The organism is Streptomyces parvulus (assembly GCF_014648855.1).
Classification (GTDB): domain Bacteria; phylum Actinomycetota; class Actinomycetes; order Streptomycetales; family Streptomycetaceae; genus Streptomyces; species Streptomyces parvulus.
On sequence record NZ_BMRX01000004.1, the window covers coordinates 55,725 to 168,895 of the forward strand.

General features: G+C 73.4%; 100 protein-coding genes (2 of these 100 cut by a window edge). 59 read left to right on the plus strand and 41 right to left on the minus strand.

Going from position 1 to position 113,171, the window contains the following annotated elements:
* The 3 genes in view from IE108_RS08145 to IE108_RS08155 are tightly spaced (at most 49 nt apart) and all read left to right on the plus strand, a layout consistent with a single transcriptional unit that may run on beyond the window.
* Positions 1 to 574, plus strand: the 3' portion of a protein-coding gene (locus IE108_RS08145; RefSeq protein WP_229851708.1) for a gas vesicle protein. Its footprint begins 356 nt before the window's first position; only the last 574 of its 930 coding nucleotides appear in the window; the start codon falls outside the window, past its left edge; it ends in the stop codon at positions 572 to 574.
* Between the two features lie 49 nt (positions 575 to 623).
* Positions 624 to 938, plus strand: coding sequence for a gas vesicle protein K (locus IE108_RS08150; RefSeq protein ID WP_064731527.1), 315 nt, complete (start codon positions 624 to 626; stop codon positions 936 to 938).
* Entirely contained in the window at positions 935 to 1,747 is an 813-nt protein-coding gene (locus tag IE108_RS08155) for a GvpL/GvpF family gas vesicle protein (protein WP_064731526.1), read from the plus strand. The genes IE108_RS08150 and IE108_RS08155 overlap by 4 nt, the downstream gene beginning before the upstream one ends.
* 54 nt (positions 1,748 to 1,801) lie before the next feature.
* Here the strand turns inward: IE108_RS08155 and IE108_RS08160 are convergent, their stop codons facing one another.
* Entirely contained in the window at positions 1,802 to 2,818 is a 1,017-nt protein-coding gene (locus tag IE108_RS08160; RefSeq protein ID WP_064731525.1) for an SDR family NAD(P)-dependent oxidoreductase, read from the minus strand.
* A gap of 117 nt (positions 2,819 to 2,935) precedes the next feature.
* On the opposite strand from IE108_RS08160, the gene IE108_RS08165 reads away from it, so the two are divergent.
* Both IE108_RS08165 and IE108_RS08170 read left to right on the plus strand, forming a co-directional pair.
* Entirely contained in the window at positions 2,936 to 3,850 is a 915-nt protein-coding gene (locus IE108_RS08165; RefSeq protein ID WP_064731524.1) for an AraC family transcriptional regulator, read from the plus strand.
* 99 nt (positions 3,851 to 3,949) lie between these two features.
* Complete coding sequence (locus IE108_RS08170) at positions 3,950 to 4,291, plus strand: hypothetical protein (RefSeq protein WP_064731523.1); 342 nt, start codon at positions 3,950 to 3,952, stop codon at positions 4,289 to 4,291.
* A 47-nt stretch (positions 4,292 to 4,338) separates the two neighbouring features.
* On the opposite strand, the gene IE108_RS08175 is transcribed toward IE108_RS08170, so the two are convergent.
* Both IE108_RS08175 and IE108_RS08180 read right to left on the minus strand, forming a co-directional pair.
* Positions 4,339 to 5,355 carry a YncE family protein gene (locus tag IE108_RS08175; protein WP_079163784.1) on the minus strand — a complete coding sequence of 339 codons (1,017 nt, stop codon included), beginning with the start codon at positions 5,353 to 5,355 and terminating at the stop codon, positions 4,339 to 4,341.
* Between the two features lie 126 nt (positions 5,356 to 5,481).
* Positions 5,482 to 5,997 carry a hypothetical protein gene (locus IE108_RS08180; protein ID WP_229851711.1) on the minus strand — a complete coding sequence of 172 codons (516 nt, stop codon included), beginning with the start codon at positions 5,995 to 5,997 and terminating at the stop codon, positions 5,482 to 5,484.
* 159 nt (positions 5,998 to 6,156) lie between these two features.
* On the opposite strand from IE108_RS08180, the gene IE108_RS08185 reads away from it, so the two are divergent.
* Positions 6,157 to 7,062: an NADP-dependent oxidoreductase gene (locus IE108_RS08185; protein WP_064731521.1), complete on the plus strand. Its 906-nt coding sequence runs from the start codon at positions 6,157 to 6,159 to the stop codon at positions 7,060 to 7,062.
* A gap of 34 nt (positions 7,063 to 7,096) precedes the next feature.
* Here the strand turns inward: IE108_RS08185 and IE108_RS08190 are convergent, their stop codons facing one another.
* The 7 genes from IE108_RS08190 to IE108_RS08220 form a co-directional block, all read right to left on the minus strand.
* Positions 7,097 to 7,636, minus strand: coding sequence for an EF-hand domain-containing protein (locus IE108_RS08190; RefSeq protein WP_064731520.1), 540 nt, complete (start codon positions 7,634 to 7,636; stop codon positions 7,097 to 7,099).
* Between the two features lie 233 nt (positions 7,637 to 7,869).
* Positions 7,870 to 9,063 (minus strand): acyl-CoA dehydrogenase family protein, encoded by a 1,194-nt coding sequence (locus IE108_RS08195; protein ID WP_064731519.1) that lies wholly within the window; start codon positions 9,061 to 9,063, stop codon positions 7,870 to 7,872.
* 61 nt (positions 9,064 to 9,124) lie between these two features.
* Positions 9,125 to 10,033, minus strand: a complete 909-nt coding sequence (locus tag IE108_RS08200) for an SAM-dependent methyltransferase (protein ID WP_064731518.1) — start codon at positions 10,031 to 10,033, stop codon at positions 9,125 to 9,127.
* Positions 10,030 to 11,142, minus strand: a complete 1,113-nt coding sequence (locus IE108_RS08205; protein ID WP_064731517.1) for an NAD(P)-dependent alcohol dehydrogenase — start codon at positions 11,140 to 11,142, stop codon at positions 10,030 to 10,032. The genes IE108_RS08200 and IE108_RS08205 overlap by 4 nt, the downstream gene beginning before the upstream one ends.
* Before the next feature lies 1 nt (position 11,143).
* A complete protein-coding gene (locus IE108_RS08210) occupies positions 11,144 to 12,547 on the minus strand; it encodes an aldehyde dehydrogenase family protein (RefSeq protein ID WP_064731516.1) in 1,404 nt (467 codons plus the stop codon).
* An 8-nt stretch (positions 12,548 to 12,555) separates the two neighbouring features.
* Complete coding sequence (locus IE108_RS08215) at positions 12,556 to 13,311, minus strand: (5-formylfuran-3-yl)methyl phosphate synthase (RefSeq protein ID WP_064731515.1); 756 nt, start codon at positions 13,309 to 13,311, stop codon at positions 12,556 to 12,558.
* Between the two features lie 193 nt (positions 13,312 to 13,504).
* The gene (locus IE108_RS08220; RefSeq protein WP_064731514.1) at positions 13,505 to 15,028 is read right to left on the minus strand and encodes an FAD-dependent oxidoreductase; all 1,524 of its coding nucleotides are present in this window, start codon (positions 15,026 to 15,028) and stop codon (positions 13,505 to 13,507) included.
* Positions 15,029 to 15,347: 319 nt separating this feature from the next.
* Between IE108_RS08220 and IE108_RS08225 the strand changes: the two genes are divergently transcribed.
* Together IE108_RS08225 and IE108_RS08230 are read left to right on the plus strand one after the other, a co-directional pair.
* Complete coding sequence (locus IE108_RS08225) at positions 15,348 to 16,649, plus strand: PP2C family protein-serine/threonine phosphatase (protein WP_229851713.1); 1,302 nt, start codon at positions 15,348 to 15,350, stop codon at positions 16,647 to 16,649.
* Positions 16,650 to 16,720: 71 nt separating this feature from the next.
* Complete coding sequence (locus tag IE108_RS08230) at positions 16,721 to 17,437, plus strand: hypothetical protein (protein WP_064731513.1); 717 nt, start codon at positions 16,721 to 16,723, stop codon at positions 17,435 to 17,437.
* Positions 17,438 to 17,578: 141 nt separating this feature from the next.
* Here the strand turns inward: IE108_RS08230 and IE108_RS08235 are convergent, their stop codons facing one another.
* Entirely contained in the window at positions 17,579 to 19,420 is a 1,842-nt protein-coding gene (locus tag IE108_RS08235) for a SpoIIE family protein phosphatase (RefSeq protein WP_064731512.1), read from the minus strand.
* A gap of 109 nt (positions 19,421 to 19,529) precedes the next feature.
* Complete coding sequence (locus IE108_RS08240; RefSeq protein ID WP_064731511.1) at positions 19,530 to 19,751, minus strand: DUF3072 domain-containing protein; 222 nt, start codon at positions 19,749 to 19,751, stop codon at positions 19,530 to 19,532.
* Positions 19,752 to 19,935: 184 nt separating this feature from the next.
* Here IE108_RS08240 and IE108_RS08245 point away from each other — a divergent pair, with 184 nt between their 5' ends.
* From IE108_RS08245 to pntB, 4 genes are all read left to right on the plus strand, one after another.
* Positions 19,936 to 20,736, plus strand: a complete 801-nt coding sequence (locus IE108_RS08245) for an SDR family NAD(P)-dependent oxidoreductase (protein ID WP_064731510.1) — start codon at positions 19,936 to 19,938, stop codon at positions 20,734 to 20,736.
* 100 nt (positions 20,737 to 20,836) lie between these two features.
* Positions 20,837 to 22,681: a thiamine pyrophosphate-requiring protein gene (locus IE108_RS08250; RefSeq protein WP_064731509.1), complete on the plus strand. Its 1,845-nt coding sequence runs from the start codon at positions 20,837 to 20,839 to the stop codon at positions 22,679 to 22,681.
* Positions 22,682 to 22,843: 162 nt separating this feature from the next.
* Positions 22,844 to 24,415, plus strand: coding sequence for a Re/Si-specific NAD(P)(+) transhydrogenase subunit alpha (locus tag IE108_RS08255; RefSeq protein ID WP_064731508.1), 1,572 nt, complete (start codon positions 22,844 to 22,846; stop codon positions 24,413 to 24,415).
* Entirely contained in the window at positions 24,412 to 25,857 is a 1,446-nt protein-coding gene (pntB, locus tag IE108_RS08260; protein ID WP_064731507.1) for a Re/Si-specific NAD(P)(+) transhydrogenase subunit beta, read from the plus strand. Before IE108_RS08255 ends, pntB begins: the two co-directional genes overlap by 4 nt.
* Here the strand turns inward: pntB and IE108_RS08265 are convergent.
* Entirely contained in the window at positions 25,851 to 26,273 is a 423-nt protein-coding gene (locus tag IE108_RS08265; protein ID WP_064731506.1) for a MarR family winged helix-turn-helix transcriptional regulator, read from the minus strand. The genes pntB and IE108_RS08265 overlap by 7 nt on opposite strands.
* Positions 26,274 to 26,497: 224 nt before the next feature.
* Here IE108_RS08265 and eno point away from each other — a divergent pair, with 224 nt between their 5' ends.
* The gene (gene eno / locus IE108_RS08270; protein WP_079163783.1) at positions 26,498 to 27,805 is read left to right on the plus strand and encodes a phosphopyruvate hydratase; all 1,308 of its coding nucleotides are present in this window, start codon (positions 26,498 to 26,500) and stop codon (positions 27,803 to 27,805) included.
* A 112-nt stretch (positions 27,806 to 27,917) separates the two neighbouring features.
* Here eno and IE108_RS08275 read toward each other — a convergent pair whose 3' ends face one another.
* Positions 27,918 to 28,469, minus strand: coding sequence for an EF-hand domain-containing protein (locus IE108_RS08275; protein WP_064731504.1), 552 nt, complete (start codon positions 28,467 to 28,469; stop codon positions 27,918 to 27,920).
* Between the two features lie 844 nt (positions 28,470 to 29,313).
* Here IE108_RS08275 and IE108_RS08280 point away from each other — a divergent pair.
* The 21 genes from IE108_RS08280 to IE108_RS08380 all read left to right on the plus strand — a co-directional run bounded on the left by IE108_RS08280 (position 29,314) and on the right by IE108_RS08380 (position 56,842).
* Positions 29,314 to 30,792, plus strand: a complete 1,479-nt coding sequence (locus IE108_RS08280) for a sugar transferase (RefSeq protein WP_064731503.1) — start codon at positions 29,314 to 29,316, stop codon at positions 30,790 to 30,792.
* 73 nt (positions 30,793 to 30,865) lie between these two features.
* Positions 30,866 to 32,182, plus strand: a complete 1,317-nt coding sequence (locus IE108_RS08285) for a nucleotide sugar dehydrogenase (RefSeq protein ID WP_064731502.1) — start codon at positions 30,866 to 30,868, stop codon at positions 32,180 to 32,182.
* The gene (locus IE108_RS08290) at positions 32,172 to 33,458 is read left to right on the plus strand and encodes a glycosyltransferase family 4 protein (RefSeq protein WP_079163782.1); all 1,287 of its coding nucleotides are present in this window, start codon (positions 32,172 to 32,174) and stop codon (positions 33,456 to 33,458) included. Before IE108_RS08285 ends, IE108_RS08290 begins: the two co-directional genes overlap by 11 nt.
* Positions 33,448 to 34,815, plus strand: a complete 1,368-nt coding sequence (locus IE108_RS08295) for a Wzz/FepE/Etk N-terminal domain-containing protein (protein WP_064731500.1) — start codon at positions 33,448 to 33,450, stop codon at positions 34,813 to 34,815. Before IE108_RS08290 ends, IE108_RS08295 begins: the two co-directional genes overlap by 11 nt.
* Positions 34,812 to 36,335, plus strand: a complete 1,524-nt coding sequence (locus IE108_RS08300; protein ID WP_064731499.1) for a Wzz/FepE/Etk N-terminal domain-containing protein — start codon at positions 34,812 to 34,814, stop codon at positions 36,333 to 36,335. Before IE108_RS08295 ends, IE108_RS08300 begins: the two co-directional genes overlap by 4 nt.
* Before the next feature lie 3 nt (positions 36,336 to 36,338).
* Positions 36,339 to 38,273, plus strand: coding sequence for an asparagine synthase (glutamine-hydrolyzing) (gene asnB, locus IE108_RS08305; RefSeq protein ID WP_064731498.1), 1,935 nt, complete (start codon positions 36,339 to 36,341; stop codon positions 38,271 to 38,273).
* A 16-nt stretch (positions 38,274 to 38,289) separates the two neighbouring features.
* A complete protein-coding gene (locus tag IE108_RS08310) occupies positions 38,290 to 40,473 on the plus strand; it encodes a bi-domain-containing oxidoreductase (RefSeq protein WP_189397599.1) in 2,184 nt (727 codons plus the stop codon).
* The gene (locus IE108_RS08315; RefSeq protein ID WP_064731496.1) at positions 40,470 to 42,434 is read left to right on the plus strand and encodes an alginate lyase family protein; all 1,965 of its coding nucleotides are present in this window, start codon (positions 40,470 to 40,472) and stop codon (positions 42,432 to 42,434) included. The genes IE108_RS08310 and IE108_RS08315 overlap by 4 nt, the downstream gene beginning before the upstream one ends.
* Positions 42,435 to 42,442: 8 nt before the next feature.
* Complete coding sequence (locus IE108_RS08320) at positions 42,443 to 43,963, plus strand: right-handed parallel beta-helix repeat-containing protein (protein WP_064731495.1); 1,521 nt, start codon at positions 42,443 to 42,445, stop codon at positions 43,961 to 43,963.
* A 1-nt stretch (position 43,964) separates the two neighbouring features.
* The gene (locus IE108_RS08325) at positions 43,965 to 45,203 is read left to right on the plus strand and encodes a hypothetical protein (protein WP_064731494.1); all 1,239 of its coding nucleotides are present in this window, start codon (positions 43,965 to 43,967) and stop codon (positions 45,201 to 45,203) included.
* Between the two features lies 1 nt (position 45,204).
* On the plus strand, positions 45,205 to 46,446 hold the full coding sequence (locus IE108_RS08330) for a glycosyltransferase (protein ID WP_064731493.1): 1,242 nt from the start codon (positions 45,205 to 45,207) through the stop codon (positions 46,444 to 46,446).
* Positions 46,443 to 47,678, plus strand: a complete 1,236-nt coding sequence (locus tag IE108_RS08335; RefSeq protein ID WP_064731492.1) for a class I SAM-dependent methyltransferase — start codon at positions 46,443 to 46,445, stop codon at positions 47,676 to 47,678. Before IE108_RS08330 ends, IE108_RS08335 begins: the two co-directional genes overlap by 4 nt.
* Positions 47,675 to 48,484, plus strand: a complete 810-nt coding sequence (locus IE108_RS08340; protein ID WP_064731491.1) for a sugar phosphate nucleotidyltransferase — start codon at positions 47,675 to 47,677, stop codon at positions 48,482 to 48,484. Before IE108_RS08335 ends, IE108_RS08340 begins: the two co-directional genes overlap by 4 nt.
* Positions 48,481 to 49,128, plus strand: coding sequence for a PIG-L deacetylase family protein (locus IE108_RS08345; RefSeq protein WP_064731490.1), 648 nt, complete (start codon positions 48,481 to 48,483; stop codon positions 49,126 to 49,128). Before IE108_RS08340 ends, IE108_RS08345 begins: the two co-directional genes overlap by 4 nt.
* Before the next feature lie 3 nt (positions 49,129 to 49,131).
* Positions 49,132 to 50,157, plus strand: coding sequence for an NAD-dependent epimerase/dehydratase family protein (locus tag IE108_RS08350; RefSeq protein ID WP_064731489.1), 1,026 nt, complete (start codon positions 49,132 to 49,134; stop codon positions 50,155 to 50,157).
* Positions 50,154 to 51,428 carry a DUF4910 domain-containing protein gene (locus IE108_RS08355; protein ID WP_064731488.1) on the plus strand — a complete coding sequence of 425 codons (1,275 nt, stop codon included), beginning with the start codon at positions 50,154 to 50,156 and terminating at the stop codon, positions 51,426 to 51,428. The genes IE108_RS08350 and IE108_RS08355 overlap by 4 nt, the downstream gene beginning before the upstream one ends.
* Entirely contained in the window at positions 51,425 to 52,744 is a 1,320-nt protein-coding gene (locus IE108_RS08360; protein ID WP_079163781.1) for an MATE family efflux transporter, read from the plus strand. Before IE108_RS08355 ends, IE108_RS08360 begins: the two co-directional genes overlap by 4 nt.
* Positions 52,741 to 53,688, plus strand: a complete 948-nt coding sequence (locus IE108_RS08365; RefSeq protein WP_064731486.1) for a glycosyltransferase family 2 protein — start codon at positions 52,741 to 52,743, stop codon at positions 53,686 to 53,688. Before IE108_RS08360 ends, IE108_RS08365 begins: the two co-directional genes overlap by 4 nt.
* A 32-nt stretch (positions 53,689 to 53,720) precedes the next feature.
* Positions 53,721 to 54,944, plus strand: a complete 1,224-nt coding sequence (locus IE108_RS08370) for a polysaccharide pyruvyl transferase family protein (RefSeq protein WP_107420351.1) — start codon at positions 53,721 to 53,723, stop codon at positions 54,942 to 54,944.
* Positions 54,941 to 55,492: a dTDP-4-dehydrorhamnose 3,5-epimerase gene (gene rfbC, locus IE108_RS08375; protein ID WP_064731484.1), complete on the plus strand. Its 552-nt coding sequence runs from the start codon at positions 54,941 to 54,943 to the stop codon at positions 55,490 to 55,492. The genes IE108_RS08370 and rfbC overlap by 4 nt, the downstream gene beginning before the upstream one ends.
* A 6-nt stretch (positions 55,493 to 55,498) precedes the next feature.
* Positions 55,499 to 56,842 carry a glutamate-1-semialdehyde 2,1-aminomutase gene (locus tag IE108_RS08380; protein WP_079163877.1) on the plus strand — a complete coding sequence of 448 codons (1,344 nt, stop codon included), beginning with the start codon at positions 55,499 to 55,501 and terminating at the stop codon, positions 56,840 to 56,842.
* Between the two features lie 7 nt (positions 56,843 to 56,849).
* Here IE108_RS08380 and IE108_RS08385 read toward each other — a convergent pair whose 3' ends face one another.
* Positions 56,850 to 57,530, minus strand: a complete 681-nt coding sequence (locus IE108_RS08385; RefSeq protein WP_064731483.1) for a phosphatase PAP2 family protein — start codon at positions 57,528 to 57,530, stop codon at positions 56,850 to 56,852.
* A 38-nt stretch (positions 57,531 to 57,568) separates the two neighbouring features.
* On the opposite strand from IE108_RS08385, the gene IE108_RS08390 reads away from it, so the two are divergent.
* Positions 57,569 to 58,117 (plus strand): dihydrofolate reductase family protein, encoded by a 549-nt coding sequence (locus tag IE108_RS08390; RefSeq protein ID WP_064731482.1) that lies wholly within the window; start codon positions 57,569 to 57,571, stop codon positions 58,115 to 58,117.
* A gap of 85 nt (positions 58,118 to 58,202) precedes the next feature.
* Here IE108_RS08390 and IE108_RS08395 read toward each other — a convergent pair whose 3' ends face one another.
* Complete coding sequence (locus tag IE108_RS08395; protein WP_064732112.1) at positions 58,203 to 59,339, minus strand: PQQ-dependent sugar dehydrogenase; 1,137 nt, start codon at positions 59,337 to 59,339, stop codon at positions 58,203 to 58,205.
* Between the two features lie 328 nt (positions 59,340 to 59,667).
* On the opposite strand from IE108_RS08395, the gene IE108_RS08400 reads away from it, so the two are divergent.
* Positions 59,668 to 60,231, plus strand: coding sequence for a snapalysin family zinc-dependent metalloprotease (locus IE108_RS08400; RefSeq protein ID WP_064731481.1), 564 nt, complete (start codon positions 59,668 to 59,670; stop codon positions 60,229 to 60,231).
* Between the two features lie 143 nt (positions 60,232 to 60,374).
* Here IE108_RS08400 and IE108_RS08405 read toward each other — a convergent pair whose 3' ends face one another.
* Positions 60,375 to 61,016 carry a TetR/AcrR family transcriptional regulator gene (locus IE108_RS08405; RefSeq protein WP_064731480.1) on the minus strand — a complete coding sequence of 214 codons (642 nt, stop codon included), beginning with the start codon at positions 61,014 to 61,016 and terminating at the stop codon, positions 60,375 to 60,377.
* Between the two features lie 115 nt (positions 61,017 to 61,131).
* Here IE108_RS08405 and IE108_RS08410 point away from each other — a divergent pair, with 115 nt between their 5' ends.
* The gene (locus IE108_RS08410) at positions 61,132 to 62,532 is read left to right on the plus strand and encodes an MFS transporter (protein WP_064731479.1); all 1,401 of its coding nucleotides are present in this window, start codon (positions 61,132 to 61,134) and stop codon (positions 62,530 to 62,532) included.
* Positions 62,529 to 63,752: an FAD-dependent monooxygenase gene (locus IE108_RS08415; RefSeq protein ID WP_064731478.1), complete on the plus strand. Its 1,224-nt coding sequence runs from the start codon at positions 62,529 to 62,531 to the stop codon at positions 63,750 to 63,752. The genes IE108_RS08410 and IE108_RS08415 overlap by 4 nt, the downstream gene beginning before the upstream one ends.
* A gap of 6 nt (positions 63,753 to 63,758) precedes the next feature.
* Here the strand turns inward: IE108_RS08415 and IE108_RS08420 are convergent, their stop codons facing one another.
* The 6 genes from IE108_RS08420 to IE108_RS08445 form a co-directional block, all read right to left on the minus strand.
* Entirely contained in the window at positions 63,759 to 64,769 is a 1,011-nt protein-coding gene (locus IE108_RS08420; protein ID WP_064731477.1) for an ABC transporter substrate-binding protein, read from the minus strand.
* Positions 64,770 to 64,784: 15 nt separating this feature from the next.
* Positions 64,785 to 65,558 (minus strand): ABC transporter ATP-binding protein, encoded by a 774-nt coding sequence (locus tag IE108_RS08425; protein ID WP_064731476.1) that lies wholly within the window; start codon positions 65,556 to 65,558, stop codon positions 64,785 to 64,787.
* Between the two features lies 1 nt (position 65,559).
* Entirely contained in the window at positions 65,560 to 66,582 is a 1,023-nt protein-coding gene (locus IE108_RS08430; protein WP_064732111.1) for a FecCD family ABC transporter permease, read from the minus strand.
* 559 nt (positions 66,583 to 67,141) lie between these two features.
* Positions 67,142 to 67,588 (minus strand): response regulator, encoded by a 447-nt coding sequence (locus tag IE108_RS08435; protein WP_064731475.1) that lies wholly within the window; start codon positions 67,586 to 67,588, stop codon positions 67,142 to 67,144.
* On the minus strand, positions 67,585 to 69,129 hold the full coding sequence (locus tag IE108_RS08440) for a sensor histidine kinase (RefSeq protein ID WP_064732110.1): 1,545 nt from the start codon (positions 69,127 to 69,129) through the stop codon (positions 67,585 to 67,587). Before IE108_RS08440 ends, IE108_RS08435 begins: the two co-directional genes overlap by 4 nt.
* Positions 69,130 to 69,199: 70 nt before the next feature.
* Positions 69,200 to 70,441 carry a PP2C family protein-serine/threonine phosphatase gene (locus tag IE108_RS08445; protein ID WP_064731474.1) on the minus strand — a complete coding sequence of 414 codons (1,242 nt, stop codon included), beginning with the start codon at positions 70,439 to 70,441 and terminating at the stop codon, positions 69,200 to 69,202.
* 321 nt (positions 70,442 to 70,762) lie between these two features.
* Between IE108_RS08445 and IE108_RS08450 the strand changes: the two genes are divergently transcribed.
* The 3 genes from IE108_RS08450 to IE108_RS08460 all read left to right on the plus strand — a co-directional run bounded on the left by IE108_RS08450 (position 70,763) and on the right by IE108_RS08460 (position 73,905).
* Positions 70,763 to 71,758 (plus strand): aldo/keto reductase, encoded by a 996-nt coding sequence (locus tag IE108_RS08450; RefSeq protein ID WP_064731473.1) that lies wholly within the window; start codon positions 70,763 to 70,765, stop codon positions 71,756 to 71,758.
* Positions 71,759 to 71,851: 93 nt separating this feature from the next.
* On the plus strand, positions 71,852 to 72,799 hold the full coding sequence (locus IE108_RS08455; protein WP_064732109.1) for a MerR family transcriptional regulator: 948 nt from the start codon (positions 71,852 to 71,854) through the stop codon (positions 72,797 to 72,799).
* A gap of 170 nt (positions 72,800 to 72,969) precedes the next feature.
* Positions 72,970 to 73,905, plus strand: a complete 936-nt coding sequence (locus IE108_RS08460; protein ID WP_064731472.1) for an ion transporter — start codon at positions 72,970 to 72,972, stop codon at positions 73,903 to 73,905.
* Between the two features lie 21 nt (positions 73,906 to 73,926).
* Here IE108_RS08460 and IE108_RS08465 read toward each other — a convergent pair whose 3' ends face one another.
* The gene (locus IE108_RS08465) at positions 73,927 to 74,076 is read right to left on the minus strand and encodes a hypothetical protein (RefSeq protein WP_189397601.1); all 150 of its coding nucleotides are present in this window, start codon (positions 74,074 to 74,076) and stop codon (positions 73,927 to 73,929) included.
* Positions 74,077 to 74,443: 367 nt separating this feature from the next.
* Here IE108_RS08465 and IE108_RS08470 point away from each other — a divergent pair, with 367 nt between their 5' ends.
* Positions 74,444 to 76,405 carry a CASTOR/POLLUX-related putative ion channel gene (locus IE108_RS08470; RefSeq protein ID WP_229851718.1) on the plus strand — a complete coding sequence of 654 codons (1,962 nt, stop codon included), beginning with the start codon at positions 74,444 to 74,446 and terminating at the stop codon, positions 76,403 to 76,405.
* 52 nt (positions 76,406 to 76,457) lie between these two features.
* Here IE108_RS08470 and IE108_RS08475 read toward each other — a convergent pair whose 3' ends face one another.
* Both IE108_RS08475 and IE108_RS08480 read right to left on the minus strand, forming a co-directional pair.
* The gene (locus IE108_RS08475) at positions 76,458 to 76,760 is read right to left on the minus strand and encodes a hypothetical protein (RefSeq protein ID WP_064731470.1); all 303 of its coding nucleotides are present in this window, start codon (positions 76,758 to 76,760) and stop codon (positions 76,458 to 76,460) included.
* A 29-nt stretch (positions 76,761 to 76,789) separates the two neighbouring features.
* Complete coding sequence (locus IE108_RS08480) at positions 76,790 to 76,969, minus strand: hypothetical protein (protein WP_064731469.1); 180 nt, start codon at positions 76,967 to 76,969, stop codon at positions 76,790 to 76,792.
* 148 nt (positions 76,970 to 77,117) lie between these two features.
* Between IE108_RS08480 and IE108_RS08485 the strand changes: the two genes are divergently transcribed.
* Positions 77,118 to 79,580: an SCO7613 C-terminal domain-containing membrane protein gene (locus IE108_RS08485; protein WP_064731468.1), complete on the plus strand. Its 2,463-nt coding sequence runs from the start codon at positions 77,118 to 77,120 to the stop codon at positions 79,578 to 79,580.
* Between the two features lie 76 nt (positions 79,581 to 79,656).
* On the plus strand, positions 79,657 to 79,857 hold the full coding sequence (locus tag IE108_RS08490; protein WP_064731467.1) for a hypothetical protein: 201 nt from the start codon (positions 79,657 to 79,659) through the stop codon (positions 79,855 to 79,857).
* A 105-nt stretch (positions 79,858 to 79,962) separates the two neighbouring features.
* On the opposite strand, the gene IE108_RS08495 is transcribed toward IE108_RS08490, so the two are convergent.
* A complete protein-coding gene (locus IE108_RS08495; RefSeq protein WP_064731466.1) occupies positions 79,963 to 81,672 on the minus strand; it encodes an acyl-CoA dehydrogenase family protein in 1,710 nt (569 codons plus the stop codon).
* Positions 81,673 to 81,740: 68 nt separating this feature from the next.
* Complete coding sequence (locus IE108_RS08500) at positions 81,741 to 82,307, minus strand: PadR family transcriptional regulator (RefSeq protein ID WP_064731465.1); 567 nt, start codon at positions 82,305 to 82,307, stop codon at positions 81,741 to 81,743.
* Positions 82,308 to 82,549: 242 nt separating this feature from the next.
* Here IE108_RS08500 and IE108_RS08505 point away from each other — a divergent pair, with 242 nt between their 5' ends.
* Both IE108_RS08505 and IE108_RS08510 read left to right on the plus strand, forming a co-directional pair.
* Complete coding sequence (locus IE108_RS08505; RefSeq protein ID WP_079163777.1) at positions 82,550 to 83,449, plus strand: SCO4651 family lipoprotein; 900 nt, start codon at positions 82,550 to 82,552, stop codon at positions 83,447 to 83,449.
* 106 nt (positions 83,450 to 83,555) lie between these two features.
* On the plus strand, positions 83,556 to 84,614 hold the full coding sequence (locus IE108_RS08510) for a LacI family DNA-binding transcriptional regulator (RefSeq protein ID WP_064731463.1): 1,059 nt from the start codon (positions 83,556 to 83,558) through the stop codon (positions 84,612 to 84,614).
* 36 nt (positions 84,615 to 84,650) lie between these two features.
* Here the strand turns inward: IE108_RS08510 and IE108_RS08515 are convergent, their stop codons facing one another.
* From IE108_RS08515 to IE108_RS08525, 3 genes are read right to left on the minus strand one after another with little or no spacing between them, the layout of a single operon-like run.
* Complete coding sequence (locus IE108_RS08515; protein ID WP_064731462.1) at positions 84,651 to 85,361, minus strand: sulfite exporter TauE/SafE family protein; 711 nt, start codon at positions 85,359 to 85,361, stop codon at positions 84,651 to 84,653.
* Complete coding sequence (locus tag IE108_RS08520; RefSeq protein WP_064731461.1) at positions 85,358 to 86,764, minus strand: amidohydrolase family protein; 1,407 nt, start codon at positions 86,762 to 86,764, stop codon at positions 85,358 to 85,360. The genes IE108_RS08515 and IE108_RS08520 overlap by 4 nt, the downstream gene beginning before the upstream one ends.
* Complete coding sequence (locus IE108_RS08525; RefSeq protein WP_064732108.1) at positions 86,761 to 88,080, minus strand: uracil-xanthine permease family protein; 1,320 nt, start codon at positions 88,078 to 88,080, stop codon at positions 86,761 to 86,763. The genes IE108_RS08520 and IE108_RS08525 overlap by 4 nt, the downstream gene beginning before the upstream one ends.
* A gap of 354 nt (positions 88,081 to 88,434) precedes the next feature.
* Between IE108_RS08525 and IE108_RS08530 the strand changes: the two genes are divergently transcribed.
* From IE108_RS08530 to IE108_RS08550, 5 genes are all read left to right on the plus strand, one after another.
* Positions 88,435 to 89,004: a glycerol-3-phosphate responsive antiterminator gene (locus IE108_RS08530; protein WP_226484567.1), complete on the plus strand. Its 570-nt coding sequence runs from the start codon at positions 88,435 to 88,437 to the stop codon at positions 89,002 to 89,004.
* A 210-nt stretch (positions 89,005 to 89,214) separates the two neighbouring features.
* Entirely contained in the window at positions 89,215 to 90,522 is a 1,308-nt protein-coding gene (locus IE108_RS08535; RefSeq protein ID WP_159394649.1) for an MFS transporter, read from the plus strand.
* 14 nt (positions 90,523 to 90,536) lie between these two features.
* Positions 90,537 to 91,313 (plus strand): SDR family NAD(P)-dependent oxidoreductase, encoded by a 777-nt coding sequence (locus IE108_RS08540; protein ID WP_064731459.1) that lies wholly within the window; start codon positions 90,537 to 90,539, stop codon positions 91,311 to 91,313.
* A 52-nt stretch (positions 91,314 to 91,365) separates the two neighbouring features.
* Complete coding sequence (locus IE108_RS08545; protein ID WP_064731458.1) at positions 91,366 to 92,829, plus strand: FAD-binding oxidoreductase; 1,464 nt, start codon at positions 91,366 to 91,368, stop codon at positions 92,827 to 92,829.
* Positions 92,830 to 92,915: 86 nt separating this feature from the next.
* Positions 92,916 to 94,355, plus strand: a complete 1,440-nt coding sequence (locus IE108_RS08550) for an FGGY-family carbohydrate kinase (RefSeq protein ID WP_064731457.1) — start codon at positions 92,916 to 92,918, stop codon at positions 94,353 to 94,355.
* A gap of 4 nt (positions 94,356 to 94,359) precedes the next feature.
* Here the strand turns inward: IE108_RS08550 and IE108_RS08555 are convergent, their stop codons facing one another.
* Positions 94,360 to 94,632 carry a DUF3253 domain-containing protein gene (locus tag IE108_RS08555; RefSeq protein ID WP_064731456.1) on the minus strand — a complete coding sequence of 91 codons (273 nt, stop codon included), beginning with the start codon at positions 94,630 to 94,632 and terminating at the stop codon, positions 94,360 to 94,362.
* A gap of 9 nt (positions 94,633 to 94,641) precedes the next feature.
* On the opposite strand from IE108_RS08555, the gene IE108_RS08560 reads away from it, so the two are divergent.
* The 4 genes from IE108_RS08560 to IE108_RS08575 all read left to right on the plus strand — a co-directional run bounded on the left by IE108_RS08560 (position 94,642) and on the right by IE108_RS08575 (position 99,599).
* The gene (locus IE108_RS08560) at positions 94,642 to 95,427 is read left to right on the plus strand and encodes a GntR family transcriptional regulator (protein WP_079163775.1); all 786 of its coding nucleotides are present in this window, start codon (positions 94,642 to 94,644) and stop codon (positions 95,425 to 95,427) included.
* A gap of 143 nt (positions 95,428 to 95,570) precedes the next feature.
* Positions 95,571 to 96,842, plus strand: coding sequence for an amidohydrolase family protein (locus IE108_RS08565; RefSeq protein WP_064731454.1), 1,272 nt, complete (start codon positions 95,571 to 95,573; stop codon positions 96,840 to 96,842).
* A gap of 53 nt (positions 96,843 to 96,895) precedes the next feature.
* Positions 96,896 to 98,191 (plus strand): amidohydrolase family protein, encoded by a 1,296-nt coding sequence (locus IE108_RS08570; RefSeq protein ID WP_064731453.1) that lies wholly within the window; start codon positions 96,896 to 96,898, stop codon positions 98,189 to 98,191.
* Between the two features lie 223 nt (positions 98,192 to 98,414).
* Complete coding sequence (locus IE108_RS08575) at positions 98,415 to 99,599, plus strand: beta-ketoacyl-[acyl-carrier-protein] synthase family protein (RefSeq protein WP_064731452.1); 1,185 nt, start codon at positions 98,415 to 98,417, stop codon at positions 99,597 to 99,599.
* A 13-nt stretch (positions 99,600 to 99,612) separates the two neighbouring features.
* Here IE108_RS08575 and IE108_RS08580 read toward each other — a convergent pair whose 3' ends face one another.
* The 5 genes from IE108_RS08580 to IE108_RS08600 form a co-directional block, all read right to left on the minus strand.
* Positions 99,613 to 101,775 (minus strand): ATP-binding SpoIIE family protein phosphatase, encoded by a 2,163-nt coding sequence (locus tag IE108_RS08580; protein ID WP_064731451.1) that lies wholly within the window; start codon positions 101,773 to 101,775, stop codon positions 99,613 to 99,615.
* Positions 101,776 to 102,010: 235 nt separating this feature from the next.
* Positions 102,011 to 102,757: a DUF1838 family protein gene (locus tag IE108_RS08585; RefSeq protein WP_064731450.1), complete on the minus strand. Its 747-nt coding sequence runs from the start codon at positions 102,755 to 102,757 to the stop codon at positions 102,011 to 102,013.
* Between the two features lie 304 nt (positions 102,758 to 103,061).
* Positions 103,062 to 104,111 carry an enoyl-CoA hydratase/isomerase family protein gene (locus tag IE108_RS08590; RefSeq protein WP_064732104.1) on the minus strand — a complete coding sequence of 350 codons (1,050 nt, stop codon included), beginning with the start codon at positions 104,109 to 104,111 and terminating at the stop codon, positions 103,062 to 103,064.
* A 113-nt stretch (positions 104,112 to 104,224) separates the two neighbouring features.
* A complete protein-coding gene (locus tag IE108_RS08595; protein ID WP_064732103.1) occupies positions 104,225 to 104,689 on the minus strand; it encodes a hypothetical protein in 465 nt (154 codons plus the stop codon).
* Positions 104,690 to 104,874: 185 nt separating this feature from the next.
* A complete protein-coding gene (locus tag IE108_RS08600) occupies positions 104,875 to 105,639 on the minus strand; it encodes an SDR family oxidoreductase (RefSeq protein WP_064731449.1) in 765 nt (254 codons plus the stop codon).
* A gap of 101 nt (positions 105,640 to 105,740) precedes the next feature.
* Between IE108_RS08600 and IE108_RS08605 the strand changes: the two genes are divergently transcribed.
* Complete coding sequence (locus IE108_RS08605) at positions 105,741 to 106,589, plus strand: helix-turn-helix transcriptional regulator (protein ID WP_064732102.1); 849 nt, start codon at positions 105,741 to 105,743, stop codon at positions 106,587 to 106,589.
* 44 nt (positions 106,590 to 106,633) lie between these two features.
* Here IE108_RS08605 and IE108_RS08610 read toward each other — a convergent pair whose 3' ends face one another.
* From IE108_RS08610 to IE108_RS08620, 3 genes are all read right to left on the minus strand, one after another.
* Positions 106,634 to 107,122 carry an HIT family protein gene (locus tag IE108_RS08610; protein ID WP_064731448.1) on the minus strand — a complete coding sequence of 163 codons (489 nt, stop codon included), beginning with the start codon at positions 107,120 to 107,122 and terminating at the stop codon, positions 106,634 to 106,636.
* A 53-nt stretch (positions 107,123 to 107,175) separates the two neighbouring features.
* Positions 107,176 to 107,958, minus strand: coding sequence for a DUF899 family protein (locus IE108_RS08615; RefSeq protein ID WP_064731447.1), 783 nt, complete (start codon positions 107,956 to 107,958; stop codon positions 107,176 to 107,178).
* A 474-nt stretch (positions 107,959 to 108,432) separates the two neighbouring features.
* A complete protein-coding gene (locus IE108_RS08620; RefSeq protein WP_064731446.1) occupies positions 108,433 to 110,235 on the minus strand; it encodes a glycoside hydrolase family 20 zincin-like fold domain-containing protein in 1,803 nt (600 codons plus the stop codon).
* Positions 110,236 to 110,522: 287 nt separating this feature from the next.
* Between IE108_RS08620 and IE108_RS08625 the strand changes: the two genes are divergently transcribed.
* Positions 110,523 to 110,906: a winged helix-turn-helix transcriptional regulator gene (locus IE108_RS08625; protein ID WP_064731445.1), complete on the plus strand. Its 384-nt coding sequence runs from the start codon at positions 110,523 to 110,525 to the stop codon at positions 110,904 to 110,906.
* 26 nt (positions 110,907 to 110,932) lie between these two features.
* Positions 110,933 to 111,955: an NAD(P)-dependent alcohol dehydrogenase gene (locus IE108_RS08630; RefSeq protein ID WP_064731444.1), complete on the plus strand. Its 1,023-nt coding sequence runs from the start codon at positions 110,933 to 110,935 to the stop codon at positions 111,953 to 111,955.
* Here IE108_RS08630 and IE108_RS08635 read toward each other — a convergent pair.
* Positions 111,927 to 112,937: a homoserine dehydrogenase gene (locus IE108_RS08635; RefSeq protein ID WP_064731443.1), complete on the minus strand. Its 1,011-nt coding sequence runs from the start codon at positions 112,935 to 112,937 to the stop codon at positions 111,927 to 111,929. The genes IE108_RS08630 and IE108_RS08635 overlap by 29 nt on opposite strands.
* Before the next feature lie 148 nt (positions 112,938 to 113,085).
* Between IE108_RS08635 and IE108_RS08640 the strand changes: the two genes are divergently transcribed.
* Positions 113,086 to 113,171, plus strand: the start of a protein-coding gene (locus tag IE108_RS08640) for a DUF427 domain-containing protein (protein ID WP_064731442.1). 670 nt of this gene lie beyond the right edge of the window; 86 of the gene's 756 nt are visible here — the first part of the coding sequence; its start codon is at positions 113,086 to 113,088; its stop codon lies beyond the right edge, outside the window.

Consider the following 113,171-nt stretch of genomic DNA (forward strand, 5'->3'; position numbering starts at 1 on the left):
CACCGACCAGCGCCTGGTCGTCCTGCGCGGCGAGCCGCGCGAGGTGCTCTGGCAGACGGATCTGGACGCCGTACGGGACGTGCGGCTGAAGCCCGAGGAGACGGTGGGCGGCGAGGAACGCCTGCGGCTGGAGGTCGCGTTGGCCGACGGCCGGCGGGAGCTGCTCTCCGCGCGGGAGCCCGAGGCCCTGCACGACCTGCTCACCCGCTCCCTCGCCGGGAGCCTCGGGCCGTCGCTCCCGCCCGGCGCCCCCGAGGAGGAACCGCCGCTCGCCGACGGGCACCTGTGGTACGAGGAGCCGCGGAGGTCCGGTCCGATGTGGCGGGGCGGCCGGGCACGGCTCACGGCGGACCGGCTGACCTGGAAGTCGCCGGTGGACGGCAGGCCCGCACTGGTGCTGGCCACGGCCGAACTGGCGGAGGTGAGCCGGGCACCGGGCTACGGGCCGGGTGGTGAGGGAAGCGTCCTGCTGCTGCGCACCGTCGGCGGCGACGAGTACCGGCTGTCCGCCGACGATCCGGCGGCCTGGGCCCGGCGGTTCGAGTCGGCCGGCCGGCTGACGGCGCCCGCGTGAGCGGCGCCCGGAGGAACGTGACAGTGACGCGGAGGAAGAAGGGGACGACATGCCGTTGACCGTCGACGAGAAGAGCCTCAAACACGGAGTGCTGTCCCTCGTCGTGACGCTGGTCGAGGTCATCCAGGAGGCGCTGGACCGCCAGGCCATGCGCCGTATCGAGGGCGGCGACCTGAGCCCGGAGGAGTCCGAACGCCTCGCCGACGCCCTGCTGGAGCTGGACGAGGCGATGGAGCAGATCAAGGAGGACCACGGCATCACGGCGTCGGTCGCCGATCTGCACCGCGGTCTGGACGAGGTGGTCGACGACGTCGTGGACAAGCTGATCAACCCCCAGCGCTGGGCGGAGGAGACCGGGCGATGACCGAGGACAGCGCGCTGTACGTCTACGCCCTGCTCCCCGATCTGCCGGGCGCCGCCGACGGGGTCACCGGACTCGACGGACGCCGGCTGCGGCTGGTGCCGGTCGAGGGGACCGGGGTGGCCGCGCTGGTGCACGACGCGGCGCCGGAACCCTTCCAGGGCGACGACGACCGGGTGCGCCGCTGGGTGGCGGAGCAGAGCGAGGCCGTCACGACGGTCTGGGAGCGCGCCGGCACCCTGCTGCCGATGACCTTCAACGTCCTGGTGGCCGCCGACACGGCGTCGGGCCGCGGCGCCGAACAGCGGCTCGGCGACTGGGTCGGGGACCAGCGGGACGAGGTCACCCGTCAGCTGGACGCGCTCGCCGGGCGCTGCGAGCTGCGGGTGGAGGTCGCCCTGGAGCGCGGCGCGGGCGGTGAGTCCGGCGCGCAGGCCACGGACACGCCGGACGGCGGGGACGACGGACGCTCCCCGGGAATGCGCAGGCTCCTGGCCAAGCAGCGCGAGCAGCGTGAGAAGAACACCGCCGGGCAGCTCGCGGACACCCTGCACGCCGGACTGCGCCGTCGGCTGCTGTCGGTGGCGGAGGACCTGCGCGAGCGCGGTCCCGCCCAGCGCGCGCCCGACGAGACGGCCGTCCTCTCCGCCGCCCTGCTGGTGCGCCGGGAGGACATCGACGCCGTGGGCGCGGTACTGAGCGAGGCCCAGGCGGGCGAGCCCGCGCTGCGCATCCGCTTCCTCGGCCCCTGGCCGCCGTACTCCTTCACGGAGACCCGGCCGCACGAGCCGGCGGATCAGACGGCGCGCTGACGCCGGGCGGGCCGGCGGAAACCCGCGGAAGGTCGCGACGGCGGCCCGGTTCTCTCAGCCCTCGCGCAGGGCCTTCGCCGCGTACTCCCACAGCCGGTCAGCCGCGTCGGGGTCGAGCGCGTGGCCGGCCACGCCACCGGGCTCCTCTTCGCCGGCCCGGACGGTGCGGGCCTCGGCGTTGTCCTCGAAATAGCGGCCGGTGACGCCGTCCAGGAGGGGGGACGCGGCCAGCAGGACGGAGGTGGCGGCGCCCTGTTCCGCGGTCTTGTAGTAGGGCAGGGGCTTGACGTTGCCCTGGTCGTCCATCACGCCGAACGCGCGCATCGTGTCGTCGTCCACGTGGCGTTGCAGGCCGGTGAGGATGTAGCCGGGGTTGAGGGCGTTGGCCGTGATGCCGTCCGCCGCCCAGCGGCGGGCGCCCACCGTGAACAGGACGTCGGCGGTCTTCGACTGCCCGTACGCCGTCCACGGGTCGTACGGGCGCCGCTCGAAGTGGGGGTCGCCGAAGTCGAAGGGCGCGCCGCGGTGGGCGCCCGAGCTGACCACCACGATGCGCGCCGAGCCGGCATCGCGCAGGGCCGGGTACAGACCCAGGGCCAGGGCGAAGTGACCCAGGTAGTTGGTGGCGAGCTGCATCTCCCAGCCGCGCGGAGTCAGAGTGCGGGTGGGTAGCGCCATGATCCCGGCGTTCGCCACGAGGATGTCGAGGGGATCGTTCCATGTGCGCGCGAAGGCGTCGACCGAGGAGGGATCGGCCAGGTCGAGGGCCCTTACGTGCACCCGGCTCGCTCCCCCGGCGGCCGTCAGCTCGGAGAGCAGCGGCTGTGCGGACTCGACGCGGCGCGTGGCGACCGTCACCTCCGCGCCGGCGGCGGCCAGGGCCCGGACCGTCTCGGCGCCGAGACCGGAGGCACCGCCCGTGACGACGGCGCGGCGACCGGTGAGGTCCACGCCGTCGATGACGTCGCGGGCGCGGGCGTCGGGGCCGAAGGGAGTGGTCAAGGGTGCGGAGACGGCCGGCAGGGGGCGGTGGCCGTCAGGGGCGGGCCGTGGACTCGGATTCGTCGTCATGCGTCCAAGCTACGATGAGCTCACTGGATCTACTATCATTCAGAATCCACATTTCTTTAGCGAGCGTCCGACGTCTCAGGAAGTCGAGGCCGCGGCGGTGAGGAGGGGAGCTCGGCGATGGATCCGCTCGAGGACGTGCTGACCCTGTTGGAGACCCGGAGCCGGCTCTCCGCCGGGTTGGTCGCGGGCGGACGCTGGGCCGTCCGCTTCGACGCGCCCCCTGTCGTGAAGTTCAACGCCGTCCGTAAGGGCTCCTGCCAGCTGGTGGTCGACGGGGTGCCGGAACCGTTCGAGCTGGCGGAAGGCGACTGCTATCTGCTGACCCGGCCGCGCTCCTACATTCTGCGCAGTGACCCGGAGACGGATCCGGTGGAGGGCAGCACGGTTTTCGCCGGTGCCGTCGACGGCATCGCCCGGGCGGGTCAGGGGTCCGACGTGTTTCTCCTCGGCGGTGGCTTCGCCTTCAGCAACCGCGCGCAGGACCTGCTGCTCGGCCAACTGCCGCCGGTCCTCCACGTCTCCGCGGGCACACCCCACGCCGAGACCGTGCGGTGGGCCCTGGCCGCCATCAACCAGGAGCTGACGGGCCGGCCGATGGCCGGCGCCCTGGTGGCGGAGCACCTGGCCGTGGTGATGCTCGTGCACATGCTGCGGCTGCATCTCGAACAGTCTCCCCGGGCGGCGTCCGGCTGGCTGTCCGGGCTCACGGACCCGGTGGTCGCGCAGGCGCTGACCGCCCTGCACGGGAACCCCGCGCACGCGTGGACGGTGGCCGAACTGGCCGACGCCGCCGCAGTGTCCCGCTCCACGCTCGCCGCGCGCTTCAAGGCCGCGGTCGGCCAGGGGCCCCTGGAGTACCTCGCCCACTGGCGCATCGAGCTGGCGGCCCGGCGGTTGCGGAAGGACGGCGCCACTCTGGCTTCGATCGCCCGTTCCGTGGGCTACGGGTCCGAGAGCGCCCTCAGCGTCGCCTTCAAGCGGATCACGGGGACGACGCCCGGGGAGTACCGTCGTCGGCCCACGCGTACGTGAAGGAGCGAAACCACCCCCGCACCTGCGCCGGTGGTCCGCGAGGGTGGCCTAGAGTCACCGGGCGAAGCACCGCCCCTCTCCCTCTCGCGGAGGTCCCGCATGCCCCCCTCCCCCACCGGGCCGGCCGACGCGGACACGTATGCGGCCGTGTGTGATCACACGCACCTGTTTCCCGGGGCCCGGTGCCGTGTCCAGGGGCTGCCCGATCCGCGGGGCTTCGCGGCCCGGCCCGTCCCGGTCGACGTGGATGTGCGCTTCTCCGACGGAGTGATCGCGTACGCGCGGTTGTCGACGGACGGTCCGGCGGATCCCGTGCTCGTCGTCGCGGCCTACACCACGGCGGCGGGGACCTCCATCGGCGGACGCGGCTGGGTGGTGCGCGGCACGGTCCTCGCCGGAGACGAGGTCGAACTGGTCCTCGGCGGTGCCGCGCCGGTCTGACGCGACGGGGCGCGACACGGACTCGTGAGCCGGCCGCGGCCCCGTCCCTATCCGGCCGTCGGCAGCAGCACCGAGGAGTCCGGTTCCGGGCCGGTGCCGAAACCGCCGACGACGGCGAAGCGCTCCAGGTCGACGACGGCCACGCTGTTGGTGCCCAGTTGGGACACGTACGCCAGTGGTCTGTGGGGGTGGAAGGAGACGGCCGCCGGGATGCCGTCGAGTCTCAGTGAGCGGATCGGGCGGAGCGCCGTGCTGTAGAGGGTGAGGGTGTTGGCGGCGATGTCCGTCGCCAGCAGCCGGTCCTCGTCGACGGTGTAGACGCGCAGCGGGTCGCCGCCCACCTTCCGGCTCCGCTGGACCCTCATGGTCCGCGCGTCGACGGCGACCAGGGCGGAACTCTTGCGTGCGCCGACGAACAGGGTCCTCTCGTCGCGGCTGAGGCAGCTGCTCTCGGGCAGCTGACCGGGGGTCACCACGAGCGGCGGGGCGGAGGCGTCGTGGGGGCGCACGAGGCTCACCGTGTGGGACAGGAGGCCGGTGACATAGGCGCGTTCGCCGTCCCTGCTGAGGGTGAACAGGTGGGTCTTCACACCGTGCGCGGGGACCGCTCGCGTCGGTGCCACGTCGGTCGACGGTGTGTCGAAGCCGAGCAGCATCGCCTTCTCCTCGCTGAGCGCGTAGAGGCGGTCGCGGTCGTCGATGCCCATGCCGTGGACGCGGTTGAACGGCCGGGTGTCGATCGTCCTCGCGAGCGTCCGCTCGGCGAGGTCGACGACGAAGACCGCGGCGCCGCCCTCGCCGGCCGTCGCGGACATGCGCACCCCGTAGTGTCCGACGTACGCGAATCGCCGGTGGGAGTCGACGACCATCTCGTGCGGGTAGTCGGGCAGGGCCACCTTCCGCAGCAGCCGGCCCGACGGTGTCTCGTAGAAGCCGACCGCGTGGCCGCTCTTCTCCACGACCGCCAGCACGTCGCTCCCCGGGTCGCCGGCGGCCGGCATCGCCACACCGGACGCCAGTGCCCCGGCGCCCGCCGCCATGATCACCGCGCGACGTGTCGCCACAGTCCTTCACCCCGTCCTCTGGGAGGTCACCGCCGGTCGCGCGAGGCACCACGGCACCACGCGTACGTCAACGAGCCTGCTGTGCACGGAGGTTGAGGTCAACCGGCTTGCGCGGCGTGTCCCCGGTCAGCCGCTGGAGGCCGACGCCGCGGCAGCCGTGTTCTGGCGGTGCTGGAGCGAGACGGCCACCAGGCCGGTGAAGATCTGGAGGGAGAGCGGCACGTCGGTGAGTTCGGCGGTCAGGCCGGTGCCGAAGCCGCTGCGCCGGAACTCGCCCAGGACGCGCGTGCCCTGGACCAGCCGCCGGTTTCCGCGCAGGGACTGGCGGGTCAGCTCGTACTCGCCGCCCTCACCCGTGACGACCCACCGGCGGCCGGACCGGTGTGCCTCGGCGCGGACCGTGTCCCCCGCCAACATCTCGAAGGACCGGCCCCACTTGCCGGAGCGCAGCTCGAAGGTCTCACCGGCCACCTCGACCCGTCCGCCGGACTTCCAGGCGTGGGCGGACCATCGCGCGACGGGCGCGCCGTCCGACAGGATGCGGTACGTGCGCCCGAAGGCGCGTTCCCGTTTGATCTCCAGCATGCGGCACTCCCCTGGCGGGTCGTCGGTGTGCGGGTGGTCGCGAGTGTGGTCCGGCATCCGTCGCCTTCCCGGAGAGCGATCAGGAATGCGGCGCGTCCCCGGCGACTTGCCCCTGACACTGGTGTCAGGTTTTAGCGTAGGGGGCGTCGGCGTTCGCCGATCATGTGCACCGTCCGAGACCCGGCCGTACCCGGCCGTCAGGAGAGGCAGAACGTCATGCGCGCAGTCCGCTTTCACGAGTACGGCGGTGTGGAGACCCTGGTGGTCGAGGAGGTGCCGGAACCGCACGCCGGGCCGGGCGAGGTCCGGATCCGCGTCGCGGCGGCCGGGGTCAATCCCGTCGACTGGAAGGTGCGGGCCGGCGCGGTGCGGGAGGTGCTCCCCGTGGACCTGCCGGCGATTCCCGGGCGGGACGCCGCCGGTGTGGTCGACGAGACCGGCGAAGGTGTGCGGGGTGTGGCCGTCGGCGACCGGGTCTTCGGGCTGGGCGGTGTCACCGGGGCGACGGCGGAGCTGGCCGTGCTGTCGGCCTGGGCCCCGGCGCCGGACGCCTGGACCGACGAGGAGGCCGCCGGCGCCGGACTGGCGTCCGTGACCGCGCTGGGCGGGCTGAACGCGCTGGGGCCCCTGCGGGGGCGCACGCTTCTCGTGGAGGGCGCCGCCGGCGGGGTGGGCAGTGCGGCGGTCGAGATCGCGGTGGCCCGGGGTGCCACGGTGATCGGGACGGCCGGCGAGCGCAACCACGCCTTCCTCACCTCTCTCGGAGCCGTCCCCACCACCTACGGAACCGGTCTCGCCGAACGCCTGGCCTCCCTGGCTCCGGCCGGCGTCGACCTGGTGCTCGACACCGCGGCCTCCGGTTCGCTGCCCGACCTCGTCGCGATCGTCGGCGACCCGGCGCGCGTGGTGACGGTCGCCGACCACGTCAACGCGCGGCGGCTGGGCGTGCGGGCGGCCAACGCGGAGAACGACCCCGCGCTCCTCGCCGAGGCGGCCGAACTGGGCCGGCAGGGCCGCTACACGCCGCGTGTCGAGCGGACGTACTCCGTCGAGGACATCGCGCAGGCGCACGCCCACGTCGAGCGCGGACACACCCGGGGGAAGCTCGTGGTGCGCGTCTGAGCCTCCCCAACGGCCACCGCCGGCGCCGTTCGCGTCAGGCGGAGGCGTTCGCGGTCAGGTGGTCGCCGGGGATGCCGGACTTCTCCGGCCGGTAGAAGTCCCGGATCCCGTCCGCCCAGGTGGTCACCCGGATACGGTCGTCCCCGTCCGGTCCGAAGGCGTCGAACAGGGCCTCGATGTTGGGCCGCCGGAAGCCGATGGCCAGCATCAGTGCGACGAACTCGGGCCGGGCGACGAGGCCGTCACCCTCCGGGTCCCCCATCGCCGCGAGTGCCTCCGCGAACTCGTCGACGGCGGCCCCGAAGCGCTGGGGGTTGAGGACGACGGAGTCGAACTCCTCGGGGCTGATCCGCCCGTCGCCGTTGGCGTCCAGCTCGGTCAGGAGCGTGTCACCGTAGCGGTGGAAGGACGCGGCGAGCCGGTCCTTCACGGCGTCGCCGGCCGCCGGTACGGCCGCCACGACGCGGTCGCTCATCAGCTCGAAGTCGGCCGGCTCCAGGTAGCCGTTCCCGTCGGCGTCGAAGAGGGAGAAGACCAGCTGGACACGGTCCGTCGCCTCGCTGGTGGGCGTCATGGTGCACCTCGAACTTTCCGGGTGGAGTACTGCCGTGGGTGCGCGCCGGCTCCGCGGCCGGCGGCTCGTCCACTATCGGGCCGGCGGGACGGTCGCGGTGGCGAAGGCCGTCCCGTGCACACGATTGGGCGTATCCCTCCCGCCGACGCGTCGGACGCCGCCGCACGGGGAAGCGCGGCGTCCCGGTGGACGCCGCGCCCGTTGTGCCCTGTGCGCTCTCCGTGCGCCGCTGATCAGACGAAGGCGCTCTCCCCGGTGATCGCCTTGCCGACGATCAGGGTGTTCATCTCCCGGGTGCCTTCGAAGGAGTAGATGGCCTCGGCGTCCGCGAAGAACCGGGCCACGTCGTAGTCCAGCACGATGCCGTTGCCTCCGAATATCTCCCGCGCCCAGGCCACCACCTCCCGCATCCGAGCGGTCACGTGGGCTTTGGCCAGGGAGGAGTGCTCGTCGCGGAAGGTGCCCGCGTCCTGCAGGCGGGCGAGCTGGAGCAGCAGCCCCCAGCTGGAGGTGATGTTGGCCAGGCTCTTCACCAGGAGGTCCTGGACGAGCTGGAAGCCCGCCAGGGGCCTGCCGAACTGCTCCCGCTCGGTGGCGTAGCGCAGCGCCAGTTCATAGGCGCCGATCATGACGCCGAGGGCCTGCCAGGCGACGCCGCTGCGCGTGGCCCGCAGGATCTCCGCGACGTCGCGGAAGGACGACACGTTCTGGAGGCGGTCGGTCTCGGGCACCCGTACGCCGGTGAGTTCGACGTCCGCGTTCTCCACGATGCGCAGCGATGTCTTGTGCTCGATCCGCGTGGCCTCGAAGCCCGGCGTCCCCCGCCCGACCACGAATCCCTTGACCTGGTCGTCGTCCACGTCACGGGCCCACACCACGACGTGGTCGGCGAAGGTGGCGTTGCCGATCCAGCGCTTCTCGCCGTCGAGCACCCAGGTGTCGCCGTCGCGGCGGGCGGTGGTGTGCATGCCCGCCGCGATGTCGGAGCCGTCGAGCGGTTCGGTCAGCGCGAACGCCCCGACCGTCTCCATGGTCGCCATGCCGGGCAGCCACCGGTCGCGCTGCTCCTGGTCGCCGCCGGACTGGATGGCGTACATCGCCAGTCCGTTGTGGACGCCGAAGAAGGTGGCCACGGAGGCGTCGACGCGGCTCATCTCCATGGCCATCATGCCGGTCAGCAAGTGGGAGGCGGCGGGGCCGGGTTCGCCGTATCCCTCGTAGGGCAGGCCGACCAGTCCGCTCTCGCGGAAGCGGTCGATCAGCTCTCTGGGGAACGTCCCCTCGGCCCAGTGCGCGGCGACCAGGGGCTGGACCTCCTCGCGCATGAACGCCCGTGTCCTCGCCAGGACCTTGCGTTCCTCCTCCGACAGGGCGCCCTCGAAGTCGTAGAAGTCGGCCGGGTTCTGCTGCGTCGTGAGTGAACTCATGGGGCCCTTCTTCCACGCTCGCGCCGTGGCAAGCCCCCGGCCGATCACGGTGTGGGCCCTCCTACCGGCGGTGTTTCACCGCAAAGACCCACCGGTTGCCCGCCAGTGCGTCGTTCCGCTCGGGCAGTGGGCCGCGTCCGTGCCTGCGGGTGAAGTCGAAGGGCGTGCCGACGGAGGTCGTCCAGCCCCTGCCCGTCAGGTCGCCGGCGGAGTCGGGGCGCGGCTCGCGGCTGAACAGATCCAGGAGGTCGATGCCGATCTGCCGGCGCGTGGCGGTGTAGAGGGGGCTGTCGCGGTAGGCCATCAGGTCCTTCTCCAGTTTGGCCTCGTAGGCCAGCGCGCTGCCAGCCGCGCTCAGGCGGTCCACCGTGTCGACGAGGTAGGTCTCGGCGGCGCGGGGCAGGTAGAAGAGCAGTCCCTCGGCCAGCCAGACGGTCGGTGCTTCGGGGTCGAAGCCCGCGTCGGTCAGCGCACCGACCCAGTCGTCGCGCAGGTCGACGGGGAGGGGCACGCGGGTCGTGAGCGGTGCGGCGGACACGCCCGCGAGCACCTGGTGCTTGAAGTCGAGGACACCGCCCCGGTCGATCTCGAACACCACGCAGCCGGGCGGCCAGTCGAGGCGGAAGGCCCGCGCGTCCAGCCCCGCGCCGAGCAGCACGACTTGGCGGACCCCGCCGGTGCGCACCGTGTCGAGGACGAAGTCGTCGAGGACGCGGGTCCGCAGGCCGAAGTAGCGCGCGAACCGCCCCCACAGCGGGTCCGCGTCCGCGTCCGGAACCTGTTCCGGGCGGACCGGCCAGCCGGCGGACGCGGGGGCGGCGAGCACGAAGTGCTCCGCGTAGGCGTCCTGGGCCAGGCTGTCGGGCCGGTGGGTCTCGAGCGCCCGGGCCGCGGCGACCAGGAGGGCGGTCAGACCGACCCCTCCTGCCACCCCGTCCACACCGGTGTCCTGCTGTGCCGTATGGGTCATGCGTCATGTCCCCCGATCGGTTCCGGGATGAGTACGGGTTTGACGACGCGGCCCGCGTCGCAGTCCTGTTCGGCCTCGTTGATGTCGGCGAGCGGGTAGGTGCGGATCAGCTGGTCGAAGGGGAAGCGCCCGGCCTGCCAGAGGGCGGTCAGCCGGGGGATCAGCAGTGCGGGCACGGCGTCGCCCTCGCAGATGTGGGAGATGCGGCGGCCCCGGTCGAGTGTTCCGGGTTCGAGGGGCAGGGTGGTGTGCAGCCGCGCCACCAGGCCGAGGCGGCCGGTGGGGCGCAGGCCGTGGAGGGCGCCGTTGATCAGCTCGGCCGAGGCGGTGGTGTCCAGGGCGTAGTGGGCTCCGCCGCCGGTCAGTCGTCGGATGCGGTCGCCGAGGCCGGGCGACGCGGCGGACACGGGGATGGCGTGGAAGCGTTCGGCGAGGTCCAGCCGTTCCGGGTGCCGGTCGACGGCGACGGTCACCGCGCCGGCGGCGCCGGCCGCCATCACGGCCGCGAGGCCGACCGCCCCGGCGCCGAGGACCACGAGGGTGTCGCCGGGGCCGGCGGCGAAGGAGTTGAGGACCGCGCCGGCGCCGGTGAGGAACCCGCAGCCGAGCGGTCCGAGCAGGTGGAGCGGCAGCGCCGGGTCGACCCGGACGGCGTTGCGGGCCGGGACGGCCGCGTACTCGGCGAAGGAGGACTGGCCGAACCAGCGTGGGGCGAGTGCGGCGCCGGCGGCGTCGGTGAACCGGGCGGCGTTCTCGGGGCGTCCGCCGTGGAGGTTGAGGGCGGCGAACGAGTCGCAGTAGGCGGGGGCGGCGCCGACGCAGTTTCGGCAGTGCCCGCAGGAGTCGAAGCTCAGCACGACGTGGTCGCCGGGATCCAGGCCGGTGACCGCTTCGCCCCTCTCCACGACGACGCCGGCACCCTCGTGACCGAGGACGGCCGGCAGGGGGGAGCGGCCGGCGGAGTGCCGTACCGCGAGGTCGGTCCGGCACAGGCCGCAGCCCGCGATCCGGACCAGGACCTCGTCGGCGGCGGGGGCCTCGTCCAGCGCCACCTCCTCGACGGCGAACGGTTTCCCGTACGAGCGCAGTACGGCCGCGCGGAATCTCACGTCAGGCCTCCTCCAGGCGGTGCACGACGAACGGCCTGAGGTTCCCGTAGAGGCCCCACGGTCCGCCGGAGACGCCTACGCCGCTGTCCTTGATTCCCGCGAAGGGCTGGGCGAGGGACAGCTCGGCGTGGTGGTTGACCCACGCCGTCCCGCACTCCAGCCGGCCGGCCACGGCCTCGGCCCGGTCGGCGTCGGTCCCCCAGACCGAGCCGCCGAGCCCGAAGCGGGTGCCGTTGGCGGCTTCGACGGCTTCGTCGAGGCTTTCGTACGGCAGGACCGGCAGGACGGGGCCGAACTGCTCCTCGGTCACCACCGGGCTGCCGACCGGTACGTCCGTCAGGATCGTCGGGGCGAAGAAGTACCCCGGCCGGTCCAGCCGGTGGCCGCCGGCGGCGGCCCGGGCGCCGTCCGCGAGGGCGCGGGCGGTGAGGTGCGCGACGCGGGCCAGTTGCGCCGCGTTGTTGAGGGGGCCGAGTTGCGAGGCCGGGTCGAGTCCGGGGCCCACGACCGCGGTCCTCGCCCGGTGGGCGAGGGCCTCCACGACCAGGGAGTGGAGGCGGGCCGGGGCGTAGACGCGCTTGACCGCCATGCAGACCTGTCCGCAGTTGCGGAAGGCCGCCTCGAACAGGCGGTCCGCGATCTTCTCCACGTCGACGTCGTCCAGCAGTACGGCGGCGTCGTTGCCGCCGAGTTCCAGGGTGACTCGGGCCAGGGAGGCCGCCGCGCCCCTGGCGACGGCGCGTCCGGTGGGGGCCGAGCCGGTGAAGGTCACGTGCCGGATCCCCGGGTGCGAGGCGAGGCGCTCCCCCAGGGGCTCGCGGCCGGTGACGACGGTCAGGACACCCTCCGGCAGGGCGGCGGAGACGACGGACGCCAGCAGGCGGGTGGCGAGGGGCGTGTACGGGGAGGGCTTGAGGACGACCGTGTTGCCCGCGGCGAGTGCCGGCGCGCATTTCGCCGAGGCGAGTTGCAGCGGGAAGTTCCACGGGACGATCGCGGCGACCGGGCCGAGCGGCCGCCAGCGCAGCTCGCTGCGTACCGGCCGGCCGTCCGTGATCGGGCGGGTCGGGTCGCCGGGGTCGGCGAAGTGGCGGAGCCGGGCGGCCGTGCGGGCCACTTCCGCGTGCGACTCGGCCAGGGGTTTGCCCTGCTCGCGGGTGAGCAGGGCGGCGAGGTCGGGGCCGGCCGCCTCGACGGCGTCCGCGGCGGCGAGCAGCGCGGCCGTACGGGCGGCCGGGTCCGCGCGCCAGCCGTGCCAGGCCGTGTGCGCGCGGTCGACCACGGAGTCCAGGTCGTCCGGGTGCCGGTCCGGTGCCTCGTCGAAGGGCTCGCCCGTCGACGGGTCGACGACGGGGAAGTATCCGCTGCGGGTCTCCGGGTGGCGTCCTCGGGTCTCTGTCGCCATGGTGGCGGTCAGCTCGCCGCGGGGACGGTGACCGTGTGTTCGCGGACGTGCCGGTCCATCTCCGCCCGGAAGGCGGCCACCAGGTGCGGCTGGACGCGGCCCGCGTTGCGGTCGCCGCCCTCGCAGACCGCCCCGCGTACGCCGACGATGTCCGTGCCGATGCGGGCCAGGTCGCCCAGGTCGCCGGTCTTGACGCTGCCCGCCAGCGCGGCCAGGAGGCCGGCGTCGTGGGCGCGCCGGACGAACTCCCCGCAGACGTCGGGCGGGAGGTGGTCGAACAGCCGCGTCCCGTCCTTGACGGCGGTGTCGAGCATGGCGGCGTCGGAGCCGGAGCGGCGGGCGATGTCGGGCAGGGCGAGCGGGTTGACGCAGCCGATCCGATGGGCGTCGGCGTAGCCGGAGGCGACGACGAAGGCGTCCGGCCGGTGGTCCTTCACGGCGCGGACGACGCCCTGCATGACGTCGACGGCCTGCTCGGGCGTGGAGCATCCGTAGAGGCCGACCTTGATGTAGGTGGCGCCGGAGACGACCGCCCCGAGCGCGGCCTGGGCGACCGTGCCGGGCTTGTAGGGGACGTCGCCGACGGTGGCGGAGAGCGGCTTGTCGGCCGGTATCGCCGCCCGGATCTCCCGGATGACCCACGGGAAGTTGGCGCCGAGCGAGCCCTCGTCGGGCTTCTTGACGTCGACGATGTCGAGGTGTTCGGCCGCCTTGGCGCAGTCGAGGGCCTCGTCGACTCCGTCCGGAGAGATGAGAAGCAGCAAGGTGGTGTCCTTCCCTGCGTGGCCCGCCTGCCGAGGGCGGGTGCGCGGATTCGCCTGGTGCACGTGCGGTCCGCACATCATTTACGCGGGTGACGCGGGCCCGGCAGGGCGCGCAGGGGGACGAATGGGGCGTTGCCGCGGGACCCCCGCGCCCGGCGCAGTGCGCCGTCCGCGCTGGTCCGGGCGCGCGCGGTCAGATGTCGCGCCGCTCCAGCGGCTTGGTCGCCGGGCCCTCGATCACCTTGCCGTCGGTGTCGAAGCGGGAGCCGTGGCAGGGGCACTCCCAGGCGCGTTCGGCGGCGTTGAAGGCGACCAGGCAGCCGAGGTGGGTGCAGCGCGGGGAGAGGGCGTGGAGCGTGCCGGCCTCGTCGCGGTAGACCGCGAGGCGGTCGCCGCCGGCCCTGACCACCGCGCCCTCGCCGGGCGGCAGCGCGTCCACCGGGGGTGCGGGCCGCAGCCGGTCGCCGACGAAGTGGCCGGCGACCTCGGCCTGCGCCTTGAGCAGCGTGGGCGCCTCGCGCACCGCCGTGCGCAGTCGGCGGGGGTCGTACAGCCCGGCCCACGCGCACTCCTCACCGGTGATCCAGGCGGTGAGCAGCCGGCCCGCCATGATGCCGCCGCTCAGCCCCCAGCCGCCGAAGCCGGTGGCGACGTAGGTGTGCTGTGCGCCGGGATGCAGGGGGCCCACCATCGGCACGGTGTCGGAGGGGTCGATGTCCTGCGTGGCCCAGGCGTGGGTGAGGCCGGCGCCGGGAAAGTGCTCGCCGGCCCACGCGGACAGGCGCTCGAAGCGTTCCCGGGTGTCGCCCGTGCCGGGCGTGAAGTGCTCGCCGGTGACGATGAGCAGCCTGCGTCCCTCGTCGTCCAGCGGCGCGGTGCGGACCGAGCGGGTGTTCTCCTCCGGCGTGATGTACATGCCGTCGACGTCGCGGGCGGCCTCGATGCTCCCGGCGACGACCAGTTCGCGGCGCGGGGCGAGACGGGCGAAGAGCAGGGCCCGGTCGAACACCGGGTAGTGGGTGGCGACCACGACGTCCCGGGCGGTGACGGTCGCGCCCGCGCCGGTGGAGACGCGGCAGGGGGTGCCGCCGTCCAGCCCGTGCACGGGCGTGTTCTCGAAGATCCGCCCGCCCCGCGCCTCCAGGTCCTCGGCGAGGGCCAGCAGGTACTTGCGGGGGTGGAACTGCGCCTGGCCCCGCACGCGGACGGCGCCCGCGACGGGGAACGGCAGCCCCGTCTCCGTCACGAAGGACGCCGGCAGGCCCGCGTCCGCCGCGGCGGCCGCCTCGGCCCGCAGTTCGTCCGCGCGGCCCGGATCGCGGACGTACGTGTAGGCGTCGCGGGTCTCCCAGTCGCAGTCGACGCCTAGGTCGGTGACGATGCCGGCGGCGTGTTCGATGGCCTCGGACTGGGAGCGGGCGTACAGGCGGGCGCCCTCGGGGCCGCGGGTGCGGCGCAGCTTGTCGTAGACGAGGGTGTGCAGGGCGGTCAGCTTCGCGCTGGTGTGGCCGGTGACGCCGGCGGCGACGCGCCCGGCCTCCAGTACCGCGACTCGGCGGCCCGCCCGTGTCAGCTCCCAGGCCGCGCTGAGCCCGGCGATGCCGGCACCGATCACGACGACGTCGGTCTCCAGATCCCCGTCGAGGGCGGGACGCGGCGCACCACCGGGGGCCGTCTGCAGCCAGTACGAGCCGTTGACCTGCGCGTTCTCCGTCATGCCGGCCGGGTACCCCGATGCGGCGGCTTCACTGACGGGCTTGCGGCGCCCCGGGCGCCGGCCGGGCGTCAGGGAGTGAGAGGCCGGCCCGGCGGCCATGCCGGTACTCGGGCCGGGTGTGCGGGTGTGAGGCATTTGAGCGGGGCTACTCGCCCTCCAGGGGTTGAGCAGACAGCCCCGAGTTCCTCGGGGCCTTCGGGCCCCGGGGAACCCGAGACCGCTTCGCGTGCGCCCTCCGATGGTGCGCGCGGGCCTCCTGTGCTGCGATGGGCCCCAGTACGTGACGCGGGGGCGGCTGCCGAGCGGGAGGGAGCTGGCCGTGGACGTGGGCCGTGACGCCGGGGCCCGGGCGATGCTCGCCGGGCTGCTGGACGCGGGCCACCTCATGCCGGTCGACGCGCTGCCGGACACGGTGTGCACGCACGCGCGTGCCGCGGGCTTCACCGACGTACTCGTCTACGTCTCGGACCTCGGGCACCAGAGCCTGCACCTGCTGACCGGGCCGGACGGGCCGCCGCGAGGAGCCGAGCGGGAGTTCCGCATCGAGGGCACCTCGCCCGGGCGGGCCTACCAGCGGGGGCGGCTCACCTCCGCCGCGCCTCAGGACGATCCCGGCACCGACTGGTGGGTGCCCCTGGTGGACGGCACCGAGCGGCTCGGGCTGCTGCGCCTGCGTTCGGCGCACGACGACGCCCGCGCCCGCGAGGACGCGGACCGCCTCGCGGCGCTCGTGGCGCTGCTGATCACCACCAAACGCACCTCCAGCGACACACTGGCCCGGCTGCTGCGGACCGAGCCCATGAACATCGCGGCGGAGATGGCGTGGAACCTGATGCCGCCGCGCACCTACGCCGACGGGCGGGTCGTCATCTCCGCCGTGATGGAGCCGACTTACCAGATCAGCGGAGACGTCTACGAGTACGCCCTGGACGGGCCGCTGGTGCATCTGACGCTGTTCGACGCCATGGGCCACGACAACGCGGCCGGCCTGTGCGGAGCGCTGGCGCTGGGTGCCTGCCGCAACGCCCGCCGTCAGGGTGCCGGCCTGGCCGCCAAGGGCGCCGCGGTGGAGGCCGCCCTCGTCGAGCAGTACGGCCACCGCAGGTACGTCACCGGCATCCTCGCCACCCTCGACACCCGCACGGGGGAGCTGAGCTGGGTCAACCGCGGCCACCACCCGCCCATCGTCATCCGCGGCAACCGCTGGGTCAGTCACCTGCAGTGCCCGCCGGCCCACCCCATGGGCACCGACCTGAACCTGGCCGACGCCGTCTGCCGGGAACAGCTCCAGCCGGGCGACCGCGTCGTCCTCTACACCGACGGCATCACCGACGCCCGGCGCCACGACGACAGCGAGTTCGGCGTGGAGCGCTTCACCGACTTCCTCATCCGCCACCACGCCGACGGCCTGCCGGTCCCGGAGACGCTGCGCCGCCTGATGCAGGCCGTCCTCGACTACCACGACGGGCAACTCCAGGACGACGCCACGGTGTTGATGTGCGAGTGGCTCGGCGACACCGTGCGGGACACCGAGTCGGCGGCGGACCTGACGGGGCTGCCGCTCCACGGGTTCCCGTCCGCGCCGGACATCACCGTCGACTCCGGCACCGGGACGCCGTGACGGGCCCACTGCGCTCCGACGTGCGGATGATGCAGTATGAAAAGAGACGAATATGCGATTTGAGGGGTCTTATGCCAGACCGCGACGACGCCGAGACCGAGACGTTCGAGCAGGAGTGGGACGACGAGGAGGAGGCGGAGACCGGTGCCGGGCACGACGGTGACCCGGACGTGCTCCTCGACGTGCCGGAGCTGCACGTCGAGGAGATCAGCCTGCACGTGGAGGACCTGCAGGCCAGGGTGTCCCTGCGGGCGGAGGTGCTCGACCTCCTCAAGCTGAACGTCGGGGCCGACGTGTCGCTCGGCCGGGTGGAACTCGACATCAAGGGCGTTCAGGCACAGGCCCTGCTCAAGGTCCGGCTGGACAACGTCGCCGAGATGGTCGGCAGGGTCCTGTCCACGGTCGACGCCAATCCGCAGATCCTCGAACAGCTGACGTCGGGCCTCGATGCCGCGGCCGAGAGCCTGGGCAGCGGCGCGGGCCGGGTCGCGGGCGAGCTGGCGGAAGGTGCCGGGGACGCGGTCCGGGACGTCGGCGAGAGCACCGGGAAGACGGTCCGGGACCTCGGCGAGAGCACCGGGAAGACGGTCCGGGACGTCGGCGAGAGCACCGGGAAGACGGTCCGGGACGTCGGCGACGACGCCGGTGAGGCCGGCGGGAAGGCGTCGCGGCGCACTGCCGAGGGGGCCTCGCCGGAGTCCGGGCGCGGGAGCGGCAGGGCCGGGCGGACGGTGCAGCGGGGCAGAACCGCGCGCGGCCGGGAACGGCAGCACGGCAAGCCGCCGTGAAGGGCTCCCGACGTCGAGGCGCGTTCCGTCGTGGAGGCCGACCGGCCGGACCGCCCCGGACCCGGTGACGGGACTGGTGACGGGATCTCGGCCCGCGGTCCCGCCGGGCACCGCCGGAAGGTCTCCCGCGCCGTGCGCCGCTCACTCCTTGACGCGGACGGCCAGGAGGGCGATGTCGTCGGGCGCGGTCGGCCCCGCGACGGTGTCGACCAGGTGTGACAGGAGCGCCGGGAGATCGTCGCGGCGGTGGGTGTTCAGGACCCTGGCGGCGCGGTCGGTGAGCGCGTCGAGGTCGGCGCCCCTGCGCTCGACGAGGCCGTCGGTGTAGAGCAGCAGCAGCGTGCCGGGGGCGAGGACCCGCCGGTGGGACGTGCGCGGGGACGGGTCGAGGCCGGGGTGGATGAGGGTGCCGTGGTCGTGGAGGAGTTCGGTGGTGCCGTCGGGGAGGGCCAGCAGCGGCGGGGGGTGACCGGCGTTGGTCCAGGTCAGTTCCCAGGTCTCGGCGTCGGGCGGCGGGCACGGGCGCAGGTGCGTGTGGACGAGGGTGCCGCTGGAGCCGATGAGCAGTTCGCGGTTGGCGTGCTCCAGGGCCCGCACGATGTGGGCGGGGTCCTTTCCCGGGTGGTCGAGGTCGGCCTGGCGGAGCATGCTGCGGGTCTGGCCCATGAGGGTGGCGGCGTGCATGTCGTGGCCGGTGATGTCGCCGATGGTGAGCGCGACCGTGGCGGAGTCCTCCCCGCGGTCCGGTACCGGGGGCAGGATGTACAGGTCGTACCAGTCGCCGCCGACCATGTCGGCCTGGGCGGCGGGTCGGTAGAGGGCGGCGCTGTCCAGGCCGTCGACGGTGGGAAGGTCGGTGAGCATGGCCTCCTGGAGCTGGTGGGCCACGTGGACGCGGTCGTCGACGAAGAGGGCGCGTTCGACGGCGCGGGCGGTGTATCCGGCCAGCGAGGCGAGCACGGCCTGCTCCAGCACGTCGATCTCGTAGGGGTGGGCCCAGCCGAGGACGAGGGTGCCGAGCGAGCTGACGGTGCCGGGCAGCGGAACGCACACCGCCGTGTGCAGGCCGAGCTGCCCGAAGGCGGCGACCGCGTCCGGCCCGTACTGCTCGGCCAGTTCCTCCGGGCTGTGCACGATGACGGTGCGCTTCTCGCGTGCCGCCCGGGCGGTGGGCCAGGCCGAGTCGATCGAGTAGGTCTCGTAGGAGTACTCCACGGGAGCGACGCCGGTCCGGTCGATCAGCCGGCGCATGCGCCGCCGCTCGGCGAGGACCAGACCGACGTAGTGCGGCTTGAGGTCGCCGCTGACCAGTTCCCGCACGCGTTGGCGGACCTCGCTGAGACCGGTGGTGTCCGCCAGCGCGTCCGCGGCGCGCAACAGCAGCTGCGAGCGTTTGAGTGCCGTCCGGGTCCGCTGCTGCATCACGTCGGCCCGCTCACGGGCCCGGGCCTCCCCCCGGCGCGCGAGCTCGCGCTGGCTGGAGGCGATGCGCAGGCGCAGCTCGGCGCTGCACGCGGCCGCGAGGTCGCGCAGCGCCGCCAGGTCCTCGTCGCTCCAGCGCCGGGGCCGGGTGTCGATGGCGCACAGCGAGCCCAGTACCCGCCCGGCGTCATCCGTGAGCGGCATGCCCGCGTAGCCGAGCACTCCGAGGTCGCCGATGGCCGGGCTCGCCGCCGTCCGCTCGTCCGCGCGGGTGTCCCCCACGGTGAAGGGCTCGCCGCTCGCGACGACGTGGTGGCACAACGAGTGGGACAGGGGGGTCTGCCGTGTCCGCGCCCACGGTTCGCTCAGCCCGACCATGCCGGGAAAGACCTGGCGGGCGTCCTCCAGCATGGACACCAGCGCCACCGGTACGCCGAGCATGCGGGAGACGAGGCGGGCGAAGCGGTCCATGTCGGCGTCCGCGACGGCGGTCAGGCCGGTGTCGCGTACCGCCTGGAGCCGGTCGGCGTCGCCGACCACCTCGTCCTCCGGGCTCGCCACCGGCGCCTCCCCGACTCGTCCGGGCCCACCGGCCGCTGGGTCCGGCTCACGCCAACGGTAGTCCACACGTGCCCGGCCCGGCTTGCCGTCGGCCGGGCCGGGGTGCCGGTCAGGTGGCCTCTCCGCCGCCCGGACCCGTCTCCTTCGTCCGCGGCGAGGCCTGCTGCAGGCGGTCGATCATCCGCGACGCGTCCGCCTTCGTCAGGTTCTCGGGGACCTCTTCGCCCGCCTCCCGGGCCAGCGTCCGGAGATAGCTGAGCTGCGGGCCGGTCGCGGGTTCCTCACCGGTGGCCCAGTCCTGCACGTTCTTCCTCGGATCCGTTTCGCTCATGCCACCCCGACTACCCGCGCGCTCCGGGTCGACGCCGGGTGACGCCGACCCGGCGCCGGTGCCCCCGTTCCGGGGCCGCGATGCGGGGAACCCGGCTGTCGGCCCGGTCCACGCGGCCGGGCCCGGGCGCCGGACCCCGCCCGGTCCGCCGTCCTGCCGAACCTCGCATCCCTGGGAAGCGGCCATGAACGACGTCAAGCCTTTCGCCCTGGTCACGGGCGCCTCCAGCGGTATCGGCCTGGAACTGGCGAGGCAGCTCGCCGAGCGGGGATACGACCTGATCGTCAACGCCGAGGACGAGGCCGGACTCGAGCGGGCGGCGCGGAGCATCCGGGAGGCGGGGACGCTCGTCCACACCGTCCCCGCCGACCTGCGGTTCCCCGAGCACACCGAGGCTCTCTACGCCGCGGTCGGCGCCACCGGCCGTCCGCTCGACGTCGCCGTCCTCAACGCCGGTGTGGGACGGGGCGGCGCCTTCGTCGACACCGACCTCGCGGACGAGCTGGAGATCGTGGACCTCAACGTCCGGTCCACCGTCCACCTGGCGAAACTCGTCCTGCGCGACATGGCGGCCCGCGACGCCGGGCGGGTCCTCGTCACGTCCTCGATCGCGTCGACGATGCCGGGCTCCTTCCAGGCGGTCTACAACGCGTCGAAGTCGTTCCTCCAGTCCTTCACCCAGGCACTGGGCAACGAGTTCGAGGGCACCGGCGTCACCCTGACGTCGCTGATGCCCGGCCCCACCGAGACCGACTTCTTCCACCGCGCCGGCATGGACGACACGCCGGTCGGCCGGCAGGACAAGGACGACCCGGCGCAGGTGGCGCGGCAGGGACTGGACGCGCTCTTCGCCGGCAGGGACAAGGTCACCGCGGGATCCGCCAAAACCAAGGCGCAGGGTCTGGCGAACAAGGTGCTGCCCGACAGGCTCAAGGCCGAGGCCCACCGCAGGATGGCCGAGCCCGACTCGGGCGAAGGGGCCTGAGGCACGGCCCGGACGGGGCTGGCGGGCGGCGCACCACGTTTTCCGCTCACCGGCCCGGATACCCAGCCGGTCTCCGGGATCAGTGAGGGAGCGAACTCGCATGGCCAGTACGAAGGTGTCCGACTACGTCCTGAAGCGGCTGCGCGACTGGGACGTCGAGCATGTCTTCGCCTACGCGGGCGACGGCATCAACGGCCTGCTGGCCGCCTGGGGGCGGGCGGAGAACAGGCCGAGGTTCGTGCAGGCCCGGCACGAGGAGATGGCGGCCTTCCAGGCCGTGGGCTACGCCAAGTTCTCCGGCCGGGTCGGGGTGTGCGCGGCCACCTCGGGACCGGGCGCGATCCATCTGCTGAACGGCCTGTACGACGCGAAACTGGACCACGTTCCGGTGGTGGCCCTGGTCGGGCAGACCAACCGCAGCGCCATGGGCGGCTCCTACCAGCAGGAGGTGGACCTCGCCGCCCTGTACAAGGACGTCGCCTCCGACTTCTGCGAGACGGCGACGGTGCCCGAGCAGCTGCCGAACCTGATCGACCGGGCCTTCCGCACGGCGTACGCCAGGCGCACGGTCACCGCGATCATCATTCCCGCGGACGTCCAGGAGCTGGACTACGAGCCGCCCACGCACGACTTCAAGATGGTGCCCTCCAGCCTCGGCCTGGGGCAGTACGCCCCGGTCCCGGCCGACGAGGACCTGCGGGCGGCCGCCGACGTGCTCAACGCCGGTGAGAAGGTCGCGGTTCTGATCGGCCAGGGTGCCCGCGGGGCACGCGCCGAGGTCGAGCAGCTGGCCGACGTGCTCGGCGCGGGGGTGGCCAAGGCGCTGCTCGGCAAGGACGCGCTCCCCGACGACCTGCCCTACGTCACCGGCTCCATCGGGCTGCTCGGCACCCGTCCCTCCTACGAGCTGATGCAGGAGTGCGACACACTGCTGATGATCGGCTCCAGCTTCCCGTACACGCAGTTCATGCCGGAGCTGGACCAGGCCAGGGCGGTGCAGATCGACATCGACCCGCACATGATCGGCCTGCGCTATCCCTTCGAGGTCAATCTCGTCGGCGACGCCCGCGAGACGCTGCGACGCCTGCTGCCCCGGCTGCACCGCAAGGAGGACCGGGCCTGGCGCGAGGGGATCGAGAAGAACGTCGCGCGCTGGTGGGAGGTCATGCAGCGGCGGGCCGCCGTCAGCGCGGAGCCCGTCAATCCCGAGTACGTCGTCCACGCCCTGGACGGCCGGCTGCCCGAGGACGCGATCCTGAGCGCCGACTCCGGCTCCGCCGCCAACTGGTACGCGCGGCACCTGCGTCTGCGCGGCCGGATGCGGGGTTCCCTGTCCGGCACCCTCGCCACCATGGGCCCCGGCGTGCCGTACGCCATCGGCGCGAAGTTCGCCCACCCCGACCGCCCGGCGATCGCCCTCGTCGGCGACGGGGCCATGCAGATGAACGGCATGATGGAGATGGTCACGGCCGCCAAGTACTACGGCGAGTGGTCCGACCCGCGGCTGATCGTCGCGGTGCTGAACAACGGCGACCTCAACCAGGTCACCTGGGAGATGCGCGCCATGTCCGGCGCCCCGCAGTTCGAGGCGTCGCAGCACATCCCCGACCTGCCCTACGCGGACATCGCCCGGCAGATGGGCCTGGACGGGGTCCGAATGGAGAAGCCGAAGCACGTGGAGGCGGCCTGGGACCGCGCGCTCGCCGCGGACCGGCCCTTCGTCATCGACTTCCGCACCGACCCCGCCGTGCCGCCCGTCCCGCCGCACGCCTCCCTGGACCAGATCGAGGCCGCCGCCTCGGCGGTACTGCACGGCGACAGCGACCGGCAGGGCATGATCAGGCAGGGCCTCAAGGCGAAGGTCCAGGAGATGCTGCCGGGCAGCCGCCACCGTGGTGACCGGCCCGGCGCGGGACCCCGCGACAGCAGTCAGGACAGCGGCTGAGGACCGGGGCGGTCACGCGTCCCGCCCCGCGGGTGACCACGAGTGTGGTGCCGCTGATCCTCGTCGACCGGTGAACTACCGGACCGGGATCACGTTTTCGGTGCCCGGCCGCTCTCGTCTGGGTACGGAACCCGGCAACAACGCCTCGACGAGAGACTGGACATGACTGGACACCACGCCACTCACCATCCGCCGCAACGCGTCGGCGTCGTCGCCGAGTCCATACCGGGAGAGACCCGTGTCGCCGCGACGCCCGCCACGGTCCGCCCGCTCCTCGGCCTCGGTTACGAGGTCGTCGTCGAGTCGGGGGCCGGCACGGCCTCCGGTTTCGCCGACGACGCCTACGCGGAGGCGGGGGCCGGTATCGGCGAGGCCTGGGCCGCCGACGTCGTACTGAAGGTCAACCCGCCGTCGGACGAGGAGATCGCCCTACTGCGCGAGGGTGCGGCGCTGGTGGCGCTGATCTCACCGGCGCAGCGCCCGGAACTGCTGGAGGCGCTGGCGGCCCGGAACGTCACGGTGCTCGCCCTCGACGCGGTGCCGCGCATCTCGCGCGCCCAGTCGATGGACGTCCTCAGTTCCATGGCGAACATCGCCGGCTACCGCGCGGTGATCGAGGCGGCACACGCCTTCGGCCGCTTCTTCACCGGGCAGGTCACCGCCGCGGGCAAGGTGCCGCCCGCGAAGGTCCTCGTCGCCGGGGCCGGGGTCGCGGGGCTCGCCGCCATCGGGGCCGCGTCCAGCCTCGGCGCGGTCGTGCGCGCCACCGACCCGCGCCCCGAAGTCGCCGATCAGGTGCGGTCCCTGGGCGGCGAATACCTGGCGGTGGACGCCTCCCAGGAGGCGAGCACCGACGGCTACGCCAGGGCGACCTCCGCCGACTACGACCGGGCCGCGGCCGAGCTGTACCACGCGCAGGCCCGGGACGTGGACGTCGTCATCACCACGGCCCTCATCCCCGGGCGGCCGGCGCCGCGCCTGCTGACCGCCGCCGACGTGGCGGCGATGAGACCCGGCAGCGTCGTCGTCGACATGGCCGCCGCGCAGGGCGGCAACGTGGAGGGCACCGTCGCGGGCCGGACCGTGGTGACCGACAACGGCGTGACCCTCATCGGCTACACGGACCTGGCCTCCCGGCTCCCGGCCCAGGCCTCCCAGTTGTTCGGCACCAACCTGGTCAACCTGCTCACCCTGGCCACACCCGGCAAGGACGGGCGGTTCGCCGTCGACTTCGACGACGTGGTGCAGCGGGCCGTGACCGTGGTGAGCGAGGGCGCGGTCACCTGGCCTCCCCCGCCGGTCGCCGTCTCGGCCGCGCCGGCCGCGGCCGAGGCGCCGGCGTCGACGGCCGCGTCCGTACCCGCCAGGAAGTCCGGGCTCACCCCGGCCGCGCGCTTCGGACTGATCGGCCTCGGGATGGCGGCGATGTTCCTCCTGATCGCCTTCGCACCGGCCCAACTCGCCGAGAACCTGACGGTGTTCGCGCTGGCGGTGGTCATCGGCTACTACGTCATCGGCAAGGTCCACCACTCCCTGCACACGCCGCTGATGTCGGTGACCAACGCGATCTCGGGGATCGTGGTGATCGGTGCCCTGCTCCAGCTGGGGCACGAGAGCGCCCTCGTCACCGTGCTGTCCTTCGTGGCGATCCTGCTGACCAGCGTGAACATCTTCGGAGGTTTCGCCGTCACCCGCCGCATGCTGTCCATGTTCTCGAGAGGCGAGTCCCGATGACGTCCATGACCGCGTCCCGCGCGGCCGACCTGGTGGCGGCGCTGCTCTTCGTACTCAGCCTGGCCGGCCTGTCCCAGCACCGCACGTCCCGCGCCGGCGTCGTCTACGGCATCGCGGGGATGGCCCTCGCCCTGACCGCCACCGTCGTCGTCGCGTCGCGGAGCGTCTCCGCCGGTCCGGTCGCGCTGATCCTTCTGGCCACGGTGATCGGGGCCGCGATCGGCCTGTGGCGGGCGCGGCGCGTGGAGATGACGCAGATGCCCGAGCTGATCGCGGTGCTGCACAGCTTCGTCGGCCTCGCGGCCGTCCTGGTCGGCTGGAACAGCTACCTGGAGGTCGAGGCGCACGGCTCGCACGGCCGGATCGCCCCCGATCTGGTCGGCATTCACCACGCCGAGGTGTTCATCGGCGTCTTCATCGGCGCGGTCACCTTCACCGGGTCGGTCGTGGCGTACCTGAAGCTGTCCGCCCGCATCAAGTCCCGGCCCCTGACGCTGCCCGGCAAGAACGCCCTCAACCTGGGCGCGCTGGCCCTCTTCCTCGTGCTCACGGTCTGGTTCACCGTCAGCCCGAACCTCCCGCTGATGGTGACGGTGACGGTCCTGGCGCTCGTCCTGGGCTGGCACCTGGTGGCCTCGATCGGCGGCGGCGACATGCCCGTCGTCGTCTCCATGCTCAACAGCTACTCCGGCTGGGCGGCGGCGGCCGCCGGGTTCCTGCTCGACAACAACCTGCTCATCGTGACGGGGGCCCTGGTCGGGTCCTCCGGCGCGTATCTGAGCTACATCATGTGCCAGGCGATGAACCGGTCGTTCCTCTCCGTCATCGCGGGCGGCTTCGGCATCGAGGCCCCGGCGGGCGGTGCCGGGGAGCAGGGTGAGCATCGCGAGGTGCGGGCGCACGAGGCGGCGAGCCTCCTCGCGGGGGCGCGCTCCGTGGTGATCACCCCCGGGTACGGCATGGCCGTGGCGCAGGCGCAGCACCCGGTCGCGGAGCTGACGCGGCGGCTGCGGGAGCGCGGCGTCGAGGTCCGGTTCGGCGTCCACCCCGTCGCGGGGCGCCTGCCAGGGCACATGAACGTGCTGCTGGCCGAGGCGAAGGTGCCGTACGACATCGTCCTGGAGATGGACGAGATCAACGACGACTTCGCGGACACGTCGGTGGTGCTGGTCATCGGCGCGAACGACACGGTCAACCCCTCGGCGATGGACGATCCCGCGAGCCCGATCGCGGGCATGCCCGTGCTGCGGGTCTGGGAGGCGGAGCACGTCGTCGTCTTCAAGCGCTCGATGGCCTCCGGCTACGCGGGGGTGCAGAACCCGCTGTTCTTCCGCGAGAACAGCAGCATGCTCTTCGGCGACGCCAAGCAGAGTGTGGAGGAGATCCTGCAGGCGTTGGGAGCCGGGGAGACGGTCGGGGCGGGGGTGCGCTCGGCTCAGTAGTCCGCGAGTCTTTCCAGCAGGGCCGTGCTCCGTGCCAGCAGTGCCCGTTCCTCATCGTCGAGGCCGGCGTCGATGGCCTGCGCGAGCCAGCCGGCCCTGCGGTTGCGCTCCGCCTCCAGTGCGGCGTGCCCCGCCTCCGACAGCTCGACCAGCGTCTTGCGGCCGTCGGTGGGGTGCGCGCGGCGGGTGACGAGGCCCTTGTCCATGAGCAGGCCGACGGCCCGGGCCATCGACTGGGGGCGCACGCGCTGGTCGGCGGCGAGGTCGCTGGTGGTCAGGGCGCCGACGCGGTCGAGTGCGCCGAGGACGGCGATCTGGCCCAGCGGAATGCTGTCCTCGTGCTTGACGCGTCTGGTCAGCTTGCCCATCGCGGTGCGCAGTTCGGCGGCGATGGCGGCGGCTTCCGAGGTGGGCATAGGTCACTTTACCGCGCTGGCCAGCATTGCTGTGCACCTGACCTGCACAGCAGTACTGCGTAGCGATGCTGCGCAGCACAACTGAACAGCTGAACTTAGCAGCGGAACTGTTCAGCATTGCTGTAGTGTTCGGGTTGCCGGGGTCAGCGCCAGCGTCGTCGCAGCCGGGCCGCGGCACACGACAACGGGAAGGACCTCCCATGTCCGCAACCATGTCCCCAGCCATGTCCGCAGACGCGGCCGAAGGCCTCACCGCGGTCATCGAGACCGTCACCGCGCGTCGGATCATCGACAGCCGGGGCAACCCCACGGTCGAGGTCGACGTCGTACTCGCGGACGGTTCCCTCGGACGCGCCGCCGTTCCCTCCGGCGCCTCCACGGGTGCCCGCGAGGCCGTGGAACTGCGCGACGGGGACTCGGCGCGCTGGCACGGCAAGGGCGTGGACCGGGCGGTGGCCCACGTCAACGGGGAGATCGCGGCGGCCGTGCGCGGCCGGGACGCGGCGGACCAGGCGGGGCTCGACGCCGCGCTGATCGACCTGGACGGCACCGCCGCGAAGTCCCGCCTCGGGGCGAACGCGGTCCTCGGCGTGTCCCTCGCCGCGGCCAAGGCCGCCGCGGCGGCCCACCGCCTGCCGCTCTACCGCCACCTCGGCGGCACCGACGCCCACCTGCTGCCGCTGCCCATGATGAACATCGTCAACGGCGGTGCCCACGCGGACAACCCGCTGGACTTCCAGGAGTTCATGATCGCCCCGGTGGGGGCGGACACCTTCGCCGAGGCCGTACGCATGGGCAGCGAGGTCTTCCACACGCTGCGCCGCGACCTGCTGGCCGCCGGGCACTCGACGGGCGTCGGTGACGAGGGAGGCTTCGCGCCCGCGCTGCGCACCGCGGAGGAGGCGCTCGACTTCGTGATGGCGGCGGTCGAGCGCACCGGCTACCGGCCGGGCACGGACATCGGCCTGGTGATGGATCCGGCGTCGTCGGAGTTCTTCCGCGACGGCGTGTACGACTACGCGGGCGAGGGCGTACGGCGCACCCCGGCCGAGCACGCCGACCACCTGGCCAAGCTCATCGACGCCTACCCCGTCGTCTCCATCGAGGACCCGATGGCGGAGGACGACCTGGACGGCTGGCGCGAGCTGACCGCCCGCGTGGGCGACCGGTGCCAGTTGACCGGGGACGACGTGTTCTGCACCAACGAGGCGCTGCTGCGCGAGGGCATCCGCACCGGCGTAGGCAACTCCGTACTGGTCAAGGTCAACCAGATCGGGACCCTGACCGAGGCTCTGGCGGCGGTGGCCACGGCCCACGAGGCCGGCTGGACGGCCGTGATGTCGCACCGCTCGGGCGAGACGGAGGACACCACGATCGCGGACCTCGCGGTGGCGACCGGCTGCGGTCAGATCAAGACCGGTTCGCTCTCCCGCTCCGACCGGACGGCGAAGTACAACCAACTGATCCGCATCGAAGAGGAGTTGGGTGCGGCGGCTCGCTTCGCGGGCGGCTCCGCGCTGCGGCGGGCATAGGCGGCGGCCGGCCCCGGCGGGCACGGGCGGAAGCCTCGGCGACGCCGTCGCCACGCGGGCCGCCGGGGCGCACCCGCCCCGGCGGCACGGGACTCCCGCCCGGCGGCCGGCGTCAGGCGGCCGGGGCCAGTGGACCGCACATCACGTTGCCGGGCTCGGCCGGGTCGTCGCTGATCCAGAACTGCAGCCACAGCGTCGCGAACTCGGGCCGGCCGAGGTAGCCGTCGCCGTCCTGGTCGAGCCGGTCGAACACGTCCGCCGTCGCCGTGTCCCGCCCGTGCCACGTGTCGATGAGCCGCTGGTGTTCGGCGCGGGAGATGCGTCCGTCGCCGTTCTCGTCCACCGCGTCGAAGATGGTGTCGGCCGTGGCCGTGACGGCCTCGGGCATCGACGGCAGCCGGTCCACCATCGCCATCAGGACGTCCATGTCGACCCGGCCCGCACCCTCCCCCTCCTCGGCGGCGAGGGCCGACAGATGGTGCCACCAGCCCATGAGCACGCCCCGCACCCGCTCCGTCAGCTCCGGTCCGGCGGCGACCCGCGGCAGCCGGCGCCACCGCTCGACGAGCGCCGCGAAGTCCGCCTCCTCCAGAAGGCCGTTGCCGTCGGCGTCGAACGCCTCGAACATCGCCCGGACCTTCGCCCGCTGAAACCCACTGGCCATCTCAAGCCCCCTGTCTCACCTGGTTGAGGACAGGCTGTCCAGTTCCGCGGGCGGGCCAACGGCGCCCTGGATCACCGGCGGCCGGGTCCACGACTCCGCGCGCCGGTTTGAGGGGCCGAGGGCGTCCTGCGCACACACACCCTCGGCGTCGCGGGTGCCACCCCGCCGCAATCCAGCCGATGTTGATCCCCACACCTGATTCCGGAAGGACGGGCGCCCTCCGTCGGAGAGCGCTCTTGGCGGGTCGGCCGGGCACGAACGGACCGGCCGGCGCACCGCCGCACAGAGCGTGCACGGGCGATCACGCGGCACGAGAGCCCCAGCTCAGCACCTGTTGCGGGGCGCGCGGTCGGATTCGGGGGGCGATAAGCGCCGCGCATTCGATCAAGACCTCGGGCCCGGGCCCGGGCGCCGTCGGGAGCGCCCTAAAGCGTGACCGATTAATGGAGGCAACCTCAAAGGTTGAACACAAATTACACACATCCCCTCTTCACACCGAGCCCCGATGGTCTACATTGACCGTGCTTCGACACGAGGCGACCAGTAATGATCTATAGGTCCGGTACTTCGGCAGGTCAGCGTTGCGGCCACGCGCCCTCGGTACCGGACATGGGGATGATCAATTCCTGGGCCCGAAAGGGCACTTGGGTGAGGGGAGCACCCAAGGATTCGGCGGGTACCGGCGCGCCCGGAAAGACGGGCGGCATGTGTGGATCCGCCGCTCACCGGCTGGGTTGTTCAAGTAGCTCTGCAGAGCCGAGACGGCACGGAAGGCGGGGGCCTCCCGGCAGAGCAAAACAGTGTTGGGCGAACTCGTCGAATCACTGGGGACCTGGGGGGTTCTGTGCGGCAAGGGGGAATGGTCAGCCCTTTTCCGTCGGCGGACGGACGTCTGGCGAACGGGGCGGTCGGCCGGACCGCGGTCGACTGGGAGCAGCGGTACCGCCGTACCGTCATCACCACCGACACCGTGGCCACCGCCGTGGTGGTGGCGGCCATCGGCAACTTCTTCGGGGCCCGTGACGCGGCCAACTGGCACGAGAAATGGGGAATTCTCGCCTTCGGCACCGAACTGCTGGTGCTGGGCGCGCTCGCCGTGAGCAGGTCGTGGGCGCCGGGCGTCCTCGGCCAGGGCGCCGAGGAGTTCCGCCGGCTCGGCCGGTCCCTGTTCATGGCGACCGTCGTGCTGGCGCTCGGCGGCATCGCCCTCACCTCGCGCAACATCAAACTCTGGATCTTCGTCGCCATTCCCGCGATCGCGCTCGTCACGATGACCGCGCGGTACGTGCTGCGGCTCTGGCTGCACCGGCAGCGCAAGGAGGGGCGCTGTCTGCGTCCGGTCCTCGCCGCCGGGAGCGCCGACACCGTACGCGACCTGATCACCAGGACCCGGCGCTTCCCGCACCTCGGCTGGCGGGTCGACGCGGTCTGCACGACGGACGGCCTCGCGCACGGCGGTGAGCACCTGGACGGGGTGCCGGTGGTCGGACGGCTGACGGACGTCGCCGGCCACGTCCAGCGCGACGGCTACCGGGTCGTCGCGGTCACCCCGGACCCGCACTGGACGCCGGACCGGCTGCAGCGGCTGGCCTGGAACCTGGAGGGCGGCGACACCGAGATGGTGGTGGCCCCGGTGCTGATGGAGGTGGCCGGACCGCGGCTGCACATCGACGCCGTGCTCGGCATCCCGCTGCTGCGGGTCAGCATGCCGACCTTCACCGGTGGCCGACGGGCGGTCAAGGGGGTGGTCGACCGGGCGGGCGCGGCGGTCCTGCTGGTCCTGTTCGCGCCGCTGATGGTGGTCGTGGGGCTGCTCGTGCTCGCCGACAGCCGGGGCGGGGCCTTCTACCGCCAGCGCCGGGTCGGCAAGGACGGCCGCGAGTTCACCATCCTCAAGTTCCGCACCATGGTCGCCGGGGCGGACCGGGCGCGTGCCGCGCTGGCCGACCGCAACGAGGGCGCGGGCCTGCTGTTCAAGCTCCGCCGGGACCCGCGCGTGACCCGGGTCGGCGCGGTGCTGCGCCGGTACTCGCTCGACGAACTGCCGCAGCTCTTCAACGTGCTCACCGGGTCGATGTCGCTGGTCGGCCCGCGGCCCCCGCTGCCGGAGGAGTCCGCCGCCTACGGCCCGGACATCCGGCGGCGGCTGCTGGTCAAGCCGGGGCTCACCGGCCTGTGGCAGATCAGCGGGCGCAGCGACCTGTCCTGGGAGGAGGCGGTCCGGCTGGACCTGCGGTACGTGGAGGACTGGTCGCTGGCCCTGGACACGGTGATCTTGTGGAAGACCCTGCGCGCGGTGTTCTACGGCCAGGGGGCCTACTGATGTGCCGGCGCCGTCGTCCGGCGGGCGCGCGGACCGCAGGCCCCAAGGGCCTGCCTGGGGGGAGGAACGGGTCATGAGAATCAGTGTCTTCGGGCTCGGCTACGTGGGCTGCGTGTCGGCCGCGTGCCTGGCCGGCATGGGGCACGAGGTCATCGGGGTGGACGTCAACCAGGTGAAGGTCGACCTGGTCAACGACGGCCGGGCCCCCGTCGTCGAGGAGCGGATCGGCGAGCTGATCGCCGAGGTCACCCGCAGCGGCGCCCTGCGCGCCACCACCGACGTCGCCGAGGCGATCGGACTGAGCGAGGTGTCGCTGGTCTGCGTCGGCACCCCCTCGGAACCCAACGGCAGCCTCTGCACGACGTACTTGGAGCGGGTCACCGAGCAGATCGGGGCCGCGCTGGCCGAACGGGGCGGACGGCACACCGTGGTGTTCCGCAGCACCATGCTCCCCGGCACCTGCCTCAACCTCCTCGTGCCCATCCTGGAGAAGTCCGTCGGCGGCACCGCCGGCGTGGACTTCGGGGTCGCGGTCAACCCGGAGTTCCTGCGCGAGGGCACCAGCGTGCGGGACTTCTTCGACCCGCCGAAGACGGTCGTCGGCGAACTCGACCGGGCCAGCGGCGACGTGGTGACGGAGCTGTACCGCGGTCTGCCCGGCGAGGTGTTCCGGGTGCCCGTCCCGACCGCGGAGGCCATCAAGTACGCCGACAACGCGTTCCACGGCCTCAAGATCGGTTTCGCGAACGAGCTGGGCGCGGTCTGCCAGGCCCTCGGCGTGGACTCGCACCAGGTGATGGACGTGTTCCTGGCCGACCGAAAGCTGAACATCAGCTCCGCCTACCTCCGGCCCGGCTTCGCCTTCGGCGGCTCCTGCCTGCCAAAGGACCTGCGGAGCCTGGTCCACGCCGCGCAGCGGGCCGACGTGTCGGTGCCCATCCTCTCCCACGTGCTGCCCTCCAACGCCGACCATCTGCAGCGCGCGGTGGAGCTGGTCGAGCGCACCGGGAAACGCCGGGTGGGCCTGTTCGGGCTGTCCTTCAAGCCGGGCACCGACGACCTGCGCGAGAGCCCGCTCGTCGAGCTGGCGGAACGTCTCTTCGGCAAGGGGTACGACCTGCGCATCCACGACGCCAACGTGAGCCTGTCGCGGCTGCTCGGCGCGAACCGCGAGTACGTCGAGACCCGGCTGCCGCACCTCGCGCAGCTCCTCGCGGACTCCGTCGAGGAGGTCCTCGACCACGCGGAGGTGTGCCTGGTCGGGACCAAGGACCCGGCCGTGCTGTCGGCGCTGCCGCAGGCCGGCGGTCCGGTGATCGTCGATCTCGTCCGCCTCCCCGACGCCGAGGCGCGCCGGGCCGAACCGGGGTACGTGGGTCTTGCTTGGTGACACGGCGTCGGGAGACGCGACGGGCCGCGGCCGGCCGGTACGGCGGGCACTGGTCCTGGTGGAGAACCTGTCGGTCCCCTTCGACCGGCGGGTGTGGCAGGAGTGCACGACCCTGCGCGACGCGGGCTGGACGGTGCACGTCGTCTGCCCGAGGGGAACCAAGCGGGACACGGAGCCGGAAACGGAGATCGACGGGGTGCGGATCCACCGCTACCCGCTGCGCGCCGCCACCGGAGGGCCGGCCGGGTATCTGCGGGAGTACGGAGCGGCGCTGTGGCACACGTTCCGCCTCGCCCGGAAGGTGGGACCGGTGCACGTCGTGCACGCCTGCAACCCGCCCGACCTGCTCTTCCTGCCCGCCCTGTGGCTGAAGCGGCGCGGCGCCCGGTTCGTGTTCGACCAGCACGACCTGGTTCCCGAGCTGTACCTCTCCCGGTTCGGCCGGGGCGAGGACCTGCTCTACCGCGGGGTGCGCGCGCTGGAGCGGCTCACCTACCGGGCCGCCGACGTCGTGATCGCCACGAACGAGAGCTACCGGGACGTCGCGGTGCGCCGGGGCGGCAAGCGGCCCGAGGACGTCTTCGTGGTCCGCAGCGCGCCCGACGTCGAGCGGTTCCATCCGGTGCCGCCCGAGCCGGAGTTGAAGAACGGCAAGCCGCATCTGCTCTGCTACCTCGGTGTCATGGGGCCGCAGGACGGCGTCGACTACGCGCTGCGGGCGCTGGCGAAGCTGCGCGACGACCTCGGGCGGACCGACTGGCACGCGGTGTTCGTCGGCGCCGGTGACACCTTCGACGAGATGGTGGAGCTGTCACGGCGGCTCGGGCTCGAGGACCAGGTGCGGTTCACCGGGCGCATCCCGGACGCGGACCTGGTGCGCTACCTGTCCACCGCCGACGTGTGCCTCTCCCCCGACCCGCACAACCCGCTCAACGACGTGTCGACCATGAACAAGGTCCTGGAATACATGGTGATGGGGCGGCCGGTCGTCTCGTTCGACCTCCGCGAGGCGCGGGTCTCCGCCGGGGACGCCGCCGTCTACGCGCCCGCCAACGACGAGGCCGCGTTCGCCGGGCTCATCGCGATGCTCCTCGACGACCCGGAGCGGCGGAGGCTGATGGGCAAGACGGGCCAGGAGCGGATCGGCGGGCAGCTCTCCTGGCAGAACTCCCAGCGGTCGCTGCTCGCCGCCTACGCCGCCGCCTGCGACGGCCGGATCCCGGTGCCCGCGGACGGCACGACGGCACGGGGCGGGGGCCGCACCGTTGAGCGATGACACGATACGCCTGGCCACCATCGGGCGGATGCTGCGCCGGCGCCGGCGGCTGCTCGCCGTCCTGACGGTCCTCGGCGCACTGGTCGGCCTCGGCGTCTCCCTGGTGGTCCCGCCGCGCTACACGACGTCGGCGTCCGTCCTGCTGCCCGGCCAGTGGGAGCAGCGCGAGCTGCTGACCCAGGCGGAGATCGCGACCAGTTCGGAGGTGCTCGACCGCGCCGCCGCCGCGCTCCGCTGGGACGGCGTGGGCGGTACCGACCTGCGGGACCGGGTCGGCGCCGCGGCCACCGACGGGAACATCATCAGGATCTCGGGTACCGCCGACTCTCCCGGGCGTGCGCAGCGCCTCTCCGACGAGGTGGCGCAGCAGTTCGTGTCCTTCGCGGCGCGGATCGCGGGCGAAGGCACCGGATCGGTCGCGGCCACGGAGGCGGAGGCGCTGCGGCAGCAGGTCGTGCGCACCAACCGCCGCATCTCCGAGCTGGCCGACGCGGCCGACCCGGGGCGGACCGTGGAGAGCGTGCAGGCCCGCACGGAGCTGGCGAAGCTGCGTACCGCCCTGGCCGAGGCCGTGAACAAGCTGGAGCAGGCGGACGGCACGACCGGCAAGGCCGGCCTGGTCGTGATGGGTCCGGCCGCGCGGCCGACCGGCGAGGCCCCGCCGACGAGGGTGCAGCTCGTGGCGGGCGGGGCGCTGCTGTTCCTCCTGCTCGCGGTCGTCGGGCACCTGGTCGCCGCGCGGAGGAACCGCCGGCCGCGCACCGGGCAGGAGATCGCCAGGGCGGCGGGCTCGTCGCTCCTCGGCGCCGTCGACGTGCCCGTCGACGAGTCCGCCGCCCGGCGGGAGGGCCGCGGGCCCGGGGGCCGGACGGGCCGGCTGCTGGGCGTGGACAGGCCGTGGGACGCGCCGGAACCGCGGGTGTCCGGGGACGAGGCGGGCCGGCGGATCCGCTACCGGCGGGTGTGCGCCCGGCTCCGGGACCTGCTGCCCGCGCCCCGGCGGCTGCTGGTGGTCGTACCGGACGGCGACGAGACCGCCCGCCTGGCCGCCGCGCGGCTCGTCGCGGAGGCCGGGGGCGATCCGCTGCTGCGGGTGGCCGAGGTGGCGGTAGACCGGCCGACGGTGCCCGATGACGCCGGCGGGTCCGGTGCTCTGCTGGTGCTGGGCACGGGAGGCCGTACCGCGGGCGAACTCGCCGGCCTCGCCGAGGCGTGTGCGGAAGCGGGACACGAGCTGGTCGGCGTCGTCGTCGCCGCGCCGGTCCTGGACCCCCGGGGCCGGACCGCGGACCGTGCTCCCCGTCACGCGGCGCCGGAGACCGCGGTGGCCGGGCCCGCGAGGGGAGGCTCGGTATGACGACGGACAGGACGACCGACGCACAGGCCCCCGTTCCGCTGCTGGACCTCCAGTCGCTGGTGGTCGCGGTGCGCAGGCGCCGCCGCCTCTGGAGCAGCCTGGCGTTGCTGGGCGTGCTGGCCGGCGGGGCGCTCGCGGTCCTGCTGCCGCCACCGCCGACCGCGGTGACGAAGGTGCTGGTCGCGCACAAGGAGGACCAGCCCAACGACACCGGCACGCTGATCCGCACCGACGTGGAGCTGCTGCGGACCACGCGGATCGCCGAGGCGGCGCTGCGCACCCTCGACTCCCGGGTGAAGCCAGAGGACTTCATGGAGGACTACCGGGGTACCGGCCTCACCAACAACCTGCTGGAGATCACCGCGACGGGCGACGACGACGCCCAGGCGGTGGCCCGGGCCGCGGCGCTGGCCGACGCGTTCGTCACGGACCACGTCCGGCGGATGCGGGAGACCGCCGAGGCGGAGGCCGAGGCACTGCTCGCCCAGCGCGAGCGCACACGGGACGAGCTGGCCGAGGTCAACGAGGCGATCGGCGACCGGTCGCCGCAGAGCGACCCGAAGGCGGCGGCGAGCCTGGAGACGCTCTTCGCCCGCCGGGCCGAACTCGGCTCCCGCATCGCCGACTTCGACCAGCGGGCCGCGGAGGCGCGCACGGGCACCCCCCGGATCGTCGCCGGTACGCAGATCGTGGACGCCCCTCGCGCGGTGCGGCACTCGCTGCCGAAGGCCGCCGTCACCGACGCCGGGATCGGCGGCGTCCTGGGCCTGGTCCTCGGGCTCGTGGTGGCCGCGGTCGGCGCCGTGGTGGCGGACCGCCCGGTGCTGCGCCGGGAGGTGGCCGCGCATCTCGGGGCGTCGGTCATCGCGGAACTGCCCCGCCGCAGACCTGCCGGGCCCTGGCGGAGCCGCCGGATGCGCGCGGCCCGCGAACGGCTGACCGCGTCCCTGGCGCGTACCATACGCGGCTCGGCGGAACCGGTGTCGCTGCTGGAGCTGGGCCACGCGCGCGGCACGGGCGCGATCGCCCTCGACCTCGCCGCGGCCCTGGCGGCCCGCGAGCCGGTCACCGTCGTCGACGCCCTGCCCGGACTCCCGCTCGCGCGCCGGCGGCCGAAGCCGGGCGACCCGGCCGTGGTCTGCGACGAGAACGCGGCCCAGGCGCCGGACGGGGAACGGCGCCTCGGCGTCGGCTCGGTGGCACCCGGGACGGCGTGGACCGACCTGCGCCACCTCGGCACCCGCACGGTGCTCGTCGTCCGGGCCGGCCACGGCAGTGCCGCGTGGCTGCACACCGTGGCGCGGCAGCTCGCGGACCAGCGCGTCACGGTGCTCGGCGTGGTGCTGATCGACCCCGACCCGCGGGACCGGACCGACGGCACCCTGTGGGACGGGCCGGACCACGCGCTGCGCGGGCGCGGCGAGCGTCCCGCCCGGCGCAACGGCACCGAACGGCCGCGGACGGAGCGGCTGCCGATGCGCGCCGCGCGCGTCCCGGACGGCGACGAGGAGGGGCGGTAGGACATGTGTGGCATCGCAGGCGCGTACCGGTGGCCGGACGGCAAGGCCGTGGCCGACCGGCTGACCGAGATCCTCGCCCACCGGGGCCCGGACGGCTCCGGCGGCTACAGCCACTCCCTCGGGGACGGCGAGGTGCACCTCGGGCACCGGCGGCTGGCCGTCATCGACCTGACCGGGACGGGCGCCCAGCCGATGGTCTCCGGGGGCCTGGCCCTGACGTACAACGGCGAGCTGTACAACGCCCCCGAGCTGCGGGCCGAGCTGGCGGCCGCCGGGGTGCGGTTCCGGGGCACCTCCGACACCGAGGTGCTGCTGGAGGCCTGGCGGCGCTGGGGCACCGACTGCCTGCCCCGGCTGCGCGGCATGTTCGCGTTCGGCGTCTTCGACGAGCGGACCGGTGAGCTGGTCCTCGCCCGCGACCAGCTCGGCGTCAAGCCGCTGTTCGTACTCCGGCGCGGCGAGGGCCTGGTGTTCGCCTCCGAGCTGAAGGCGCTGGCCGCGGTGACCGGCGGACCGCTGGAGGTGGACCACGGGGCGCTGGTCGCCTCGCTGCTGTACTACTGGGTGCCGGACACCCGCTGTGCCCTGCGCGGAGCGGAAAAGGTGCCGCCGGGGAGCTGGCTGCGGTGCAGGGCCGACGGCCGGGTGGAGCGCGGCCGGTTCTGGAACCTCAAGGACGTGGCCGCCGAGGGCCGGGAGCGTGCCCTGAGCGGTGAGCTGCCCGACCTGGCGGCCGTCGTCGAGGAGTCGACCCGGCGCCATCTGCTCTCCGACGTGCCCGTGGCGACGTTCCTCTCCGGCGGGCTGGACTCCAGCTACCTGACCGCGCTCGCGGCACGTGAACGGCCCGGCATCTCGGCCTACACCATCGGGTTCCGCGCCGAGGACGCCAGGTTCGAGGCGATGCCGGACGACCTGCGGCACGCGCGGAGGGTGGCCGAGCGGTTCGGTGTCGACCTGCACGAGATCGAGATCGCCCCGGACGTGCTCGACCTGCTGCCCCGGATGACCTACCACCTGGACGAGCCGATCGGCGATCCCGCCGCGATCAACACGTTCCTGATCTGCGAGGCCGCCCGGGAGGCCGGGGTCAAGGTGATGCTGTCGGGGATGGGCGCCGACGAACTGTTCGCCGGGTACCGCAAGCACCTGGCGAACCTGCTGGCCCTGCGCTATCAGCGCGTCCCGCGGCCGCTGCGGCGGGGGGTGTCGGCGGCCGTGGACCGGCTGCCGGTCGCCTCGGCCCGCCGGGGGTACCGGTCGGTGCGCTTCGCCAAGCGGTTCCTCTCCTTCGCCGAGCTGCCGGAGGAGACCGCGTTCCGGCGCAGCTACACCATGTACGACCGGGAGGAGCTGCTCGCCCTGGTCGATCCGGACCTGGCCGGGACGGTGGACGAGGTACTGGCCGAACACGCCGACGTGTACCGGGACAACGACCTCGACGACTTCGTCAACCGCATGTGCCTGGGCGACGCCCGGATGTTCCTGCCCGGGCTGAACCTGGCGTACACGGACCGGGCGAGCATGGCCGCGTCGACCGAGGTGCGCGTGCCGTACGTGGACGTCGAGGTGGTGAAGGCGGCGTTCGCCGTGCCGGGCGAGCGGAAGATCGCCGGGCGTCAGGGCAAGGCCGTTCTGAAGGAGGCGGCCGTCTCGGTCCTGCCCCGGGAGATCGTGTACCGGCCCAAGGGCCTGTTCAGTGCCCCGCTGCGGGCCTGGATGAGCCGGGACCTGGCACCGCTGGTCCGCGAGGTGGTGCACGACGGCGAACTCGTCCGGTCCGGCCTGCTGCGCCGCGACGCGCTCGCCCGGCTGGTAGCCGAGGACGCCGCCGGGCAGCGGGACTTCTCCAAGCATCTGTGGCACGTGCTGACCCTCGAGTACTGGTATCGCGGCGCCCTCTCGGGGGCCGGCCGGCACTCTCCCTCGAAGGCGTAGAGACAAGAGGACATCGGTGAAACAGGTTGTGCAGAACTACAGGAGTGGCGAGCTGGCGCTGCTCGACGTCCCGGCGCCGGGGTGCAAGCCGGGCGGTGTGCTGGTGCGGAGCGCCTACTCGCTGATCTCCACCGGGACCGAGCTGATGAAGGTGTCGGAGGCCGGCCTGTCGATGGTCGGCAAGGCCCGCTCCCGGCCGGACCAGGTGGCCAAGGTGGTGCAGAGCGTGGCCACCAACGGCGTGCCCGCCACCTACCGCAAGGTGATGGGCAAGCTGGACTCCTGGACGCCGCTCGGCTACTCGCTGTGCGGGGTGGTCGAGCAGGTCGGCGACGGCATCGACGACGTGTCGGTGGGTGACGTCGTGGCCTGCGCGGGCAACGAGCACGCGTTGCACGCCGAGCTGAACTGGGTGCCGAAGAACCTCTACACCCGCGTGCCGGACGGCCTCGCGCCGCGGCACGCCGCCTTCGGCACCGTCGGGTCCATCGCCCTGCAGGGGGTGCGCCGGGGCGAGTCGCAGCTCGGCGAGGTGGCACTGGTCATCGGCCTGGGGCTGATCGGTCAGCTGGTGGTGCAGCTCCTGGCGGCCTCGGGAGTGCGCGTCGTCGGCGTCGACCCCGACCCGGCACGCTGCGAACTGGCGGAACGCATGGGCGCGGTGGCGTGCGGCGACCCCGGTTCGCCGACCGTGGCGGCGTCCGTCGCCGAACTCACCGGCGGGCACGGCGCCGACCAGGTGTACCTGGCGGCGGGCGGCACCGGCAACGAGCCGGTCGAGCTGGCCGCCCGGCTGAGCCGGGACCGCGGCCGGGTGGTCGACATCGGCAAGTGCAGCCTGGACCTGCCGTGGAACGCGTACTACGAGAAGGAGCTGGACGTCCGGTTCTCGCGCTCGTACGGCCCCGGGCGCTACGACCCGGAGTACGAGCTGGAGGGCCGCGACTACCCGATCGGCTATGTCCGTTGGACCGAGCGCCGCAATCTGGCGTGCTTCCTCGACCTCGTCGCCCGCGGCCGCGTCGACGTGGAGCCCCTGGTCTCCCACACCGCCGACTTCGACGACGCCGTCGAGACGTACCGGAGCCTCGAGGGCGGCGGTCTCAAGGCCGTGGCCGTGCTGTTCCGGTACGCGGGGCAGGCGCCGGAGGCCGCGGCCCCCGAGCTGGCCCTCCCCGCGGTGCGACGCGGCGCCGCCGCCCCCTCGGTGGCCCGCCCCCGCAAGGCGTCGGTGCGGCTGGCGTTCGTCGGCGCCGGGAACTACGCAACGTCGATGCTGCTGCCGCACCTGACCGGGCGCGACGGCGTGGAGTTGTCGACCGTCGTCACCACGACGGCGCTGTCCGCGGCCAACGCCAAGCGCAAGTTCGGCTTCACCGAGGCGACCACCGAACTGGACGCCGTGCTCGACGACCCCTCCGTCGACGCGGTGTTCGTGGTCACCCGCCACAGCTCGCACGCGGAGCTGACCCGCAGGGCGCTGCTCGCGGGCAAGGCGGTGTTCGTGGAGAAGCCGCTGGCCCTCACCGAGGACGAACTGGCCGGTGTGCTCGCCGCGGTGGAGGAGTCCGGCAACGACCGGCTCCAGGTGGGCTTCAACCGCCGGTTCGCGCCGCTGCTCCAGGAGGCCCGGCAGCGGTTCGGCGACCGGACCGGGCCGGCGAACCTGCGCTACCTGGTGAACGCGGGCCGGCTGGAGCACGGCAGCTGGTACCTCCAGCAGGCCACCCAGGGCTCGCGGTTCGCCGGCGAGGGCGGGCACTTCATCGACACGGCGAGCAGACTGCTCGGCGCCGACCCGGTCTCGGTGTACGCGGTCGCGAGCCCCGGGGGCGAGGATCTCCAGGTGGTGCTCGGCTACCCGGGTGGCTCGACCGCGACCGTCAGCTATCTCACCAACGGTCCGGCCGGGTTCCCCAAGGAGACCCTGGACCTGATGGCCGACGGCCGCGCGCTGCGGCTCGACGACTTCGTCCGCGCCTCCGTCTACGACGGCCGCAGGCGGTGGGTCAGCTCGCGGCTGCCCAAGGCCCGCGACAAGGGACAGGCCGCCCAACTGGCCGCGTTCGTACGGGCCGTGCGGACCGGCGGGCCGATGCCGGTGCCGCTGGAGTCGCTGGTCGCCACCACCGCGGCCACCCTCGCGGTGCGGACGGGGCTGGCGAGCGGAACGCCGGTGACCCTGGCGGCGGCCCGATGACCATGAGTGCGGGCTGGTACCTGCGGCGCCTGTCCCGGATGGGCCCGCGGGAGATCGGCGGCCGGGCGGGCGACGCCCTGCGCAGGCGGCACTGGCGGTCGGCGCGACCGCGCGTCCCGAACGTGAGCGGCGCCCGGTTCACCGCGGTCCTGCCGGCGGGCGCCGTCGCCTCGGTGTCCCCGGACGCGGCCAAGCGACTGGTCGCCGAGGCCGACCGGCTGATGGCCGGGCACGCCGAGTACTTCGGCGTGGTCCGCGACGACCTGGCCGACCCGGACTGGTGGTACGACCCGAAGACCGGCCGCCGCGCCCCGTGGGGCTACGCCTTCGGTGTGCCCTACCGGGACGAGGACGTGGTCGGGGACGTCAAGCAGATCTGGGAGCTGTCCCGGCACCAGTACCTCACCGTGCTCGCCGCCGCCTACGCGGTCACCGGGGACGAGCGGTACGCGGAGCGCGTGGCCGGGCACCTGCGGTCCTGGTGGGCGGCGAACGCGCCGCTGCACGGGGTGCACTGGACCAGCGGCATCGAGCTGGGCATCCGGCTGCTGTCCTGGGTGTGGATCCGGCGGCTGCTCGACGGCTGGCCGGGCGCGGCCGGGCTGTTCGAGGACAATCCGGTGGCGCTGCACCAGATCTGGCACCACCAGCGCTGGCTGGCGGCGTTCCCGAGCCGGGGGTCGTCGGCGAACAACCACGCCGTCGCCGAGGCGGCCGGGCAGTTCGCGGCGTCCTGCGCCTTCGGCTGGTTCCCCGCCTCGGCCCGGCTGCGGGACGACGCCCTGCGCTCCCTGGAACGGCACCTGCGCGGCAACACCTTCCTGTCCGGCCTCAACCGCGAGCTGGCCACGGAGTACCACGGCCTGGTGCTCGAGCTGGGCCTGGCCGCGCTGGCCGAGGCGGACCTCGCCGGTGTGCCGGTGCCGCCGTCGGTCCGGCCGGTGCTGCTGCGGATGACGGACGCCCTCGCGGCGGTCGTCGACGACCGGTTGCGGCCACCGCGCCAGGGGGACGCCGACGACGGGCACGGCCTGGTCGTGGACGGCGCGGGCACCGACCGCTGGGCCTCGCTGCTGGCCACCGGGGAGGCGGTGTTCGGCCGGCTCCCCTGGTGGCCGGAGGTGACCGCGGCCGACGTGCGCACCCCGCTGCTGGCGGCGCTCGTGCGGCCGTACCCGGGTGCGACGGCCGCCCCGGTGGCGCGTCCGGCGAAGCGGCCCGCCCACTTCGCCGATGCCGGACTCACCGTGCTGCGCGGTCCGGACGGGATCTGGTGCCGCTGCGACGGCGGGCCGCACGGGTTCCTGTCCATCGCCGCGCACGCGCACGCGGACGCGCTGTCCGTCGAGGTACGGCACGACGGCGTCGACGTCCTCGCCGACCCGGGGACGTACTGCTATCACGGACAGCCCGTGTGGCGGCGGTACTTCCGGTCGACGCTCGGGCACAACACCCTGGAGCTGGACGGCGCCGACCAGTCCGTCTCCGGCGGGCCGTTCCTGTGGACCCGGCACGCCCGCAGCCGGGTCCTGGCCGCGGACACCTCCGGCGCTCCCGACGGGGGTTCGTCCCGCTGGTGCGCGGAGCACGACGGCTACCCGCACTCCGTGCACCGCCGCCAGGTGGAGCTGACCGCCGGGCGCCGGGAGCTGAAGGTGGTCGACGAGGTGCGCGGACGGGGCGGAGCCGTGCGGCTGGCCTTCCACCTGGGTCCGGCGATCGCCGCGGTCCTGACGGAGAACCGGGCCGAGCTGAGCTGGACCCGGGACGGCGAGGAGCGCTCGGCCGCACTCGACCTGCCCGGGCAGCTGCGCTGGCAGGCGCACCGGGGCGAGACCGACCCGCCGCTGGGCTGGTACTCCCCCGGCTTCGGCCGCAGGGAACCCGCGACGACGCTGGTCGGCACCGGGTTCGCCGACGGCGCGCAGGGGTTCACCACCGTACTCAGGTTCCGCGGCTAGGGGGGCTCGTGGGGATCAAGGGGCGGCGCGCGGCGCTGCCGGCCGCACCGCTGGCACTGGCCCTGCTGGTGGCGACCGGCTGCGACGGCGAGGGGGGAGCGCGGCCGGAGCCGTCGGCCGGGCCGGCCTCGGCCGTGGCCCGCGTGTGCGCGAGGCCGGCGGCCGGTCCGGCGACGGCGCCGGCGGGCGCGGTGAGCGTCGACCCCGCGGTGGCCGGAGACCTCGCCGCGAAGACCAGGACCAGCCCCCCGGGCACCACGTTCTGGCTGCGCCCCGGCACCCACAGGCTGCTGCCGGACCGGTTCGCGCAGGTCGTGCCGAAGCGGGGCAACCGCTACCTCGGCGCGCCGGGCGCGGTCCTGGACGGCCACAGGACCAACCAGTACGCCTTCGGCGGCACCGCCCGCGACGTCACCATCCGCCACCTGACCGTGCAGGGCTTCGTCGCACCGCACGACGAGGGCGTGGTCAACCACGACTCGGCCGACGGGTGGGTGATCGAGCACGCGACGATCCAGAACAACTCCGGCGCCGGGCTGATGGCGGGTGCCCGCCAGCGGGTCCGCGCGAGCTGTCTGCGCGGCAACGGCCAGTACGGCATGAACGCGTACAAGAGGGCCGGCGGCCTTCGCGGCCTGGTGGTCGAGGGCAACGAGATCGTGGGCAACAACAAGGACGACTGGGAGCGGCGGAGGCCCGGCTGCGGCTGCACCGGAGGCGTCAAGTTCTGGGCCGTCGACGGCGCCGACGTGCGCGGCAACTGGGTGCACGACAACCGCGGGGCCGGGCTGTGGGCGGACACCAACAACAACGACTTCCGCATCGAGGGCAACCTGCTGGAGGCCAACGACGGTGCCGCGCTGATCTACGAGACCAGCTACAACGCGGTGGTCCGCGAGAACACGATCCGGCGGAACAACTGGGTCGAGGGCCGCCGGTACGCCGACCGGGGCGACACCTTCCCGTTCGCGACCGTCTACGTGTCCGAGTCCGGCGGGGAACCGCGGATCCGCGCCCGCACGAAGAAGATCGAGATATACGGGAACACCCTGGAGGACAACTGGTCCGGCATCACCCTGTGGGAGAACGCCGACCGGTTCTGCAACAGCCCGGCCAACACCTCGTCCGGCGAGTGCACGTTGCTGGTGAAGGACACCAGCCGGTGCGTGCGGCCGGCGATCGCCTCCGCGCCGCTGTACGCCGACTGCCGGTGGAAGACCCAGCGCGTGGACATCCACGACAACCGCTTCGTGCTGGACAAGTCCGCGGTCGGCTGCGCCGAGGGCTGCGACCGGATGGCGGTGCTGGCCAACTACGGCACCTACCCGGACTGGTCGCCGTACCAGGGCGAGCGGGTGGCGGAGGCGATCACCCGCGAGCAGCACAACCGCTGGCACGACAACGTCTACGTCGGGCCGTGGACGTTCGTCGCCCACGACCCGAGCCGCGTCCTCGACTCCGGCCAGTGGCAGGCGATGCCGTACCGGCAGGACGAGGGAAGTACGTTCGGCTCGCGGGACGGTGGTTGAGATGGCCGCCGGGCACACGCCGAGGACCTTGGGGACGGTCTGGGGGCTGCTGGTCCTCAACACGCTGGGTTCCACCGGGGCGCGGACCATCGTGCCGCTGCCCCGCTCCCTCATCCAGATGGTCACCATGGGCGCCCTGGTCGCCGCGTTCGCGCTGGCGTTGGCGGTCAACCTGCGGCTGCGCATCCGGCCGAGCGCCTTCCTGCTGCTGCTCACCCTGCTGCTGGTGCCGAGCCTGATCTCCAGCGTGAGCCTGGAGTCCGGGTTCGGGGCGCTGTTCCGCTGCGCCCGGCTGGCGCTGTTCGTCGCCACCCTGTGGCTGCTCAGCCGCTGGTGGGACGGAGGCACGACGTTCGTCCGGCACCACGTCCGGATGTACGCGGTGGTCCTCGGGTCGGTGGCCGCCGGTGCGCTCGTCTCCCCGGGCGCGGCCCTGCCCGATCTGTACGGCGGGCGGCTGGTCGGCGCGCTGTGGCCGCTCACGCCGCCGCAGATCGGACAGTACGCGGCGGTGGTCATCGGGCTCACTGTGCTACTGGTGCTGGGCGGCCGCACCGACCGGGCCGGCGCGGCGGTGGTGGTCGTGCCCTCGCTCGTCCTGCTCCTGCTGACCCACACCCGCACGGCCACGCTGGGGCTGCTCGCCGGGCTGGTCCTCGCGATCGGCTCGCTGGTCCTCACCAGCGCCGCCGCCCGCCGGTTCTTCGCCTGGGCGGTGCTCTGCGCGGCGGTGGCGGCGGTGGTGTTCGGTTCCGCGCTGCGCGCGTGGTTCCTGCGCGGTCAGAGCGAGGAGAACTTCACCAGCCTCACGGGCCGGGCCAAGGTGTGGGACGCCCTGCTGGCGGCGCCCCGGACGACCGCGGAGTACCTGTTCGGCGCGGGACTCGGCGACAAGTCCTTCGGCGGGCTGCCCATCGACAACAGCTGGCTGGCCGTCTACCACGAACAGGGGGTGACCGGCGTGGCCCTCGTGACCGCGATGGTCGTCGTCCTGGGTGCCGTGGCGCTGCTGCGGCCGCCCTCGCTCTCCAGGGCCTGCGCGCTCTTCCTGATCGGCTACTGCGCGATCGCGTCGTACACCGAGGCCGGACTCGGCGACGCCTCGCCGTACCTGCTGCACCTGACCGTGGCCGCGTCGCTGCTGGTCGCCCCGGCCGGCACCGCTCCCCCACCCGCGCCCGCGGCCTCCGCCGGACGGCACGTCCCGCGCTGGGCCCGCGGCGACTCGGAGGTGATCTGAGATGCACGTCCTCGTGGCGCACAACCGCTACGCCTCGGCGCAGCCGAGCGGCGAGAACAAGGTCGTCGACCAGGAGGTGGCGCTGCTGCGCGGGGCCGGCCACCGGGTCGGGGTGTTCGAGCGGCGCAGCGACGACATCGCCGCCCGCTCGCTGCCCGGCAAGGCCGCGGTGCCCCTCCTGGTGCCGTGGAACCCGGCGGTGCGGCGGGAGTTCACCGCGCGGCTGCGGGCCGAGCGGCCGGACGTGGTGCACGTCCACAACGTCTTCCCGCTCCTGTCGCCCGCAATTCTGGCCGCCTGTGCCGACGCGGGGGTGCCGGCCGTCGCCACGCTGCACAACTACACGCAGGTGTGCCCGCCGGGCACGTTGCAGCGCGACGGCGGGCCGTGCACCGAATGCGTGGGCTCCGGTCCGCTGCCCGCGGTGCGGCACGGCTGCTACCGGGGCTCCCGGCTGGCGACGGTGCCGCTCGCGGTGAGCATGTCGGTCAACCGGCGGCGCTGGTGGTCCGGCGTGGAGCGGTTCTTCTGCATCTCGGCCGCCCAGCGCGACGTGCTCGTGGGCGCCGGCATGCCGGCCGAGCGGCTCTCGGTCAAGCACAACTTCGTGCCCGAGCCGGGGGTCGTCCGCACCGGCCCCGGCGAGCACCTGCTGTTCCTCGGCCGGCTCGCCGAGGCCAAGGGCGTGCGGCTGCTGATGGCCGCGTGGGACGAACTGGCCGCCGGCGGCGGGGTGGGCGTGCCGCTCGTGATCGCCGGAGCGGGCCCGCTGGAGGGGGAGGTGACCGCGTGGGCGGCGGGGCGGGACGACGTGCGCCGCGTCGGGCTGTACGACACGGCGCGGTGCCGTGAGACCCTCGCGCGCTCGGTCGCCGTGGTCGCGCCGTCGACGTGGCTGGAGGCGTTCGGCCTGGTGGTGGTGGAGGCGATGGCGGCGGGCGTTCCGGCCGTCGCCGCCGGTCACGGCGCCTTCACCGAACTGGTCGAGGACGGGGTGACCGGGCTGCTGCACCGGCCGGGCGAGGCCGCCTCGCTCGCCGCGTGCCTGCGCCGGATCACCGCGGAGGCGTCCCGCAACCGGGAGATGGGGCGGGCGGCCCGGCGCCGTTACGAGCGGGGTTTCAGCCCGGACGTCGGGCTGGAGCGCCTGCTGGAGGGGTACCGCACCGCGATCGCGGGTCGGTCAGCACTGGCCCGGGGCGGGCACGCCCGCGCGGGCAGGGGGGATGGGAACAGCACATGACACGATGCCGACTCTGCGGCTCCGAGGCGACGGCGAGCGTCGTCGACCTCGGCGCGACGCCACCGTGCGAGAGCTTCCTCGCCGCGGATCAACTGGACCGGCCGGAACCGGCCTATCCGCTCCATCTGCGGGTCTGCACCGACTGCTGGCTCGCGCAGATACCGCCGCTGATCACACCGGAGGAGACGTTCACGCAGTACGCGTACTTCTCCTCGTACTCGACCTCGTGGGTGGAGCACGCGCGCACCTTCGTCACCGATGCCGCGGAGCGGCTGTCCCTGGGTCCCGGCGCGTTCGTGGTCGAGGTCGCCAGCAACGACGGGTACCTGCTGAAGCACGTCAGGGACCGCGGGATCCGCTGCCTGGGCATCGAACCCTCCGTGAACGTCGGGGGCGCGGCCCGGGAGGCGGGGGTGCCCACGCTCACGGCGTTCCTGGATCCGGACACCGGCGCCGCCGTCCGCGCCGAGCACGGGCCGGCGGACCTGGTGGTCGCCAACAACGTGTACGCGCACATCCCGGACGTGGTCGGCTTCACCCGGGGGCTGCGCGCGCTGGTCGCCGACGAAGGGTGGGTCTCCATCGAGGTGCAGCACCTGCTGACCCTGATCGAGGAGAACCAGTACGACACGATCTACCACGAGCACTTCCAGTACTACACGGTCGCGTCCGCGATCCGGGCGCTGGCGAGCGGCGGGCTGGCCCTGGTGGACGTCGAGCTGCTGCCCACGCACGGCGGTTCGGTCCGGCTGTGGGCGCGGCCGGCCGAGGCGGCGGGCGAGCCCGGCGGGCGGGTGGCCGACGTACTGGACCGGGAGAAGGCCGCCGGGCTCCAGGAGCTTTCCGGGTACGCCGAGTTCTCCGCCCGGGTGGCCAAGGTGCGCCGGGACCTGCTGCGGTTCCTGATCGAGGCGGCCGAGCGCGGCGAGACGGTCGTCGGCTACGGCGCGCCGGGCAAGGGCAACACACTGCTGAACCACTGCGGCGTCCGGCCCGACCTGCTGCCGTACACGGTCGACCGCAACCCCTACAAGCACGGCAGGTTCACCCCCGGCACCCGCATCCCGATCCTGCCGCCCGAGCGGATCGCCGCCGACCGGCCGGACTACGTCCTCGTCCTGCCCTGGAACCTGCGCGCCGAGCTGGTCGAGCAGCTGTCCTACGTGCACGAGTGGGGCGGCCGGCTGGTCTTCCCCATCCCGGAACTGAGCATTGTCGAGGTCAAGCGATGAAGGTCGTCCTGTTCTGCGGCGGTTACGGACTGCGGATGCGCAACGGCACCTCCGACGACGTGCCCAAGCCGATGGCGATGGTCGGCCCGCGGCCGCTGATCTGGCACGTGATGCGCTACTACGCGTACTACGGGCACACGGAGTTCATCCTGTGCCTCGGCTACGGGGCCCACCACATCAAGGACTTCTTCCTCAACTACGAGGAGACGGCCTCCAACGACTTCGTGCTGCGCGGCGGGCGGCCCGAGCTGCTCTCCACCGACATCGCCTCCTGGACGATCACCTTCGCGCAGACCGGCATCGAGTCCCCGATCGGGGAGCGGCTGCGCCGGGTGCGGCACCACCTGGACGGCGACGAGATGTTCCTCGCCAACTACGCCGACGTGCTCACCGACGCCCCCCTGCCGGAGATGATCGACCGGTTCGCCCGCCGCGACGCCGGGGCGTCGATGATGGTGGTGCCGCCGCAGTCCTCCTTCCACTGCGTGGACCTCGGCGAGGACGGCCTGGTCGGCGGGATCACGCCGGTGAGCGAGCTGCCGCTGTGGGAGAACGGCGGCTACTTCGTGCTGCGCCAGGAGGTCTTCGACCACATCCCGGAGAACGGGGACCTGGTGGCCGACGGCTGCGCTCAACTGGCCAAGCAGGGCAGGCTGGTGGCCCACCGGCACCGCGGCTTCTGGAAGCCGACCGACACGGTGAAGGAGCGGGCGGCGCTCGACGCCGGCTACGCGCGGGGAGAGCGCCCGTGGGCCGTGTGGGAGCGGGACGGCGCGGGGGCGGGCGCCGGGGTGGGGTCCGTATGATCCGGCTCGGCGACGGGGGCGCGGACCGGGTCGTGGCGGTGGGCGCGCACTGCGACGACATCGCCATCGGGGCCGGCGGGACGCTGCTCACGCTGTGCACGGCACGACCGGGTGTGCGCGTCGACGCGCTGGTGCTGTCCGGCGGTGGCGGAGAGCGGGAGCGGGAGGAGCGGGCGGCGCTCGAGGCCTTCTGCCCGGGGGCCGACCTGCGGCTGACCGTGCTCAAGCTGCCGGACGGCCGGATCCCCGCGCACTGGGAGGAGGCCAAGCGGGCGGTCGAGGAGCTGCGCGGGCGGAGCGAGCCGGATCTGGTGCTGGCGCCGCGCACCGACGACGCACACCAGGACCACCGCGGCCTGGCGGAGCTGATGACCACCGCGTTCCGCGACCACCTCGTGCTCCGCTACGAGATCGTCAAGTGGGACGGCGACCTGGGGCGCCCGGTGGCGTACCAGCCGCTGTCGCCCGAGACCGCCGAGCGGAAGGTGCGGCTGCTCCAGGAGCACTACCCCTCGCAGCGGCACCGGGCCTGGTTCGACCGGGAGGCCTTCCTCGGTCTGGCCCGGATCCGCGGCATCGAATGCCACGCGCGCTACGCCGAGGCGTTCGCGGTCACCAAACTCACTCTCAACCTGGGGGGCTGAACCTTGCGCGTACTGCTGACCGGACACCAGGGCTATCTGGGCACCGTGATGGCGCCCGTCCTCGAGGCCGCCGGGCACGAGGTCGTCGGTCTCGACGCCGGACTCTTCGCCGACTGCGTGCTGGGCCCGGCGCCGGCCGATCCTCCCGGGCACCGGGTGGACCTGCGGGACGTCACGGCGGAGCACGTGGCCGGGGTGGACGCCGTGATCCACCTGGCGGCGCTCTCCAACGACCCGCTGGGCTCCCTGGCGCCGGAACTCACCTACGACATCAACCACCACGCGTCCGTCCGGCTGGCCCGGCTGGCCCGCGACGCCGGGGTGCGGCGGTTCCTGTACGCCTCGACCTGCTCGGTGTACGGCGCGGCCGGCGGTGGCGACCTGGTGGGCGAGGACGCCCCGCTGCGCCCGGTGACGCCGTACGCGGAGTCCAAGGTGCGGGTGGAGGACGAGCTGCACGCGCTGTCCGACGGCGACTTCAGCCCGGTGTACCTGCGCAACGCGACGGCCTTCGGGTTCTCGCCGCGGCTGCGCGCCGACATCGTGCTGAACAACCTGGTGGGCCACGCCCTGCTCTCCGGCGAGGTGCTGGTGCTCTCCGACGGCACCCCCTGGCGGCCGCTGGTGCACGCCGCCGACATCGCCCGCGCCTTCACGGCGGCGCTGACCGCGCCCCGCGAGGCGGTGCACGACCGGGCGTTCAACATCGGCAGCGAGGTCAACAACGTCACGGTGGCGGAGATCGCCGAGCAGGTCGCCGCGGCCGTACCGGGCTCGAAGGTGGTGATCACCGGGGAGACGGGTGCCGACCCGCGGTCCTACCGGGTGGACTTCTCCCGGTTCCGCGCGGCGGTGCCCGGCTTCGACTGCGAGTGGACGGTGAAGCAGGGCGCGCTCGAACTCGCCGACGCGTACCGGGCGCACGACCTGACCCGGGAGGGCTTCGAGCAGCGCTTCACCCGGCTGGCCGTGCTGCGCGCGGCCACGGACGCCGGCGCGGTGGACGAGACCCTGCGGCGGCGCGGATGACGGGGACCGGCGAGCGGATGCACGCGCTGGTGGAGCGCCTGTACCCGCTGTGCCGGAGCATCACCGGCGACGGCGTGCGGGACACGCTGGCGATCGTGGACGAGTACGTTCCGCTACGGGTGCACGAGGTACCGACCGGGACGCGGGTGCTGGACTGGACGGTGCCGCAGGAGTGGAACGTCCGCGACGCGTACATCGCCGACGCGGACGGCCGCCGCGTCGTCGACTTCGCCGCGTCCAGCCTGCACGTGCTCGGCTACAGCGTGCCGGTGTCGGCGACGATGACGCTGGCCGAGCTGCGCCCGCACCTGCACACCCTGCCGGACCGTCCGGCCTGGGTGCCGTACCGCACCAGCTACTACGAGCGCGCCTGGGGCTTCTGCCTGGCCCAGGACACGCTGGACGCCATGCCGGAGGGCGAGTACGAGGTCCGCATCGACTCCACCCTCGCGGACGGCCACCTCACCTACGCCGAGCACGTGGTGCCCGGCCAGGTCACCGACGAGGTGATCGTCTCCTGTCACGTCTGCCACCCGTCGCTGGCCAACGACAACCTGGCCGGCGTCGCGGTGGCGGCGTTCCTGGCCCGGGGGCTGGCGGAGCGCACGCCGTACTACACGTACCGGTTCATCTTCGCGCCCGGCACCATCGGGGCGATCACCTGGCTGGCCCGCAACGCGGAGCGGGTGGAGCGGGTCAGGCACGGTCTGGTGCTGGCCTGCGCGGGGGACCGGGGCGACCTCACGTACAAGCGGAGCCGGCGCGGCGACGCGGACATCGACCGGGTGATGCGGCACGTGCTGTCCGCCTCCCAACGCCCGCACCGCGTCACAGAGTTCACCCCGTACGGCTACGACGAGCGGCAGTACTGCTCGCCCGGCTTCGATCTCGGCGTGGGCTCCCTCACCCGCACCCCGTACGCGGGCTATCCCGAGTACCACACCTCCGCGGACAACCCGGACTTCGTCTCCCCCCGGGCGATGGAGGACACGCTCGCCGTGTGCCGCGAGGCGTTCGCCGTGCTGGACCGCGACCGGCGGTACGTCAACCTCAGTCCCTACGGCGAACCGCAGCTGGGCCGGCGCGGACTGTACGACTCGCTGGGGGGACGCAGCGACGCCAAGCAGGCCCAGATGGCCATGCTCTGGGTGCTCAGCCTCGCCGACGGGGAGCACGGCCTGCTGGACGTGGCCGAGCGGTCCGGGCTGCCCTTCGAGACCGTCGCCGACGCGGCCGAGGCCCTGCACGCCGCAGGGCTGCTCAAGGCGTGACGCCCATGGCCACCGGAGGAGGGAAGACGACGGCCGCGGCGGACGGAAGCACGACCGCCCGCCGGACCGGCACGCGTGGCATGGCCGGGCGGCTGTCCTGGGGACTGGCCGACCAGGCGGCCTCCAGCATCTCCAACTTCGCGGTGGGGATCTACGTGGCCCGCTCGCTGGGGCTGACCGCGTTCGGCGTGTTCAGTCTGGCCTGGGTGACGTACGGCGTGGTGCTCAGCGTCTCCCGCGGGCTGGCCACCGACCCGCTCGTGGTGCGCTTCAGCGGCGTGCCCGAGGGCGACTGGCGGGCGGCGGTGGTCCGGTCGTCGGGCACCGCGCTCGGTGTCGGCACCGCGGTCGGGGCGGTCTGCCTGGCGGTCGGGCTGGGGCTGGGCGGCCGGGTGGGGCCCGCGTTCGCCGGTCTGGGCGTCGTGCTGCCGGGGCTGCTGCTGCAGGACGCCTGGCGGTACTCGTTCTTCGCCGCCGGGCAGGGACGCAAGGCGTTCGTGAACGACGTCGTGTGGGGAGTCGCCCTGGTCCCCGCGATGGTGGTCGCCGCGGGTGTGGGCAGCGTGACCGCCTTCGTGCTGGCCTGGGGGGTGTCCGCCGCGGTCGCCGCGGTGTACGGCTGCTTCCAGTCCGGCATCCGGCCGGGGCTCACCGGGGCACGCGAGTGGCTCCGCGACCACCGCGACCTCGGCTACCGGTACCTGGCCGAGAACGTCGGCGTCAGCGGCGCGAGCCAGCTGCGCGCCTACGGGCTCGGCGTGATCGTCGGCGTCGGCGCGGTGGGGGTGATCCGGGGCGCCGAGCTGCTGCTCGGGCCGTTCCTCGCCGTGCTGATGGGGCTGTCCCTGGTCACCGTCGCGGAGGCGGCCCGGGTGCTGCGGCGGGACCCGCACCGGCTGGGCCGGTTCTGCCTCTTCCTGGGCGCGGGGCAGGCCGTCGCCGCGCTGCTCTGGGGTGCGGCGCTGCTGCTGGTGCCGGACCGGCTCGGCGAGCTGGTCCTCGGGGACGTGTGGTCCGCGTCGGCGGCGATCATCGTGCCGGTCACGCTCGGCGTCGCGGGCGCGGGCCTCGGCACCGGCGCGGCGGCCGGGCTGCGCGCACTCGCCGCGGCCCGGCGCAGCCTGCGCTGCCAGCTCTTCGCCTCCGCCTGCTATGTCGCCGGCGGCCTCGGCGGCGCGGTCGCGGGCGGCACCGCCGGCTCGGCCTGGGGCGTCGCCGGCGCGGCCGCCTGCGGCTCCGCCGTCTGGTGGCTGCAACTGCGGGCCGCGCTGCGCGAGCGCCACCGCCCAACCATCCGTGAAGTGAGGACGTCATGACCGCCCATCCCCGGCTGAGCGTCGGCCTGCCCGTCTACAACGGCGAGGAGTACCTCGCCGAGTCCTTCGAGGCGCTGCTCGGCCAGACGTACGAGGACTTCGAACTGGTCGTCTCCGACAACGCGTCCACCGACGGGACGCGGGACATCTGCCGCCGCTACGCGAAGCTCGACTCCCGCGTGCGGTACGTCCGGCTGTCCAGGAACATCGGCGCCGCGCCCAACCACAACCACGTCTTCACCGAGTGCCGCGGCGAGTTGTTCAAGTGGGCCTCGCACGACGACCTGTACGCCCGCGACCTGCTGGCGCGCTGTGTCGAGGCGCTCGACGAGCGACCGGACGTGATCCTCGCGCACAGCGGCCAGGCGGTCGTCGACGGCGACGGCAAGGTGAAGGTCCCCTACGAGTACGGCCTCGCGACCGACTCGCCGCACGCCCCGGAGCGGTTCCGCAGCCTGCTGTTCGAGCCCGGCGGCGACGACTTCTACGGTGTGATGCGGGCCGACGTGCTGCGCCGGGTCAAGCCCCACGACAGCTACCACCACGCGGACCGCACGTTCGTCGCCGAGATCACCTTGCACGGCCCCTTCCACCAGGTGCCGGAACTGCTGTACTTCCGCCGCGACCACCCCACCCGCGCGGAGCGGGCGAACCCCGGCAAGCGCGCCCGGTGCGTCAATCTGGACCCGCGCCGGGCGGGCCCGCTGCACCCGACGCCCCGGCTGCTGGCCGAGTACGTCGGGGGCTTCGTCGGGGCGATCCGGCGCGCCCCGCTGTCGGCGGCGGACCGGCGGGCCTGCTACGGCCACCTCGCCGCGTGGATGACGAGCCGCGTCCGGCCCGGTGCCGGGGAGCGGGTCGAGGACCGCGCCCCGGTCGACCCGGACCGGCTCACCGTGTCCGTCGACGCGCTCGTCGCCGGACGCGACGGGGGGCGGGCATGACCTCCCCTCGCGAAAAGCCCTCCCGGCGTCTAATGCCCTTGCGTGTCGGCCTGTTCGGGCTGCTGGGCTCCGGCAACGTCGGCAACGACGGCTCGCTCGAAGCCGTGCTCGGCCACCTGCGCGCCGAGTACCCGGGGGCCGTCGTGGACGCGATGTGCGGCGGTCCGGAGGAGGTGCGGGCCCGGTTCGGGATCCCCACGACGCGGCTCAACTGGTACAGCGGGGAGTACCGGACCGCGTCGCGTGCGGGCGCGATCCTGGCCAAGGCGGCGGGCAAGGTGGTCGACGCCGTCCGCACCGCGGCCTGGGTGCGCCGGCACGACGTCGTGATCGTGCCGGGCACCGGCGTCCTGGAGGCCACGCTGCCGCTGCGGCCGTGGGGCTTCCCGTACTCGCTGTTCCTGCTCTGCGCGGCCGGCCGGCTGACCGGCACCCGGGTCGCGCTGGTCGGCGTGGGCGCCGCGACGATCGGCCGCCGGGCGACCCGGACCCTGACGTGCTGGTCGGCGCGGCTGGCCGCGTACCGCTCGTTCCGCGACGACCTGTCGCGCGACGCGATGCGGACGATGGGCGTGGACACGTCGCGGGACGAGGTCTACGAGGACCTCGCCTTCTCCCTTCCGGCCCCTGCGGCGGGCGGCGCCCCGGTTCCCCGGGACACGGTCTGCGTCGGTGTCATGGCCTTCTACGGCGGCAACGACGACCGCGCCCGGGGCGACGAGATCCACCGGCGCTACCTCGACGGGACGACCCGGTTCGTCCGCGCGCTGGCCGAAGAGGGCAGACGGGTCCGGCTGCTCACCGGCGACGACATCGACCGGCCGGTGGTCGAGGCGATCCTGGACGCGGTGGACTCGCCGCTGGTCACCGCGGCCGAGACCGACTCCCTGGCCGACCTGATGAGGGAGACGGCGGCCGCCGGGACGGTGGTGGCCACCCGGTACCACAACCTGGTGTGCGCGCTGAAGGCCGGGACGCCGACGCTCGCGCTCAGCTATTCGGCCAAGAGCGACACGCTCATGGCCCGAATGGGGCTGGCCGCCTTCCGCCACTCGGCTCGCGAGGTCGACCCCGACCGGCTGCTGGAGCAGTTCCGGGAGCTGGAGAAGCGCTCGGCCCAGCTGCGGCCGGTCCTCGCCGAACGGAACGCGGCGGCCGCCCGGCGACTGGAGCGGCAGTTCAGCGCCCTGATCCCGGTCCTGTCCCCCGGGGCCGGTCGCACCGACGCCGTCACCACCCGACAGGAGACGTCATGAAGGCCACCGCGGTGCCGGAGATCGCCGGCGCCCACCTCTTCGAGCCGGTTCCGCACGCCGACGAACGCGGCTTCTTCTGCCGGACGTTCGACGCCGAGGTGGTCCGCTCGGTCGGGCTCGACCCGGACGCGTTCGTCCAGGACAGCGTCTCCCGCTCGCGCCGGGGCGTGCTGCGCGGGCTGCACCTGCGCTCCGGTGCCGGCGAGGCCAAGCTCGTGCGCTGCTCGTACGGGCGGATCTTCGACGTCGTGGTCGACCTGCGCGGCGACTCCCCGACCTACCGCAACGTGGCCACCTTCGAGCTGTCCGGCGAGACCCAGGCGACCCTCTACATCCCGGCGGGCTGCGCGCACGGCTTCCAGGCGCTGACCGACACCGCCGACACCTCGTACCGCATCGACCGCCCGCACGACCCGGCCGAGGACGTGACGATCGCCTTCGACGATCCCGAACTGGGCATCCCCTGGCCGCTGCCGCCCGCCCTGACGTCCCGGCGGGACCGGGAGGCGCCGGGGCTCGCCGAGGTCCTGAAGCAGAGAGAGAGCTGAGTGCGCGTGGAGACCGAAGAGGCCCGTGAGGCGGCCGAGTTCACCCTGCCCCGGTCGCGGCTGGCGAACGAGCGGCTGCACGCCATGGTCCCCGGTGGCGCCCACACCTACGCCAAGGGCGACGACCAGTACCCCGAGGACCTGGCCCCCGTCATCAGTCACGGCCGCGGCGCCCACGTGTGGGACGTCGACGGCAACCGCTACGTCGAGTACGGCTCCGGTCTGCGGTCGGTGAGTCTCGGCCACGCCCATCCGCGAGTCGTCGAGGCGGTGCGGCGGGAACTCGACCGCGGCAGCAACTTCGTGCGCCCGTCCGTGGTGGAGGTCGAGGCGGCGGAGCGCTTCCTGGCCACCGTGCCGACCGCGGAGATGGTGAAGTTCGCGAAGAACGGCTCCGACGTCACCACCGCCGCGGTACGCCTGGCCCGCGCCGTCACCGGACGCGTCCGCGTGGCCATTTGCGGCGACCATCCGTTCTACTCCGTCGACGACTGGTTCATCGGCACCACGCCCATGCCGGCCGGCGTCCCGGCGGCGACCACCGACCTCACCGTGGCGTTCCCGTACGGCGACCTGGCCGCCACCGAGGACCTGCTCACCCGGTACCGGGGCGAGGTCGCCTGCCTGATCCTCGAACCGGCCACCCAGGAGGAGCCGCCGCCCGGCTACCTCGCCGGTCTGCGGGAGCTGGCCGACCGGCACGGCTGCCTGCTGGTCTTCGACGAGATGATCACCGGTTTCCGCTGGTCCGAGGCGGGCGCGCAGGGCCTGTACGGCGTCGTCCCCGACCTCTCGACGTTCGGCAAGGCGCTGGGCAACGGCTGTGCCGTGTCCGCGCTGGCCGGGCGGCGCGAGGTGATGGAGCGGGGCGGGCTGCGGCACTCCGGCGAGCGGGTGTTCCTGCTGTCCACCACGCACGGGGCGGAGACGCACTCGCTGGCGGCGGCGATGGCCGTGCAGACCACGTATGCCGAGGAGGGTGTCACGGCCCGCCTGCACGCGCTCGGCGAGCGGCTGGCCGCCGGGGTGCGCGAGGCGGCGGCGGTCATGGGCGTGGGCGAGCACGTCGTCGTCCGGGGCCGGGCCAGCAACCTGGTCTTCGCCACGCTCGACGAGCACGGCAGGCCCTCGCAGGAGTACCGCACGCTCTTCCTGCGCCGGCTCCTGGCGGGCGGGGTGCTCGCCCCGTCGTTCGTGGTGAGCAGCGCGCTCACGGACGCCGACGTCGATCACACGGTGGACGTGGTGGCGCAGGCGTGCGCGGTGTACCGCAAGGCACTGGACGCCGGCGATCCCGCTCCGTGGGCGGCGGGGCGCCCGGTGAGGCCGGTGTTCCGCCGGTACGTGTGACGCCGCGTCAGCGGGGGCCCGGCGGAGTCGCGTCGACGGAACGGCGGGCCTGCCGGTCCGCCGTCCGGTCGAGCAGCCACGCGGTCGCCGGGGTGACCGCCAGCGCCGTGCACCAGCCGCCGAGCGCGTCGGTCGGGTAGTGGGCGCCCAGGACGACCTGGGCCCATCCCATCGCGGCGCCGGCGGCCGTCGGCGCGCCGAGGACGAGCGCCGGGCCGTACGCCCGGCCGGGGCCGGTCCGGCCGGTCGCGAGCAGCGCGACGGCCAGGGCGAACGCCGTGAGGAAGGCGGTGTGCCCGCTCGGGAAGGAGAGGCTGCCGTCGTGGATGGTGCGTCCCACCAGGGGTTTGAGGAGTTTCGTCGCCGCCACGGCGAGAGCGGGTCCCAGCACGACGAGCAGCGCCGCGCGGGGCCGTCGCACCACCAGGGCGCCCGCCGCCGCGGCCGCCACCAGCAACGCCGCTCCCCCGGGCTCCCCGAGGAAGTCCACGCCCAGGGCGACGTCCCGCCACGCCGGTCCGGTGTCCTCGGCCGCCGCACCGATCCTCCGGTCCGGCGCGCCGGGCCGGCTGCCGCCGGCGTACAGGCCCGCGAGCGCCACGACCACCAGCGCGGCGAGGACCGCCACCAGGCCCAGCCATGCGCGCCGCCCCTGCGGCAGCACGGCGCTCCCCCTCTCGCCCGTCACCGCCCCACCCGTGCGCCACCGAGCGCTAATCTGGCGAAATGCGCCCACTGCGGTACTCCATCAACCTCACGCTGGACGGCTGCTGCGATCACCGCGCCATCGTCCCCTACGAAGCCATGCACCGTCACCACACCGAGAACATCGCCCGGGCCGACGCCCTCCTTTTCGGCCGGACGACGTACCGCATGATGGAGGAGGCGTGGCGGCCGCCGATGCCGCCCGGGCCCCGCCCCGACTGGACGGAGCCGTTCGCGCGGACGATCGACGCAGCGAAGAAGTACGTCGTGTCGAGCACCCTGGAGCAGGTCGACTGGAACGCGGAACTCGTCCGCGGCGATCTGGCCGAGGCCGTCCGGCGGCTCAAGGCGGAGCCCGGCGACGGGCTGTTCACGGGTGGGGTGACGCTGCCGATGGCCCTGACGGAACTGGGCCTGATCGACGAGTACGAGTTCGTGGTCCATCCCAGGATCGCGGGCCACGGGCCGACGCTGTTCGCGGGACTGTCGAAGCACGTCGATCTGAGGCCCGTGGGCCGGACGGAGTTCGAGTCGGGGGCGGTGGCGACGCGGTACGTGCCGAAGCGGTGATCCGGCCGGCCCCTCGCCCGCCCGTCGCCGGGACGGTGGGCCCCGTCGCCCGTGCGAGGCGAGCGGGGCCCACGTCCCGGGCGGGTCACGCCGGGTCGACGCGCCAGACCGTGCCGCCGATGGCGAGGGCGTACAGTTCGCCGTCGCCGTCCTGGGCGAAGGAGACGACCTCGCCGCCGCTGACACCGAGGTCGTGCTCCGCGGTCACCCGGCCGTTCTCGATCTCCAGGGAGCGCAGGGTGCCGTCGCAGTAGTCGCTGTAGACGTACTGGCCGACGAGATCCGCGACGGCTTGGCCGCGGTAGACGTAGCCGCCGGTGACGGAGCAGCCGAGGCCGGTGCGGTCGTACTCGTGGACGGGCGGGACGTGGTTCGCGGGCTCGGTGCCGCCGCGGAAGGGGTGGGTGCCCTCCATCTGCGACCAGCCGTAGTTCTCGCCGCCCTTGCTGTCCGCGGGCGCCCAGTCGATCTCCTCCCACTCGCTCTGGCCGACGTCGCCGATCAGCAGGTCGCCCGTGCCCGAGTCGAAGGAGAACCGCCACGGGTTGCGCAGCCCGTACGACCAGATCTCGTCCTTGGCGTTCGGGTCGCCGACGAAGGGGTTGTCCTGCGGGACGGCGTAGGGTTCGCCGCCCCGCGGGTCGATGCGCAGCATCTTGCCGAGGAGGGTGTCGAGTTTCTGTCCGTTGCCCTCGGGGTCGCCGCCGCCCCCTCCGTCGCCGAGGGCGATGTAGAGGTAGCCGTCGGGGCCGAACTTGATGTCCCCGCCGTTGTGGTTGGACTCGGGCTGCTCCTGGGTGAGGACGGTGCGCCGCGTGTCCTCCTGGACGGTCCCGTCCTGGACGGCGAACTCGTCGATGGTGCTGGTGCCCTGGAGGTCGGTGAAGGAGATGTAGAAGTGCGTGAAGTCCGCGTCGAACGCGATGCCGAGCAGGCCGCGTTCGCCGTCGGTGGTGGTCTCGTCGGAGACGTCGAGGACGGGTTCGCCGAGGCCGGTGCCGTTCAGGACCCGGACGGTGCCGGCGCGTTCGGCGATCCAGACCGTGTCGCCGGGTCCGGCCGCGCCGGCGGTGGGGTTCTGAGCCTGGGCCACCTCGGTCAGGGCGACCTGGGCGCCGCCCTCGGCGGCGGTGGGCTCGTCGGCGTAGGCGGTGGCGAGGGCCAGGGATCCGACGAGCCCAAGCGTGCCGATGATCGCCGACAATCTGGTGCGAACTTTCACCATGGCCTCCCGGAGGCGGTGAGTGGGGGGAGTTCACCCGGCTGCTCGGGTCGCGGTCGTGGGGCGTCGTCCGAGCCGGCTCGCAAGACGGGTGGGGGGAAGGTCGTACCGCCGGCACCGCCGACCATACGAGGCCGGAGCGCCCAGGCCTAGACCAATGCACGCCTCTTCTGTCACCCGTGTCGCCCGCACCACTCCCCCGCCGCCGCCCTCCGGGCCCGCCGGGCGTCCGCGGTGGACGGAACAGCGGATTGGCGGCCGCCTCCAGCGGGCAGGGAGGCAGATGGTGTCATGACCACGACTCCTCTCCCCCACAAGGAGGTCGAACATGCACGTACGCACACTGACCGGCGGTGTCGCCGCGGCGCTGCTGATGTCCATGCCCCTGCTGAGCGGTCAGGCGGTGGCCGCCGACTCCCCCGGAGTCTCCGCGCCTTCGACGGCCGCGGCCAGGGTGATCACCTACGACGCCGGCGGTTCCGCGGAGTTCCGGTCCGCGGTCGACCGGGGCGCGGCGATCTGGAACGAGAGCGTCGACGGCGTCGAGATGCGCCCGGTCGCCTCCGGGCAGCGCGCCAACATCCGCGTCGTGGCCGACAACGGCTGGCCGCGGGCCGTGACCACGTCACTGGGCAACGGCACCGTCTACATCGGACGCGAGGCGGTGAACCAGGGGTACGACACGGTGCGCATCTCGTCCCACGAGCTGGGCCACATCCTGGGGCTGCCGGACCGCAAGCCCGGCCCCTGCTCCAGCCTGATGTCCGGCTCCACCGCGGGCATCGCCTGCACGAACCCCTACCCCAACGCGGCGGAGAAGGCCGAGGTCGAGGGCAACTTCGGTGGTGCGGCCACCGCCCCGTCCCGGACGCCGGTCCTGGTCCGCGACTGACCGGCACGCGCTGCCGTACGGCACCTCCCCGGTGCCGTACGGCAGCGCGAGGCACATCCCCGCTCCGGCCCTAGGGCCTGTCTGACAATCCCCGCCTGCCTCGCGCCGCCATCCGGGCGACGACGGGAATTGTCAGACAGGCCCTAGCCGGCCCGGTACGCCCGCAGGAAGGTCCGCACTCCCTCGACGACGAGCGGCCGGACGCGGCCGTCCTCCGCGGCGTTCGCGGAGCCGTACCTGTTGAGCGGGACGTTGAACGTCAGCGCGATGAACTGGTCCGCCGCGAGCCGCGCGTCGGGGACGTCGAGCAGACCGGCCTCGGCGAAGGCGGCGAACCGCTCGGCGAGGGCCTCGTCGGGGGTGTCGGCCAACGCGTTCTCTCCCCCCTCCGGCACGCTGCCGGCCTGGGTTCGGACCAGCCGTTGCAGCGTCGCGTACTCCGCCGACCCGAGCATGTCGGTCGCGATCCGCATCGAGAACGCGACCAGCACGTCCTCCAGATCGGCGGTCTCGGTGAGGTCCGCGACATCGGTGAGGGTGTCGTCGAGGATGCGCCGGATCGTGGTGACCAGTGACTCGCCCACGGTGTCGACCACCGCCTGGAGCAGCGTCCGCTTGTCGCCGAAGTAGTCGTAGACCGTCCGCTTGGACACCTCGGCCCGGGCGGCGACCGCGTCGACGCTCGACCGGTCGAAGCCGTTGGCCAGGAACAGTTCGCGGGCCGCGGCGAGGATGGCGGCCCGCTTCGGCGTGGACCCCTCGCGCAGTGTCTTCGTGCTCGGCATGGCTTCATCCTAACCCGACTACACTGCACGGTGTAGTGTAGTGTCGGTCGAGGAGGGGGCGCCCCGGCTCTGCGCCGTCCGGCCCGCTCAACCGGCAACGAGGGAAAGGACGTTCATGACCACGATCACGACCCCGGCTCCCCCGGTCCGCATGCGGAGAGCGGCCGTCTGGGCCCTCGGTGCGCTGGCGGCGGCCACCGGGACCCTGGAGTCGGTGGTGACACCGACCCTGCCGCTGCTGCAACGGGAGTTGTCGATGAGCCGGGCCGAAGGAGCCCTGCTCAGCGTCGCCATGCTCATCACCGGCGCCCTCGTGGCGCCCGTCGCGGGCAGCCTCGGCGACCGCCACGGCGGCAAGCGGGTGATGGTCCGGCTGATGGCGGTGGTCTGCGCGGGCGGGCTGGTGTCCGCGCTGGCACCCGGCCTCCCGGTGCTGCTGCTCGGCCAGGTCCTCCAGGGGGCGATGGTGGGCGCGATGCCGCTGTCGTTCATCCTGGTGCGCAAGTACCTCCCGGCGGGCGAGTCGCAGGTGGCCATCGGCGTGGTCAGCGGGCTGTTCGTGGGCGGCGGCATGCTCGGCACGCTGATCGCCGGACCGGTGGCGGAGGGTCTGTCCCGGCACTGGCTGTTCGCGATACCGACGTCGGTGGTCGCCGCGGCGACCCTGTGCGTCCGGCGGCTGATGCCGGACGACGCGCCGGCCGGGTCGGACGCCAGGATCGACTGGCCCGGGCTGGTCCTGCTGAGCGGCATCCTGCTGACGCTGATGCTGGGGCTCTCCATGGCCCCCGAGGTCGGCGCCCGGCCCCTCGCCCTCGGCGCCCTCGCGCTGCTCCTGGCCGCCCTCGTGACCGGCTGGGTCCGGGTGGAACGCCGGTCACCGGCACCGATGGTCGACCTGAGCCTGGTCGCGCGGCCCGGGATCTGGAGCGCCTACGTGATCACCTTCGCGGTCTGCGTGGGCACCGCGGTCTCGATGTATCTCGTGCCGCAACTCTTCGACGTGTCCGCCGACGGCTACGGTTTCGGCGCCAGTTCCACCGACATCGGACGGTACCTGCTGCCCGGCACGGTCGCCGCCGCGGTCAGCGGTCCGCTCGGCGGGGTGGCGGCGCGGCGGTTCGGTGCGAGTGCCGTGGTCGCGGCGGGGATCGCCGTCATGTCGGCCACGCTGGTCGCGCTGGCGTTCGTGCACGGCGAGGTCTGGCACCTCGTCGTCGGCAAGGCGCTGATCGCCCTGGCCAGTGGTGTCTGCGTCACGGCGATGGTCGTACGGACCGCCACCTCGGTCGGCCACGGCGACACCGGCACCGCGACCAGCCTGGTCCTGGTAACCCGCGTGGTCGGTTTCGCGGCGGGCGCCCAGATCAGCGGCGCCTTCCTCACCGCGGGGACCGGCCCCGGCGCCGACGTCCCGGCCGAGTCGGCCTTCGTCACCGGCTTCCTCGTCGCCGGCGTCGTCACGGCGCTGTCGCTGTTCGTCGTCCGCACCCTGAGCAAAGGAGACAAGGAATGACCCGCACCGCTCCGTCCACGAGCGCCCGGACGCGGCGCACAGCGCTGATCTCGGGGGCCGGTATCGCCGGTCCCGCCCTCGCGTTCTGGCTCAACCGCCGCGGATACGCGGTCACGGTGGTCGAGAAGGCGGGCGCGCCCCGCGCCGGCGGCTACCCCGTCGACGTACGCGGCACCGCCGTGGAGGTCGTCCGGCGGATGGGGATCCTTCCCCGGCTGCGCGACGCGCACGTCGACTCGCGCCGTCTCACCTTCCTGGACGCCGACGGCGGCGAGGTGACCTCCCTCAGCCCGCACTCCGTCGCCGGGAGTGCCGCGGGCCGGGACCTGGAGGTGCGGCGCGGGGATCTGACCGACGCCCTGCACGCCGCCGTCCGCGACGACGTGGAGTTCCTGTTCGACGACAGCGTCGACACCCTCGACCAGGGCCCGCACGGGGTCGACGTCGCCTTCTGCGGGGGCGGCGGGCGTACGTTCGACGTGGTCGTCGGCGCGGACGGCATGCACTCGCGGACCCGGGAGCTGGTGTTCGGGCCGGAGGAGCGGTTCCGCCGATACCTGGGGTACTGCTTCGCCGTGTTCACCATGCCCAACACCTTCGGCCTGGCCCACGAGATCACGATGTGGAACACCCCGGGCCGGGCCGCGGCCCTCTACGCCGTGGCCGACGACGACGTGGTGCACGCCTTCCTCAACTTCGCCCGGCCGGAACCGCCCCACGCGGCGCTCGGGCACCCCGACGCGCAACGCGAGCTGGTCGCCTCCGCCTTCGCCGGCGCGGGATGGGAGGTGCCGGGGATGCTCGCCGCCCTCGGCGGGGCGGACGACCTGTTCGTCGACGTGGTCGCCCAGATACGGATGCCGCGCTGGTCCAGTGGCCGGGTGGCGGTGGTGGGCGACGCCGCGTACGCGCCGTCGTTCCTCACCGGCCAGGGAACCAGTCTGGCCCTCGTCGGCGGGTACATGATGGCGGGCTCCCTGGACGGGCGCGCAGTCGTGGACGGCCTCGCCGACTACGAACGGGGCACACGTGCGTTCGTGACGGCGAACCAGGACCAGATCGGCGCGGGCGGCGCGTCCCTCTTCCCCACCACCGCGCAGGCGCTGGAGCGGCGCAACGCCATGCTGCGCGGCCTCGCCACCATGCCCCCGGCATCGGGACGCCCCGCCCACTCGGCCCTGGTCCTGCCCGAGTTCACGGCGGTGGAGCCGGTGGGCTGAGAGCCCTCAGCCGTCGAGTCCGCGGAGGTAGGCGCCGAACTTCTCCAGGCCGTCGACGTTGCGGGGGCCGCTGATGCCCTCGTTGTAGTCGAGGACGAAGAAGTTGTTCTTCTTCACGGCGGGAAGCCCCCTGGTGTGGGGCGACTTCTTGAGGAATTCGATCTTCTTCTCGGCGGGCTGGTCGCCGTAGTCGAGGATGACGACGACCTCCGGCTCGGCCTCGGCGACGGACTCCCAGTTGACCTGGGTCCAGCGCTCGTCGAGTCCGTCGAAGACGTTCCTGCCGCCCGCGGACTCGATGATGTCGTTGGGCGGGACCTGGTTGCCGGCGGTGAACGGCTGGTCGGTTCCGGAGTCGTAGAGGAAGACGGGGACCGGCTCGCCCGCCGGAGCCTTGTTCTCGACGGCCTCGACCCGCTGCTTGAGCACGTCGACCACCGCCGTGGCCTTCTTCTCGACCCGGAAGATCCGGCCCAGCCGTTCGAGGTCGGTGTAGAGGGCTTCGAAGGGGGTCACCTTCTCCGGGTGTCCCGGGTAGTTGAAGCAGCTCTCGGTGTGCATGAAGCTCTGGATGCCGAGCTTGTCCAGGATGGCCGGCGTGATGCCCCGCTCGTCCTTGAAGCCGGAGTTCCAGCCCGCGACGACGAAGTCGGACTTCGCCTCCACGACGACCTCCTTGTTGAGCAGGTCGTCGCTGAGCATCTTCACCTTGGCGTACTCGGACGCCCAAGGAGACTCGCTCACCGGCGGGTTGGCCGGGGGCATCACGTAGCCGTGGACGTGGTCGGTCAGGCCGAGGGCGAAGAGCTTGTCGGCGCTGCCGCCCTCGTAGGCGACGGCCCGTCGGGGCACCTTGTACCGCACCGGTTCACCGCAACGCTTGACGGTGACCTCGGCGGACGCCTTCGCGTCCGGTTCCACCTCGGCGCCGCAGCCGCCGAGCAGCAGTGCCGCCGCCACGGAGGATCCGAGGACCGCACGCCGCCGGGCCGGGGCCGGGAGTCGGGTTGTACGCATGTCGTCAGGCGCCTTTCACCGGGATGAGCCGATTGAGTAGAGGAGTTGGGGCCCGCCCGTGAGCGGGTGCGGGACAACGCTGGCCGTCACCCCGAAGACGTCGGCGACCAGTTCGGCCGTGAGGACGTCCTCGGGCGGCCCGGAGGCGACGAGGCTGCCCCGGGCCAGCACGCCGATGCGGTCGCAGGCCGCCGCGGCCAGGTTGAGGTCGTGCAGGACGACGAGGACGGTGAGGCCGGACGCGCGCAGCAGCGCCAGCAGTTCGACCTGGTGGCGGACGTCGAGGTGGTTGGTCGGCTCGTCCAGGATCAGGATGTCCGGCTCCTGCACGAGGGCGCGGGCCAGCAGGACGCGCTGGCGCTCGCCGCCCGACAGGGTCAGGACTCCCCGGTGGGCGAGGTGGCCGATGTCGAGGCGCTCCATGGCGCTCACGCACAGGGCGCGTTCGCGCGCACCGAGGGCCTGGTTGCCCCGGAGATGGGGCGCGCGGCCGAGGGCGACCACCTCCTCGACCGTGAAGTCGAAGTCGACGGCTCCGTCCTGGGTGGTGGCCGCGATGGTGCGCGCGCTGTGCCGCAGGGGCAGCCGCGCCAGGTCCCGGTCGCCCACCCAGATGGTTCCGGAGCTGGGGCGCAGCGCGCGGTACACACAGCGCAGGGCGGTGGACTTGCCGCTGCCGTTCGGGCCGACCAGGCCGACGACCTGTCCCGTCAGCACCTTTAGGGAGAGGTCACGGACGAGGCTCCTGCCGTCGGTGACGACGCAGAGTCCGTCGAGCTTAAGCTCCATGTCAACGCCCCCCGAACGTATAGCCCTTGCGCCGCATCAGCGCGATGAAGACGGGCACGCCGACGAGGGCGGTGATCACGCCGAGGGGCAGCTCCCGGGGGGCCACCACGGTGCGCGCCGCGAGGTCGACCCACACCATGAAGACCGCGCCGGCCAGAGGGGCGACGGCGAGCACCCTTGCGTGCGTGGCGCCGGCCAGCATGCGCACCACGTGCGGCATGACGAGACCGACGAAGGCGATGGCACCGCTGACGGCGACCATGACGCCGGTGACGAGGGAGACGAGGACCAGCAGGCGCCGGCGGTGCCGGTCGGGGCCGACGCCCAGGCTCGCGGCGGTCTCGTCACCCAGGGCGAGGACGTCCATCACGCGCCCTTGACGGTGCAGGGCGACCACTCCCCCGACGACCACCACGGCGACGACGGGCAGTGCGCCCCAGGTGGCGGCGCCGAAGCTGCCCATGGTCCAGTACAGGACCATGCTGGTGGCCTCGCTGTCCGGCGCGAAGTAGACGATCAGGCTCATCACGGCCTGGAAGCCGAGGGACATGGCCACGCCGGTCAGGACCAGGCGCAGCGGGGAGAGCGCGCCCCGGGTGGCGGACGCGGCGTGGACGAGGAGCGAGGCGGCGAGCGCACCCGCGAAGGCTCCGGTGGAGACGGCGTAGATCCCGAGGGCGGCGAGTCCTCCGGTGACCGTGACGGCGACGGCACCGACGGACGCGCCCGACGAGACGCCGAGGACGAAGGGGTCGGCCAGCGCGTTGCGCACCATGGCCTGGATCGCGACGCCGACGGCGCTCAGGCCTGCCCCGACCAGGGCGGCCAGCAGGACGCGCGGGGTGCGGATCTGCCAGATGATCTGGTACGTCGTCACCTCGTCCGCGCCGACGCGTCCGCCGGTGAGCGCCGCCCAGAGGTGACGGGCGGTCTGAGCGGGGGTGACGACGGCGGGCCCGAGGCCGATGGCCACGACGACGGACGCCAGCAGGACGAGGGTCAACGCGCCGCAGACGAGGAGCAGTCCGGCGCGGGCGGCCGGCCGGCATCCGTCTCCCGCGGGCGCGTCCGATGGCACCCCGGCCGCGGCGAACGCGTCAGCGCCGGCCGTCGGTATGGATGTCGAGGGCGGAGGCACGTGGCCTACCTACACTTTCTATCGATAATGGGAACCATGTTCAGTCGTGGAATCTAGCATGCCGTCGCGGCCGGCCGCGCCGAGTTCACGACGACGGTTCACGACCGGCGGGAGGGGTGGGGCAGGACGGCGGGCGGTTGTTCGACGCGCCGGCGGCTGCCTGCGGGAAGGGGCGCCTCCGTGCGGAGGCACGGGGCGACGGGGCGCGTGCGTGCGCACAGCGCCCGGGAGATGGTCCGCGCGCCCGCGACGGGGCGGCGACGGGGTTCGGCCGCTCAGCGGCGGCCGGGCGGGGTCGGCTTCAGGCCGGCGACCGGCGTGGCTTGAGCGCCCAAGGGCAGCAGGCCCGCCCGGGCGGCGGGCCGTTCAAGCGGCGGGCCGTACCCGGGCGGCGGACCCTGCCGGGCGGCGAGCCTTGCTGGGGCGGCCGTACGGTCCGGTCGCCTCAGAGGCCTCGGCGGGGCAGGCGTACCACCTGGACGAAGAAGTCGTCGATCTGGCGGACCGCGGCGATGAACTGGTCCAGGTCGACGGGCTTGGTGACGTAGGCGTTGGCGTGCAGCTTGTAGCTGCGCAGGATGTCCTCCTCGGCCGCGGAGGTGGTCAGGACGACGACCGGGATGTCGCTCAGCTCGGAGTCGGACTTGATCTGCTCCAGGACCTGCCGGCCGTCGTACTTGGGCAGGTTGAGGTCGAGCAGGATGAGGTCGGGCCGGGGGGCGTCGGCGTGGTCGCCGCGGCGGTAGAGGAAGTCGAGCGCCTCCTCGCCGTCCCGGACCACGTGCAGCGTGTTGCCGATCTTGTTGTCCTCGAACGCCTCACGCGTCATGAGCTCGTCGCCCGGGTCGTCCTCGACCAGGAGGACGTCGATCGGTGTGCCGGGTGTCGTCATGCCAGGGCCTTTTCCTCGGTGCGGGCGTCGGTGTCGCCGGTCTCGTCCTCGACGGACGGCAGGGTGAAGCAGAAGCGGGTGCCGCCGGTGTGGGCGGTGTCGATCCAGATGCGCCCGCCGTGGTGTTCGACGATCTTCTTGCACAGCGCCAGGCCGATGCCCGTGCCACCGTACGTGTCCCGGCTGTGCAGCCGCTGGAAGATCACGAAAACCTTCTCGGCGAACTCCGGCGCGATGCCGATGCCGTTGTCGGTGACGCAGAACCGCCAGGATCCGGCCCGGTCCGGGTCCTCGTCGCAGGTGATCCGGATCCGGGGGGCGCGGTCGGGGTCGCGGAACTTGACGGCGTTGCCGAGCAGGTTCTGCCAGAGCATGACCAGCAGGGTCGGGTCGCCGACCACGCGGGGCAGCCGCTCGGGCCGTTCGACCTCCGCGCCGGTCTCGGTGACCACGGTGTCGAGGTTGGTGAGTGCCTTGGAGAGGACCTCGTCGAGCGCGCACTCCACGGAGGCGTCGTTGAGCCGGCCCACCCGGGAGAAGGTGAGGAGGTCGTTGATGAGGACCTGCATGCGCTTGGCCCCGTCGACGGCGAAGTCGATGTACTGGCGGCCGCGGTCGTCGAGCTTGTCGCCGTACCGCTTCTCCAGGAGCTGGCAGAAGGAGGCGACCTTGCGCAGGGGCTCCTGGAGGTCGTGCGAGGCGACGTAGGCGAACTGCTCCAGTTCCGCGTTCGAGCGGCGCAGCTCGACGGCCTGGGCGTCCAGGTCGGCGGCCTGGCGGCTCAGTACGTCCTGCTGCCGCTGGGACGCCTCGAGTTCGGTGACGATCCGCTGCCGCATGTCCTCGACGTCGCGCCCCACGGCGGTGATGTCGGCCGGGCCCCCGGCGGGGATGGAGTGCTCGAACTCGCCGCGCGCCACCTTCCGGGAGGCCTCGCGGAGGTTCTGGAGGGGGCGGGCGACCAGGAGCCGCAGGACGAATGCCAGTGCCACGCCGGCCAGCAGGAGCGCCGCCACCATGGCGCCGAAGGTCGCGTTGCGCAGGGTGCGGGCGTCGGCCAGTTCGGCCTGGCCGTCCTCGACGACGTCGGTCAGGTCGCGGTTCTGCTGGTTCCAGCCGGCCCGCATCGCGTCGAAGACCTTCTTGCCCCGCCCGGCGGTCGTCTCGTCGACGGTCCGGGGCTGACCGGGCGTGACGCCGTCCTTGAGCGGGTCGGCGTAGGTGCGCCGCCACTGGGCCGCCTGCCGCTGGACCTTCTCCAGGTCCGCCAGGAGTACGGGGCGGTCCCCGATGAGGGTGCGCAGCCGGGCGGCGGCGCGGGCCTCGTCCTTGCGGCCCTGCTCGTAGGGGGAGAGGAACTGCCGGTCGGCGGCGATGGCGTAGCCGCGTACGCCCGTCTCCTGGTTGACCAGGGCCGCCTGCAGCCGGTAGGCCTCGGTCTGGGCGGGCTGCACCCGGTCGGTGAGCTGGTCGGTGAGTTCGGTGGTGCGCGCCTGCACGCGGGCTCCGACCACGGCGCCCACCACCACGATGAGGGCCATGAGGCCCAGCACGAGCTGGAACCAGCCCTGCACCGTCAGCCGGCCGCCGACCCGCGGCCGCCGTGTCTCGTCACGCACTGCTTTCGTCTCCAGCCTTGTTCTCGTTCTCGCGCCCCGCGTTCCAGCGCAGGTGCAGCACGGCCACGTCGTCGGCCAGGCCGCCCTGTTCCTCGGCGAGGTCCTCGGCCCGGTGGATCAGTCCGTCGACGAACGCCTCGGGGTCCAGCCGGGCCACCTCCCTCGCGAGCCGCAGCAGCCCTTCCTCGCCGAGGCGCTCCCGCCCGCGGCCGACGTATCCCTCGAAGAGGCCGTCGGTGAAGAGGACCAGGGCTGCGCCCGGGGGGAGGGGGAGTTCGCGGACCGGCCAGTTGGCCAGGCCCGGCACCACGCCCAGCGCCGGTCCCCCGCCGACCTCGACCCAGCGCACGTCGCCGTCGTCGGTGCGGAGCAGCAGGCCGGGGTGCCCGGCCCGCACCATCCGTGCGCACGGTGCGCCGGGCGGGAGGATAAGGCTGGTGAGGGTGGCGAACACCTCGGTGCGGGCGCGTTCGGCGACGAGGATCTCCTCCAGCCGGCGGAGCTGCTCGGGGCCGGTGACGCCGCTGAGCACCAGGGTGCGCCAGGCGATGCGCAGCGCCACGCCGAGGGCGGCCTCGTCGGGGCCGTGCCCGGAGACGTCGCCGATGACGGCGTGCACGGTTCCGTCGGGGCTCTGCACGATGTCGTAGAAGTCGCCGCCGAGCAGTGCCTGGGCGCGGCCGGGCCGGTAGCGGGCCACGATCTCCATGCCGGTGCCGTGCAGCAGGGGGCGGGGCAGCAGGCCCCGTTCCAGCCGGGCGTTCTCCCGGGCGTGCATCTGGCTGGCCCGCAGGGCGACGGCGGCCTGCTCGGCCTCCTTGCGCTGGATCGCGTACCGCACGGCGCGGCCGAACAGCTCGGGCTCGACGCGTCCCTTGACGAGGTAGTCCTGTGCGCCCTCGGTGAGGGCGGCGAGGCCGGTCTCGTCCTCGGCCATGCCGGTGAGCACCACGACGGCGACCTGGTCGGCCAGGGAGTGGACCATCGACACGGCTTCGAGGCCGTGGGCGTCCGGCAGGTGCAGGTCGAGGAGTACGCAGTCGGGCGCCTCCCGGCGCAGCACCTCGCGGGCCTCGGTCATGGACCGCACCCAGCGCAGCCGCATCTTCAGCGTGCTGTCGGCGACCAGTTCCTCGACGAGCAGGGCGTCACCCGGGTCGTCCTCGATCAGGAGCACCGAGGGCTCCCGCCACTGCCAGGCCCCGGCGGCGGACGTCTCGGCGGACGCGGGCACACCACCGGCCCAGGACTGTGCCGCCGTCACCCTGCCTCCACCCTCCCGTCCCGTCCGTCCACGGGATCACGGCTATGAGCACGGTGTTCAGCACACCCGGCTCCGTCTCTCCCACGACGGTCCCGCTGCCCTTACAAAATGTACACAACATCCGGCGGGTACCGCGCCAGATGTGCTGCACACAACTCCGCCCGGGGACGTACCGGACATCACGCGGGCGCTCGGGTGCACCGGACCGGGGTGCGCGTGCTCCGGCGCGCTCGGCGATGAGAGGCTGCGCCGGTACCGCGTCGTGCGTCGCGAGGGTGAGGGGAGCCGCCGGTGAGAGCGGACGAGGCCGTGCCGTTGGGACGGACGGGGCTGCGGGTGACGCGTCTGGGGCTGGGGCTCGCTTCTCTGGGCGGGCTGTTCGCGCCCGTCTCCGACCGTGACGCGGCGCTGACCGTCGACCGGGCCTGGGACGTCGGCGTCAGGCTCTTCGACACGGCTCCGGTGTACGGCTACGGCAGGTCCGAGCGCCGAGCCGGGGCCGCGCTGGCCGGGCGCCCCGCCGGCCAGTACACGCTGTGCACCAAGGTGGGCCGCCTGATCGTGCCCGGGGGCACGGACACCCAGCCCTTCTGGGCCGACCCGCCGCCGGGTGTCGGACCTCGACGGGACTACTCGTACGCCGGTGTGATGCGCTCGGTCGAGGACAGCCTGGAACGGCTCGGACTCGACCGGATCGACGTCCTGCACGTGCACGATCCGGACGAGGACTTTCCCGCGGCCGTCTCCGACGCCTACCGGGCCCTGGCCGAGCTGCGGGCGCGGGGCGCCGTCGGCGCGGTCTCGATCGGCGTGAACCACGCCCCGGTCGCGGCCCGCTACCTGAGGGAGGTGGCGGCGCCCGGCCCGGACTGCGTGATGCTCGCGGGCCGCTACAACCTGCTCGACCGGTCCGGCCTGGACGAGCTGCTGCCGCTGTGCGCCGCGAGGGGGGTCGCCGTGATGGTGGCCGGGGTCTACCAGTCAGGACTGCTGGCCGACCCGCGGCCCGGTATGCCGCACGGCTACTCGACGGTCCCGGAGGCTCTGGCCGGTCGGGTCGCCGCCTGGCACGCGCTATGCCGCGATCAGGGGGTGCCGCCGACGGCGGCCGCCGTGCAGTTCCCCTTCGGTCATGCCGCGGTCACCAGCGTCGTGGTCGGGGCCCGGACGCCGGACGAGGTCGAGGACACCGCGCGCATGCTGGCCCACCCCGTCCCCCCGGCGTTCTGGGCCGCCGCGCGGGCGGCCGGGCTGCTGCCGCCCGGGGTGCCGGTCCCGGCCTCCTGACCCGGGCGGCGGACGGGAGATCCGGCGGGACGGCCGGCGCCCCGCGGCACGCGGCTTGACTCTCCAGTGGCTGGAGACCGGAGAGTGGGCGGCATGAACGGCGCGACGCTCCCGCACTCGATCGGCGACCTGTCCGTCCGTACCGGCGTCCCGGTGCGGACGATCAGGTTCTACTCGGACACCGGCCTGCTGCCCCCGTCCCATCGCACCCCGGCCGGCTACCGCCGGTACGGCGACGAGTCGGTCGGGCGGCTGCGGCTCATCTGCGTCCTGCGGGACCTGGACGTCGACCTCGCCACCGTCCGCCGCGTCCTGGACGGCGGGCTCTCCGTCGCCGAGGCGGCCGCGGCACATCTGGAAGCCACCGAGCTCCGGATCCGTACGCTGCGCCTGCGGCAGAGCGTTCTGCGGCTCGTCGCCCGGCGTGGCTCCAGCCCAGAGGAGACCCTGCTCATGCACCGCCTCACCCATCTCACCGCCGAGGAACGCAGGCGCCTGGTGGCCGACTTCACGGCCGGCCTCGACACCGGGACGCCATCCGGACGGACCGCGGCCGCGGTGGTGGGCATCGCGCTGCCCGTCCTGCCCGACGATCCCTCCGACGCCCAGCTCGCCGCCTGGGTGGAGATCGCCGAACTCATGGCCGACGACGGCTTCCGCGCGCGCCTGGCGCGGGGGGCGTTCGCCGCCGCCGACGAGACGGCCCTGCCGGGGGTGGCCCCCGAGAAGGCCGGCGGGCTGGTGGTGTTCGCGAGGGAGGCCGTCGCCGACGCGCGGGCCGCGGGCATCGAACCGGGCGACGCCGACGCCGTTCCCGTCGCCGACGCCGTGGTGGCACGCTTCGCGTCCGTGCTCGGCCGTCCCGCGGGGCCCGAGTTGCGGGACTGGCTGGTCCGGGAGCTCGGGACGGGACACGATCCGCTGGTGGAGCGGTACTGGCGTCTCGTGTGGACCGTGAACGACTGGCAGATGGTGGACGGCCATCTGCCCTTCCAGCCTTGGCTGATCGAAGCCCTCGGCGGGACCGGGCGGGAGGACTGAGGGGGCGGGCTTTCGTCGAAGTGGATGAATCCGGTGGTCGATTGCCCGCCGCGCCGCAGCCTGCGGGCCGTTCGGGCGTTAGGCGCGAGGGGGCAGCCGCTCCTGCCGCCGGGGGCCGTACCGCACGCTCCGTGGCGGGTGCCCGACTCAGTTCCGCATCGGAGAACCTCATGACCACCGCTCCGGCTCCCGTCCGGGCCCGGCTCGCCGCCGCATGCCGTGCCGTGACCGAAGCCCGCCCCTTCTCCCTGGCCGTGCTCGCCGTGATCCTGCTCAACGCGGCCCTGCTGGGGGCGGAGACCTACCACGGGTTCGCCGCCGAGCACACGGGGCAGCTGCGCTGGGCCGAGCGCGGCTGCCTGGCCTTCTTCACCGTGGAGATGCTGCTGCGGGTGGCCGCGCACGCCGACCGGCCCCGGGAGTTCTGGCGGGACGGGTGGAACGTCTTCGACCTGGTGGTCGTGGCCTCGGCCTACGTCCCCCTGGTACGGGAGAACGCCACCGTGCTCCGCCTGCTGCGCCTGGTCCGGGTGCTGCGCACGGCCAGGTTCCTGCCCCAGCTGCGGGTCCTGTTCCTGGCCGTGTCGCGCAGTCTGCCGGGTACCGTCAGCTTCCTCTTCGTCGGCGCGGTCGTCCTCTACGTCTACGCGATGATCGGCTGGCTCTGCTTCGGCGGCAGCGACCCGGCCCACTTCGGCTCGCTGGGCCGGGCGATGCTCACCCTGTTCCTGCTGATGACGCTGGAGGGGCTGCAGGACGCGGTGTACACCGGCCTGTCCATCTCCCGGCTGAGCATCCTGTACTACGGCTCGTACGTCATGCTCGCGTCGTTCGTGCTGGTCAACGTCCTGATCGGGGTCGTACTGAACAGCCTCGACGAGGCGCGCGAGCTGGACGGCGCGGCGCTCGGCGAGACGCCGCGAACGGCGCGGGGCGGGGAGACCCGTACCGGAGCCGCGGTGGTGGGCCTTGCCGCGGTGCCGGACCCGGCGGTGCTCGCCGAGCGGATCGCCGGCATGCGCCAGGCGCTCGACACCCTGGAGCAGTCGCTGGCCCAGGCGCCCACCGCGCCCGACGGTCAGGAGCGGGTGACCACCGCCGTGTGACCGCGTACCGCGGACCGGCCCTCAGACCGCTCTGAGCTGGTTGTTGTACAGGCGTCTGAGGTGTTTGGCCGCGGGGCACTTCGCGCCGTCCGCCTCGCACTGACGGCAGTCCCGCAGGTGCCGTTCGTAGTCCTGGCGCGCCTGCTCGAGGCGGTCGTGCGGCGAGGTCATCGGGGTTCCTGTCGCTGGGTGGTCGAGACGCGGGAAGGCAAGAATGATCTTGTTACTCGCAGTACAGCAACCGGGCGGCCCCCACTCTGCCCGCGAGGACCGGACGCGGGTGCCATGGTCCGGACCAACGACTCCTCCGGCATTGCCCGTTGCGACAGGGGCACCGTCGACGCGGGCACCCCATCCCGTCGTTCCTCCTGCCTCCCGTAAGGGTGAACATCCCGCCGGCACGGTGTGTCGCGGGGGCCGCTGCCAGCACTCTGCCGCTGACGGCGGACGCCGTGCGGTGTGGCAGGAGGTGGCAGTGGAGCGGCGGCAGCGACCGGCTTCGTGCCGGGACCGGGCGCGTTACGCGTTCGACCGGACGTTGGCCCGGAGCACGGGGACCCTGCTCGGCTGGCTGGCCGTGTGCTGCCTGGCGGTCGTCGTGCCGGTCAGCACGCTGCTGGTCTGGACGGATCCCCAGGCGCCGCGTTCGCTGTCCGAGCGGCTGGTCGCGGTGTGGCGGACGAGCGCCGAGACCCTGCGCCTCGGCGGGATCACGGGCGCGCCGCTGCGGATGCTGCTGTCCGTGGTGCTCGGGTTGATCGCGCTGCTGTGCGTGTCGACCCTGGTCGGCGTCGTCACGACCGGACTGGGCGACCGGCTGGAGGAGCTGCGGCGGGGGCGCTCCACCGTGCTCGAACGCGGTCACGCGGTGGTGCTGGGCTGGTCCGACCAGGTGTTCACCGTGGTCGGCGAGCTGGTCGCGGCCCAGTCCGCCCGGTCGAGAGGCGTCGTCGCCGTCCTCGCCGACCGGGACTCCACCGAGATGGCGGCGGCGCTGCACACCGCGCTCGGTGCGACGGGCGGCGTCCGGATCGTCTGCCGTTCCGGTTCACCGGCGGACCCCGACGCGCTCGCCCTGCTCACGCCGTCGGCGGCGGATTCCGTCCTGGTGATGCCGTCCGACGACGACAACGCCGACCTCGAGGTGATCCGGGTCCTGCTGGCGCTGCGGGCCCTGCTCGGCGCGCAGGCGGGACCCCCGGTGGTCGCGGCGGTCCGCGACGAGCGCCACCTGACCGCCGCCCGGCTCGCCGCCGGACCGCGGGGGACCGTGCTGGAGACGGAGGCGACGACGGCGCGGCTGCTGGTGCAGGCCGCCCGCAACCCGGGGCTGGTGGCCGCGCTGCGGGACCTCCTCGACCTGGCGGGGGCCGAGTTCCACGTGGTCGACGAACCGGAGGCCGAGGGGTCGGAGTTCGGGGAGATCGCCCTGCGGTACGCGAGCGCGTGCCCCGTCGGCCTCCTGCTGCCGGACGGACGCGCCCTGCTCACCCCGGCGGCCCGGACCCGGTGCGGTCCGGGTGACCGCCTGATCGTCGTCGCCCCGGACGAGCGGCCCGAACGCGCGACGGCCCCCGAGGCACACGTCGACGCCGGTGTGATGGCCCCGGCCGACGCGGTGCCGGGTCAGCCGGCCCGGTTCCTGCTGCTGGGGTGGAACAGCCGGGCCCCGCTGGTCACGGACCTGCTGAGCCGCACGGTACGCCCCGGTTCCGTCCTGGACGTCGTGACCGGTCCGCGAACGGCGCCCGACGCGTCCCGGCTCGTGGGCCGCCCGGGCGGCGGACGGCTCACCGCCACCCACCGCACCGGCGAGTTGACCCGGCCGGAGCAGGCGGCGGGGCTCGACCTCTTCCGCTACGACTGTGTGATCGTCCTGGGCCCCGACGCGGAGGCGGTGTCCTTCGGGCCGGACGACCAGACCCTGCTGACGTTGCTGACCCTGCGGTCGTGCGAGGAGGAGGCGGGACGGCCACTGCCCGTGGTCGCCGAGCTGAGCGACCACCGCAGCCGGGCGCTGGCTCCGCTCGGCCCGCGGTCGGCCGCCGTGGTGCGCGCGGAACTCACGGCCCTGGTCATGGCGCGGATCTCCCACGCTCCGGCCCTGGCCTCCCTGTTCGAGGAGCTGTTCGCCTCCCGGGGCGGCGCGCTGGCCCTGCGTCCCGCGACCCGCTATGTGCTGCCGGGCCGGGAGGCATCCTTCGCCACGGTGGTCGCCGCCGCGCTCGGGCGCGGGGAATGCGCGATCGGTTACCGCGCGCACGCCCCGCACGGGACGGACCGGCCCGGCGACGTCCGGCTGGCGCCCCGCAAGTCGGAGCGACGGGTGTGGAGTGCCGGGGACGAGGTCCTGGTGGTGGCGCCGCCCGACATCCCGGTGGTGTCTCCCCCTGACGACGAGCGCTCCTCCCCCGGCGGACGCCGGACCCTGCCGGGCATGCGCGGGGAGGAGCGGGTCGGGACGGACGACAGCCCGGCATCCGGCCCGCCGCTCGACTGACGCCGGCGGCCGGGCCGGAGGCCTCTCGTCGCGGCGGTACGCGCCTCGTCGCTCAGGTGCCGGCGTGATGCGGGACGGCCGCCGAGCGCGGTGCCGCGTGGTGCACGGGCCTGGCCGGACGGGTCTTCTCCAGACGGCGGGTCCACAGCGAGGTCATGAACAGCAGGGCCGCGAAGACCGACAGGAGGAGCACGGAGACCCACATCTGCCGACTCCCCGGCGATTCCCAGCCCGTCCAGGCGGTGGACACCGCCCACAGGGCGAGACCGACCACGTAGGAGGCCCGGGTCCGGCGGAGCTGACGCAGCCGGCGCACGGCCGACAGGGGTGCGGGGGAATCAGTGCTCGTTGCCATGCGGCACCGTGTACCCGGCACTCGGCACACTAAGGGCGCCGTTCCTCGAAGTCCCTCCGGACGGCCGCACCCTGGTCCTCCGTCAGCCCCTTGCCGTCGGGCATCTCCAGGACGGACCCGCAGTGCTCGCACAGTGCGCCGTCCCCGGCGGGCGTGCCACAGGCCTTGCAGTAGCGGCTGCGGCCCTGTCCCTCGGGTGTCTGCGGCATGGTCTCTCCTCCGGCTCGTGAACCCTTGCGATTGCCGGGTTCCCAGGAGAGCGCCGGTGATACGGGGGCCGGAACCTGCCGGTACCTGAGTACGGGCTGAGTATCCGCGCTCATGCCGGGGCACGTGGCCCGGGCCACACTCCGAGGCATGACGAACCTTCCGCCCCCGGCCGAGGAACTGCGGTTCCTCGACGCCGAGCTGCGGCAGCTCGACGCCCGCCGTGCCGTCCTGCTGCGCCGCCGCGAGTGGCTGATCCACACACTGCGGGCGTCCGCCGCCCCGACCGGTTGGCGGCCCGCCACCCCGGGTCCCGTCCCGGCGCCCGGCCCCGACGCCACGGCTCCCGGCGTGCAGAACGTGCTGCTGCTCCTCGGCGGGGTCCTGCTAACGATCGCCGCCATCGCGTTCACCCTGGTCAGCTGGGGCCACATGGGGATCACGGGGCGGGGTCTGGTGCTCGGCGCGCTGACCGTCGGTGCCCTGGGCGCTCCCCCGCTGCTGCTCCGGCGCGGACTGCGGTCGACGGCGGAGTCCGTGGCGGGTCTGGGGCTGGCGCTGACGGTGCTGGACGCGTACGCGCTGTACGAGGTGGCGTTCGCCGGGACCGACGGACTCGCGTACACGGCCGCCGCCTCCGCCGTACTGGCCGCGGTGTGGGCCGCGTACGGCGTGGCGACGGGCGGACTCGTGCCGGCGACCGACGTCCGCCCGGCGGCGGGGAACGGCGCGCCGGCCCCGGGCGGGCGCCTCACGCTCCGGGTGCCGGTCCCCCTCGCGGTGGGGACCGCGCACCTGCCCCTGCTGCTGTGGGCGGTGGCGGCCGGCGCGGGGGCGCACACGCTCACGGCCGTGCTGCTGGTGACGGCGTCGGCGGGCACCGCGCTCGCACTGCGCACGGCCGTTGCGCCGGTGCGGTACGTCGCGCTCGTCGGGGCGCTGGGTACGGGCGCCGTCGGGGTCCTGGCCGCCGGGGCGCTCTGCTGGAGCGCGTCCGGCACCGGCGCTGCCGCGCGGGCGGCGGCGCTCCTCGTCCTCGCCGCGGCGATCGCCCTGACCGCGGGGAGGTTCGCGCCCAAGCCGGACGTCTCACTGGTCGCGGCCCTGGCCGCGGGGCTGTGCCTGGTCGCGGGGGCGGGGGGCGTGATCCGGGTGTCGGTGCCCGGCGAGTGGACGGTGCCCGGGTGCCTGGCCTGCGGCCTGGCCCTCCTGGCGGTGCTGCGCACCTCGCTGCCCCGCCCGCTGCGTCACGGACTGGTGTGGGCGTCGGTCACGGTCCAGGCCTGGGCCGCGCTGTCGGCGGTGCCGCTGGTCGCCGGGACGCTGCTCGGCCCGGTCGCACGGGTGGAGGAGCCGTGGTCCGGGGCGCCCGGAGGCGTGCGCGAGGCCGTCTTCACGCAGGTGCCGTGGCCCCCGTACGCGAGCACCGGACCGCTGGTGCTCGGCGCCCTGACCGCCGTCCTGGTGGTGGCCGCACGGCACGGGATCCGGCGTCCGGCGACCGCCGTGGGCGGGCTCGTGCTGGGATGGGCGGCGCTGTTCGTGCTGCCGGGGGTACTCGAACTCCCCTACACGGCCGGTCTGGTGGCGGAGGGGGCGCTGGTCCTGGCCGCCCTCGGCTGTGCCGCGTGGGCGCGGCGTCCCGCCGCCGAGGCGTCACCGCTCCCCCTCGCGGCGCTCCTCGCGGCCCTGGTCACCTCCGCCCATCTCGCCCTGGTCGCGCTCGCCTCCGAGCGGGCGACGGTCGGTGTGCTCCTGGCGCTGACGGTCGTGCTCGGTGCGGCCGGTCTGCGTCCGGAAGCCGGCCCGTTCACCGCGCCCGCCGCCCTCGGGTACGCCACGGGGCTGGCGTGCGCGGTCGGTGCCTCCGCCGGCTGGCAGTGGCACCACACCGCGCTGCTGGTCCTGGTCGTGCCCGCCACGGCCGCCCTGATCGCCGCCCGGCTCGGGAGCGCCTCGGCGACGACCGTCCCGGTCGAGGCGGCGGGTCTGGCGGCGGGGGTGGTCGCCCTCGCGCTCGCCGTGCCGGAACCGCCGTTCCTGGCCCTGGTGCTGGCCCTCGCGGGAGTGATCGCCGCGGGCACCGCGCTGCGCCCCGACCGCCGCCCCGCCGGAATGGCCGCAGCCGTGCTGTTCCTGCTGGCGACATGGGTCAGGCTGGTCGCCTGGGAGGTGACCGCGCCGGAGGCCTACACCCTGCCGGTGACCGTGCCCGCGCTGGTCGTCGGCTTCCTCCGCCGGCGCCGCGAACCCGGGGTCTCCTCGTGGACGGCCTACGGTGCCGGGCTGGCCGTCACACTGGTGCCGAGCCTCCTCGCGGTCTGGGGCGACCAGCACTGGACGCGCCCCCTGCTGCTCGGCGCCGCCGCGCTGACGGTGACGCTGGTGGGCGCCCGGCACCGGCTCAAGGCACCGCTGCTCCTCGGCGGGGGCGCGCTCGCGCTGGTGGCGCTGCACGAACTCGCCCCGTACATCGCCCAGGCCGTCGGCGCGCTGCCCCGCTGGGTGCCTCCGGCCCTCGCCGGCCTGGTGCTGCTGGCGCTGGGCGCCACCTACGAGCAACGGCTGCGCGACGCGCGCAGGGTGCGGGAGGCTCTGGGACGGCTGCGCTAGGGCCTGTCGTGTGGATCAGGCCGGCTGAGAGGGAGGGTCCCACTCGGCCCACCCGAGCGGGCCCCGCGACGCCGGCATGATCCACACGACGGGCCCTGGCGGCACCCTCGACTCAGGAGACCGCGACCTCGGCCGCACGGACGCCGCCGTGTTCCAGGCGCTGGTCGCGTCGCCCGAGGCCCGCGAGCGCCTGGCGCACCTGACCGGCCGGGGCCTGCAGACACCCGGGCCGCTCGAACGCGACCTCGGCAGGGCCGTGGCGGAGTTCCACCGCTGACCTCCACGCCCCCGGCCCGCCTCGGGTGATCGGCGGGACTCCATGCGCCCGGTCTTCAGCTACCCGGTGGCACAGTCCGCTTCCAGGCCCCGGCCGCCGTGCGCGTCAGGCGTAGGCGCCGGACAGTGCCTCCACGCGCTGCCAGACGCGGGCCGAGCGGGCCTCGTCCACGACCGGGCGGCGGACGGCGGCGAGGGCCCAGTCCTGCTGCCGTGCGGTGGCGGAGTCCTTGCCGTGGAGGTCGACGGCGTGGCCCGAGAAATCGCGTACGAGGACGGCGAACAGCTCGTCCAGCACGTCGTCGTCGAGACCGGCCGCCTCGGCCTGCTCCAGGATGAGCTGGGCGTGCACCACGAGGGCGAAGAGCTGGCCGACCGCGAGCAGGAGGTCGAGGTCCCGGCTCTGGTCCTCGTCGGGCGCGGCCTTCGTCGCGAACTCGCACAGCGCGTCGGCCTGTTCGCGGAACCGTGCCACGTTGGGGACGGCGGCGTACGCCTCGAACGCCGTGCGCCAGTCGTGGAACCTGACCGAGCCGAGCCCCCGGGCCGGGCCCTGGCGGAAGAGGAAGGTGTCGTCGGCCGCGTCGAGCCGGGCCGGCACGCTCGGCCGGTCGACGGGGTCGAGCAGGTGGTTGCGCATGAACTTGAGGATCAGCGCGAGGTTGACGTGCACCGTGCCCTCCAGCTTGGGCAGGCCCCGGATCTCCACCGCGGCCTGGGCGAAGTAGGTGTCCTTCTCGAAGCCCTTGGCCGCGATGACGTCCCACATCAGGTCGATGACCTTCTCGCCCTCGGTGGTGACCTTCATCTTGGTCATCGGGTTGAAGAGGAGGTAGCGGCGGTCGTCCGGGCCGGCCGTGCGGAAGTAGTCGACGGCGCGGTCGCTGAACAGCTTCATGCCGACGAGGCGCACGTAGGCGTCGATCAGTTCGCGGCGCACATGGGGGAAGGCGGTGACGGGGCGGCCGTAGAGGATGCGGTTGTGAGCGTGGGTGACGGCCTCGTACATGGCGTGTTCGCAGATGCCGATCGAGGCGGTGCAGAGGTTGAACTTGCCGACGTTGACGGTGTTGAGGGCGGCGTCGAAGGCGGCCCGTCCGGTGTGCAGGACGTCCTCGGGGCCGACGGGGTAGTCGTCGAGGCGGAACTCGCTGACGTACTTGGAGGAGTCGACGACGTTCTTGACCAGGTGGTAGGCGGGGTGGCGGCTGTCGGCGGCGAAGAAGACGTAGCCGTCCGGGCCGTCGACGTCGGTGCGGCGGCCGAAGACGGAGACGAGTCCGGCGGCGTTGCCGTTGCCGATGTAGTACTTGGAGCCGGTCGCGCGGAAGCCTCCCGTGCCGTCGGGTTGGAGCAGCATGTCGGTGGAGTAGATGTCGGCGCCGTGGCTCTTCTCGGAGAGGCCGAAGGCGAACACCTCGCCCTGCTGGAGGAGTTCGGCCGCGCGGCCGCGGGCGGCGGCGTTGTCGCTCTGCCAGACGGGGCCGAGGCCGAGGATGGTGACCTGCCAGGCGTACCAGTAGTCGAGGCCGTAGAAGCCGAGGATCTCGTTGAGGGCGGCGATCCGCGCGGTGTCCCAGCGCTGGTCCGGCCGGTCGCCCTCGGCCGCCGGGGTGAGGAAGGTGGCGAACAGGCCCTCCTTCGCGACGAAGGCGAGGAAGTCCTCCAGCCAGACGCGGGAGCGGTAGTCCTCGGTCAGCCTGCGCTTGCCGCGCGCCTCGAACCAGTCGACGGTGGCGCGCAGCAGCCTGCGCGTCTCCGGGTCGAAGTGCGCGGGGTCGTAGGTGCGCGGGTTGAACAGGAACTGGTCGGCCATGAGGGTGCCTTCCGGGTCGTACGGTGTGGGTGACGGACGGGTCTCCGGTGCCTGGGGGCGCCGGGGTCTCAGGTGCGGGGCGTGGCGGTGCGGAGCCGGTGGAGGGTGTCGAGGACATCGTCGAGCCAGGCGATGGTCATGCGCTCGTAGGCGATGCCGCCGCGCAGGACGGCGTGCTGGAGTTCGCCGCCCGCGTCCAGGGGGCGCGGCGCCTCGGGGCCGGTGAAGTCCCGCAGCTCGCCGGTGAGGTAGCGCCCGAGCCGGTCGTCGTGGGCCTTGCGGTGGCGCTCGACCTCCGAGATCAGTGCGGCCGGGTCGTCGAAGGCCGCGCCCCGGATCTTCACGGCGAGTTCGTGCCGCACGCTCTCCGGTTCGATCGGTTCGTGCAGCCACGCGGTCAGCGCCGCGCGGCCGGGCGCCGCCACGGAGTACTCCTTCTTGTCCGGCCGCCCCCGCTGCGGCACCTCGCGCACGTGCAGCAGGCCGGCGCCCTCCATCCGGCCGAGGACGCGGTAGATCTGCTGGTGGGTCGCGGTCCAGAAGTATCCGATGGACCGTTCGAACCGGCGCGCGAGTTCGTAACCCGAGCCCGGCTTCTCCAGCAGCGAGACGAGGATCGCGTGTTCGAGCGCCATACCCCGATCCTTCTATGCAACTTGTTGCATAGACAAGACGGCGAGTCCGGATGAGACGCGCCTCACCCCCCGGCAAGAAGGCGGGGCGGCCCACGAGGTTGCGGACACCGTCCGCACTCCGCCACGCCCCCTCCGCAAAACGACGCGGCAGTAGGCGTGTTGAGTCCCATCACGGGCATTCGGCTCGAAAGCCGGACGTCGAGTGACGGCGGCGGAGAGCCTTTGAGGAGATGGGGATTCACATGCGGAGCAGGGGGATGAAGGCCGGCGCGATCGGGACCGCCGCCGTCATGGCGAGCGTGGTGCTGGCCGGCTGCGGGGGCGACAGCGACCCGAAGACCGAGGGCAAGGGCGACAAGGGCAAGGACGCGGCGGCGAGCGCGAGTGCGAGCGACGCCGGCTCGGGCGGGGGCGGCCAGGGGCAGGACACGAAGGCGGTCCGGGCGGCCTACGACAAGACGGCCGAGGCCGGTTCCGCCCGTATGACGATCGACATGAAGCTCACCGCCGGCGAGCAGCGGATCGCGACCGACGGCGAGGGCACGCTCGACCTCGCCGAGGGCAACAGCGTGATGACCGTCATGGCGGAGAACAAGAAGATCGAGCAGCGCGTGGTCGACCAGGTCCTCTACCAGAAGATCCCCGGTCAGGAGGCGGGCGGCAAGCCCTGGATCAAGATCGATCTGAAGAAGGTCGCCCAGCAGCAGGGCCTGGGCAACCAGCAGATCGGCGACCCGGCCCAGACCGCCGCCTACGCCAAGGCGATCACCGACAAGGACGTCAGCAAGGTCGGTACCGAGAAGATCGACGGCGCCGACACCACCCACTACCGGGTCTCGGTCGACGTGGCCGAGCTGCCCGGCGGCGAGATGATGCGCCAGCAGCTCGGCCCGACCCTGCCCATGCAGGTGTGGCTGGACGACGACGGGCGGCTGCGGCGCCAGCAGATCGACATGACCGTCAAGGCCCCGGCCTCCGCGTCCGCGAAGCCCGAGGGCGGCTCCGCCCCCAAGGAGCTGAAGATGAGCACGGTCATGAACTTCTCGGACTTCGGCACCGAGGTCGACGCCGAGGCACCGCCCGCCGGCGAGGTCACCGACATGACCGAGCAGGCCCTCCAGGGCAGCGGCCAGCAGGGCTGACGGGCACCTCGCGCCGGGCACCGGCCGGGCGGACGCCCGGTGCCCGGCGCGGTCGGGGAAGATGGCCCGGTACGCCCTTCCCCGCCAGTGAGGAGAGTCCGCGCGGATGACCGCTTCCGCCTCCGGCCCGAGACAGCCCACCATCGCGGACGTCGCCCGCGTCGCGGGGGTCTCCCGGACGACCGTGTCCCACGCCCTCAACGGACTGGGGAAGGTCGACCCGCGCACCCGCGAACGCGTCAGGCAGGCGGCAGCGGAGCTGGGTTACCGCCCCAACCTCCGGGCCCAGCGGCTGCGCCGCGGCGAGGCGAAGGCGATCGCGCTGGCGTCGTCGATGCCGTTCGCGGTGGCGGGCGGCCCCTCACGGCTCGGCTTCTACATGGAGGTCGCGGCGGCCGCGGCGGAGAGCGCCCTCTCGCACGGCTTCGCCCTCGTCCTCGTACCGCCCGTCCGGTCGGGTTCGGCGCTGTACTCCGTGGACATCGACGGCGCCATCGTGGTCGAGCCGGACGCCGCCGACGCCGCCGCGGCGCAACTGCGCGAGCGCGGACTGCCGTACGTGGCGCTCGGCAGGCCCATGGCGCCGGACGAGGACGTCCCGTACGTGGATCTGCGCGGCGGGCGGGTGACCGAACTGCTCCTGCGGCACCTGCACGAACAGGGCGCCGCCCGCCCGGCGCTGATCGTCGGATCGGGTTCCCGGCACTCGACCGTCGACGCGGTCGCCGCCTACGAACGCGTGGCCGCCGAACGGGGCTGGACGCCCGTCGTGGCGCGGGTCCCCGAGGCGGGTGGCGAGCAGGCGGGCTACGAGGCCTGCGCGGCGCTGCTCGCCGAGCACCCCGGGACCGACGCGGTGTGCGCGATGGTGGACGCCTTCGCCGTGGGCGCGGTCCGGGCCGTCCGGGACAGCGGGCGGTCCGTACCGGACGACGTCATGGTGGCCACCCGCTACGACGGTCTGCGCGCCCGCACCTGCGAACCGCCCTTGACGGCGGTCGACCTGCACCTGGAGCGGGCCGCTTCGGACGCCGTCGACCTGCTGCTGCGCAGATTGCGCGGAGACACCGCCGCACCGACGGTCGCCGTGTCCCCGGAACCGGCCGTGATCGCCCGCGCGTCGTCGCTGCGGAACCGGGAGGCGGGAGGGGACCGGAGCCGCTGACGCTCTCCGGTCCGCTCCCCTCCAGCGGGCCGCGGTTCAGAACCCGAGCAGCAGCACCACCCCCGACACCAGCGCGAACACCAGCACGCACAACCGCATCCTGCGGGCGTCCAGGCGGTGGTGCACCAGGTGGCTGAGCCAGGCCCCCAGCGCGATCGCCGGCAGAACGGCCACCGCCCAGCCCAGCTGGGCGGCCTCCGCCTTCCCCGTGGCGAACAGCAGCGCCAGCGAGGCGACCTCGCCCACCAGGAAGCAGGCGGCCACGGTCGAGCGGAGTTCGGACGGTGACCGGTGCTGGTAGACCAGGGCGAGCGGCGGTCCGCCGACGCCGGTGGCCGTCTCCGTCAGCCCCGTCACCGCGCCCGCCCCGACGTAGGCGGCCCGGCCGGGGGTGAACACGGGCGCGGCCAGGCTCACCACGGCCGCGAGCAGCGTCGCGCCGCCCACGAACACGCCGAGGCTGCGCTCCGGGATCAACCACAGCAGCGCCAGTCCCGCGGGCGTGGCGGCGAGCCGCGCCCCGGTGATCCAGCCCGCGCCCCGCAGATCGAGCGAGGCCCGTTCGCGCCAGGCGACGTACAGGTTGAGCGGGATCATCGCGGCCAGGACGAAGACCGGGACCAGGCCGGGGGCGAGGAAGCCGGCCACGGGTGCGACGACCAGCGCGAAGCCGAGTCCGCTGCTGCCCTGGACGAAGGCGGCCACGACCACGGTCGCCGCGAGGGCGGCCAGCGCCGGCCAGCTCACAGGATCACCGTCCGCTCCTGCCGCGCCCGTGCCTCGGTGGAGGTCGGGTGCGCCCGCTCGACGCGCGCCGCGCCCACCGCGGCCCGCGCCAGTTCGGTAGCGCGGCGCACCAGCGCGTCCCCGTCCCAGTCGGTGGGCCGGCCGTGCCACATGCGCAGACGCCCGGCGACGAAGACCGCGGTGATCTGGTCGCGGTTGCCGCGCCGCACCAGCTCCCACGGCAGGTCCCAGGAGAGCGCCAGTTCGGGGGTGGCGACGTCGACGAGGAGGAAGTCCGCCGCCCTGCCCGGCGCGACAGTGCCGGTGCGGGCGCCGAGCCCCACGGCGTCCGCTCCCCCGCGCGTGGCGTGCTCCAGCCAGGTCCAGCCGGCGCCGCACGAGGAGTCGCCGGTGGTCAGCCCGTACGCCAGTCGCTGGGCGAACTCGGCGGCCTCCGCGAGCCGGAAGCCGTCGCCTCGGGTGCCGTCGGTGCCGAGGCCGACGCGGACACCGCGTTCGGTCATGTCGGTGGCGGCGGCGACCGCGTTGCCCTTCCACGCGCTGGCGACCGGGTTGTAGCTGACGGCGGTGCCCGTGGCGGCGAGCAGGGACAGTTCGCGCGGGGTGAGCATCGTGGCGTGCGCGGCGAGCAGTTGCGGGCCGAGGGCGCCGACGCGGTGCAGGTGTTCGAGGGGGCGCAGTCCGTGGCGCAGGAGGGAGCGTTCGACGCCGGCGAGGTGTTCGTTGACGTGGATCTGGACGACGGCGCCCGCCTCGGCCGCCAGGCGGGCGGTGGCGCGCAGGGTGCTCTCGGTGGCGGCCTCGGGGATGGAGACGGCGAGCGAGGGATGGACGAGCGGATCCCCGGCGTAGCGGGCGAGGTGCTTCTCGGCCTCGTCGAGGACGGCCGGGCCGCTGCCGGGCTCGCGGTCGGCGTCGTTGCAGACGAGCCCCAGGACGCAGCGGACCCCCGCGTCCCGCGCCGCCGAGGCGACCACCTCCACGTCGACGCCGGCGCGCGTGCCGGCGTCGGCAACGGTGGTGAATCCGCCGCGCAGCGCCTCGTAGCAGGCGAGTTTGGCCGCGGTGTGGGCCGACTCCTCGTCCAGCGCGCCTTCCAGCGGCACCCAGACCCGGCGGAAGATCTCCGACGGCTCCCCGAAGGCGAGGGCGGCGCCGAAGCTCTGGGTGAGGTGGTGGTGGGCGTCGACGAAGCCGGGCATCAGCAGGTGACCGGGGAGGCGTACGGGGTCGAGTCCCGGACGGGCGGCCGCCAGTTCCGCCGCCGGTCCCACGGCCCGGAAGGTGCCGTCCTCGACGAGTACGGCGTACCCGTCGGCGGGCCCTTCGGGCAGCAGGACGGCGTCCGGGGCGAGCAGCAGGGGTCCCGGGCCGGCGAGGGGGGCGCGGTCGAGTGGGTTCATCGGTCGCTTTCTGTGCGGGTGCGGGTCAGGCGGGCGACGACGCCCGGCCTGACGTGGTGGAAGAGGACGTTGAGCACGGCGGCGACGCAGGCGCCGACGGCGACGCCGCTTTCGAGCAGGATGCGCACGTTGGGCGGGAACCCGCCGTAGACGCCGGGGACGAGGATGGGCAGCAGTCCGAGCGCGAGGGCGACGGCCACGACGAAGGTGCTGGTGTGGCGGTCGAGGTCGGACCGGCCGAGCATCTGGACGCCGAGCACGGTGATGACCCCGAAGACGATCATGGCGGTGCCGCCGACGACCGGGGACGGGATCACGCTGATGGCGTGGGTGACGGGAGCCAGCAGTCCGACGGCGACCAGGACGACGCCGGCCACCGCGGTGACGAAGCGGCTGCGGACGCCGGTGACGCGGACGATTCCGATGTTCTCTCCGCTGGTGACCATGAGGGGCAGGCCGAAGAAGCCGCCGAACAGCGAGGTGAGGGCGTCGCCGCGGATCGTCTTCGGGACGTCGGTGCGCTTGTCGATCGCCTTGCCCACGGCTTCGGCGTTGATGACGGTCTGCCCGGTGGCCTCGGCCATGGAGGCCAGGCTGTAGAGCATCAGCGGCAGCGCGGCGAGCAGGTTGAACTCCGGTGCGCCGAAGGGCATCAGGTGCGGCAGGGTGACCAGTTGGCCGTCGGTGAGGGATCCGGCGTGGATGGCGCCCGTCGCCGCGGCGAGGGCGGTGCCCGCCAGCAGGCCGAGCATGACGGCGAGTTGGCGCATGACGCCGGTGAAGAGCAGGTAGAAGACGACGGTGAACCCGATGGTGGCCATGCCCAGCCCCAGGTTCCCCGGGTCGGCGAAACCGGGCGAGCCGGGCGGACCCGTGACGAGGACCGCGCCGACCTTCACCAGGTTGACGCCCACGATCACGATCATCGTGCCGATGACGAGTGCGGGGAAGAAGGCCAGCAGCCGTGAGAACACCGGCAGTACGACGAAGCAGAACAGCGCGGTGAGGATGACGGCGCCGCCGGCCGTGGGCAGGCCGTGCTGCTCGGCGATGGCCAGGAAGAGGATGAGCGGGGCGCCGCCCGGCAGCATGACGAACGGCAGCCGGGGCCCGAACCTCCAGGGGCCGAGGGACTGGATCAGGGAGCCGGCGCCGGAGAGCACGAAGGCGGCGGAGAGCAGGTCGACGGTGAGACCGTCGTCCAGGCCCAGGGTGGCGCTCATGAGGAAGACCGCGGATATCGGGGTGGCCGCCATCACGAGGACGTGCTGGACGCCGAAGAGCAGGATGCGGTGGAACGGCCGCGACTCGTCCACGGGATGGACGCCGTCGCGTGTACCGGGGTCCGGCGCGGACTCCGGTTCGCCGGCGGGTTCGGCCGCTCCGGGCCGCGGGGGTCGGTCGGTACGTCCGGCCTTCGTCGGCCGGCTCTGGTGGGCACTGGTCACGTTGGACTCCGTTCGGCCTGCAGCACGCTCGGGGTGGAACAGCGATCCGGCCCTGGACGGAGAGCCAAATCGATTTGGCCAAATCGATTTGGCCGCCAGTATGGGAGGCCCGCGAGCGCGCGTCAAGGAGCGTGCCGCAGGGCTGCGGGAGACCGGACGCCGAGGTCCGGGCCGCGCGTCCTACCCTGGGAGGACACCGCCTGCCTCTGCTAGGAGCGCACCTTGGACACCCCGCCACTGCCCGCCCTCCTGGAGGAGAACCCGGTCGTCGCCAGCGTCAAGGACGCCGAGGGCCTGGAGGCCGTGCTGCGCTCCGACTGCCGCGTCGTCTTCCTGCTCTTCGGCACGGTCCTGGACCTGCCGGACATCGTGGCCCGCCTCAAGGAGGACGGCCGCACCGTGCTGGTCAACGTCGACCTGCTGGAGGGCTTCGCCGGCAAGGAGATCGTCGTCCGGTACGTGAAGGAGAAGACGGCGGCGGACGGGGTCCTCAGCTCCAAGGGGTTCATGGTGCGCGCCGCCCGCGAGCTGGGCCTCTACGCGGTGCACCGCTTCTTCCTCATCGACTCGATGTCGTACCGGAAGCTCGCTCCGCAGGTGCGGTCCTCGCAGGCGGACTGCGTGGAGATCCTGCCCGGCTGCATGCCGCGGGTGATCTCCTGGGTGGTGGCCGACATCGACGTGCCGCTCATCGCGGGCGGCCTGGTCTGCGACCGGGACGACGTGTTCGCCGCGCTCAAGGCGGGCGCCGCCGCCATTGCCTCGTCGAATACGGACGTCTGGGAGATGTGACGCGGTCGGCGGACCCTTGACACCCGCCCGAACGTCATCCTAGGTTTGCCCTGCGGCCATCTGATCATCCGATCGGCCGCCACAATCACATATCGGCTCCGGCCTCAGCGCCGGAGCAGTTACTAGAGACCAGAGAACAGTAACTCCTCGCCCGGCGAGAGTTGCTGTTCTTTTTTTGTTGCCCGCTTACGAACCACAATGAGGTGGACTGTGAACCGAGCGCGGAAATGGACGGGATTCCTGATCCTGTCGATGTCGTGCGGCATCATCTTCCAGGTCGCCTACATCCGCTTCGTCTTTCTCGGCCCCACCGCCGAGGCGCTGCACCTTTCGACGCAGGACTACGGCAACATCATCTCCGTGTTCGGCATCGTGGCGATCGTGATGTATTTCGCGGGAGGTTGGTTCGCCGACAAGTTCTCGCCGAAGGTCCTGGTCACACTGGGTCTGGCCGGGACCGGCGTCCTGGACCTGTACATCGCGCAGGCCCCCGGTTACACGGGGACGCTCGTCGCGCACGCCCTCATGGCCGTCATGGGCACCGGTCTCTACTGGCCGGCGCTGCTCAAGGCGATCGGAATGCTCGGCGACGCCTCGGAACAGGGCCGGCTCTTCGGTTTCCTGGAAGGCGCACGCGGTGTCACCTCCACGCTCGTGGGATTCGTCGGCACCGCGCTGGTGGCCACGGCCGTGACCCAGGCGGCCGGAGTCACCTGGCTCATCCGGCTCTACGGAATACTGGCCTTCGTCTTCGCCGCCCTCGTCTGGTTCTTCGTGGAGAGCGACAAGGAAAAACTGGCCGCGCTGGATTCCAGCACCGTCACGCTGAAGCAGTTGTGGCGGGCCGCCAGGAACAAATACACGTGGCTCATCGGGCTCACCGTGATGATGATGTACTGCTTCTACACGACGCTCGGCTATTTCTCGCCGCTCCTGGAGCCCCGCTACGGCATCGCGGCGGGTCTGATCGGCGTCATCGGCGTGGTCCGCACGTACGTGTTCCAGTTCGCCGCCGGCCCCGCGGGCGGTGTGGTCGTCGACAAGGTCACCCGGTCGACGCCCCGCTTCCTGCGCTGGATGTTCGTGGGGTGTGCCGTTGCCGCCGCGCTGTTCCTGGTGCTGCCGCGCAGCACGGCCTTCGGCTGGGTCGCCGTGGCCCTCATGTTCCTGCTGTGCCTGTTCGTCTTCGCGAGCCGGGGGGTGTACTTCGCCACCGTCGGCGAGGTGGAGATCCCGGCCAACGAGCGCGGCGGCGTACTGGGCCTGGTCTCCGGCATCGCGTTCCTGCCGGACGCCTTCCTGCCGTCGCTCGCCGCCTGGTGGATCGGCGACCCCTCGGCCAGCCCGGCGGTGCCGGAGCGCGGCGGCGGCTACACCACCATGTTCGTCTTCCTGCTGGCCGCGGCGCTGCTGGGCCTGCTGTTCACCACCCTCACCATCCGTATCCGCCGCAGGGAGCTGGCCGCGCGTGCGGCGGCTTCCGCGCCGGCCACCACCGAGCCCGCCCCCGCGCTCTGAGGAAGGTCATCACCATGGACATCACCGAGTTCGACCGGGACTTCTTCTCCCTCGACGGCCGCAGCGCCATCGTCACCGGCGGCAACACGGGCCTGGGCCGGGCGTTCTCCCTCGCCCTCGCCAAGGCGGGCGCCGACGTCTTCGTGCCCTCCGTCACCGAGGACGACGGCACCACCCGCAAGCTCATCGAGGCCGAGGGACGCCGCATGGAGTTCATGGCCGCGGACCTCACCGAACCGGGCGTGCCCCGGCGGATCGTCGAGGGCTGCGCGGAGGCCTTCGGGTCGGTGGACATCGTGGTGAACTCGGCGGGCATCTGCAACATCGCGGACGTCGAGGAGTTCGGCCGCGCGCAGTGGGACCCCATGGTCGACATCAACCTCACGGCTCCGTTCGAGCTGAGCCACGAAGCGGTCCGGTTCATGATTCCGCAGCGTTCCGGGAAGATCATCAACATCGCCTCGATGTTCTCCTTCCTGGGCGGCCAGTGGTCACCCGCCTACGCGGCCACCAAGCACGGCATCGTCGGCTTCACCAAGGCGTACTGCGACGAGCTGGCCCAGCACAACATCCAGGTCAACGCCATCGCGCCCGGCTACTTCGCCACGAAGATCACCGAGGCGACGCGGGCGGACCCGGAGACCAACCAGCGCGTCCTGGACCACATCCCGGCCGGCCGCTGGGGCGAGGTCGCGGACCTGATGGGCGCCACCGTCTTCCTCGCCTCCCGGGCGTCGGACTACGTCAACGGGCACGTCCTCCCGGTGGACGGGGGCTACCTGGTCCGCTGATCCCCCACGCCGCACCCTCCCCCACGCACCGCACACCAAGAGGTAGATCACCATGGCCCAGTCGCTCTCCAAGCTCACCCGCGAAGACATCGTCGCCCGCCTCACCGGCCTGCTCACCGCCGACCAGGTCGTCACCGACACCGAGGAGCTGAAGCTCGCGAGCGTCGACCGGTTCAAGAAGTACCAGTCGGTCCACGGCATCTTCGACGCCCCGCTCCCGGCCGCGATCGTCAACGCCCGTTCCACCGAGGACGTCTCGAAGGTCCTGGCCTTCGCCAACGACAACCGCATCAACGTGGTCGCGCGCACCGGCCGCACCGGCACCGAGGGCGGCCTCGAGACCGCGGTCGAGGACACCATCGTGCTGGACGGCTCCGGTCTGGACCGCATCCTCTCGGTCGACGCCGAGAACATGCAGGTGACCGTCGAGTGCGGGGTGCCGCTCCAGGTCCTCGAGGACAAGCTGCGCGAACAGGGGCTCACCACGGGCCACTCCCCGCAGTCCAAGCCGCTCGCGCAGTACGGCGGGCTCGTCTCGACCCGCTCCATCGGCCAGTTCTCCACGCTGTACGGCGCGATCGAGGACATGGTGGTCGGCCTGGAGGCGGTCTTCCCCGACGGCTCGGTCACCCGCATCAAGAACGTCCCGCGCCGCGCGGCCGGCCCGGACATCCGGCACGTCGTCATCGGCAACGAGGGCGCGCTCTGCTACATCACCGAGGTGACCGTCAAGGTCTTCAAGTACCAGCCGGAGAACAACGAGTTCCACGGCTTCCTCGTCGACGACATGGCCACCGGCGTCAAGGCGATCCGCGAGGTCGTCACGAACGGGTTCAAGCCGTCGGTCGTCCGGGTCTACTCGCCCGAGGACGCCCGCCAGCACTTCTCGCACTTCTACCGGGGCAAGGTCGTCGTCGTCTTCGTGGCGGAGGGACCCAAGGGCCTCGTGCGCGCCACCAGCGAGGAGATCGTGCGGGTGCTGGACCAGTACCCGCACGAGAAGGTCGACCCGGGGCTGATCGAGGACTGGTTCGACAACCTCAACTGGGGCGTCGACAAGATCGAGGCCGAGAAGCAGGTCATGCTCGCCAAGGCCGAACTCGGCTACACCACCGAGGTCTCCGTCGACTGGTCGCGGACCGTCGAGCTGTACGAGAACGTGATCCGCCGCATCCGCACCGAGTTCCCGGCCGCCGACGACCTGGTGATGCTGGGCGCCCACTCCTCGCACAGCTACCAGACGGGCACGAACCTGTACTTCGTCTACGACTACCGGATCGACTGCGAGCCGCGCGAGGAGATCGAGAAGTACCACATCCCGCTCAACGCGATCATCGTCGAGGAGGCGCTGAAGGTGGGCGGCTCCATGGTCCACCACCACGGCATCGGCAAGTACCGCGCCCCGTGGACCACGCAGGAGCACGGCAGCGCGTACCAGATCCTCGCCAAGCTCAAGGAGGCCTTCGACCCCAACGGGATCATGAACAAGGGCACCATCTTCCCGATGGACGCCTGAGCCAGACTCCCAGCCGGCCCCGGCCGCCGTCACGACGGCCGGGGTCCCGCTCCTTCCCCGACCCGCACGACCTCCCCGGAGTGGCCATGTCCAGCGCCCGTCCCCGCTACCTCATCGGCATCGACAACGGCTCGCAGTCGTCGAAGGTGACCGTCTTCGGCACCGACGGCCGGGTCGTCAGCGAGGGCCGCGCCGCGCTGCGCCCCTACGACACCCCGCGGCCCGGCGTCGTGGAGCACCCGGACGACGACCTGTGGACGTCGATCGGCGCCGCGAGCCGGGCCGCGCTCGCGGCGTTCGACGGGGACCCGGCGGACATCGTGGGGGTGGGCCTGTGCACGATCCGCTTCTGCCGGGCCGTGCTCAAGGCGGACGGCACGCTCGCCCAGCCCGTGATGAGCTGGATGGACGAGCGGGTGGGCCTGCCCTACCGGGAGACCGATCCCGAGGCCGCCCGCGTCACGACCAGCTCCGGGTACATCGGCCACCGGATGACGGGCGAGTTCCGCGACACGGCGGCCAACTACGCCGGAATGTGGCCGCTGGACCCGGACACATGGCAGTGGAGCGACGACGACGCCAAGATCGCGAAGCTCGGTCTGCGGCGCGAACTCCTCTTCGACCTCGTGCTGCCCGGCGACGTCCTCGGCGAGGTCACCGAGGAGGCGGCCCGGCACACCGGCATCCCCGCCGGTCTCCCCGTGGTCGCCACGGCCAACGACAAGGCGGTCGAGGCCCTGGGGTGCGGGCTGCGCTCCCCCGACACGCTCCTCGTCTCGCTGGGCACCTATGTGGCCGGCATGGCGACCGGCCCGCGCAACGTCGCGGATCCGCGGGACTTCTGGGTCAACTACGCGGCCGAGCCGCACGCCTACCTCTACGAGTCCGGCGGTGTGCGACGCGGCATGTGGACCGTGTCCTGGTACCGCGACCTGCTCGGCGAGGAGGCGTTCGCGCGGGCGCGCGCGGCCGGTCTCGACGTGGAGGACTACCTGGGCGCCGAGGCGGCGAAGGTGCCGCCGGGGTCGGAGGGGCTGATGACCGTCCTCGACTGGCTCGCGCCGGGCGAGGCGCCCTTCCGCAAGGGCACGATGCTGGGCTTCGACGGACGCCACGGCCGCTTCCACGTCTACCGGTCCATCCTGGAGGCCCTCGCGATGACCGTCCACGAGACGACGGAGCGCATGGCATGGGAACTGGGCACGTCCCACCGCGAGGTCGTCGTCTCGGGCGGCGGGTCGCGCTCCGACCTGATGATGCGGATCCAGGCCGACGTGCACGGTCTGCCGGCCCGCCGTGCGGCGGCGTCCAGCGCCGCGGGCCTGGGAGCCGCGATCTGCGCGGCGGTGGGGGTCGGCGTGTACGCGGACTTCGAGGAGGCCGCGGCCCGGATGGTCCGCGCCGGTGAGGTCTTCCATCCGGACCCGGACAACCACGCCCTCTACCGCCGCCTCGAAGCGGTCCACCGTGACGTCCGCGAGCGCACCGACGCGCTCTACCGCCGTACGTACGACCTCTTCGGCTGAGCCGTCAGCGGGCGCGGCCGATGCGGACGGGGCCGCGTGCCGTGGCCGGGTCGACGGGCCGGCCGCGCTGGGTCACGGTGACCTCGCCGGCCTCGGCCAGGCGACCGGCCGCCCGGCGGGCCGGCTCCATGAGGTCCCGCCAGCCGTCGTCGTCCCCCTCGTGCGCCGCGCGCGCCGCGTCCGAGGGGCAGATCGTCGCGTCCGGACGCTGGCGCTCCAGGAGTTCCAGGATGGCTCGCTCCAGGCGCCGGACCGTCCGCTCCTCCTGGTCCGCCACCCGGCCAGTATGGCGACCGGCGGCCCCTCGCGCCCGCCGGCGGGATCCGGCGACCCCGGCGAACGTATCCTCGCTCCGACTACGAGGACGAGGACGGTGCACGTGGCAGGCGGCACAGAGCAAGCGGGCCGGGCCCGGACGTCGCTGAGCGCGCTGGCCCGCGAGGCCGTGCGCGAGCGGATCGTGGACCGCCGGTACCCCATGGGGACGCGGCTGGTCGAACGGGAGGTCGCCGAGGAACTGCGGATGTCCCGGGTGCCGGTCCGCGAGGCGCTGCGCGCGCTGGTCGCCGAGGGGCTGCTGGAGCTGCTGCCGCACAGCGGCGTACGGGTGCGGCGGCTGGAGCGGGCCGACGTGCGGTACCTGTACGAGGTGTGGGAGCCCCTGGCCGTGCAGGCCTCGCGGCTCGCCGCCCGCCGGGTGGCGGCGGCGGACGGGCCGCCGCCGGAGCTGGAGGCGCTGCGCGCCGCACTGGCGCGGGCCGAGGAGGCCGCCGGGGCGGACGAGGGGGCGCTGGAGGTCGCGGCGCACACGGAGTTCCACGAGCGGATCGTCGCGCTCTGCGGCAACCCGCTGCTGGCCCGCACCATGGAGCAGCTCGGCTGGCAGTTGCAGCTCCTGTTCGGCATGCGCGCCGAGCCCGCGCACATGCGGGCCCAGCACGCCGACATCTTCCGGCACATCGCCGCGGGCGACGAGGAGCCCGCCGCCGCGAGCACCCTCCTGCACGTCCGGGACAGCCGTGCCGTGGCACTGCGATCACTCTTCGGCGACACCTCTTTGTATACCAAGTAACTTCACATGTGCAGCCCTGGTGCGGATGCGCAGGGAAAGAACCGCATACCCTTGCCCCGCGCCCGTCAGTTGGTATACAAACTGGCGGGCCGGGTAGATCTTCCCCTGCCTCGGCTCCCCCCTCCCCCACCAGGAGCCCAGCCATGTGCGTCGAGCCGTCCGAACCCCCGTCCGCCCGACTGACCCGCCGCGGCGTGCTCGCCGCCTCCGCCGCCCTGGCAGGCACCGCCGCCGCGCTCGGTTCCGCGGGGAGCGCGGCCGCGTCCGCCCCGGACCGGCGGCCGCGCGGCGGCGATCTGGTCGTCGAGGGCGGCACCCTCCTCGACCCCGCGACCGGCGACGTCACCGAGGACGCCGTCGTGGTGATCCGGGACGGCGTGGTGCGCGCGGCCGGAGCCCGCGGCAGGACGGCGGCCCCCGCGGGGGTGGAGCGACTGGACGCACACGGCCAGTGGGTCCTGCCCGGCCTGATCGACGCGCACATCCACCTCAACACCGCGGCCGAGGCGCGGGACGCCGTCCGCAAGGGCGCGACCAGCGCGCGCAGCGGCTCCACGAACTTCTACCAGGACATCGCCGTACGCGAACTGGCCCGCCGGGTGCCGGGCATGGCGCCCCGGCTGCGGGCGGCCGGCGTCTTCGTCACGCCCGACCTGGGCGACACCGTGCTCGCCGACCCGCAACTCGCCGCGCTGGCCGGGCTGAAGGACGGGGTGCGCTCCGCCGAGGCCCTGCGCCACGTCGTACGGGTCAACCTGGCGCGCGGTGCCGACGTGGTCAAGACGCGGGTCAACGAGCGGGCCGGGCTGCCCGACCAGGACCCGCTGGCGCAGGTCTACTCGCACGCCCAGCTCAGCGAGGTGGTGGCGGCGGCGCGGCGCGGCGGCAAGGGCGTGCTCTGCCACAGCTACAGCGAGCGGGGCTGCCACGACGCGGTGACCGCCGGCATCCGCTCCCTGGAGCACGGGGTGTTCGTCGGCGAGCGCACCCTGCACGAGATGCGGCGCCGCGACACGTACTTCACGCCCACCCTCACCGCGATCGCGGGTCTGGCCGAGTCCTCCGACCCGGTGCTCGCCGAGCGCGGCCGCGCCTACCTGCCGGTCCTGCGGCAGGCGGTGCTGGCGGCCCACGAGCTGGGGGTGCCGCTGGCCGCGGGCACCGACTCCTCCGGCGGCACGGTCGACCCGATCGGCCGCGAGGTGGAACTGATGCGCTCCGCCGGTCTCACGGCCCTGGACGCCCTCCGCACGGCGACGACGCAGGCGGCGCGGCTGCTCGGCCTCCACGGCGTCGCGGGCCGTCCCACGCCCGGCCACGCGGGCGACCTGGTCCTGGTGCCCGGCGACCCGCTGGCCGACCTGTCGCTCCTCAAGAAGCCGTCCCGGGTGGTGCGTTCGGGCATCCCCGTCTGAGCGCCGCCCGTCCCCCTCTCCGGTCTCACCTCCCCCACCCGAAGGAGAACGGTATGACTCCCCCGCCCCTGTCCCGGCGCAACGTCCTCGCCGGCGCCGCCTCGCTCGGCGGTGCCGCGGCGTTCGCCGCCACGACGGCACACGCCTCGTCCGGCCCGGCGTCCCGGGGCCGTGGCGCCGTCGTGTTCCGCGACGTGCGCGTGCCGGGGCGGTCCGGCACGGTCGACCTGACCGTCCGCGACGGCCGGATGACGGACGGGCCCGCCCAGAGGGGCGCCGAGGTGGTCGACGGCGGCGGGAGGCTCGTGCTGCCCGCGCTCGTCGACGCGCACATCCATCCCGACAAGACCAGTTGGGGCGGTGCCTGGGTGTCGCGCGAACCGGCGAGCGGCATCGCCGAGTACTGCGAGCAGGACGTCGAGCTGTACCGCTCCCAGCGCCGGCCCGTCGGCGAGCGGGCGTACGGCCTGATGGCGCACGCGGTGACCCGCGGCACCCGGGCCATGCGCGCCCACGCGGACGTGGCCCCCGCCTACGGCCTCGCCGGGGTGGAGGGTGTCGCCGAGGCGCGGGAGCGCCTGAAGGGCGCGCTGGACGTGCAGATCGTGGCCTTCCCCCAGCACGGTGTGGTCCGCACGCCCGGCACGGCCGAACTCCTGGCCACGGCGGCCCGCGAGGGGCTGGTCGACCTGATCGGCGGCATCGACCCGATCAGCTTCGACCAGGCGCCCGAGGAGCAGCTCGACCTGGTCTTCGACCTCGCCGACCGGCACGGCGTCGGTGTGGACATCCACCTGCACGACCGGGACGAGAAGGGGACGCGGGTCCTGCGCGGCATCATCGACCGCACCCGTTCCCTGTCCCTGCGGGGCCGGGTGACGGTCAGCCACGTCTTCTGCCTCCCGTTCCTCGCCGAGCGCGAACTGCACGCCACGGCGCGGGACCTGGCGGACCTGGACATCGCCCTGACGACGGTCGCGCCGAACGAGTCCCTGGTGCTGCCCGTGGCGACGCTGCGCGAGTACGGCGTCCGGGTCGGGCTCGGCTCGGACGGAGTGCGCGACTCCTGGAGCCCGTTCGGCAACGCGGACATGCTGCACCGCGCCCACATCCTGGGCTGGGTCACGGACGTACGCCTCGACGACGAGCTGTCCGCCTGCTACGACGTCGGCGCGCACGGCGGTGCGGACGTGATGGGCCTGCCGCGGGCCGACCTGCGGCCGGGGGCACCCGCCGACTTCGTGCTCGTGCGCGGCGAGTGCCTGCCGCAGGTCCTGGTCGACATGCCCCGGCGGGACCTGGTCGTGCACGGCGGGCGGGTGGTGGCCCGGGACGGCGAACTGGTCTGAGAGGCACCCGCGGCGCGGGGTGTGGGGAGGGTCACGCAGGACAAGAGCGGTCCAAGTTGTGTGGGTCACAGCGCAAATGCCCTTTTTGACTCCATGCTCGAAGAAGATGCCGGCGCCCGAAGTGACGCGCGCCGGCATGGACTTGGACGTGGGGTGCTGGAGTGAGCCATGCCACAGCACTCGGGTCTTTCCCTCTCTTGTTCACCGGAGAAAGGTGCGAACCGTGGCCGCATACCTGTGCCCGCCCGCCGTCATACACGGCGAGCACGCCGTCAAGACCAGCCAGATCGTGGAGGAGGTCCGCGAGCGGCACCCGCACGCGGCGTGGGCCCCGCGGATCGACTCCATCGCGGCGAGCACCGGCATCGAGAGCCGCGGCTGGATGCTGCCCCTGGAGACCGCCGTCGCACCCGGCGCCTCGGGCGCCCTGGCGGCGACCGGTGCCGGACCCGCCCGGGCGGCGCTGGCCCGTGACGGGTTCACCGAGCAGGACGTGGACCGCGTGATCGCCGCCCTGGACGCCGTGCCCGCACCGCAGACCGTGCAGGAGCGCACCGCGCCGGCCTGGGAGGCCGTGCAGGCCTACGGGGAGCGGGCCGCCCGCGGCGCCCTCCAGATCGCCGGGCTGGACGTCTCGGACGTCGACTGCCTGATCACCAGCAACTCCACGACCCCCGCCCTGCCGGGCCTGGACGTCGCCCTCGCCAACCGGCTCCCCCTGCGCTCCGACGCGATGCTGCTGCCGGCCTCGCAGTGGGCCTGCGTGGCCGGGACCCGCTCCCTGGCCCTCGCGGCCGACCTCGTGGCGGCCGACCCCGACCGGGTGGTGCTGGTCGTGATCTCCGAGGCCCTGAGCACGACGTACCAGCCCGCGGACGACACCCTGGAGTCCCTGATCGTCCGGCTGCTTTTCGCCGACACCGCGGTCGCCGCGGTGGTCACCGGCCGCCCGCGGCCCCAGTCGGTGCTGCGGCTGGACGCCTCCTGGAACCACACCCTGCCGGACACCCAGGACCTGCACCGCCTGGAGACGCGGGCGGACGGCACCCACTTCGTGATGGACCGGCGCGGCCCGCGCGCCGTGCAGAACACGGTCACCGCCATGTGGGAGTGGCTGGACGAGCGCTACCGGGACGACCCGCACTCCTGGCACCCCGACGTCCTGCTCGCGCACCCCGGCGGGACGCGGGTGCTGGAGTACATGGAGCAGACCATGCCCGAGGAGTGGCCGTCGGGGCTGCTGGACCACAGCCGGGACAGCTACACGAGCGGCAACCGCGGCGGCGCCGCCGTGTTCGACATCCTGCGCCGGGCGCACGACGCCGGGCAGGCGCCGGGCAGCCGCGCCGTGCTGTACGCGGCTGCGCCCGGCCTCACGGCGACCGCCCTCGAAGGGCAGTGGCTGTAGCACCCGCGGGCCCTCACCTCGCCACCTCGGCCCAGACCACCTTGCCGTCGTCGGTCCACCGCACCCCCCACCGCGCGGTGAGCCGGTGCACGACGTGCAGGCCCCGGCCCCCGTCGTCGAGCGGGTGGCCGCGGCCGAGGCGGGGCCGGCCGTTGCCGGTGTCGCCCACCTCGCACAGCAGCCCGTGGCCGGCCCTGATCAGCCGTACCGTGACGGGGCCGCCGGCGAACCGGACCGCGTTGGTGACCAGCTCGCTGACCAGGAGCAGCACCCGGTCCCGGGTGTCGTCCCTGACGCGCCACTCCCGCAGCAGCGCGGAGACCAGGGTGCGGGCCCGGGTCGCCGCGTCGTCGCGGGCGGGCAGCCGCCAGGTGGCGGTGTCCCCCTTGCGGTAGCCGATCATGCGGGCCAGCAGCAGGGTCACGTCGTCGCGCCCGCGCGGTGGCGACAGGCCGGAGACCACCCACCTCGCGGCCTCCTCCAGGGCGTCCCAGGGGTGCACCGTGGACACGACGTCCGCCAGTCTGCCGATGCCCTCGTCGATCGGCACGGCCGGGTCCTCCACCAGCCCGTCGGTGTAGAGGGCGAGCATGGTTCCCGGGGGCGCGGCGAACGTGTGCACCCCGAAGGGCTCGCGCAGGGCGAACTCCGCGCCGAGTCCGGGATGCGGCCGGACCGCGAGCGGGGCGGCCCGTCCGTCGGGGAGCACCAGGATCGGCGGGAGGTGGCCCGCGCTGGAGAAGGCCACGCGATGGCTGACGGGGTCGTACACGGCGATGCAGCAGGTCGACCCGAGGGCGCTGTATCCGGCGGTCAGGCCCGTCTCGGCGTCGTCCAGCATTGTCACGGTCTTGTCCAGGTGCTCCAGCACCTCGTCCGGCGCGAGACCGGCGGAGAGCAGCGCGCGGGCCTCCATGCTCAGCTGGCCCATGGTCGCGGCGGCGCCCAGGCCGTGGCCGACGACGTCCCCGACGACGAGGGCGGTGCGGCCGTCGGGCAGCGGGAAGCTGTTGACCCAGTCGCCGCCGACGCCCGCGCTGTCCGGGGTGGCGGGCTGGTAGACGCTGGCGGTCTCGACCGTGTCGCCGCCGGTGCGCGGCAGCAGCCGGCGCTGGAGGGCCAGCACCTGGGTGTGCTCGCGCTGGTGCTGGCGGGCCAGGTCGACGTGGTGGGAGGTCCGGGCCACCAGTTCCTGGAGGTCGAGCAGCTCGCTGTCGTTGAAGGGGCGGTCGGACCGCCGCCACACCTCAGCGACCCCCAGGACGACGGGCGGCGAGCCGTCGAGGACGAGCGGGATGCAGGCGACCCCGGCCGACCGGTCGCTCGGGACCAGGGCGCGCATCAGCTTGGCGCTGCCGAGGAGCCGCTCGACGGACTTCCGGTCGGGGATGACGACGGCCCGCGCGGCGTCGCCCCGCCGGATGGTCCGCGAGAGCAGATGACTCGCTTCCTTGGGCAGGTCGTCACCCGGAGTGACATACCCTTCGGGCCAGACGCGGTCCGGCACCAGGGCCGCCCGCCGCAGCCGGATGCGGCCCTGCCCGTGCTCGGTGACGCCCTCGCCGGTCCATACGGCGAAGTCCAGGTCGATGGCGGCCACGTCCCCCCAGGCCAGCAGCGACTCCGCGAGCGACTGCGCGGTCTCCCCGACGTCCAGCGAGGTGCCGATCGCGGTCTCGGCGGCGTACAGGTGCAGCCTCCTGGCCATGGCGATCAGGGAGACCGTCAGGCCCTCCTGCGGCGCGGCGGCGGACAGGATGCTCATCGAGACGACCAGCTCCGAGCCGTCGGCGCGGCGCAGCCGCTGGACCCGGGCGACATGCGCCTCACCGGTCTCCAGGACCTGGCGCAGCCGCCGGGTGACCGTCGGTACGTCCCAGGGCGGCAGCAGGTCGACGAAGGGGGTGCCGGGGACGATCTCCAGTCCCGCGAACACGGGCGCGTCGAGGTTGCTGCGCGTGACGCGCAGTTCCTGGTCCAGGTTGACCGCGCCGAGTATCTGCTCCTGGCGGCCGGCGGGCGGGCCGGGGTGGACCCGTACTCGGGCGGTGTCCCCGTCCGTCGCCGCGGACCGGGCGGCGCTCGCCTGGCCGTGCGGGATGTACTTGCCCAGCGCGCTGCTGACCAGGTCGAAAGGCGACGAGGACGAAGAGGACGAAGGAGAGGGTGTGTCCATACGGCTCTCTCAGCTCGCTCCGGCCCCGGCACACCGCCGGACCGTAACCGGACCCGTGCGGCAGGTCCCCGAGATCCCGGCCGCACATCTCATTCAATAACACCCCGGGCGGCTTCGCCCACGCCGGCGTCGCGGGGCCGGTCTGAGCGCAGCCGCCCGGGCCTCCTCCAGAGAGCCCGGACAGGCATGCTCGAACACGAGTAAATGCACACACAACCACATCTGCCGGGGGTGGCTACTCGGGCGGGTTGAGCCTGCGGAAGTAGGTCCAGCTGGTCTCGTTGGGCTCGCTCCACCGCTCCGGGGCGTGGGCGAACTCGGGGTGGTGGCCGGCGATGTAGGCGCGGGTGCGCTCCGGCACCTCCGTGTACGCGCCGAGCTTGCGTCCCCGGCAGTGGAAGGTGAGGCCGCCGGGGCGCTGTCCGCGGGCCATCCAGGGGAGCCACGGGGACATCCGCGACCACGACATGGTCGCCGGCACGCTCGGTGCGGGGCCCGCGAGGTCGGTGCGGTCGGCGAAGAACTGGAACAGCTCCAGCGCCTTGTAGGTGTCGCCGGCCGAGTGGAGCGGGTACTGCGCGACCGGCAGCGGTGAAGGGTAGGCGAGCGGGATCTCCAGGCTGAAGCAGACCTGTCCGCCCAGCTCGGTCGTCGGGACGGGGAACGGGCGCCACTTCTGGTTCGCCGGGTCGTTCCAGACGTGCACCACCGGCCGGTCCTGCCAGGTCTCCAGGATCTCGCGGGTGACGGGGTCGAGGTAGAACGCGGCCTCCCGGGTGAGCAGCCGGTAGGCGTCGGGGCCGGCGTCGGCGTCCTGGACGAGGCGGCCGACGTTGACTCCCTCGAATCCGAAGACCCGCTCGTAGGGCTCGTCGGGACCCCAGGCGTAGACGTCGCCGGTCCACCAGTACGTGACCTCCGCACCGTCCAGCGAGGCACGGGTGCGGGCGAGGGCTCGGAGCTGTTCCACGGGTGTCGTCATGGGAGACACTCTGCGCGATCATCGGTACGGGCCGGCGGGAAATGGGCGGGGGCGGCCCGGAATTGGCCCAAAGATTGCGTGGAGCCCCGCCGGGTCGCCGGAGCGCCCCCTAGGGCCTGTCTGACAATTCCCGTCTGCCTCGCGACGCCATGCACGCACTCTCGCCGCACCGGGCGCAGAGCCAAGTACAACCGGTACGAGGCTCTACGCCCGGCACGGCGAGAGCACGCACCTGACGACGCAAGGCCGCCCTCCGGGCGACGACGGGAATTGTCAGACAGGCCCTAGGAGGACGGAGGTGCGGTCACGGCGCGAGGGCGAGTTCGCGCTCGCCGAGCGGGGCGAAGAAGCGCTCGACGTCCGCGTCGGCGACCTCGGCGAGGGTGGCCGGCGACCAGCGCGGATCGCGGTCCTTGTCGATGATCTGGGCGCGGACGCCCTCCACCAGGTCGGGTGCGGTCAGCGCGGCGCAGGAGACGCGGTACTCCTGGTCCAGGACCCGTTCCAGGGAGTCCAGCCGCCGGGCGCGGCGCAGGGCGGCCAGGGTGACCTTGAGGGAGGTCGGCGACCTGGTGAGCAGGGTCTCCGCGGCTTCCTTGGCGGCCGCATCGCCGTGGTCGTACAGCCGCCGTACGGCCTCCTCGACGTCGTCCGTGGCGTAGCAGGCGTCGATCCATGCGCGGTGCGCGGCCAGGGTGCCCGGCGGGGGCGTCTGGGTGTGCCGGGCCACCGCTTCGCCGACGGGCCGTGCGGACAGGTCGTCGAGAAGGGCCGGCAGCGCGGCGGAGGGCACGTGGTGGTCGGCGAGCCCGCACAGCAGGGCGTCGGCGGCGCCGATCTGCGCGCCGGTGAGGGCGAGGTGGGTGCCGGTCTCGCCGGGGGCGTGGGCGAGCAGGTGGGTGCCGCCGACGTCGGGCACGAAGCCGATGCCGGTCTCCGGCATGGCGATCCTGGACCGCTCGGTGACGACGCGGACGCCGCCGTGCGCGGAGACGCCGACGCCGCCGCCCATGACGATGCCGTCCATGACGGCGACGTAGGGCTTGGGGTAGCGGGCGATGCGGGCGTTGAGGCGGTACTCGTCGCGCCAGAAGGCGGCCGAGGCGGTGCCGTCGCCGTCCCGGGCGTCGTCGTGGATCGCCCGGATGTCACCGCCGGCGCACAGGCCGCGCTCCCCCGCGCCGGTGAGGACGACCACCTCGACCGCGGGATCGTGCTCCCAGCGCGTGAGCGCCTCGTCGATGCGCAGCACCATCTCGTGGGTGAGGGCGTTCAGGGCCCTGGGACGGTTGAGGGTGATGTGGGCCGCCCGGCCGGCGGTGCGCAGCAGGACGGGTGCCTCGGTGCCGTTCATCTCGACACCGTACTCGGCGGGGCCCACACCCGGTCCCGGCGGGTCCGGCACGTGGTGCGGGGCCCCGCCGCGGGCGGAGCCCCTGGTCGTCGCCGAGCCCCTGTGGGCCGGTGTCACCGCCGGCCGGCGAACCAGTCCTTCTGCGGTCCCTTCGCGGCGAGGGTGCCGCAGTTGGAGCCGTAGTTCCAGGCCTGCAGGTTGCCTATGACGCCGCCCCACTCCACGCAGGCGCCGCGCGCGAACGCGTACACCGGTCCCGCGTAGGAGCGGTAGTCGTCCGCGTCGTACATCTCCTCTCCGGAGTCCACGTTGCGCACGTAGGCCACCATGTAGGTCGGTGTGCCGGTGGTGTTGCGGATGGTCACCGTGCAGTTCTTGCCGGTCGACGAGTTGTAGGTGAGGTAGACCGTGCCGGTCGTCCCGATCGGCATGGAGTTCACCACCTTGTAGCCGGAGCCGCAGACCCCGTTGTACGCGGCGCTCGCCCCGTTGGTGGCCGCGCCGGCGGCGGGGGCCGTCGCCAGCAGCCCCGCCCCGATGGCCCCGACGGCGATCAACGACGCTCCCACGGCTTGCATGGAACGCTTCATGGCACCTCTATCCGTATGCGGACTGGCCTCCCCATGGTGTTGCTGAAGCCACCCGTTGAGACCTTTGCGCCTGTTCGGTGGTTGTACGCCGTTGACATCTGTTTACGGCCATTCGCGAAGAAGATCGCCCGGTCGGGCCGGTACGGACGCGGGTGCCCGGTCCGCCTCGGGGGCTACTTCCCGTGCGGGTCGGTGTCGTTGAGTGCCGCGACGACCTGGTCGTAGTCGCCGCGGGCCTCGCCGTAGCGGAGGAACTTCACGCGTTCCACCTGGATCTCCTTGGCGTCGGGCCGGGACTCGATCAGACCGACGGCCTCGGTGACGAACTCGTCGAGCGGCATGGCGTGCTCGTTGTCCTCCTGGCCGGGCAGCAGCGCGGTGCGGACGGAAGGCGGCACGAGTTCCACGACCTTCACCGAGGTGTCGGCGAGCTGGAGCCGGACGGACTCGCTGAGCATGTGGATCGCGGCCTTCGACGCGTTGTAGCTGGGTGTGGCCTTCAGGGGGGTGAACGCCAGACCGGAGGAGACGGTCATGATCGTGGCGTCCGGGCGGGTCCGCAGGTGTTCGACGAAGGCGGCGACGAGGCGGATCGGGCCGAGGACGTTGGTCGTCACCGTGGCCTCGGCGGTGGCGAGGAACGTGGCGGGATCGTGCCAGTCCTCGGTGCGCATGATGCCGGCCATGGTGACCAGGACGTTGAGGTCGGGGTGGTCGGCCAGCACCTGCGCGGCGGCGGCCGCGATGCTCCCGGCGTCGCCGGTGTCGATCCGTACCGTGTCGATGCCGGGGTGCTCGGCGGCGATCCGCGCGAGCAGTTCGGCGCGCCGTCCGCCGACGATGACCTTGTTGCCGCGGGCGTGCAGTTCGAGGGCGAGGGCGAGGCCGATTCCGCTGGTGGAGCCGGGGATGAAGACGGTGTTTCGGGAGATGTCCATGGCTCGATCGTGTCCGGTGCGCCGGCCCGGGTGCAGAGACCGCTTGTCGGGGGATCGGCGATCCCTGGCTCGCCCGCCCGCCCCGGACGACAATGGGCCGCATGGACCGAGCAGCACTGGCCGACTTCCTGCGCAGCCGCCGTGAGGCGCTCCGGCCGGAGGACACCGGACTTCCCGCGGGGCCCCGCCGACGGGCGAAGGGGTTGCGCCGCGAGGAGGTCGCGTCCCTCGCCGTGATGTCGACCGACTACTACACGCGGCTGGAGCAGCGGCGCGGCCCGCAGCCCAGCGAGCACATGCTGGCCTCGCTGGCCCGCGCGCTGCGCCTGACGGCCACCGAGCGCGACTACCTGTACCGGGTCGCCGGGCACAACGCGCCGACGTCCCTGTCGGCCACCACCCACGTCGCCCCCGCGCTCCTGCGGGTGCTCGACCGGCTCGACGACACCCCGGCGCTCGTCCTGACCGACCTGGGCGAGACGCTCGTGCAGAACCGGATGGCCACGGCCCTGTTCGGGGACGCGTCGCGGCACACGGGCCCGGCGCGCAGCGGGATCTACCGGTGGTTCACGGACCCGGCGGAGCGCTCCCTGTACCCGGAGGCCGACCAGGAGCGGCAGAGCCGTGCCCAGGTCGCGAATCTGCGGGCTTCCTACGGGCTGCGGGGCGCGCGGTCGCGGGCCGGGGAGCTGGCGCGGACGCTGGAGAGGGCCAGCGAGGAGTTCGCCGGGCTGTGGGCGCGGCACGAGGTGGCGCAGCGTTTCGAGGACCACAAGACGCTGCTGCACCCGGAGCTGGGGCCGATCGAGGTGGACTGCCAGGCGCTGTTCACGGAGGACCAGTTGCAGACGCTCCTCGTGCTCACCGCTCCGCCGCGCACCGAGGGACACGAGAAGCTCCGGCTGCTGGGCGTCCTCGGCCTCGACCGCTTCACCGGGGCGGACCGCTGACCGGCGGCCCCCGCCCGTTCGGACGGCGCCTTCGGCCGACGCGTTCAGTCGCCCGGCACGACCTGCCCCCACGCGTCCAGTTCACGGACGATCGACGCGCGCAGGGTGTCGTGCCGCGGCCCCAGCCGGAAGCGCCCGTCGGTCCACCTCTCCCGCGGGTGGAGCCAGACGGGGCGGCGGACCAGGCCGGCGGGCTCCCACTCGTAGCGGGGCCAGACGTGGGCGTGCAGGAAGGGGTCCGTGTTGCCGAGGATCTCCAGGTTGACGCGGCGGAAGGCGGGATCGTGAGCGCGGCAGGCACGCTCCACGGCCTCACCGAGCCGGTCCATGTCGGACAGGAACGACAGCCGCTTCGTCCGGGGCAGGTCGGAGAGCCGCTCCACGCCGGGGTCGTCGGCGAGGAGCACCGAGTAGCCCGGCAGGAACTGCACGTCCCCGATCACCGCGAACCCCGCCGTGAGCCTGCGCATCACGGTCGGGTTCTCCCCCGTGAGCGCCGCGCCGATCCGGTCCGCCCGCCAGTCGTCAGCCATGCCGCGAACGTACCGTCACACCGTCGTGCCCGGGGATCCGGCGGCGGTTCCGCTCAGTGGAACGAACCCTGGCGGCCGAGGGACTGCTCGGGGGTCGCGCCGGGGCGGGTCCACTGGGGGACGGGGCGGCTGGTCGGGCCCCAGGTGGCGTTGCCGTCCGCGTCCGAGCGCCAGGAGTAGCAGGGCTCGCCGCCCTCCGGCCGGCCCTCGGGGTTGTCCTCCCAGGCCTCGCCGCGGCCGTACGGTGTGAGGTCGAGCAGGGCGATGGAGCTGTTGACGCGTTCGGTGCCGCGGCCCGTCGTGGAGTAGGTGAGGAAGACCCGGTCGCCCTCGCGCAGGTAGGAGGCGAGGTAGCCGGTGTCCCCGCCGGCCGGTCCCTCCACACCGCGCATCGAGTACCAGGGCTGGGTGTAGCCCATGAACTCGACGAAGGGGGCGATCTCCTCCCAGGGGGCCGGGGCCAGGACGGCGAAGGAGACGCCGCGGGCGTTGAGGTAGACGGCGTCCTTCAGGTGCCAGGCCGTGGTGGTGCAGCCCTCGCACTGCCCCTGGTGCGGCGCGCCGTCGTACCACATGTGCTTGTAGACCACGAGTTCGTCGCGGCCCTGGAAGAGGTCGAGGAAGGGGACCGGTCCGTCGGGGCCGACGACCTCGACCGTCCCGTCGAACTCCACCATCGGCAGCCTGCGGCGGTCGGCCGCGAGGGCGTCACCGGCGCGCGTGTGCGCCTTCTCGCGGACCAGCAGTTCGTCGCGGGCCGCCTGCCAGGTGGCCATGTCCACCACGGGCGGACGGCCGGACGGCGCGGTGGTCGGGTCACTCGGCGTGTGCGTCATGACATCCTCCGTGGGTGTCTCGTGCCGGGCGGCGTCGCGCGCCTGGGGCCACGACGCTCACCAGGTACAGACTCCCACCGCGACCGGAATTCATCGCGACGAGCGACGAGCGGTAGGCGACCGGCGAGGGGAGGCGGCCGGCAGGGCGAGCAGGCAGAGGTGCGGGTAGAAGTAGTGCCCGAGGTCTCCAGCGCCGGACGGGGCGTGGGGCCAGTCCAGCCGGGCCGGGGGTGGCACCCGCGCGCCGAACAGGGAGCGGTGGCAGGCCGGCAGGGCCCGCCGGACCAGCGGGGCGCGGGCAGGGTCTCCAGGACACGGGCAGGGTCTCCAGGACAGGGGCGCGGTGCTCCGGCGGTACGGCCGGCAGCGTCATCCGCTCCCGGGCCCCCGCCGCCGTCACCGGGGCGGGGTCGGGTACGCCGCCGACCGAGGGCTGCTCGGCCGGGGCGCGCGACCAGGTCCCGGCGGCGTCGTTCATCGCTGGGCGGACGCCTGCAGTTGATGGCGGAGGTGGTCGATGAGCCGGATGCTGTCGTCGAGGCCGCCGGGGCGGGAGCGCAGCAGCCAGCAGGCGCGCTGCTCGGCCAGGAGCGGTTCGAGGCGGCGCAGCAGGGCGCGGGCGGTCGCCGGGGCGATGGTGTCGGCCCCTCCTCCGGTGGCCGCGCGAGCCCTGAGGACGTCCACGGCGAACTCGGCCAGGCCGATGGCGTGCCGCAGTTCGCGCAGCACGGTCTCCCCGTCCGGCGCCGCCGGGTCGGCGCCCGCGAGGTCGCGGCGGGCGTCGTCCAGGGTCCGTGCGGCCCGGTCGAGGTCGTCGGCCGGGGGCGGCGCGGGCAGTACGGGGCCCCGGTGCGGGAAGAGGGCGCGGGCGACGGCGGAGCCGTTGAGCAGGGGCGCGCCCAGTGTGCGGTAGAGGCCGCCCAGGCGGACGAGGACGTCTCCCGTCACACCGGCGGCGTCGAGCAGGACGTGCTCGTCCAGCACGGCCGCGAGGTCGAGGTCGCGGTTGGCCTCCAGGCACCAGCCGACCGCGCCGCCGAACACGGCGGGTCCGAAGGCCACGGACGGCGCGTCCCACATGCCGTGGTCCCCCCAGGAGGTGAGCAGGTAGCCCGAGGCGCCGCTCTCCAGTCCCGTCTCGGCGGCGTCGGTCATGTTCTCCACGGCGTTGTCCAGACGGCCCAGGATGCTGTTCCAGTTGCCGGCCCCGGGTGCCACCCAGAACGGCACGCCCGCCTCGCGCAGCCGCTTCGCGTCGGAGCGGAACCCGTCGCGCAACCGGTCGAGGTCGGCGCCGAGCCCGCGCCAGGAGCTGGCCTCCCGCCCGTCGTCGGCGACGACGTCGGCCGCGTGGCTCGGGGCGTCGTACTGCCAGATCACGGGGGTCGCGCCGGGCGGGACGCGGTCCGCGAGTTCGGGGTGGCGGGTGAAGACGTCGGCCCAGAACTGCACGGTGTAGCCGGCGTCGAGCCACGGCCGCAGCACCTGGGAGACGTAGTCGAAGTAGACGGTGCCGAGGCCCTCGCGGGCGACGCGTTCGCGGGAGCGGCCGGTGCCCAGCTCGAAGGGTTCGTCCGCGCCGATGTTCAGCCGCCGCGAACGCACGTGCCCGGTGACCTCGGTGAGCAGCTCGTGTGCGAACGCGGCGTTCTGCGGGGTGGGTTCGAGGGTGCTGGCGGGTCGGTGGGCGCCGCCGCGTTCGAAGCCGCCGGGGTTCTCCGCCCGGTGGGTGAGGCCGGGGTGGGCGAGGAAGCGCTCCATGTGGCCGAAGGTGTTCTGGTTGACGACGAGTTCGATGCCCAGCGCGGCGCAGCGCGCGTCGAGCCAGCGCAGGTCCTCGGCGGTGAGCGGGGAGGCGTCCTGCCAGACCTCGCGATGGTCGCGGAAGGCGAAGGTGTGCTCGGTGTACAGCTCGAACTGGTTGAAGCGGGCCAGGGCGAGGAGGTCCAGCCACCGGACGAGGGTGCGCCGGGTGGGGACGCGGTCGCGGCTGATGTCGAGCAGGAAGGCACGGCGTTCGAAGTCGGGGTGGTCGGTGATGTCGTAGCCGTGGTCGCGGTAGCCGGGGTCGGCGCGCAGCTGGTCGAGGGTGGCCAGGGCGTAGCGGAGCCCGGCGGCGTCCGCGTGGTGGACGGTGACGCCGGCGGGCGAGGTGCGCAGGCGGTAGCCCTGGGCGGGGAGTTCGGGGTCGTGGACGACGTCGGGTGTGGCCTCGGGGTCGGCGCCGCCGGGCGTGGTGGTGAGAGTTCGGGGGGCGGGGAACGGGGTGGCGGGCACTGCGTGGCTCCTGGTGGAGGTGCGCCGGGAGGCTTCGCGGGCCTCCCGGCGCGGGACGGGTGGGTCAGGTGCGGCCGTTGAGTTCACGGAGGTCCGCGCGGTTCGCGGAGACCTTGAGATCGTCGTACCAGATGTGGCTGCCGTTGGCAGGGGCGCACTCGTTCGTGGCACCGCCGGCGAAGCTGGAGAAGCAGGCCAGGTCGGAACTGACCGCCGGCGGCGTGAGGTGACGGGCCGGAGCCCCGGTCTCTTGTGGTGACCCGGAAACCGTAGGAGAGTGGCCGCAAATGAGTACCAAGCATCAGCTCGCGGGGCTGCCCGAGGACGCCGACCTGAGGCGGGCGGACTCCCTCGCCCGGGAGATCTTCTCCGACGTCGCCAACAAGTGGGCGCTCCTGATCATCGAGGCACTCGGTGAACGCACCCTGCGCTTCAGCGAGTTGCGCGACGAGGTGGACGGTGTGAGCCACAAGATGCTCACCCAGAACCTGCGCATGCTGGAGCGCAACGGCCTGGTCGAACGGACGGTGTTTCCCACCGTGCCGCCCCGGGTCGAGTACACGCTGACCGAACCGGGCCGGGCCCTGCGCACCACGGTCGACGCGATGTGCGACTGGACCCACCGGTACCTCGGCCACATCGAGGACGCGCGCGGCCGCGCCGGCGGCTGACGGGCGCCGGGAGGAGGGGGAGGCCGATGCGGGCGGTGGTCCAGGAGCGCTTCGGCCCGCCCGAGGTGCTGCGGCTCCAGGACGTCGAACGGCCCCGGCCGGGCGCCGGCCAGGTGCTGCTTCGGGTGTGCGCCTCGTCCGTGAATCCCTACGACTGGCACATGATGCGCGGGGACCCGTACGCGGCCCGGCTCACGGGTGGCATGGGGTTCGGGCGTCCCCGGCACCGGGTGGCCGGCATCGACGTGGCGGGCGTGGTGGAGGGCGCGGGCCCCGGCGTGACGGGGTTGGCACCGGGCACCGAGGTGCTGGGCTTCTGCCCGGGTGCCTTCGCCGAGTTCGGGTGCGCCTCCGCCGGGCTGCTGGTGCCCAAGCCGCCCGGCCTCACCTTCGAGCAGGCCGCGGCCGTGCCGATGGCGGCCGTGACGGCTCTGCGCGGCATCCGGACCGTGGGGCGGGTCGAGTCGGGTCAGCGGGTGCTGGTCAACGGCGCGGGGGGCGGCGTGGGCACCTTCGCCGTGCAGATCGCCGCGGCGCTGGGCGCCGAGGTCACCGCCGTCTGCGGCGCGGACAAGGCCGGCCTGGTGCGCTCCCTGGGCGCCGCGCACGTCCTGGACCGCGCCCGGCAGGACTTCACCGACGGCCGGACGCGCTACGACGTGATCCTGGACAACGTGGGCAACCGCCCGCCCGGCCGGCTGCGCCGGGCGCTGACCCCCGCCGGGGTCCTGGTGGCCAACGGGGGCGGCTCGCCCGGCCGTGTGTTCGGCGCGATCGGTTCCACGCTGAGGGTCGTGGCGGCGAACGCGTTCACGCGGCAGCGGCTGGGCCCGATCCTCCCGGCGACCCCGGCCGGACCGGCGCACGCGGACCTGCTCGCCGTGACCGCCCTGATCGAGGCGGGACGGGTGGTCCCCGTCGTGGGCCGGACGTATCCGCTGGCCGAGGCGGCCGACGCGGTGCGCCACGTGGAGGAGGGCCACGCCCGCGGCAAGACCGTGATCACGGTGCCCGGCGGCGTCAGTGGAAGCCCGTCCGGTCCGCCGTGACCCCGACGGTGTCCTTCACCATCGCCAGCGCCGCCCCCAGCGGGCTCGACCGGCCGCCGCTCACCGTGACGTCGCCCGCCTCCGGACAGCCGAAGACCACGGCCTTCTCCGGCCCGTCGAGCGCGTACAGCGGATCCCCGGGCCCGGTCTCCTCCAGGCGTACGTCCACCAGCAGAGGCCGGTCCAGGGAGGCGCCGGCGACCGCGCGCAGGCGGCGCGAGCGGGCGGCCGCGTCCAGGGCCGCGGCGGCGGTGCCCGCGTCCACCGCCTCCGCGCGCACACGCACCGTCGCCGGGTCCCAGCCCCAGGCCAGTGCGGCCAGCAGACGCACCTTGGTGGCGGCGTCCGCGCCGGACAGGTCGGCCGAGGGATCCGCCTCGGCGATGCCCCGCCGGCGTGCCTCGCGGACCGCGTCGTCCAGCGAGTCGCCCTCGGCGAGGCGGTCCAGGACGAAGGTCACGGTGCCGCCGGGGCAGGCGCGGATGGTCCGGCAGCCCATGCCGCGCAGCCCGGTCCGCGACAGGTCGCCCGCGGGCAGCGCCGCCCCGGTCGCCCCGGAGATCCTGATCATGCTCCGCCCGGCGCGGGCGGCGGCGGCGAGGTCCGTCCAGTGGGTGAGCAGGTGGCTCTTGGTCGCCGTCACGACGTGGACGCCCCGGCGCAGCGCGGTGACCGCCTCCTGCGCGGCGAGCGGACGCAGCTCCGGCGAGGAGGGCAGCGCCTGTACGAAGACGGAGGCGCCGGTCCGGTCGAGCGTCGTCTCCAGCGGCTCGGGCGCGCTCCAGGCCGCGCGCGGCGGCACCGGCTGGCCGTCGTCGGCCGGCAGCCACTGGCCGGAGCCGGCCCGTACGGCGCGGACCACCGGGCGTACGCCGTGCAGACGGGCGAGTCCGTCCCCGTGCCGGGCCAGGTGCTCGACGTACGCCCGGCCGACCGGGCCGTATCCGGAAAGGACCACGCCGGTCCGCTTCGCTTCGCCCATCCGTCCGGACTCCCCTCGTCTCCTGCCCACCGGTCCGCCCGAGTGGCGCACGCACCGGATGAGATCACACCATCGGAAGGGTGGCGGTGTCCGGGCCCGCCGGCCGGCTCCGCCCCGAACCGATCCGAACGAGCAGAGGTGAGGACCGATGGCGACCGAGCCCGTGCGGTATCCGAGTGCGATCGTGCCCGTCGGCCACGTGGAGCCGGTACCACGCCGGGTCCGCGGACACCT

Excerpts from the sequence above, each read along its gene's own strand:
- IE108_RS08600 (WP_064731449.1), bottom strand. The coding sequence starts at position 105,639 with ATGGACATCTCCCGAAACACCGTCTTCATCCCCGGCTCCACCAGCGGA.
- IE108_RS08475 (WP_064731470.1), bottom strand. The coding sequence starts at position 76,760 with ATGGCAACGAGCACTGATTCCCCCGCACCCCTGTCGGCCGTGCGCCGG.
- IE108_RS08340 (WP_064731491.1), top strand. The coding sequence starts at position 47,675 with ATGAAGGTCGTCCTGTTCTGCGGCGGTTACGGACTGCGGATGCGCAAC.
- IE108_RS08370 (WP_107420351.1), top strand. The coding sequence starts at position 53,721 with ATGCCCTTGCGTGTCGGCCTGTTCGGGCTGCTGGGCTCCGGCAACGTC.
- IE108_RS08545 (WP_064731458.1), top strand. The coding sequence starts at position 91,366 with ATGGCCCAGTCGCTCTCCAAGCTCACCCGCGAAGACATCGTCGCCCGC.
- IE108_RS08585 (WP_064731450.1), bottom strand. The coding sequence starts at position 102,757 with ATGACGACACCCGTGGAACAGCTCCGAGCCCTCGCCCGCACCCGTGCC.
- IE108_RS08425 (WP_064731476.1), bottom strand. The coding sequence starts at position 65,558 with ATGGAGCTTAAGCTCGACGGACTCTGCGTCGTCACCGACGGCAGGAGC.
- IE108_RS08265 (WP_064731506.1), bottom strand. The coding sequence starts at position 26,273 with ATGCCCACCTCGGAAGCCGCCGCCATCGCCGCCGAACTGCGCACCGCG.
- IE108_RS08150 (WP_064731527.1), top strand. The coding sequence starts at position 624 with ATGCCGTTGACCGTCGACGAGAAGAGCCTCAAACACGGAGTGCTGTCC.
- IE108_RS08455 (WP_064732109.1), top strand. The coding sequence starts at position 71,852 with ATGAACGGCGCGACGCTCCCGCACTCGATCGGCGACCTGTCCGTCCGT.
- IE108_RS08285 (WP_064731502.1), top strand. The coding sequence starts at position 30,866 with ATGAGAATCAGTGTCTTCGGGCTCGGCTACGTGGGCTGCGTGTCGGCC.
- IE108_RS08240 (WP_064731511.1), bottom strand. The coding sequence starts at position 19,751 with ATGAGCGAAACGGATCCGAGGAAGAACGTGCAGGACTGGGCCACCGGT.
- IE108_RS08220 (WP_064731514.1), bottom strand. The coding sequence starts at position 15,028 with ATGACGGAGAACGCGCAGGTCAACGGCTCGTACTGGCTGCAGACGGCC.
- IE108_RS08255 (WP_064731508.1), top strand. The coding sequence starts at position 22,844 with ATGACTGGACACCACGCCACTCACCATCCGCCGCAACGCGTCGGCGTC.
- IE108_RS08605 (WP_064732102.1), top strand. The coding sequence starts at position 105,741 with ATGGACCGAGCAGCACTGGCCGACTTCCTGCGCAGCCGCCGTGAGGCG.
- IE108_RS08610 (WP_064731448.1), bottom strand. The coding sequence starts at position 107,122 with ATGGCTGACGACTGGCGGGCGGACCGGATCGGCGCGGCGCTCACGGGG.
- IE108_RS08410 (WP_064731479.1), top strand. The coding sequence starts at position 61,132 with ATGACCACGATCACGACCCCGGCTCCCCCGGTCCGCATGCGGAGAGCG.
- IE108_RS08245 (WP_064731510.1), top strand. The coding sequence starts at position 19,936 with ATGAACGACGTCAAGCCTTTCGCCCTGGTCACGGGCGCCTCCAGCGGT.
- IE108_RS08200 (WP_064731518.1), bottom strand. The coding sequence starts at position 10,033 with ATGACCCATACGGCACAGCAGGACACCGGTGTGGACGGGGTGGCAGGA.
- IE108_RS08595 (WP_064732103.1), bottom strand. The coding sequence starts at position 104,689 with ATGCAAGCCGTGGGAGCGTCGTTGATCGCCGTCGGGGCCATCGGGGCG.
- IE108_RS08415 (WP_064731478.1), top strand. The coding sequence starts at position 62,529 with ATGACCCGCACCGCTCCGTCCACGAGCGCCCGGACGCGGCGCACAGCG.
- IE108_RS08520 (WP_064731461.1), bottom strand. The coding sequence starts at position 86,764 with ATGAACCCACTCGACCGCGCCCCCCTCGCCGGCCCGGGACCCCTGCTG.
- IE108_RS08635 (WP_064731443.1), bottom strand. The coding sequence starts at position 112,937 with ATGGGCGAAGCGAAGCGGACCGGCGTGGTCCTTTCCGGATACGGCCCG.
- IE108_RS08190 (WP_064731520.1), bottom strand. The coding sequence starts at position 7,636 with ATGACGCCCACCAGCGAGGCGACGGACCGTGTCCAGCTGGTCTTCTCC.
- IE108_RS08615 (WP_064731447.1), bottom strand. The coding sequence starts at position 107,958 with ATGACGCACACGCCGAGTGACCCGACCACCGCGCCGTCCGGCCGTCCG.
- IE108_RS08495 (WP_064731466.1), bottom strand. The coding sequence starts at position 81,672 with ATGGCCGACCAGTTCCTGTTCAACCCGCGCACCTACGACCCCGCGCAC.
- IE108_RS08500 (WP_064731465.1), bottom strand. The coding sequence starts at position 82,307 with ATGGCGCTCGAACACGCGATCCTCGTCTCGCTGCTGGAGAAGCCGGGC.
- IE108_RS08490 (WP_064731467.1), top strand. The coding sequence starts at position 79,657 with ATGATCCACACGACGGGCCCTGGCGGCACCCTCGACTCAGGAGACCGC.
- rfbC (WP_064731484.1), top strand. The coding sequence starts at position 54,941 with ATGAAGGCCACCGCGGTGCCGGAGATCGCCGGCGCCCACCTCTTCGAG.
- IE108_RS08480 (WP_064731469.1), bottom strand. The coding sequence starts at position 76,969 with ATGCCGCAGACACCCGAGGGACAGGGCCGCAGCCGCTACTGCAAGGCC.
- IE108_RS08630 (WP_064731444.1), top strand. The coding sequence starts at position 110,933 with ATGCGGGCGGTGGTCCAGGAGCGCTTCGGCCCGCCCGAGGTGCTGCGG.
- IE108_RS08570 (WP_064731453.1), top strand. The coding sequence starts at position 96,896 with ATGACTCCCCCGCCCCTGTCCCGGCGCAACGTCCTCGCCGGCGCCGCC.
- IE108_RS08510 (WP_064731463.1), top strand. The coding sequence starts at position 83,556 with ATGACCGCTTCCGCCTCCGGCCCGAGACAGCCCACCATCGCGGACGTC.
- IE108_RS08625 (WP_064731445.1), top strand. The coding sequence starts at position 110,523 with ATGAGTACCAAGCATCAGCTCGCGGGGCTGCCCGAGGACGCCGACCTG.
- IE108_RS08155 (WP_064731526.1), top strand. The coding sequence starts at position 935 with ATGACCGAGGACAGCGCGCTGTACGTCTACGCCCTGCTCCCCGATCTG.
- IE108_RS08405 (WP_064731480.1), bottom strand. The coding sequence starts at position 61,016 with ATGCCGAGCACGAAGACACTGCGCGAGGGGTCCACGCCGAAGCGGGCC.
- IE108_RS08355 (WP_064731488.1), top strand. The coding sequence starts at position 50,154 with ATGACGGGGACCGGCGAGCGGATGCACGCGCTGGTGGAGCGCCTGTAC.
- IE108_RS08460 (WP_064731472.1), top strand. The coding sequence starts at position 72,970 with ATGACCACCGCTCCGGCTCCCGTCCGGGCCCGGCTCGCCGCCGCATGC.
- IE108_RS08185 (WP_064731521.1), top strand. The coding sequence starts at position 6,157 with ATGCGCGCAGTCCGCTTTCACGAGTACGGCGGTGTGGAGACCCTGGTG.
- IE108_RS08180 (WP_229851711.1), bottom strand. The coding sequence starts at position 5,997 with ATGCCGGACCACACTCGCGACCACCCGCACACCGACGACCCGCCAGGG.
- IE108_RS08505 (WP_079163777.1), top strand. The coding sequence starts at position 82,550 with ATGCGGAGCAGGGGGATGAAGGCCGGCGCGATCGGGACCGCCGCCGTC.
- IE108_RS08335 (WP_064731492.1), top strand. The coding sequence starts at position 46,443 with ATGACACGATGCCGACTCTGCGGCTCCGAGGCGACGGCGAGCGTCGTC.
- IE108_RS08275 (WP_064731504.1), bottom strand. The coding sequence starts at position 28,469 with ATGGCCAGTGGGTTTCAGCGGGCGAAGGTCCGGGCGATGTTCGAGGCG.
- eno (WP_079163783.1), top strand. The coding sequence starts at position 26,498 with ATGTCCGCAGACGCGGCCGAAGGCCTCACCGCGGTCATCGAGACCGTC.
- IE108_RS08565 (WP_064731454.1), top strand. The coding sequence starts at position 95,571 with ATGTGCGTCGAGCCGTCCGAACCCCCGTCCGCCCGACTGACCCGCCGC.
- IE108_RS08400 (WP_064731481.1), top strand. The coding sequence starts at position 59,668 with ATGCACGTACGCACACTGACCGGCGGTGTCGCCGCGGCGCTGCTGATG.
- IE108_RS08345 (WP_064731490.1), top strand. The coding sequence starts at position 48,481 with ATGATCCGGCTCGGCGACGGGGGCGCGGACCGGGTCGTGGCGGTGGGC.
- IE108_RS08580 (WP_064731451.1), bottom strand. The coding sequence starts at position 101,775 with ATGGACACACCCTCTCCTTCGTCCTCTTCGTCCTCGTCGCCTTTCGAC.
- IE108_RS08560 (WP_079163775.1), top strand. The coding sequence starts at position 94,642 with ATGGCGACCGGCGGCCCCTCGCGCCCGCCGGCGGGATCCGGCGACCCC.
- IE108_RS08390 (WP_064731482.1), top strand. The coding sequence starts at position 57,569 with ATGCGCCCACTGCGGTACTCCATCAACCTCACGCTGGACGGCTGCTGC.
- IE108_RS08485 (WP_064731468.1), top strand. The coding sequence starts at position 77,118 with ATGACGAACCTTCCGCCCCCGGCCGAGGAACTGCGGTTCCTCGACGCC.
- IE108_RS08230 (WP_064731513.1), top strand. The coding sequence starts at position 16,721 with ATGCCAGACCGCGACGACGCCGAGACCGAGACGTTCGAGCAGGAGTGG.
- IE108_RS08250 (WP_064731509.1), top strand. The coding sequence starts at position 20,837 with ATGGCCAGTACGAAGGTGTCCGACTACGTCCTGAAGCGGCTGCGCGAC.
- IE108_RS08330 (WP_064731493.1), top strand. The coding sequence starts at position 45,205 with ATGCACGTCCTCGTGGCGCACAACCGCTACGCCTCGGCGCAGCCGAGC.
- IE108_RS08315 (WP_064731496.1), top strand. The coding sequence starts at position 40,470 with ATGACCATGAGTGCGGGCTGGTACCTGCGGCGCCTGTCCCGGATGGGC.
- IE108_RS08160 (WP_064731525.1), bottom strand. The coding sequence starts at position 2,818 with ATGACGACGAATCCGAGTCCACGGCCCGCCCCTGACGGCCACCGCCCC.
- IE108_RS08540 (WP_064731459.1), top strand. The coding sequence starts at position 90,537 with ATGGACATCACCGAGTTCGACCGGGACTTCTTCTCCCTCGACGGCCGC.
- IE108_RS08420 (WP_064731477.1), bottom strand. The coding sequence starts at position 64,769 with ATGCGTACAACCCGACTCCCGGCCCCGGCCCGGCGGCGTGCGGTCCTC.
- IE108_RS08365 (WP_064731486.1), top strand. The coding sequence starts at position 52,741 with ATGACCGCCCATCCCCGGCTGAGCGTCGGCCTGCCCGTCTACAACGGC.
- IE108_RS08435 (WP_064731475.1), bottom strand. The coding sequence starts at position 67,588 with ATGACGACACCCGGCACACCGATCGACGTCCTCCTGGTCGAGGACGAC.
- IE108_RS08165 (WP_064731524.1), top strand. The coding sequence starts at position 2,936 with ATGGATCCGCTCGAGGACGTGCTGACCCTGTTGGAGACCCGGAGCCGG.
- IE108_RS08170 (WP_064731523.1), top strand. The coding sequence starts at position 3,950 with ATGCCCCCCTCCCCCACCGGGCCGGCCGACGCGGACACGTATGCGGCC.
- pntB (WP_064731507.1), top strand. The coding sequence starts at position 24,412 with ATGACGTCCATGACCGCGTCCCGCGCGGCCGACCTGGTGGCGGCGCTG.
- asnB (WP_064731498.1), top strand. The coding sequence starts at position 36,339 with ATGTGTGGCATCGCAGGCGCGTACCGGTGGCCGGACGGCAAGGCCGTG.
- IE108_RS08550 (WP_064731457.1), top strand. The coding sequence starts at position 92,916 with ATGTCCAGCGCCCGTCCCCGCTACCTCATCGGCATCGACAACGGCTCG.
- IE108_RS08210 (WP_064731516.1), bottom strand. The coding sequence starts at position 12,547 with ATGGCGACAGAGACCCGAGGACGCCACCCGGAGACCCGCAGCGGATAC.
- IE108_RS08195 (WP_064731519.1), bottom strand. The coding sequence starts at position 9,063 with ATGAGTTCACTCACGACGCAGCAGAACCCGGCCGACTTCTACGACTTC.
- IE108_RS08300 (WP_064731499.1), top strand. The coding sequence starts at position 34,812 with ATGACGACGGACAGGACGACCGACGCACAGGCCCCCGTTCCGCTGCTG.
- IE108_RS08465 (WP_189397601.1), bottom strand. The coding sequence starts at position 74,076 with ATGACCTCGCCGCACGACCGCCTCGAGCAGGCGCGCCAGGACTACGAA.
- IE108_RS08325 (WP_064731494.1), top strand. The coding sequence starts at position 43,965 with ATGGCCGCCGGGCACACGCCGAGGACCTTGGGGACGGTCTGGGGGCTG.
- IE108_RS08440 (WP_064732110.1), bottom strand. The coding sequence starts at position 69,129 with ATGGCCCTCATCGTGGTGGTGGGCGCCGTGGTCGGAGCCCGCGTGCAG.
- IE108_RS08590 (WP_064732104.1), bottom strand. The coding sequence starts at position 104,111 with ATGAACGGCACCGAGGCACCCGTCCTGCTGCGCACCGCCGGCCGGGCG.